The organism is Aeromonas sp. 600527 (assembly GCF_049175415.1).
Classification (GTDB): Bacteria; Pseudomonadota; Gammaproteobacteria; order Enterobacterales; family Aeromonadaceae; genus Aeromonas; species Aeromonas veronii_A.
In genome coordinates this window covers 55,546-170,131 of record NZ_JAAKVA010000002.1, presented here as the reverse complement: position 1 = coordinate 170,131, position 114,586 = coordinate 55,546, and the positions used below count along the sequence as shown (strand labels likewise).

Genomic DNA, 114,586 nt, shown 5'->3' with positions numbered 1-114,586 from the left:
CTCCAACATCTTCGCCATCATGGGTCTGCGCGCCATGTACTTCCTACTGGCGGGTGTGGCTGATCGCTTCGCCCTGCTCAAATACGGTCTGGCGCTGATCCTGATGTTTATCGGGGTCAAGATGCTGCTGCTGGATATCTTCAAGATCCCGACCGGCATAGCACTGGGCGTAGTCGCGTTGATCCTGCTGGCATCCATGGGGCTGAGTCTGTTTGTGACCCGTAAAAAGGCCGCTTGAGCGCGGCAGACAATTAAGCAATAACAACAAGGGCTCCCGCGGGAGCCCTTTTTCATATCGTGTTATCCGCGTTTGATCTTCTTGGGGTTGGTGTAGCCCCAGATGGTGTACATGTCCGCCAGCAGGGCGCCGTTGTACTCCTCCAGATCCGCCTGTTTCACTTCGGCGTCACCCTGACGGCCAAACAGCACCACCTCGTCGCCGGGTTTCACCCCTTTCAGATCAGTCACATCCACCATGATGGTGTTCATGGAAGTCTTGCCGACCACCGGCACCTTCTGACCCTGGATCAGCACATAGGCCTTGTTGCTCAGGGAGCGGCGATAACCGTCGGAGTAGCCCAGCGGCAAGTTGGCGAGCCAGGAGTCACGCTTGAGAGTAAAGGTGCGGTCATAACCGACGGTGTTGCCCGCTGCATAGTGGTTGACCGAGGCGACCTGGGTCTTGAATGCCATCACCCGCTTGTACTCGGTGTGGGAGGGGATGGAGTCACCGTAGAGCAGGCCGCCCGGGCGCACCATGTCGAAGTAGGCGTCCGGCACGGCCAGGGTGGCGAAGGAGTTGGCGGCGTGGATGGTGATCTTGCTGCGATCCAGCTTGCCTGCTTCCAGCAGCCACTGGGAGTCCAGTTTGAACTGGGCCAGCCCCATCTTGACGTCCTCTTTCTCCTCAACCGGGAAGTGGGTCATGATGCCGACCGGGGTGATCCCCTTGAGCTTGAGCATGGCCAGCGCATCCTGCTTGGCATCGGCCAGACGCAGGTCGATGCCGTTGCGGCTCATGCCGGCGGAGTTGAGCGCGATATGCACCGGAATGGTGGTGTGGTGGCGCTGGGCGATATCGGCGATACCCTGGGCACTCACCAGACTGCCGATCAGCTCCTCCATCTTGTAGGGCAGGGCCTGCTCTACTTCATCCGGGGTGGCTGCACGCACCCGCATCAGACGGCCGGTAAAGCCCTTCTCGCGGGCGACGCGCGCCTCTTCGTTGCTGGCGATGCCGATGCAGGGGATATTGGCCTTGACCACGGAGGGGACCAGCAGGTCGATGCCATGACCGTAAGCGTCGGCCTTCATGATGGCGCAGATCTGCGGGCCCTTGTCGCCGAGGCGATCCTTGAGGGTCTGGATATTGTGCTCAAAGGCGCCCAGATCCACTTCCAACCAGGCGTTGCTGGCGGTTTGCTCCTGGCCGTTGCGATGATCCGTCGCAAGGGGCAGATAGGGAGCCGCAACGGCTTGGCCCGCGAGCAGGCCGAAGATCAGGGTAGCCAGCAGAGTTTTCTTGTGCATGGTGATTCCTTTTTGTTGTTCGCGTTGGATAGTTTGGACGGGGTCGGCCACATTGGTGGTGGTTTAACCACAACTTGTTGTTATTATTATGATCTTTGTCACTCTCAACAGGCGCTGACTGGTTGGGAGTCTACCGCAACACGGGTTCGGCCGACACTCGTCAGGGGAAGAAAATGGTCAATCTTGAGTTACGTTTGCCGCCACCACTGATCTTTCTGTTCTGTGCGGGGGCCATGTGGTGGCTGAGGGGCGCAGAGCAGCCCGGGGTGTGGGTAATGGTGCCGATGACTGTGCTGATCGTGGCGGGGGCCATCATGGGGTTTGGTGCCCTGCAACGGTTTCGCCACCACCAGACTACGGTCAGCCCCACCAAGCCTCAGCACACCAGCCGTCTGGTCACCTGTGGCGTCTATCGCCTCAGTCGCAATCCCATGTATCTGGGCTTGCTCTGCTGGCTGGCCGCCTGGGGTTGTTATCTCGGGGGTGTCTGGGTTTGGGCTGGGCCGATCGTGCTGGTGGCCTGGTTGACCCGTTTCCAGATCGTGCCGGAGGAGCGGCTGCTGCGCGCCCGCTTCGGCAACGAGTATGTGGCGTATTGCCAGCGTGTTCGCCGTTGGTGCTGATTGGCAGTGACCTGCGTGGGCTGAGCGGATAATTCGGGTCAGCCGTGCTGGATAAAGAGAACCCCGGGCGGGCCCGGGGTTCTCGAGGAACTGGTTAGAAAAAATCGCCCTTCTCGTCCTTGGTGGGTTCGAGGCTCCAGCCGGTGGCATCGCTGCTGCTGGCGATCTGCCCCTTCTCCTTCCACAGCTTGATCTTGAGGCGCAGGTTGTTGGCCGAGTCGGCGTTTTTCACCGCCTCTTCTTCCTCAATCACCCCTTCCACCACCAGGTCGAACAGGGCACTGTCGAAGGTAACCATGCCGAGGGCCTTCGATTTTTCCATCACCTCTTTGAGGCCGCCAAATTCGCCGCGTTTGATCATGTCGCGGATGGTGTGGGTGCCGAGCATGATCTCCACTGCGGCCCGGCGGCCGCCATCAGTGGTTTTCACCAGCCGCTGGGAGACAAAAGCCTTGAGGTTGTTGCCCAGATCGTTGAGCAGCTGGGGGCGGCGCTCCTCGGGGAAGAAGTTGATGATGCGATCCAGCGCCTGGTTGGCGTTGTTGGCGTGCAGGGTGGAGATGGCAAGGTGGCCGGTTTCGGAGAAGGCCAGCGCATGTTCCATGGTCTCGCGATCGCGAATTTCACCGATAAGGATGACGTCCGGCGCCTGACGCAGGGTGTTTTTCAGGGCGGCGTGGAAGCTGCGGGTATCCACGCCAACCTCCCGCTGGTTGATGATGCTCTTGCGGTGGCGATGAACGAACTCTACCGGATCCTCGATGGTGATGATGTGGCCGCCGCTGTTGCGGTTGCGGTGGTCGATAAGCGCTGCCAGCGAGGTAGATTTACCCGACCCGGTACCGCCGACAAACAGTACCAGACCGCGTTTTTCCATGATGGTGTCGAGCAGCACAGGCGGGAGTTTGAGATCTTCAAAGCGGGGGATTTCGGTCTTGATGTTGCGGGCCACCAGAGAGACTTCGTTGCGCTGCTTGAAGATGTTGACCCGAAAGCGGCCGATCTGGGGCAGGGAGATGGCGAGGTTCATCTCCAGATCCTTCTCGAACTGCTGCTTCTGCTCGCCATCCATGATCTCGGCGGCGATCCGCGCCACTTCACCCGGCTCCAGCGGCGTTTCGTTGAGGGGGCGCAGGCCGCCGTTAAATTTGGCGCAGGGGGGCGCGCCGGTCGACAGATAGAGGTCTGAGCCATCCTGCTTGGCCAGGATCTGTAACATGTCTCGCAATTCCATTTTTTTGCCTCGTCGATCAATGAGATGCCATGAGCGGGATGATATTGAGTGTACAGCCTCAGGCGCCGGTCAGTTTCTCGCGAAAGACAAAAAAGACCGCACCGAGAATGCAGAGCCCTGCCCAGAGATAGTCCCATTTCAGATCTTCCTTGAGATAGAAGATAGAGAAGGGGACGAATACGGTGAGTGTGATCACTTCTTGCAGGATTTTAAGTTGGCCCACGCTCATCACCGTATGGCCGATCCGGTTGGCGGGCACTTGCAGCAGGTATTCGAACAGGGCGATCCCCCAGCTCACCAGGGCGGCAATGATCCAGGGTTTATGGTTCATGCTCTTGAGGTGAGCGTACCAGGCGAAGGTCATAAAGACGTTGCTGCAGAGCAGCAGACCGATACTGGCGAAAATCGGGTTCATAGGGTTCTCCTTGAAAATCCGGCGCATTTTATCCCTGAACCACGGGTTTTCATACGTGGTGCGGGAGGGTATTTTTAACCAACAGGATAAGCCGTGCGAGGTATGCGACGGGATGGGCAAGTTATGCGGGATTGTGTTGTTACTGTTATTTGCCATGCCGGTGCGTGCGGCCCCGACGCTGACGGTGGCCACCGATCTGTGGCCGCCATTTCGCATCCTGCAAGCGGATGGCCGGTTGCAGGGGCTCGACATGGACATCCTGCGCCGGTTGCAACAGGCGAGCGGCATTGAGTTGCTGGTACGGCGGATGCCGTGGGGCAGGGCGCTCAAGCAGATGCAAACCGGTCAGGTCGATCTGATGATTGGCCTCGCCTATACCGCCGAGCGGGCGCAGTTTATCGACTATCTGCAGCCTGCCTACTACCAGTGCTGGCCCGCGTTTTATGGTCAGCCGGTCAATGTAGCCCGGATCCACCAATACCGCGATCTGCAGGGGGTGAAGGTGGGCTATGTGCTCAACTCCGCCTACTTTGAGCCCTTCAACAGTGACAGCCGCCTCGACAAGCACGGAGTACCCACCGAAGATCAGCTGCTGCGCATGGTGCAGCGTGGTCACCTGCCGCTGATGATTGGCACCGACTGTCAGGTGGACTATGCCCAGAGTCAGGGAAATGCCAGCCGGATAGGCAAGGCGGACTACCGCCCCGCCACGCCGGTAACCCTCTATCTGGGGATGAGCAAGCACTCACCTCACCAGTCGCTGCGCCAGCCCTTGCTGGTGGCGCTGCAAAATCTGGTGGCCAGCGGCGAGATAAGGGTGATGGCCAAGCGTTACCAGCCTTGACCTTGGGTGGCAAGCCACTGTTATCATGCCCTTTTCCTGCTTCTCCCCCGGCGCTGCGACAGGGCCGGGGGGAAGCCTTGTTATTCGGGGATCCTCCTTGTACCTCTCCCTTATCGCCCGCCAGCAGCGCTGGCAGCGGCGCTGGCTCTGTGGCCTGACGCTGCTGACCCTGCAGCTGTTTCTCTTCTCCCTCGTCTGGGGCGAGTTTGTGCTGCTGCCCTGGCAGCCCCTTGGCGATCTCGAACAGCGCATCTTGCTGGAGCTGCGGCTACCCCGTGCCTTGCTGGCCCTCTTGGCTGGCGCAGCCCTTGCCTGTGGCGGCGCCGTATTGCAGGTGATGCTGCACAACCCGGTGGCGGAGCCCGGGTTGCTTGGCGTTTCAAGCGGGGCAGGCCTTGCCGCCATGGTGGCGATGGCGGTGGCCAAGGCCTTAGGCCTCTATCTGCCCGGCTGGGGGCTGTCGCTGGCGGCCTTCGGTGGCGCCCTGCTGGTGACCATGCTGCTCATTCGGCTGGCTCGCCGGGCTCGTCTCGGTCATGCCCGCTTGCTGCTGTTTGGCGTCGCCATCGGTATTCTTACCAATGCCGCCATGACCTGGTTGATGTACTTTGCCGACGATGGCTCCTTGCGTGAATTCATGTTCTGGATGATGGGGAGCCTCTCTTACGGCAGCCAGCAGTTTGGCTGGTGGTGGCTGGTGCTGCCGCTCACCCTGGGCTGGCTCTGTTGGCAGGGCAAGGCGCTGCAACAGTTGCTGCTGGGGGAGACTCAGGCCCGCCTGATGGGGATGGATGTCGACAAGATGCGGGTGCGGCTGGTGCTGGCGGTCTGTCTGCTGACCGGTGTGGCGGTGTCGTTGTGCGGTGTCATCGGTTTTGTCGGGTTGGTGGTGCCCCATCTGCTGCGGCTCTGCGGTGGCAGCGATCAGCGCTTTCTGCTGCCTGCCTCGGCGCTTGGCGGCGGGGCCCTGCTGCTGGCGGCCGATCTGGTTGCTCGATCCACCCTGAGCGCGGGGGAGTTGCCTATCGGCGTCATCACCGCCTCGGTGGGGGCGCCGCTCTTTATCTACCTGCTATTGAGGCAAACTGCCGATGGTGCTGCATGAATATCTGCATGATTTGGTCGGGGTGCGCAGTCTCCCTATTTACCCGTTGTTGAGGCAAGATGCCGATGTCACCCGCTGATCCCATGCCGGTTTCTTCTCGTGCTGCTGCGCCGCTGCTGGAGGCGCGCGCACTCGCCATTGCCGGACGGCTCTCTCCCCTGGATATCCGCTGGCATGGCGGCCAGTTGGTGGCGCTGCTTGGCCCCAATGGCAGTGGCAAGTCGACCCTGCTCGGGGCGCTGGCGGGGATTTTACCCGCCGATGGCACAGTGCTGCTGGGGGGGGAGGTGCTTACTGACCTGAGTTGGCCCGAGCTTGCCAAGCAGCGTGCCATGCTACCCCAGCGTCAGCCCCAGCTGTTTCATATTCCGGTGTTTCAGGTGTTGAGCCTGGGGTTCGATGAGGCGGTTGCGCCCGCCAGACAGAATGAGGCGATAAACGCACTGTGCGAGGCATTGGAGCTGGAAGCCTTGCTGGCTCGTGACTTCAGCCGGTTGTCGGGGGGCGAGCAGCAGCGGGTGCTGATTGCCCGCACCCTTCTGCAGGTGTGGCCGGGCCTCAATCCGACCGGCAAGGTGCTGCTGCTGGACGAGCCGCTGGCGGGGCTCGACCTGCATCACCAGCTGGCGCTATTGCGCTTGCTGAAAACCCTGGCCGGGCAAGGCTTGCTGGTGGTGCTCGCCATCCACGATATCAATCTGGCCATCGACTGGGCCGACCGAATTCTCTGCCTGCAACAGGGCTCGGTGGTGCGCGAAGGGGGTGTCGAGCTGGTGGATGAGGCGCTGCTGGCACAGGTATTCCAGATCCGCACCGACCGCATCGAAGCGGCAGGGCGCGTGTGGTTTATGCCCAGTTTGTAAGTAGGGTGTACAGGAAAGAGGGCGCATGTAGGGCCGATTAGCGAAGCGTAATCGGCTGACAGCAAGAAGAAGGGGACTGGTATCAAAAATACCGGCCCCTTTGGTTTTATTCGCAGTTCAAGCCTGTTTGCTCAGGCGCACCTGCGCCGCCTCTGCCAGCATCGCCAGCAGGGTTTCGGTGTCGCTCCATGACAGGCAGGCATCGGTGATGCTCTGGCCGAAGGTGGCGGCGCAGCCGTTCTCCACATCCTGACGCCCTTCCACCAGGAAGCTTTCTGCCATGATGCCGGCGATGCCGGTACGGCCGCGGCGCAGTTGATCGCAGATATCTTGCGCCACCAGCAGCTGACGGCGGTGATCCTTCATGCTGTTGCCGTGGCTGAAATCGACCACCAGACGCTCCGGCAGGCCCACATCGGCCAACGCTTCACACGCTTCATCGACACTGGCGGTGTCGTAGTTGGGGCGGTGGCCGCCACGCAGGATCACATGACCAAAGGGGTTGCCGGCGGTGCGGTAGATGGTCATCTTGCCGTCCTTGTCCGGCGAATAGAAGATGTGGCTGTGGCGGGCGGCGCGCACCGCATCGATGGCAATGCGGGTGTTGCCGTCGGTGCCGTTCTTGAAGCCGACCGGGCAGGAGAGGGCGGAGGCCATCTCGCGGTGTACCTGGGATTCGGTGGTACGTGCGCCGATGGCGCCCCAGGTGATGAGGTCGGCAATATACTGGCCGGTCACCATATCGAGGAATTCGGTGGCGGTGGGCATGCCGATCTCGTTGATGTCGACCAGCAGTTTGCGCGCCAGTTTCAGCCCTTCGTTGACGTCGAAGCTGCCATCGAGGCGCGGATCGTTGATCAGCCCTTTCCAGCCGACGATGGTGCGCGGCTTCTCGAAATAGGTGCGCATCACGATGCAGAGGCTCTCTTTATACTGCTCGCGCAGGGCGTTGAGGCGCTGGGCATACTCGCGAGCAGCAGCGGGATCATGGATAGAGCAGGGGCCGACAATGACCAGCAGGCGCTGATCGTCTCCGGCCAGAATGGCTTCCACTTCGCGACGGGCATCCAGCAGATTCTGGGCAATGGTATCGGTGATCGGAAACGCGTGTGCAAGCTCGCTCGGAGTGATCAGTGACTCCAGGCGACGGGTGCGCAATTCATCTGTGTGAATGGACATACAACTCAAGTCTCGAGTGGGTGGTGTCAGCCGCAAGGGGCGAAAAAGCAAAGGGATAAAATAAAGCAAAAGTCCCCTGATTGAAACCTTGGGGGGCTCTGATAGGATGTGAGGCCAAAATCGATTCCAAATGAGGTAGATAGCGTGGCAAAGCCAGGGGCAACCGGGGTCACCCGTATCATCAACGCAACCGGTTACAGCATGAAGGGGCTCAAGTCAGCCTGGATTAATGAGGCGGCTTTTCGGCAGGAGCTGATGCTGATCCTGTTGCTGATGCCACTGGCCTTCTGGCTGGGGGATTCTCTCAACCAGATCCTGCTGCTTATCGTCATCAGCTGGCTGGTGGTGATCGTCGAGATCCTCAACTCCGCCATTGAAGCTGTGGTAGACAGGGTTGGCTCCGAGCATCATGAGCTCTCCGGTCGCGCCAAGGATTTGGGCTCTGCCGCCGTCTTTATCGCGTTGGCCCTGAACGCCCTGGTATGGGGCGCGCTGGTGGGCCGCAACCTGTTGGGATGGTGGTAAGCCATCACGCAGCTATCAGGCTCCACAACGTAAAAAAGCCCGTCATCATGGCGGGCTTTTTGCTGCTTGGATACACGGATCTATCAGTGGAGGATGCGGGCGCGGATGGTGCCGTTGATCTCCTTGAGCTTGGCGAGCGCCTTCTCGCTGTGCTCGGTCTCCACGTCGATCACCACGTAACCGATATGGCTGCTGGTCTGCAGGTATTGACCGGCGATGTTGATCCCCTCTTCGGCGAAGATCTGGTTGATCTGGTTCATCACGCCAGGCTGGTTGCGGTGAATGTGCAGCAGGCGGCTGGAGCCCTTGTGGCCCGGCAGCGACACTTCCGGGAAGTTGACGGCGGAGAGGGTGGAGCCGTTGTCGGAGTATTTGACCAGCTTGTTGGCCACTTCCAGCCCGATGTTCTCCTGCGCTTCATGGGTGGTGCCACCGATGTGCGGGGTCAGGATCACGTTTTCCAGCCCCCGCAGCGGGCTTTGGAACTCCTCGTCATTGGACTTGGGCTCGACCGGGAAGACGTCGATGGCGGCGCCGGCGATATGGCCGCTCTTGATGACGTCAGCCAAGGCGTCGATATCCACCACGGTACCGCGGGCGGCGTTGATGAAGATGGCGCCCGGTTTCATCATCCGCAGCTGCTCGGCTCCGATCATGTTCTTGGTGGAGGCGGTCTCCGGTACGTGCAGGCTGATGACGTCAGACATATTAAGCAGCTCGACCATGCTCGGCACCTGAATGGCGTTGCCCAGCGAGAGCTTGTTCTCGATATCGTAGTAATAAACCTTCATGCCGATGCTCTCGGCGATGATGCCAAGCTGGGTACCGATATGGCCGTAGCCGATGATGCCAAGCTTCTTGCCGCGCGCTTCTACCGAGCGGTTGGCCAGTTTTTCCCACACGCCGCGATGGCACTTGGCGTTTTTCTCGGGGATGCCGCGCAGCAGCAGCAGGATCTCGCCCAGTACCAGTTCGGCGACCGAACGGGTGTTGGAGAAGGGGGCGTTGAAGACCGGAATGCCGCGGATCTGGGCCGCTTCCAGCTCGACCTGGTTGGTGCCGATGCAGAAGCAGCCGATGGCGACCAGCTTGTTGGCGGCGTCGAGCACCTTCTCGGTGATCTGGGTACGGGAGCGCAGCCCGATGAAATGGACATCGCGGATCTGCTCGATCAGCTCCTCTTCGGAGAGCGAGGTCTTGAGATACTCCACACTGGTGTAACCTGCGGCACGAAAGGTCTCTACGGTGTTGGGGTGAACCCCCTCCAGCAGCAGAACCTTGATTTTATCCTTGTCCAACGAAAACTTGGCAGTCATGACGATCCCTCTGTATGTGCAAACGTAAGTGCAGATTTGGTGTGCGAAGAAAACCGTAAAGTAGCAAAAACGTTTGGGAGAGGGAATATTTGTGACGAAAGTCAAATTCTTTGAAGTTATCAACGAATGTTGTAAACATCCGTATGCAACTTGTTGAGGGATAAATAAAAACGGCGCCATCAGGCGCCGTCATTTATTCACAGTGCAATGTTTGGGTCATATCCCATCCCGGGGGCTCAATCAACACCGCTGCTGCGTCAGGGCTGGCAGAGTGGCGCTGGCGTGCGAGGGAGGATGCCGCTGCACTGTGCTGCCGGTGTCGGGATTACTGGGTAATCACGCCGTCCGGCGTACCGATCAGGACAACATCGGCGCCGCGGGCGGCAAACAGGCCGTTGGTGACCACGCCAACAATGGCATTCAGTCGCACTTCCAGCGCCTTGGCGTCGGTAATGGCCATGCCTTTTACATCCAGAATGTGGTTGCCGTTGTCGGTGACCACGCCTTCACGCCACACCGGGTTGCCACCCAGTTTGCGGATTTCACGGGCCACGTATTCGCGGGCCATCGGGATCACTTCCACCGGCAGCGGGAACTGGCCCAGCACGTCGACGGTTTTGGTGTTGTCGATGATGCAGATGAACTTGTCTGCGACGGCGGCAACGATCTTCTCGCGGGTCAGGGCTGCGCCACCGCCCTTGATCATGTCGCGGGTTGCGTTGATCTCGTCGGCGCCATCCACATAGACGGAGAGGGCGTCGATCTCGTTGAGATCATATACGGTGATGCCGAAGCCCTTGAGGCGCTCGGTAGAGGCCACGGAGCTGGATACCGCCCCCTTGATCTCGTCCTTCATGGTCGCCAGCGCGTCGATAAAGTGGTTGACGGTAGAGCCGGTGCCCACCCCGACGATGGTGCCGGGAACCACATACTTGAGCGCAGCCCAACCGGCCGCCTTCTTCATTTCATCTTGAGTCATGATCGTTCCTTAAGAAAAAAGCGGGCGCATTATATCCAACCCGGTACCCCGTCGCGACCTTGTTGCTCACGTTCCGGGGCAAAAAGAGGGACTTTGTAAATCGTTTGCCTGTTTATTCTGCGTTTGCGCGCACAAAGCCGGGATTGCCGGCCAAAAACGGCCTATTCAAAGCGCCAGCAGTGGCTCGGGGTGATGATCTGGGGCAGCGGCACATCCCACACCTCTTGCGGGACCGCGTCTACCTGCTGGCAGTCGTGGGCAATGCCGAGTGGCTTGGGGCCCAGCTTGTGCTCATGCCAGATGGCGAGGGTACGATCATAGTAGCCACCCCCCATGCCAAGGCGATTGCCCTCGGCATCAAAGGCGACCAGCGGGGTGCAGATAAGATCGAGCGTACTGTGGGGCACCACCTGCAGGATATCCAGCTCCGGCTCTTCGATACCGTAGCGGTTGCGCACCATGGGGCTGGTGGCGGTGTAGCGCAAAAAGAGCAAGTGACCCGGGGTAAAGGGGTGAAGCACCGGCAGGTAGACCTCTTTGTGCTGGGCCCACAGCCAATGGATGGTGGGCAAGGGATTGATTTCCCCGTCATTGGCCAGATAGAGGGCAATCCGTTTGGCGGCGAGGATCTCGGGGTGCTGCTTGAACTGGGCCAGTAGCTGCTGAGCCGCTTCTTGTTGCTCGGCCGGACTCAGATTTTTGCGGCGTTGACGAACCAGTTGGCGCAGGGATTGACGTTCGGGTTGGGACTCATGCATGGGGAACCTCTGGTATAGCTGCGCATCGATGGCTTGAATGCGCTCTACCTTAGCACATTCACTCTTGACGTTAAGGGGGACAGGGGAACTCCCGCCCCGGACGGCGGATGCCCGGGACGGTGGGGTAAATGCTGGCGGATCCGATAGTGAGTCAACAAGGGCCAGGGTGTGGCCCCTGTTGACGGCATGTCGGCGCGTCAGCCTCTGGTCTGTTACTTGTCAGCCTTGCCGCGCATCTGGTGCTTCACGAACACGGCAATCAGTGCCGCTACCGCGAGTGCCATCGGGTAGAAACTCATGCTCACTACCGCCAGCGGTGACAGGGCGAAGATGGATCCCAGCAGCAGCGCCTGTGCGCCCCAGGGGATCAGACCCTGTACCACGCAGGAGAAAATATCGAGCATGGAGGCTGCGCGGCGTGGGGTGACACCGTGGTGTTCGGCCAGATCCCGGGCCACCTTGCTCGCAACGATAATGGCGACGGTATTGTTGGCAGTGCAGAGGTTGGTGAGGCTCACCACCCCGGCGATGCCGAGCTCGGCCGCTTTCTCGTTCTGTTCACCATTGTGCTCGCGAGTGAAACGGGCAATCAGGGCGCTGATGCGCTCGCTGATCCAGGCCAGACCACCCTGACGCTCCATCAGGGCGCCGAGGCCGCCGATCAGCATGGAGAGCAGGAAGATCTCCTGCATGCCGGTAAAGCCCTGATAGATATCCTTGCTGAACTGACCGATGGCGTAGCCGTTGATCATGCCCACCGCTCCGGCGGCCAGAATACCGATCCCCAGCACCACAAACACATTCACCCCGGCGAGCGCCAGCCCCAGGATCAGCAGATAAGGCATCACCTTGAACAGCTCGATGGCGCTACCGCTGGCAGGGGATTCACCCACTGAGCCCAGGGTCAGATAGAGCAGGATCACCGCGATGGCGGCAGGGGCCGCAATCTTGAAGTTCTCGCGGAACTTGTCCTTCATCTCGCACCCCTGACTGCGGGTGGCCGCGATGGTGGTGTCGGAGATGATGGAGAGGTTATCGCCAAACATGGCGCCGGAGAGAATGGTGCCTGCCATCAGTACCGGATCGATACCGGCCGCCTGCGCCACGCCCAGCGCGACCGGCGCCACGGCACCTATGGTGCCCATGGAGGTGCCCATGGCGGTAGCAATAAAGGCAGAGATGAGGAACAGCCCGGGCAACAGCGCCCAGCCGGGAATGAGGGAGAGACCTAGCGCCACGGTGGCATCAACCCCGCCGGTGGCCTTGGCCACGCTGGCAAAGGCGCCCGCCAGCAGATAGATAAGGCACATCGCCATGATATTGCTGTGGCCGACCCCCTTGAAGAAGGTCTCCAGATTGCTGTTGAAGCTCTCTTTGCCAAGCAGCAGGGCGAGCATCACCGCTGGCAAGGCAGCAACCGGAGCGGGCAGCTGATAGAAGGCGAATTCGACCCCCTGCAGGGTCAGCCAGGTACCGGTACCGATAAAGAGTGCGAGAAAAACCAGAAGTGGCAGCAAGGCCCTGGCACTGGGTTGAGTCTGGATCATGTGTTCCTCTGAAATTGAACAATGACCTCCTGTCATGAACTGCTTTGTGCCTGTATCGGATAGGGATAGGGGAAAAACAGGGCGGGCATCCTGCCGCATTGGGGTGCCCACAGTAGTGAGTCAATCCCTTAAGGTCAAGATAGACGTCCAGATGGATAGGTGTTTTTATCTTTCGATTTTGTCACTCTGACTAAATCCGTTAAATGTTCGGATTAAATTAAATATTTCGTTTATTTGTCGGTTGTCTCTGCTGGCTCACTGTGGGCTTTTCAAAGCTGGCACAGGCTGGTAAAACGGTCTCTTTCCATAATTAAAAGAGATGAGAGGGTGGAGATGGACAATCCGATCCGTGTGGCCGTGATGGGCTGTAATGGTCGTATGGGCAAGGTGCTGCTGGAGGCCATCACCAACACCGATGGCGTGGTGGTCGGGGCTGCGCTGGAGCGGCCGGGCTCGGCGGTGATCGGTCTTGATGCCGGTGAGCTCAATGGGCTGGGCCATCTGGGCGTGGCCATCAGCGACAGTCTGGACAAGGTGCGCGATGAGTTTGACCTCATCATCGACTTTACCCGCCCCGAGGTGACGCTGGCCAATCTGGCCTTTGCGCTGGCCCACCACAAGCAGATGGTGATCGGCACCACCGGTTTTGACGATGCAGGCAAGGCCGCCCTGAAAGAGGCAGGCAAGCAGATCGGTATCGTGTTCGCCTCCAACTACTCGGTCGGGGTCAACCTGGTCTTCAAGCTGTTGGAGCAGGCCGCCAAGGTGATGGGGGATTACACCGACATCGAGATCATCGAGGGCCACCATCGCCACAAGGTGGATGCGCCATCCGGTACTGCGCTCTCCATGGGGGAGGTGGTCGCCAAAACCCTGGGCCGGGATCTCAAGGAGTGCGCCGTCTATGGCCGCGAGGGGATCACTGGCGAGCGGGATCGCAACACTATCGGCTTTGCCACTATTCGTGCCGGCGATCTGGTGGGGGAGCATACCGTCATGTTTGCCGATATCGGCGAGCGGGTGGAGATCAGCCACAAGGCCTCCAGCCGCCTGACCTTCGCCAACGGTGCTGTGCGCGCGGGCAAGTGGCTTGGTCAGCAGGGTGCCGGTCTTTATGACATGCAGGACGTGCTCAATCTCAAGTGATGTCTCTGTGCTGCACTTTCGTACTACAGCTGACAGCAAAAACCCCGGCTTGCCGGGGTTTTTGCTGTCAGTCAGCCAGAGTTTGTGTAAAAAGGCTCGCTTCCTTCAATTTTTATCTGAATGCCTTATAAATCACATTATTGCTTTATCCACCATATTTTCCCTTCCTGAATGTCATCACCAGGTAACAGATTTGAGCATCTTTATGGCGGATTAAGCCATTTTTTTACACGACAAAGAAGAGACTAAAAATTCAAACAATGAAAAACGTTTTCCATTTTTTATGTTCACTCTTGTCATCATAAAAGCGTCAAATCTGTCATTAATGTTTTTTATGTAAAAATAAACAACATTGTTTTAATTGGTTTTTTTGTTCATTTTTGTTGCTATTGCTGGCTTGGCGGCATCTTTTGTTGGTGGTTTTTCCTTTTCTTTCGCTGGAGGGGGTTGCAAAGCAGTTGAGTGCATAGATAATGGGTAATGTTGCTTTTTTATTGAATTTAGATGCATTTCATCTGAGAAAAGACGTTGAAATGCCACTTTTTTTAAGTAGAATGCGCCCAATTTGCCAGAAATCTGCCGGGTTCGAGTCCTGTCCAAGACCGGAACCGAGCCCGCAACACCCAGGTAAATTGCTGAATTTAAAGCTAAATAACTGGAGGTTGTCTTGAATCACACTGCATTGCTAGTGCTGGAAGATGGAACTGTGTTCAAAGGCGTGTCGATAGGCGCCGAGGGATGTTCCGTTGGTGAAGTGGTTTTCAATACGTCGATGACGGGCTATCAGGAAATCCTCACCGATCCCTCTTATTCACGTCAGATAGTCACCCTCACTTACCCCCATATAGGCAACACCGGCACCAACAGCGAAGATGAAGAGTCCAGTCAGATCCATGCTCAGGGATTGATCATCCGGGACCTTCCGATACTTGCCTCCAATTTCCGCAATCAGCAATCCCTCTCCGAATACCTCAAGTCTCACAACATCGTTGGCATCGCCGACATCGACACCCGTAAACTGACCCGCATCCTGCGCGAGAAAGGCGCTCAGGCTGGCTGCATTCTGGCCGGCAAGCAAGTCGATGAAGCCTATGCCCTCGAACAGGCCCGCGCCTTCCCAGGTTTGAAGGGAATGGATCTGGCCAAAGAGGTGACGGTTGGTGAGGCGTACAACTGGACCGAAGGCAGCTGGCAGCTTGGCAAGGGGCATGTCACCCCGGATGCTGACCAGCTGAAATATCACGTTGTGGCCTATGACTTTGGCGTCAAGCGCAACATCCTGCGGATGCTGGTTGACCGTGGCTGCCGCCTGACCGTGGTACCGGCCAAGACCCCGGCCGCCGAGGTACTGGCGATGAACCCGGATGGCATCTTCCTCTCCAACGGCCCCGGCGACCCCGAGCCGTGCGACTACGCCATCGACGCCATCAAGGCTTTCCTTAATACCAACACGCCGGTGTTCGGCATCTGTCTGGGTCACCAGCTGCTGGGTCTGGCCTCCGGCGCCAAGACCGTCAAGATGAAGTTCGGCCACCACGGTGCCAACCACCCGGTCAAGAGCCTCGACGACAACACCGTGATGATCACCGCTCAGAACCACGGCTTTGCAGTGGACGAAAACACCCTGCCGGATTGCCTGCGCGCCACCCACGTCTCCCTGTTCGATGGGTCACTGCAGGGCATCCATCGCACCGACCGACCGGCCTTCAGCTTCCAGGGTCACCCCGAGGCGAGCCCAGGCCCGCACGATTGTGCCGGTCTCTTTGACCACTTTATTGAATTGATTAAGCAGTATCGCGCCTAAGGAAAAGAGGAAAGAGTTTCATGCCAAAACGTAACGACCTTCAGAGCATCCTGATCCTCGGCGCCGGCCCCATCGTCATCGGCCAGGCCTGCGAATTTGACTACTCCGGCGCCCAGGCGTGCAAAGCCCTGCGCGAGGAGGGTTACCGCGTCATTCTGGTCAACTCCAACCCGGCCACCATCATGACCGACCCGGAGATGGCGGACGCCACCTACATCGAGCCCATCACCTGGGAAGTGGTGCGCGAAATCATCAAGAAAGAGCGCCCGGACGCCATCCTGCCCACCATGGGCGGCCAGACTGCGCTTAACTGCGCACTGGCGCTGGAGAAGCATGGCGTGCTGGCCGAGTTCGGTGTCGAGATGATCGGTGCCACCGCCGACGCCATCGACAAGGCCGAAGACCGCTCCCGTTTTGACAAGGCGATGCGCAGCATTGGCCTCGAGTGCCCGCGTGCCGGCATCGCCCACAACATGGAAGAGGCGTGGGGCGTGCAGCAGATGGTCGGCTTCCCTTGCATCATCCGTCCCTCCTTCACCATGGGCGGCTCAGGTGGCGGCATCGCCTACAACACCGAAGAGTTCGTCGAGATCTGCGAGCGCGGTCTGGACTTGTCGCCGACCAAAGAGCTGCTCATCGACGAGTCGCTGATTGGCTGGAAAGAGTACGAGATGGAGGTGGTGCGGGATCGCAACGACAACTGCATCATCGTCTGCGCCATCGAAAACTTCGACCCCATGGGTATCCACACCGGTGACTCCATCACGGTCGCGCCAGCCCAGACGCTGACCGACAAGGAGTACCAGCTGATGCGCAACGCCTCCATGGCGGTGCTGCGCGAAATCGGCGTCGAGACCGGCGGCTCCAACGTCCAGTTCGGTATCAACCCGAAAGATGGCCGCATGGTCATCATCGAGATGAACCCGCGGGTGTCGCGCTCCTCGGCGCTGGCCTCCAAGGCGACCGGTTTCCCCATCGCCAAGATCGCCGCCAAACTCGCCATCGGTTACACCCTGGACGAGTTGATGAACGACATCACCGGCGGCCGTACTCCGGCCTCCTTCGAGCCGGCCATCGACTACGTGGTTACCAAAGTGCCGCGCTTCAACTTCGAGAAGTTCGCCGGTGCCAACGACCGTCTGACCACCCAGATGAAGTCGGTCGGCGAAGTGATGGCCATCGGCCGCAACTTCCAGGAGTCCCTGCACAAGGCCCTGCGCAGCCTCGAGACCGGCAAAACCGGCTTCGACCCCATGGTTGACCTCAATGCCCCGGACTCCCTGACCCGCATCCGTCACGAGCTGCAGGATGCCGGTAGCGACCGTATCTTCTATATCGCCGATGCGTTCCGCGCCGGCCTCTCCATGGATGGCATCTTCAAGCTGACCAAGATTGACCCCTGGTTCCTGGTACAGATTGAAGACCTGGTGAAGCTGGAAGAAGAGGTGAAAGAGCGCGGCATGGCCGGTCTCGATGCTGACTTCCTGCGAGCCTTGAAGCGCAAAGGCTTTGCCGATGCCCGTCTGGCCAAGATCCTCGGTGTGGCCGAAGGGGAAGTGCGCAAACTGCGTGCCCGCCACAACATCTTCCCGGTCTACAAGCGGGTCGATACCTGCGCCGCCGAGTTCGCCACCAACACCGCCTACATGTACTCCAGCTATGACGAGGAGTGCGAAGCGGCCCCGAGCAACCGCGACAAGATCATGATCATCGGCGGCGGCCCGAACCGTATCGGTCAGGGTATCGAGTTTGACTACTGCTGCGTGCACGCGGCGCTGGCCCTGCGCGAAGACGGTTACGAGACCATCATGGTCAACTGCAACCCGGAGACCGTCTCCACCGATTACGACACTTCCGACCGTCTCTACTTCGAACCGGTCACCCTGGAAGATGTGCTGGAAATCGTGCGCATCGAAAAACCCAAGGGCGTTATCGTCCAGTACGGCGGCCAGACCCCGCTGAAACTGGCCCGTGCACTGGAAGCCAACGGTGTGCCGATTATCGGTACCAGCCCGGATGCCATCGACCGCGCCGAAGACCGCGAGCGCTTCCAGTCTGCCGTCGAGCGCCTTGGCCTCAAGCAGCCGGAAAACGGCACCGTCACCGCGCTGGAGCAGGCCGTGTTGCTGGCCGAGCGGATCACCTATCCGCTGGTGGTGCGCCCCTCCTACGTGCTGGGTGGCCGCGCCATGGAAATCGTCTATGACGAGCAGGATCTGCGTCGCTACTTCGCCGAGGCGGTGAGCGTCTCCAACGAATCGCCGGTACTGCTGGACCGCTTCCTGGACGATGCGACCGAGCTGGACGTGGATGCCATCTGCGACGGCACCGACGTGGTCATCGGCGGCATCATGGAGCACATCGAGCAGGCCGGTATCCACTCCGGTGACTCCGGTTGCTCCCTGCCTCCTTACACCTTGTCCAAGAAGATTCAGGACGAGATCCGCGAGCAGGTGCGCAAGCTGGCGCTGGAGCTCGGCGTTATCGGCCTGATGAACGTGCAGTTCGCGGTCAAGGGCGATGACATCTACCTCATCGAGGTGAACCCGCGTGCCGCCCGTACCGTGCCGTTCGTCTCCAAGGCGACCGGTGCCCCGCTGGCCAAGATTGCCGCTCGTGTGATGGCCGGCCAGTCGCTGCAAGAACAGGGCTTTACCAAAGAGATCATCCCGCCCTACTACTCGGTGAAAGAGGTGGTGCTGCCGTTCGCCAAGTTCCCGGGGGTTGACCCGTTGCTGGGGCCAGAAATGCGCTCTACCGGTGAGGTGATGGGGGTAGGCAGCAGCTTCGCCGAGGCCTATGCCAAGGCGCAGCTGGGGGCCAACCACGCTGTACCGAAAGAGGGGCGTGCCCTCTTGTCGGTGCGTCACAGCGACAAGGCGCAGGTGGTCGATTTGGCTGCCAAGCTGCTGGAGCTGGGCTACGAGCTGGATGCCACTCACGGTACCGCAGTCGCACTGGGTGAGGCGAGCATCAACCCGCGCCTGGTCAACAAGGTGCATGAAGGTCGCCCGCACATTCTCGACCGTATCAAGAATGGCGAGTACACCTACATCGTCAACACCGCCGAAGGGCGGGTGGCGATCCAGGACTCCAAGCAACTGCGTCGCGCCGCCTTGCAGAACAAGGTGGCGTATACCACCACCATGAACGAGGCATTCGCGACCTGCATGGCCATCAGCGTTGATGCCACTGCCAGCGTCAACTCGGTGCAGGAGCTGCACGAGCGGGTGAACAACCGCTAACGCTCTGCAAGCGAGCCATGCTCGCATCGCATAGATGACAAGCCCCCGCCAGCAATGGCGGGGGCTTTTTTATAACGACGGGTTTGGCGCTACGGGGGCCAAATTCATGGGGGGAAGAGCGTGGCTACCGTAAATCAGGCTGCGGCTTGCGACTGCGTGGATGGGGCAGGGCATGCCACAGCTTGTGGGCCGTGACCAGAAAGGGGCGCAGGATCAGCGCGCCCAAGCGGCTGTAGCGCACATTGTCTTTCGGGCCGACCCCGAAGGTAAGCGGCTCTGGCTGGTGGTTGGTGACGTAAAGAGTGCCGAACCACCAGTCCCACAGTGACAGGTTGATACCGAAGTTGTGGTTGAAGTGGCGGGGATCCCGGCTGTGGTGGATCTGGTGTTGGGCCGGGCTGTTGAAGATATGCTCCAGCCGAGGGCCAAACGACAGCCAGATATGGCTATGGCGCAAATTGGCGGCCAGCGAGTTGAAGATCAGCACCAGATAGCCCACCCCAAACAGGGTGTAGGGGCGCACGGAGCCGCCGCACAGCCAGTAGAAAGCACCGGAGTAGAGGGCGAGCGCGCTCCCCTTGAGCAGGATTTCAGAGAGCTTTTCCACCAGATGAATGCGGCTGGCAGTCGGTGGCACCAGCACGGTGGCGCTGTGGTGCACCTTGTGAAACTCCCACAGCCAGCGGCTGTGAAAGAGACGGTGCAGCCAGTAGTGGACGAAATCGCTGACCAGAAATACCCCGAGACCATAAAGCATCATCAGCCAGCTCGCCTCGGCCAGACGGGGACGCGCCCCCCACAGACGGTTAAGCGCGGAGGTAATATCCGTTGCCTGCAAAAGCCAGGGGTTAAGCAGGGTCAGGAGCGGCACGATCAGGGCCACATGGAGCAGGGCGCGCACCAGATAGTACTGATAATCGAGCAGGGCAGAGGGATGCAGCCAGAGGGCCCGGCCGCCGAGAAAACCGGCGAAACTGCCCGCTGCCGGGCCTTGCTGGCGCCGGCGCACACGGTAGAGGAGGTAGGCAATGAGGCCGGATATCAGCAGAAAGGGGAGCCCAAGCCGCCCGTTGAAGTCAAACAGTCCGGTCAGGCAGTGCCAGATCGGAGTGAGCAGCCACTGCTGCACGTAAGCAAAGAGATGGGTGAGCGTATCCATAGGGTCCATACCGTGAGCATCCTGGCGGCGGCATTCTAAATGTAAACAACTCTCGATAAAAGCCCATGCCTGTTGTCGGGTCATTCCTGTTATCTGGTCATATATGGGGGCGCTCCTGTTGCGGCAACCCCTGTCTGGTCAGGGAGAGGGGCGAGGCGATGGGACTTTAGCCTTGTGGATCAATTCTCTACAATGAGCCATCATGTGTGCGCCCGCCGCCGGGCGGGTTTGCCTCCAGCCTCAGTACCGGATATTCGATGACGCTCTCTCTCTTCTCTGTTTCCCCTGCCATGCGCACGCTGGCGCTGCTGATCCCCTTGCTGCTGGCCGGTTGTGCCAGCGATCCCGCTTCTGTCCCGGCGCCTGGCGACACAACGGGCGCGACAGTGCCCGCCAAAAAGGCGACCCCGCCAGCCATGCAGCCGCGCAAGCCGACGGACATGAAGAGCCGCATCGTGAGGTTTCTGCCCCGCCATGTAGTTGACAAGCAGGGGTGGGCCAACGATGTGGTGACGGCACTCACTACCCAGGGGGTGACAGTCAATGACCACAACGTCTGTACCGTGCTGGCGGTAGCGGAACAGGAGGCGACCTATCAGGCCGACCCCGTGGTGCCGGGCCTTGGCAAGATCGCCTGGAAGGAGATCAACTCGCGGGCGGCCAAGCTGCTGATCCCCGAGTTTATGGTGCGGGCCGCGCTCTCCATCAACTCGCCCACTGGCAAGAGCTACGCCGAGCGGATCGACAAGTTGCGTACCGAGCGGGAGATGAGTGAAATCTTCGAAGACATGATCAGCATGCTGCCGATGGGCAAGACGCTGTTTGGCAACCTCAACCCGGTGCATACTGGTGGCCCGATGCAGGTGAGCATCGCCTTTGCCGAGGCCAACGCCCGTGGCTACCCCTATCCAATCAAGGATTCCATCCGCCACGAAGTCTTTACCCGTCGCGGCGGCATCTGGTTTGGCACCAAACATATCTTCGGTTATCCCGTCGACTACCCGGATACCCTCTACCGCTTTGCCGATTTCAACGCCGGCTGGTACGCCAGTCGCAATGCCGCCTTTCAGGCCGCCGTCAGCCGCTTGAGCGGTACCACGTTGGCTCTAGATGGCGATCTGATCCGTTATGACTCCGACCTGCCGGGCAAGACGGAACTCGCGGTCTATACCATCGCCAGCCGGATCAACATGAGTCAGCAGGCGATCCATCAGAGCCTCAAACTTGGCGATACCGCCGAATTTGGCCAGAGCGACCTCTATCATCGCGTGTTTACGCTGGCAGACCAGAAAGCGGGCAAGCGGTTGCCCCGCGCCATCCTGCCGGGCATTCAGCTGAAAAGCCCCAAGATCACCCGCAACCTCACCACAGCCTGGTTTGCCAAGCGGGTGGATGACAGGGAGCAGCGCTGCGTGCGGCAGATGGCGACCATTCGCTAAGAAACACAACAAGGGCGGCCAATTGGCCGCCCTTGTTGTTTCCGATGTTTAGCGATCATCAGCTTACCGCGTGATGATCTGCCGGCATTTCGGGTAAGCGCTGCATCCCCAGAACTGTTCCCCCTTGTTGCTGCCACGGTGTGCTGTGCGCAGCACCATGGCACAACCACATTTTGTGCAGCACTGCTGGGCGTGACTCGTGTCATGAAGGATGGGGAGATCCTCTTTTAGCATGCTGACGTGATTGCTTGGAGAAGAGGGAATAGCAGGTTGGTTGTGACGCGCCTTTAGCTGCGCCACATGCTGCTTATGGGTCTGCCAATTGGCGGCCAGTCGTTCCCGCTGGATGGTTTCGATCACCCGGGTGACCTCGGCAGGGGTCAACACTGGCGTGCTCTTGCCCTTGATATAGCGAATAAGTCCGCGATTCATCACGTTATCCGGCATCGGGGTTTTAAAGGTGCAGTCGCCAATAAAGTAGATGATCGAGTGGAGCTGATGATCCGCTAGCCCCAGCAGGGATTTGAGCGTCATCAGGTGTAGATAGTTTTGGCGCAATGGATTTTGAAAGCTGTGCCTGCGGCGAAAGAGCTGCTGTGTCCAGCTCTTGTGGGCCGGATTGCCAAATATCCACCCCTTGATGTTTTTGGTCTCGATGACAAACAGTCCGAAGCGCGAAACGAGCACATGGTCGATCTGGGTGCTCCCCTCAAGGGTCGGCAGGGTCACGTTCTTGAGCAGATGGTACTCCCGCTGGTCGAGAAACAGCCGGATACCGAGATTGATAAATGCCTCCCCGATCATCCCCTTGAACCAGGGCGTTTTGATCAGGGCGGCAATCAGCAGAAGGGGCAGCAGATACCAGAGCTGGCCCAGCAGAACCGCAATCACAGGTGTGAAGTCCATTTCACATTTATCCAGTCAATGGATTAGAAGGGGTTCATCGTCTCTGGCCAGAGGAAATAGGGGCCAAATTTGGGGCTCATTCTAAATTCACCGCCTTCATCTTTACCCTTGGCTGTCAGGTAATGCTTGCTGTCGCGCAGTTCAAGCAAGCCGTGAGTCACCATTTTTTCCAACAACTCATTGGTTTTGATCCCCCACTTTTGCGCCAGTTTGGATGAGGTTAGTTTTTCAGTGACAGATTCACCTTCGCTGGCGGAAGGTTGTTGGGGGTCAGCTTCATTAACCACCCGCTCCAGGGATATGCGGATTTCGTCGCTAACCCGGATAATCCGTTGGGCCTCGTCGTAGGCATCACGGTAAAGATCGTGATCCTCCGAGCGCTGGATCAATACCCCCATTTCGTTGTTATTGACCTGACTGAATTCGTAGAGATTCAAGCTGGTGATAATGCACATCTCCTCATTGAGATAGCACTTGGCGTGGAGGTTTTTACAAAAGCTGGTGCGGATATAGGTGAGCTCCTTGAGCCAGCTGATCTCTTCCGGTTGTAGCTCACTCTTGCCATAGACAATTCGTACATCGATCTTGAGCCGATTCTTGTCGGTCAGCAGCTCTTTGATCCTGTCGTTGAGTTTGAGGAAAGGGCTTATCAGGATCAGCCGCTCTTTGGCATCCTTGATAAGTTCTTCAAGAAAGTAGTTGGTTGCACTGGTATTCAAAAACTTGGCCATGGCAAAAATCTCTATCCCTGTTGCATCGTGATGACGTAAAGGTCGGGTGGCTTGTTGAATGTCTGTGAAGGCATGCTGGGTGAGAGCCTTTCCCGCCGAACGTTCGTTGATTAAGTGGCGTCCACTGCTTATTGAATGTGGGGGTGACCACGGGGTAAGAGAGTTCCGAATTACTCCGTTTTTGTCAATTTCGTCGTGTCATATCTGTGACCATTTCCCCAAGCCTGTCAGATGGTTTGCCTGTCTTTCGTGCTTCATGTAAAGGGCGACATGATGGTTAAGAAACACATCAGGTTGGTTTTTGCTCTCGAGCTATGCTCTATAGCTCCCTTTTTCTCCAGACACGAGATAGTTCAATCGTAAAACCAGATTGAATTGAACTTTTTTATTCGGTTTTTTAAGTGGGTGGTGGGGGGTAGGCTAGTCTCAACTGCGAAGCGAAGGGTTTCGCCGTCATTATGAGCACAATGAGGATCTGAAGATGGACAAACACGCTAGCGGGGCCGGTCAGTGCCCCTTTGCCCACGGTGCCAATACCTCTGCCAGCCAGGAGCATCAAGTCTGGTGGCCCAATGCCCTCAACCTCGACATCCTGCATCAGCATGACCGCAAGACCAATCCGATGGATGAGACTTTCGATTATGCCGACGCCTTCAACAGCCTCGATTACGATGCCCTCAAGGCCGATCTGCATGCCCTGATGACCGATAGCCAGCCCTGGTGGCCGGCCGACTGGGGCCACTACGGCGGCCTGATGATCCGCATGGCCTGGCACTCCGCCGGCAGCTATCGCGCAACCGACGGCCGCGGCGGCGCCAACACCGGCAACCAGCGCTTCGCTCCCCTCAACAGCTGGCCAGACAACGGCAACCTCGACAAGGCCCGCCGTCTGCTGTGGCCGATCAAACAGAAGTACGGCAACAAGATCTCCTGGGCTGACCTGATGATCCTGGCGGGCAACGTTGCCTATGAATCCATGGGGCTCAAGACCTTCGGCTTTGCCGGTGGCCGCGAGGACATCTGGCATCCGGAAAAAGATGTCTACTGGGGCTCCGAGAAGGAGTGGCTGGCGCCGAGCGGTAGCGAAGGGAGCCGTTACAGTGGCGAACGGGATCTGGAGAACCCGCTGGCAGCGGTGATGATGGGGCTGATTTACGTCAACCCGGAAGGGGTGGATGGCAACCCGGATCCCCTGAAAACCGCCCACGACATGCGCGTCACCTTTGCCCGCATGGGGATGAATGACGAAGAGACAGTGGCGCTCACCGCCGGTGGTCACACCGTTGGCAAGGCTCACGGCAATGGCAGCGCAGCCAAACTGGGGCCAGCCCCCGAAGGGGCTGATGTGCACGAGCAGGGGCTGGGCTGGATCAACCACGAGAGCCGCGGCATCGGCCGTGACACTGTGACCAGCGGTCTTGAAGGGGCCTGGACCAGCAACCCGACCCGCTGGGACAACGGCTACTTCAAGATGCTGCTGGGCCACGACTGGTGGCTCAAGAAGAGCCCGGCCGGTGCCTGGCAGTGGGAGCCCGTCGCCATCAAGGAGGAAGATCGCCCGGTGGACGTGGAAGACCCCTCTATCCGCTGCAACCCCATCATGACCGATGCGGACATGGCGCTGCGCTTTGACCCCGTATACCGGGAGATCTCCGAGCGCTTCGCCGCGGATCAAGCGCTCTTCTCCGACGCCTTTGCCCGCGCCTGGTTCAAGCTGACCCACCGCGACATGGGGCCGCGCAGCCGCTATCTGGGGCCAGAAGTGCCGGGCGAAGTCATGGTGTGGCAGGATCCGGTTCCGGCGGTGGATTACCAGCTCTCCGATAAGGAGGTGAGCGAGCTCAAGGCCAAACTGCTGGGCTGCGGCGTGGCGCCGTCAGATCTGATTGCAACCGCGTGGGACAGTGCTCGTACCTTCCGCGGCTCCGATTATCGCGGCGGTGCCAACGGTGCCCGCATTCGCCTCGCGCCAATGAAAGCGTGGGAAGGCAACGAACCGGCTCGCCTCGAGAAGGTGCTCAACGCCCTGATCGCCCTGCAGGCCACCCTGAGCAAGCCGGTCAGCATCGCCGACCTGATTGTGCTGGGCGGTAGCGCAGCGGTGGAGCAGGCGGCCAAGCTGGCCGGCGTTGATATCGTCGTCCCCTTTGCGCCGGGTCGCGGCGATGCCAGCGCCGAGCAGACCGATGCCGAGTCGTTCGCCTTCCTCGAGCCGGTTCACGATGGTTTCCGCAACTGGCAGAAGGGGCACTACAAGGTGCAGCCGGAGGAGATGCTGCTCGACCGTGCCCAGCTGCTGGGGCTCACCGCCCGCGAGATGACGGTGCTGGTCGGCGGGTTGCGGGTGCTTGGCACCAACCACGGCGGCTCGGCCCACGGCGTCTTTACCGACCGGGTCGGGGTGCTCAGCAACGACTTCTTCGTCAACCTGACCGACATGGCTTATAGCTGGCAGCCGACTGGCCGCAACAGCTACCAGATCGTGGATCGCCAGAGCGGTGCGGTGAAGTGGACCGCTACCCGGGTTGATCTGGTGTTTGGCTCCAACTCGGTGCTGCGCGCCTACGCCGAGGTCTATGCCCAGCAAGATGGCAAGGAGAAGTTCGTCCGCGACTTCGTCAAGGCCTGGGTCAAGGTGATGAACAACGACCGTTTCGATCTGAAATAAGTCGCTTCAACCTGCATGAGAACGCCAGCCGCAAGGCTGGCGTTTTTTATGGTGGCGGTGATAGCTGCATGGTGCAACTCGGTGGATGCTCCTCTGGCAGCCCGGGTTAGAAGCTCATGGCCAGCCCGATGGAATAACCGCAGGTGTTGTGGCTGAACATGTAGCGGGCAACCAGCCGGGTACGGGTGACAATGATGTCGTACTTGCTGCTGTCCAGCTCCAGACCGGCGCCGATGGAGTTGAGGGAGTCAAAGCCAAGCAACCCCCGTTGCTCCCCCAGATATGCGGTATGGGCCCCCTCCAGTACATAGCGCACCGGCCTGTCGAGCAGGGTCCAGTGGAACAGCGGGGCGCGGCGGCGCAGATAGAGGCCGAGGTTCTCCGCCTCGGCGTGACCACGGACGCTGGTCGAGGTGCCGCCAAAGCTCTGCAGGTGCTGATAGGAGTAGCGCAGTTCGGCATCTATGTCCTGGGCCGGTGAAAAGAGTTCGTAATCGAGCATCAGCGAGCCACCCAGCCCGTACATATTGAGCTGACCCCCATCGAGAAAGTCCAGCGAGTAGCCCTTGGTACGATCAAGCAGCCAGTTGCCGATCCGCAGGTCGCTGGCCATGGTACCGAGCGAGACGTTGGCTATGGGGCGCAGCACCCAGTGGCCGCCACGCGGATCTTTGTGAAGGGTGACATCCCAGCCGATCCCGCCCGAAGCGGTCAGGCTATTCCACTTGGTCGGTATGGTGCGACTCTCGGTACCATTGCTTATCACAAACTGGGGGTCGTAGCGGCTGTAGCCCAGCGCCCCCTCCAGATAGATGGGCACGGCTTCGCTCAGGGTTGCGCCGCCTCCCAGTTGTCCCATGTTGAGCGCCGAAGATTGGCCAGTACTGCTGCCGATATCCAGGTTGCTGGCCGTGATGTCCGGTACCACGCTGAAAGTCATCAGCGAGATCACCGCATTGGCCCGTTTTTGCGCCCAGTCCTCCTCCTGATCATCAAGGTTGTTACTGGCCGCGAGTGACGCCATGGGCAGGATCGCCGCGAAGAGGGCGCAACCCAGACGGTACAGCAGGCAGAGCGGGTGTTTCATGGCTGGATACCCTAAACAAGCGACCTCCTGTCGCCCCAATCTACTGTAGCGAGTTTCTCTCTGGCTGTCTCGACCTGACCATTGGGTTGGGCTATGGGTGGTGGCGTGGCCATCTGCAGAAAATGGTTGATGCAGCTCATGGTTCTGGCCAATGGCAGATGTCGTCAGCGGCATAAGCGAGCAGGCTGGATATACTCAACGCGTTGATAAAAATGACAGGAGTGCGGGATGAACAGACTCGGATTGGCCGGCAAGATGTTGCTGGCAATTTGCCTGCCGTTATTGGCGCTGCTGTTTTTCGCCAGCCACTACGCATACGACAGATATCGGGTGACCCATGAGATGGCGCAAGCTCTACAGCAGCTGACAGTGGTCGAACGCAGCGCCCAGCTGGTGCACGAGCTGCAAAAGGAGCGTGGCATGTCGGCTGGGTTTATTGGCTCTGAAGGGCGTAAATTTGCCGATGCCTTGCCACGTCAACGGCAACAGGTTGATGAAGCCATTAGTCGCTTTCAGGGGTTGGAGAGGGGGAGCGTCCACGAGCAGGCGGATCTGGGTTTGAGCGAGTTGACGGGGATCCGCGATCAGGTGGACAAACTGGCCATAGAGGCTCCCCATCAGGTCGCTTTTTATAGCCAGTTGATTGCTTCTCTGCTCAAGGTGGTGGATGAGATTAGCCTGCGTAGCCAGGATGCCGCTATTGCCTTGCAGACCAATGCCTACGCCGCATTTTTGCAAAACAAGGAGCGTATGGGGATGGAGCGGGCGACCCTCAGCAATGTTTTTGCCAAAGGGAGTTTCACCCCGGCTACCTTGCAGCAATTTATGTCCCTGCTCTCTGCCCAGCAGAGTTATCTGGAACGTTTTCGCGCTGCGGCAAGTCCGGCGCAGCAACGACTGCTTGAGCAAATAGAGAAGAGCCCTGTCATTGCAGAGGTCGCGAAATATGAGCAGCTAGCTCTGGACAAGATGACCGAGGGGGGCTTTGATGTCGATCCGGAGCGATGGTTTGCCGTGAGCACCGAGAAGATCGACCTGCTCAAACAGGGTGAGGATCAGCTCTATCAGCAGCTGTTCGAACGGGTTGAGCAGATGGAGAGCGAGAGTCAGCGCAACTTCTGGTGGGGCTCAATGGTGGTTCTGTGCTGTCTTTTGTTGACCTCTCTTATCAGTTGGAAGGTGCTGCGGGATGTGCATCTGGGCTTCGTCGCTCTGCATCGCACCTTTTCACGGCTCGTCAATGACAATGATCTGACGGTGAGGGTCAACTGGAAATCGGGTGACGAGCTGGGGGCATTGGCGCGGGATCTCAATCGCTTCCTGCAGCATCTGGAAGGCTTGTTGCTGGAGGTGCGCCGCTCCTGTGAGATATTGACCCGTAGTGCCAGCAACTCCAGCGAGGTGATTGCCGAAGTGAATGAAGGTGTGGTGCGTGGCGTTGGTCAGGTTGAACTGGTTGCCACCGCCGCAACTGAAATGGCTTCGACGGTGGCCGAAATTGCTCGCAATGCGACCCAGACCTCGCTGGCGACCCAGCAGGCCATTGGACGTGCCCGGCAGGGGGACAAGGAGGTGGATCAGACTATCGCCGCCATCGAGCAGGTGGCCGGCACCCTCGACGAGACCCGGCTGTTGGTCAACAACCTGCATCAGGATACCGAGTCCGCCGTCGAGGCACTCAACCTCATCAAGCAGATCTCTGATCGTACCAATCTGTTGGCCCTCAATGCTGCCATTGAGGCCGCCCGTGCCGGTGAGTCTGGGCGCGGCTTTGCCGTGGTCGCCGATGAGGTACGTTCACTGGCTGCCCGTACCCAGCAGGTGGCAGATGATATCGAACAGATGCTCTCCCGTTTGCGGGCGGGGGCCCGTCAGGCGGTGGTGGCCATGCAGTCGGGCAGCGAGCAGGCGGGTCTCAGTGTCAGTGAAGCGCAGCGGGCGGGTCACGAGCTGACCGACATCGTCAATGAGGTGCGCAAGGTGAGTGACATGACTGCGCAGGTAGCTACCGCAACCGAGCAGCAGCGCTACGTAACGGACGATATCCAGCACAACGTAATGACCATCCGCGAAGTGTACGAGGCCCATCGCCAGCACTCGGTCACCCTGCAGCAGAATAGTGTCGAACTGGATCAGTTGGCTCGGGAGTTGGCTGGACGCATTGCCAGCTTCAAGTTGCTGGAGAGAGCCTCTCCCCACTGATCCATTTGAGCTAAAGCTTGTCCCTCCCTGGCCGATACCCCTTGTGAGATCGTGTGGAGGGCAAGCAATTGAACGCTTGGGTGTTGGGGTTGGTCAGCATATCCGTGAGTATGCAGTTACAGGCTGGGGTTACCGAATTTGGTGCCGGTCTGGATCAATCCGTCTGGCGTTTGACCTCCGATACCCAGATTGAGTGTCGCCTCGAGCATCCTATTCCCAACTGGGGAACGGGGGCGTTTGTCAGCCGTGCCGGGCGCAAGATCAACCTCGACTTCGAGCTCAAGGGCAAGCGGCCACAGGCCCAGACCCAGACGGTGAGCCTTGGCATCATGCCGCCGGTATGGCGCCCGGGAATAGCCGGGCGAGAAGTGAGTCAACTGCGTTTCTATCAGCAGTTCGATGGGCTGGTGGAGGGGCAGACGGCCTGGACCATGCTCGACGAGCTGGAGGGGGGGCGGATGCCCACTTTCCAGTATCGGGACTGGTATCGCCAGAACCGCGCGGTGCGAGTGTCCCTCTCGTCGGTTAACTTTCGGGTTAAATATCAGGCCTTTATAGATTGTCTGAGTGGGCTCTTGCCCTACAGCTTTAACGATATCGCCTTTAGCGTGCTCACCTACGACAAAAACAGCGATCAGCTCTCCATCCCCTCCAAGCGGCGGCTGGCGATGATCAGCGAGTTTATCAAGGCGGACAAGAGCATCGATGTGGTGGTAATTGACGCCTACAGCGACAGCTATGGCGGCCGTTGGCCGAACCTGAAACTCTCCGAGAAGCGGGCCGATGCCATCAAGAAGGTGTTTGTCGATCTGGGGATCGATCCCGGCAAGATCTCGGTGGAGGGGCATGGCGAGAAGCAGCACGTCGCCTCCAACGAAACCGAACAGGGGCGTGCCAAGAACCGGCGGGTGGTGATCAGCATGGGGCGCAATGGCGAGATCTAGTGCTGTCCCCGGCAAAGAGGCATAAAAAAGAGCGCAGATGCGCTCTTTTTTGATCCTGCCATTCGGCAGCGGGATTAGGGCAGCTTAGAAGCTGTCACCGAGGCCAGTACCGGCATCTTTCTTGGCAATCAGTTCAATCTTGTAACCGTCCGGATCTTCGACGAAGGCGATGACGGTGGTGCCGCCCTTGACCGGGCCCGGCTCACGAGTGATCTTGGCACCGGCGGCGCGCAGTGCTTCGCAGGTGGCATAGATGTCGTCCGCTTCCAGCGCGATGTGGCCGTAGGCGGAGCCCAGTTCGTACTCGCTCACCCCCCAGTTGTAGGTCAGCTCGATCACCGCTTCATCCTTCTCGTCACCGTAGCCGACGAAGGCCAGGGTGTACTTGTACTCGCTGTTCTCGCTCTTGCGCAGCAGCTTCATGCCGAGGACGCGGGTGTAGAAGTCGATGGAGCGTTGCAGATCGCCGACACGCAGCATGGTATGCAGAATTCTCATTGCTCAGTTCTCCGGGTTGGTGATGTGTACTGCTTTCAATCTCGGTTGCGAGGCTATCAGCTTTCTGGATAGACCTTCTCTTTGTATTCGCAGAGGTCCTCGATGATACAGGAACCACTGCAGCGGATGTTTGCGAGCGAGACAGGTAGGACGGTTGTGGCGCCCAGTCATTCAGCTCTCTGGATAGACCTTCTCTTTGTATTCGCACAAGTCCTCGATGATACAAGAACCACAACGGGGCTTGCGAGCCAGACAGGTGTAACGCCCGTGCAGGATGAGCCAGTGGTGGACATCCAGCTTGAACTCGGCGGGCACTACCTTGAGCAGCTTCTCCTCCACCTGATCCACGTTCTTGCCTACCGCAAAGCCGGTGCGGTTCGATACCCGGAAGATATGGGTATCGACGGCGATGGTGGGCCAGCCAAAGGCGGTGTTGAGTACCACGTTAGCGGTCTTGCGGCCGACACCCGGCAGGGCTTCCAGCGCTTCGCGATTCTCCGGCACCTCGCCGCCGTGGCGCTCCAGCAAGATGGCGCAGGTCTTGATGACGTTCTCGGCCTTGGTGTTGAACAGGCCAATGGTCTTGATGTACTCCTTGAGCCCATCCACCCCGAGCTCCAGCATTGCCTGCGGGGTGTTGGCCACCGGATAGAGCTTGTCGGTCGCCTTGTTGACGCTGACATCGGTCGCCTGCGCCGAGAGCAGCACGGCGATCAACAGCTCGAACGGCGAGTTGAAGTTGAGCTCTGTGGTGGGGTGGGGGTTGTTTGCCCGCAGCCGCTCGAGGATCTCTCTGCGTTTCTGGTTGTTCATGCCTTGCGTCCGATCATAGCTCGGTCGCCCGGACGCGGGCCGGGGCAACGTTGCAGTGGGCTACGGTAGCGGCCTGTTTGCGATCACGCCAGTCATTGATGGCGTTCTTGGCGGCGATCAGCAGCCCCAGCCCGATAAAGCCGCCCGGCGGCAAAATCGCCAGCAGCAGGCTGGCATCGGCGTGGAACAGCTCGATGCGCAGGGATTTGGCCCACTCGCCCAGCAACAGCTCGGCACCATCAAACAGGGTGCCCATGCCGATGATCTCGCGCATGCCGCCCAGTACCAGCAGCACCAGAGTAAAGCCAAGGCCCATCATCAGGCCGTCGAGGGCCGCCAGCAGCGGCGGGTTCTTGGAGGCATAGGCCTCGGCGCGGCCGATGATGACGCAGTTGGTGACGATGAGGGCGATAAAGATGCCGAGCGCCTGATAGAGGCCATAGGTGTAGGCGTTCATCAGCAGCTGCACACTGGTCACCAGCGAGGCGATGATCATCACATAGACCGGGATGCGAATATCCTTCGGCACCCAGTTGCGCACCAGCGAGACGGCGAGGTTGGAGCAGACCAGCACCGCCATGGTGGCAAGGCCTAGCCCCAGCGCATTGGTAAAGGTGGAGGAGACGGCGAGGGTCGGGCAGAGCCCCAGCACCTGCACCAGCGAGGGGTTGTTCTTCCACAGCCCCTGACTCATCAGCTCCTTGAGCTCGCCTTTGCGGCTTTCCAGCTCGGCAATCGGGGTTGCGCCCGTTTCAATCTGTTCCATCTGGTTCATGATGGCTCGACTCCGTTAGTTCGCCGCCGGACAAGCCGGGGCGTTGCTGAGCAGTTCGGGTTGCTCCTGCTGCAGTTTAAGCAGGTTCTTCACCGCCTTGACCACGGCTCGCGGGGTGATGGTGGCGCCGGTAAAGGCATCGAACTCGCCGCCATCCTTCTTCACCGCCCACTGGGGTTCGTTGTCATGGGTCAGGAATTTTCCGGCAAAGCTGTTGATCCAGTCCGATTTCTTCAGCTCGATCTTGTCACCGAGGCCCGGGGTCTCGTTGTGAGCGAGCACGCGCACGGCAGTGATGGTGCCCTTGGCATCAAAACCCGCCACGATGCGGATCGCCCCGCTGTAACCATCCGGCGCGATCGCCTCCAATGCATAGCCGGTCACCACGCCATTCTTGCTGGCGGTATAGAGGGCCTGCGGCTGATCGCTGCCGAGATACTTCCTGCTGGTCACCTGCTTGCAGCTGGCCACCAGATCGTTGTCATAGCTCCCCTCCGGCAGCAATACCGAGAGAGTCTGCTGTTTCTCCAGCTGTTGCTGGTGGGCGATTTTATCCTTGGTCAACTCGTTGGTCAGTACCACCAGCGCGGTACAGCCGAGCGCGAACATCGCCAGAATAAGGCCGTTCTTGCGCATGCTCTTTAACATGTCCGGGCTCCGTCAGCTGTGATGGGGGAAAAGGGCAGAAACATCATTGGCGACGGGCTCCATACACTTTCGGGCGAGTCAGGCTATCAATAAATGGCACACAAAGGTTGGCTAGCAGCACGGCAAAGGCGAAGGCATCCGGATAGCCGCCAAAGCGGCGGATGATGTAGACCAGCCCCCCAATCAGCACGCCATAGACCAGTCGGCCGCGCGGCGTGGTGCAGGCGCTGACCGGATCGGTGGCGATAAAGAAGGCTCCCAGCATAGTCGCGCCGCTGAATAGATGGAACATGGGCGTGGCGGTCGCATCCGGGCTCACCAGATAGCCGATGGTGGAGGCTGCCAGCAGGGCACCGAGAATCGCGGTGGGAATGCGCCAGTTGATCACCTTCAGCTGCAGCAGGAACAGGCCGCCCAGCAGATAGCCGAGGTTGACCCAGCTCCAGCCGATGCCGCCCCAACCCTCAAACAGCGGGCCGTTCAGGATCTCGCCGGTGGTGAGTCCCTGAGTCAGGCCGGTTTTCAGGGTATCGAGCGGAGTCGCCATGGTGAGACCATCCACCCCCTGCTTGAGCTGGGCCATGCTGTAGCCGTCGAGGCTAAAGCCGGTGAAGATCACCGACGCCGCATCGCCAAAACCGAGGCTGTAGGCACGCACGCTCTCCGGCGGCAGCCAGCTGGTCATCTGCACCGGGAAGGAGACCAGCAGCAGCACATAGGCGACCATGGCCGGGTTGAACAGGTTCTGACCCAGTCCGCCGTAAAGGTGTTTGGCGATGATGATGGCAAAGGCCGTGCCCACCACCAGCATCCACCACGGCAGCAGCGGCGGCAGGGAGAGGCCGATCAGCACGGCGGTGAGCGCCGCACTGCCATCCATCAGGGCAGGCTTGATGGCGCGGCCACGGAGCTTGAGCACCAGCGCCTCGCACAGCAGCGCAGTGATCAGCGCCAGCAGGATCTGGATAAAGGAGCCCCAGCCGAAGAACCAGGTCTGGGCCAGCAAGCCCGGCACGCAGGCCAGGATCACCAGCAGCATCAGGGTTCGGGTCTGTTTGCGGTTATGGGCAAACGGCGCAGTCGCAATATTGAACATGAGTCTGTCGATTACCTTGTGGTTGTTCGGTCGGCTGACGGGACATCTTCAGCAGCACTCTCTGCGGCTCTGGCTGCCTCGGCTGCCAGCTTCTTCGCCTTGGCGCGGGCCACCGCGGCTGCAATGGCCGCTTTTTTCGGATCAACCGGGGCATCAGCCGCAGGGGCGCTCGCTTCAGGCGCGGCAGTGACGGCAAGTGGTTGCTCACTGCTAGCTGCATCGCTTTGCATCGGCTCAGCCGATGCGCGCTCACCCTCAGTTCCAGCTCTATCTACCTGAGTAGCGGCACTTTCTACCTCAGCACTGGTATTTGCGCTCTGCTGGGCCAGCTTTTTGGCCTTGGCCCGGGCGATGGCTGCGGCGATAGCGGCTTTCTTGGGATCGACCGCTTCGCTTGCAGCCGTATCGCTTTGGCTGGTGGTTACTTCGCTCTTGGCTACCGCCACGTCGCGGGTCTCCGCGCTGGCAGCTGGCTCACTCTGCGCACCTTCAGCACCGGCACTTTCGCCCTGCTGGGCCAGCTTTTTGGCCTTGGCGCGGGCAATGGCAGCGGCGATAGCCGCTTTCTTGGGATCAACCGCTTCGCTGGCCGCAGATGGTGCATCGCTTTGGGTTGCAGCAGTTTCGTTGGTGCCTGCGTTTGCAGTCAGATCGCCCTCAGCGCTGTCACCCTGCTGGGCCGCCTTTTTGGCTTTGGCCCGGGCGATGGCAGCAGCGATAGCCGCTTTCTTGGGATCAACTGCTTCGCTGGCAGCAGATGGCGTATCGCCTTGCGAGCCTGCGTCTGCTACCGCGCTGTTGGCTGCGCTTACCGGTTCGCCACTCGCTTCGGCCTTTTTGGCCTTGGCCCGGGCGATGGCGGCGGCAATCGCCGCCTTTTTCGGATCAACCTCTGCCTTTTGCTGATCAGCATCTACCGCAGGGGCAGCAACGGCTTCGGCAGTCACAGGCTCGGCGCTCTCGCCTGCCTGAGCGGCTTTCTTGGCCTTGGCGCGCGCCAGTGCGGCAGCGATGGCTGCTTTCTTGGGATCGCTGGCGGGGTCAACCGCCTCGGCGGATTGCGGCGCAGCGGCTGTTTCGCTGTTTGCGCTCTCGGCCAGCTTGGCGGCGCGGCGCGCCTCTGCTTCCCGTTTGCGGGCTTCGCGGGCGGCAATCACGGCGCTGTTGTCGGGCAAGCCCTCGGCGGTGGCGGCAATGGCAGTGATGGGGGCATCCTGCTTGGCCTTGATGCGGGCCAGTGCCGCTGCCACCGGATCTTCCCCGCCTGCGGCCGTCATGGTCTGACGGCGCTGGGCGGCGGCTTCGGCATGGCGCGCTTCGCGGGCCGCTTTCTCCCGCTCGAAACGGGCCTGCTTGGCCTCGAAACGCTGCTTGGCTCGTTCGGCTTTTTCGGCCTCGGCACGGGCTTCGCGAATGTCGTCTTTGGCGATCTTGTAGTACTGCACCAGCGGGATCTCGCTCGGGCAGACCCAGGCGCAGGCGCCGCACTCGATGCAGTCCATCAGGTTGAGCTTCTCGGCCTTGTCATACTCCTTGGCCCGACTGTACCAGTAGAGCTCTTGCGGCAGCAGAGTGGCCGGGCAGGCATCGGCGCAGGCGCTGCAACGGATGCAAGGCTGCTCCGGGCCGGGGGCGGGCAGTTCGGCCTGCGTCGGCGCCAGCAGGCAGTTGGTGGCCTTGACCACAGGCACCATGGCGTGGGGCAGGGTAAAGCCCATCATGGGGCCACCCATGATCACCCGCTGCTCCGCTTCCGGTTGCAGCTCGAAACGCTGCAACAGCCAGCGCACCGGCGTACCCAGGCGCACCCAGGCGTTGCCGGGCTTCTTGAAGCTGTCCCCGGTGAGGGTGACGATCCGCTCGATCAGCGGTTCGCCGTCGATGATGGCGCGCTTGATGGCAAACACGGTGGCGACGTTGAGCACCATGATGCCGATATCGACCGCGCGGCCCCCCTTGGGCACCTGACGGCCGGTCAGCAGCTCGATGGTCTGCTTGGCACCGCCCGAGGGGTACTTGGTCGGCACCGTCTTGACCAGCACATCTTCATCGGTGGCGTGGCGGGTCAGCTGCTCGATCGCCTCGGGCTTGTTGTCTTCCACCCCGATCAGGGTGAGTTTCGGTTTGAGCAGGTGCTTGAGCACCCGGATGCCATCCATGATCTCGTCGGAGTACTGCTGCATCAACCGATCGTCGGTGGTGATATAGGGTTCGCACTCCAGCCCGTTGACGATCAGGATCTCGGTGAGCTGGCCGCGGCCATCGAGCTTGCTGTGGGTCGGGAACACGGCGCCGCCAAGGCCCGCTACTCCCGCCTGCTGGATGCGTTCGAGCAGCTCGCCCCGCTCCAGATTCCAGTAATCGGGTTTGCCATTGCGCTCGCCCCACTCATCTTCCCCATCCGGGGTGAGAATGACGCAGAGATCGCCGAGCCCGGAGGGGTGGGCAACCGTGTGGTTGCCAATCTCGGTGATGGTGCCGGAGGTGGAGGCATGGACAGGGACGACCCGCCCCTTGGCATAACGGGTCAGCGGCTGCCCTTTTTTGACCTTGTCGCCCACCTGCACCAGCAGATCGCCGGCGGGGCCTGCGTGCTGGCGCAGCGGAATGATGAGACGTGGCGGCAGACCGGCGTCTACCAACGGGCTCTGGCTTGATTGCAGCTTGTTGTCGGCGGGGTGAATGCCACCGTGAAAGTCCCAGAGCGTGCCGGCTTTGATACGTTCGAGTAAGGAATGCATGGTTGCTCCGCTGTTTATTCCACTATCTTGACCGGAATCTTGCCCGGAACATGCACGTTATTGAGATCCCACTTCCAGTTATCGACCGTGGTGGGCACCGGGATCATCTCGATGCAGTCGGTCGGACAGGGATCGACACAGAGATCGCAACCGGTGCACTCGTTGGCAATCACGGTATGCATCGCCTTGGTGGCGCCGACGATGGCATCCACCGGGCAGGCCTGAATGCACTTGGTGCAGCCGATGCACTGATCTTCGTGGATAAAGGCGACCTTCTTGACCGGCACGGCGGCCTCGTCACTGCCCCCCAGCGGCTGGGGCTCGACCCCCATCAGATCGGCAATCTTGCGCATGGTGGCCTCGCCACCGGGTATGCACTTGTTGATCTGATCGCCGTTGGCGAGCGCCTCGGCGTAGGGTTTGCAGCCGGGATAGCCGCACTGGCCACACTGGGTTTGCGGCAGCAGGGCATCGAGCTGGTCGACGATGGGGTCTGCTTCCACATGAAACTTGACGGCGGCAAAGCCCAGGATAATCCCGAACGCCAGCGCCAGCAGGGTGAGCACCAGAATGGCAAAGAGAATATGGATCATGGTTATATCTTGATAAGGCCGGTAAAGCCCATAAAGGCCAGCGACATCAGACCGGCGGTGATCATGGCAATCGACACCCCGCGAAACGGCGCGGGTACATCGGCGGCGACCAGACGCTCGCGCATGGCGGCAAACAGGATCAACACCAGCGAGAAGCCGGTCGCGGCGCCAAAGCCGTAGATCACGCTCTGGATAAAGTCGTGTCGCTCATTGATGCTGAGCAGCGCCACCCCGAGCACCGCGCAGTTGGTGGTGATGAGCGGCAGGAAGATCCCCAGCAGGCGATAGAGGGTCGGGCTGCTCTTGCGCACCACCATCTCGGTAAACTGTACCACCACGGCGATCACCAGAATAAAGGCGAGGGTACGCAGATATGCGATATCCAGCGGCAGCAGGATATAGTGCTCCACCAGATAGGAGCTGGCACTGGCGAGGGTCATCACGAAGGTGGTCGCCAGCCCCATGCCGATGGCGGTTTCCAGCTTGCCGGAGACCCCCATAAAGGGGCAGAGGCCGAGGAATTTCACCAGCACGAAGTTGTTAACCAGCACGGTGCCGATCAATAAAAGCAGGTACTCAGTCATCAATTACCGTCACTGAAAGTCGGGTTATCGGGGGTTGAAGGCGGGCGGTATTATCTGACGTTAGGGCCAGTTAAACAACCGCAAGGCCGCATGGTTATTATGCAACTGGATAATTTAGCCGGGGTTTTGGGCAAGATTGCGGACGGTTGTTTGGCGGCTTTGCCAGCACTTGGCTGGCAAAGCCGGGATAGCAGTCAGGTGTTCAGGCTGGATGTGTGCGCAATAACTCCCCGTAATAATCCGGCAGTGCCGAAAATCCGGTCAATTCACCTTGCAATTCTGCCAGTCTGGTCAGTCTCATTGCCGCTCTGAAACTTGCCGCATCCAGCTGTGTCAGAGGGTGGAGCAATGAAATAGAGGGCCCCAGCTCCAGCAACCAGTAAGGATTCACATTCCCCCCAGCCAGCGGTGTACCTGTCTGCTCTTCGGTCAATTGTTCCCTTCGCAGCTTCCGGCATGTCAGCACAGGCCAGACACGGGTTACCTCCCGTGTCTTGCCATCGGCCGCAAGGGTCGCTACGGCCAGATAGCTGATCTCGTTCATCAGCTGATCATCGTAACGAGTGGCAATGGTTTCGGCAGGGGTGTGATACCAGCGGGCAGAACCATCACGAAATGCATCGAAGTAGCTCGCCGGGCGGCTGTTTTCCGGTGCGGTCGGAATGATCAGGGTGAGATCATGGTGGCGGACCTGCTGCATCCCCAGGGTGGCAATCCGGCTGGGCTCTTCCAGATAGAAGTGGCCCGAGCGGATGGCTGGATAGCGGAACTCTTCCCCCGATTTACCCAGCTTTTGCTCAAGGAAGGTTTGCAGCCAGCAAGAGCCGCTGTGATCCTCTGCTGGCAACAGGGCAAAGGCACCGATACCAATCCGGTCGATCTCCTCCTGATAGGGATTTTTCGTTCCGGGTTGCTGGTTCATAAAGCCCGGATAGAGCGCAAAAGCGCCAAATGTGGGGCGGCTTGGTATCGGGTCATCCTGTTGCTGATAGAGCAGGGCATCCCGATAACGGTGCATCTGGTTGATGGCATCATCGGGCACCCTGTCTCTCGGGTCATCTTGAGTGCCGTTATCGACCCGGTACTTGGCATCAAACAGCCAGATAAAAGTGTCGCCACTGCCAGTGGTGGCTTCGATCAGAATGTCCGGCTTCTGGGGAACCAGCAGGGAGTGAACCGGCTTGTTGGTCTTGTGAAATCTCGGTTCATGGGCCAGCTTGAGCCTTACACCGTCTGCTGTACGAAGGTACTCCCAGCAGTACTTCATCCCCTCGGCCAGCCGGGTATCCCAGCCATCGCGGGTGAAGTTAAAGGCAGGTGTTTTCACTTCGGTAAATCCCAGCGTCAGGATAATCCGGCGCACCTCGAGCACGCACCAGAGCTCGTAGAGCTGATCCATGCTGCGCACGCCGGCCACGGCATCATTTCCCAACGCATCTAGATAGAGGCGCAGTTGCTGCCAGACCCGGTAAACCGCGCTATAGCCGCTCTTTTGCTGTAGTACCAGAGACTCGCGTTGTAACACTGCCGCCGGACCTATCTCCTGCATCAGGGGGTGAGCCAGCGCCTGATCCAGCGGTTTGCTCCACGCCTTCAGACGGTCAAAAAAGGCCCTGGACAGCAGTGTGCGATCGCCCTGTTGTGTCAGCTGTTGCAGCATCCTTCCGGTGCGCTCCAGCACAAACTTGATAAAGCGGTTTTCCGGGGTATCCGTGGTCAGTTGTTTACGTTCCACCCGGTATCTGCGTTCGATACCGTTATCCAGATCCTGGCGGATCTGTTCGGCCTGCTTCGGGCGTGGCGGGCGCTTCATTCTGGCGGCCAGCAGATATTCGGTCTTGCTTTGCAGCCTGCTGTGGGGCGCATTGATGATCTGGCGGATCCCCCGCTCAAGGTCCTTGTGCAGGGCTTCGAAATGGGCAAGCCAGAGCAGGGGGAACGGTTCGGCTTTGCGCTGGCTGCGCCCCCCTTGCTGACTGGTTGCGCTGTTCAGGGTAAAACGCCAGTAGGGGTACTGCTCATCCAGCACCCGATGGATCAGCGGCACATCCCGACGGATATCCAGCTTGACCGGATAGACCTCGAACCAGAGCGTCAGCTGAACGCGAGCAGCTTTTCCTGCAGCCGATTTCGGTTGATAGGAGAAGGGGAGTGCAAGTGTGCCTACTTCGTTGCCGGTATTGAATCCCCCCAGCAGCTCCTGCGATCCATGCCTGCTTTTGAAGCGAAACGACTCGCAGATCCGCTGCAGATGATGCTCCAGCCGCGGCGCATCACTTCCCTCGCTAACGCCGTGAAGAAACTCCCATTCGAATTCGTAAAAGCAGTTCTCAAACAACAGGGGGGTTGGCAGTACCAGAGCGGAGAGCGCCTGATCATCAGGCAGCTCCAGCGGGCAGCCATCAGCCTCAGCCAGAGTGATGGAAAGGGGCTGCGAGAAGCGCACAACTGGCGGTTCGTATCTGCCAGCACTCGCAGGCAGGCCCGCGTTGCCGATCACCTGTTGATGATGGACGCGGGTAGCTTGTAACTGCCGATAACGATCCCCGACCGTCTTCTCATTGGCATAGATCCGCAAAATCCAGTCACGGCTCTGCAGGGTAAACAGGCACTCCATCACAACCCCCTTACGGCCAGAAGCTGGTAAAGCACTGCCGTGCCAGCCGCTCTTTCATCCAGGCCAGTTTCTTCTTGCTGCGGCAGGGGACGTGCGGCGGTTCTGCGGGGGCGGAATCTTCATCGGCGGCAGCCACCTTGCAGTTAAACAGGTCAGGGCGTGTGTTATCCCAGTGACTACCAAATTGTTCTGCCAGCACCTTTTCCAGGTCTGTCAGCAGGTCGCCATCAGCCGTCAGATGGCTGCGCAACTTGTCACTATCCCCCTCAATGCGCGGCAATACCTTGCACATCATAAAGTCATCCCAGATGGCGACCAGTTCTGCGGTATTGGCGGGATGATGGGCCAGCAGGGCCAGCATCAGCTCGTTCAGGGCGCGATAGGCCAGTTCGAACGGGCTCTGTTGCAGCACCCCGTTGACTGCCTTCAGGAAGGTGACGCTCTCTTTACTGTATTGCTCCAGTGCCGAGACTTCAGTAATGGCGCGTCCGTCTGACCAGGTCGGATAACCCAGCCGTTTTGGCTGCAATGCCGGTGCAAAGTAGGCATCGAAATCGTTGGGGAAGAACTCGTTAAAGTCGAAGGTGAGGGCCCTGTCGATCACCTTGCGGGAAAAGCCGTGGGTGGTCTCGTCCATATTGACGGTACCGGCCACCATCAGGTTGAAGGGGATAGCGATACCGTGCTGGCAGAAGCTGGCCCAGATCTGCTGATGCAGTGAAACATCGAGGTCCAGTCCCAGTTTTTCCGCCAGTTCGGTACGCGCGCTCTCATCCAGTTGCTGGCTAAGCGTATCTGCTTTGAGCAGGGGATCGCACCGGTAGACATAGCCGTAGTCCACCCCTTCTTTGTCGTTAAATACAGTCAGTTCGGGTGAGGTATACCAGTGGCGGGTCTCCAGTACCGATAGATAGTCGGCGAAATATTGTTCAACCGGCGCCAGGTTCATCTCGTCGAGGCAGAGCCAGAAGGGGGGAATATGGTCCAGTTGTTCCTGGCTCAGACCAATCTTGCCATCGGCTCTCACTTCGCCAATACGCTCGTAAATATAGACCCAGGCTTGGGTAATAAAATGCAGCACCGGCGTTGATACATACTCCTTTTTACCACTGATCCTGGAGATATAGCCCAGTAGATCGGAGGGTTCGTGCCAGTCTGGTCGTACAGGAACCAGGCAGTAATTTTTCTGGCCTGGATAGTCCTTGACCTGCTCACGAATAAAACGGGTTTTACCAGTACCAGAAATGCCAGCGAGGAGGAGAAACGGTTTGTAAAGGTTTGAGGGGTTGAATTTAGCTATACTCTTTATATCTAATACAGGATGTTCTTTGTTAGATAAAAAACTAACGCACTTATCATATAAACTAAGCAGCCACTCAAGATCTTTTATTAGCTCTTCATCTGAAGGTATGTCATCAGCCGGGTAATATTTTGCTGAAATATTTGTTGGTTCATATGATCTCCCCAGATTTGTTGTTGCATGTAGGTTTAGAGCGTCGTTATCCCATGTGGAGAGCTCAGTGATATTGTTCAGAAGTTGTAATTTTAACTCAATGGCTTGTCTTTGGGCATTTACCGTACCTAATTCCCGGGTGGGCGCTGTCGTTCCTTGATTTAAAGAGAGGTAAAATCCAGAACCATCGGCGCAGAATAAATAAACAGGATATATTCCAGACTGTGTTGTGGTGGTGATTCTTGTATCAAGGATGGAAATCCAAGGCACATTCGCCCAATTGCCAGCTCCAACGCTAGCCTTGATTTTAAGTTCTTCGTTAGAACGATGGGCTATATTTTCGATGGACTCTTTTAGTTCGGTTCTAAAAATTACTGCTGTTGGGTGATTGGTAAATTGTTCCGTGGTTGCGCGTACCCAATTTGACAGTATTTGTTTAAATAAACTTTGAATCTCGCTCATTTAAAACACCAAAGAGTGATTTTTTGTAAAGGCTGTAATGTTAACACCAGAAGTTGTTGTTACCAATGAAATTTTATGTTGATAGGTTCATTTTCTATTTACATCTCTCTTTGGGAAATAGAGAAGTATGATTTTTCGGTAAGTTTGAACACGGATAACTGATCCAGAGATGGTTACTTAGCGCGATGGTTTTATTGTCATCAGATATTTTTGAATGAGAATTCAAGAGGTATTCGCACGCTCATGTTGAGGAGGGCGCGATTCACCCTTCTCGTTTCAGCTGTGGCAGATCCAGCAGCCGAGCGTTTGTCGTCCCTACCAGCAGGATGTTCGGCGTTTTAGCCAGTGCACGGTCAAGGCGTCCGCCCTGTTTCACAAGCTGTGCGATGACTTGACCCGGCAGGATGACAGCAGCTGGCAACTGCCCAAATTTCGCACCATTTATTGCTCGGCGGCCATCAGTTATCGGCCCCTTATCGCCGAAATCGGGGATGCCAAACAGAGTCCTGCCAAGCTGGCGGAGCGTGCCTGCAATCAGGCGATTCTGGCTGCGATGGACAGTGACGATGAAGCCCTGCTGGCCCAGCGTGACAAAGCGTGCGCTGCGGTGCAGTAACGCGAATTTATCTGACCAGAACATTTGCGCTCTCTTTGCGCGCCACGGCACACATGGGTTTCCCCTTGCCGGGTATGATGGGGTAGCCCGCTGTAGCGGCAACAGTCGGATGTTTGCGGGCATATGTCGGTCACATCAGCCAGATCACCACCAGGAGGTAACCATGATCAGCCATATCGACCATCTGGTATTGACGGTCAGTGATATCGAACGGGCCGTGGCGTTTTACAGTTCGGTGCTCAATATGGAGGCCATCACCTTCGGTGCGGGGCGCCGGGCGGTAGGGTTTGGCAACCAGAAGATCAATCTGCAATTGCTGGGGCAGGAGCCGCGCAATCGGGCGCAGGTGGGGTCGGGAGATGTCTGCCTTATCACCCGCTGGCCGCTGGAGCAGGTGATGACCCAGCTTGCCTGCCACGGGGTGGAGATTGTCGAGGGGCCGGTGACCAAAAGCGGTGCCTGCGGGCCGATAGAATCCATCTACTTCCTCGACCCTGACCAGAACCTGATAGAAGTGAGCATCTATCCCTGACAGGGTTGGCGCGGCGCCTGACGGTGCAACACCTGTCAGAATCACTCTACTTCCTCGACCCGGATCAGAATCTGATAGAAGTGAGCATCTATCCCTGAGTCCACCAAGCCATCAGTCCCATCACCATCTCCAGCAGAAAGGGGCCGTCAATTGACGGCCCCTTTCTCGTATCGTTATCGCGCCAAGCAAGTCGGCCGCTTGGCCGATGTGGCAGAAACGCCCTAGAAAGGCGCGCTGCTCTCGTCGCTCTCCTGTAAAAACAGTTCCAGCTCGGCCTGATAGGCCGCATCAGGTTGACCGCTGCTGGCAGGGATTACGGCGGCAGGCCGGACGACGGGAGGGGCGGTGAGGGTCTCCATCACCCGCTGCTGCAGATAGGGGTAGAAGGGGTTGGAGGAGGTGCGGGTGAGGGCGCCGGGGTTGACGATCAGCACGCCGCGCTCACCACGCAGGGCCAGACCGCCGAGATTGATGCCGTATTGCTCCCGCTGCTCCGGGCGCGCCGTCATGCCATAGAGGGGGTCGTCCATCGGGAAGGGGAGCGCCACATGGGAGAGGGAGTAGATCTCCTTGGGATAATCGATACCCAGCGGGCGGAGCTGCTCAGGCTGGTCTGCGCTGGCCAGCGTTCTGGCCTGCGTCGCGAGAGAGGCGGGCTCGACATTGCCCACCACGGTGAGGCGATAGTGCTGAGGGGCGTTTGGCAGTAAGCGGTGCAGCGCCAGCTCGGAGGCCGAGCTCATCAGCGGGCCAAACAGGGTGCTGCGGTTGATATCAAACAGCACCAGTTCGCTGCCGTTGGCCGGCAGGTAGTGATAGAGATCGGCAATGATGGAGCGGGTGCTGACGGTGTAGTCCATCACCGACTGGAAGGTGAGGGCGGGGGGAAATGCCGCCAGCTCGCCACTGGCGGCCAGCTGGCGCACCTGCTGCTGGATGGCGTGGGTCAGGCGGTAGGACTGGCGCGCGCCGTTGACCGGAAACGAGTTGTACTTGAACGGGTTGAACTCCGGCATGGTGTCGAGCCAGGCGGCGTTGGCAAAGGCGGGCAGCATGGCAGGCACGGCCTTGAGCCCGGCGAAGCGGGCAAAGCGGGTCACCCCGATCATCGGAGAGATCAGTACCAGCCGATCCGGTTTTGCCAGTGCGCCGCTCGGGTCGGCCAGTGCATCGAGCGCATATTTCACCGCCAGCGCGCCGCCGTTGGAAAAGCCCACCAGATGCAGCGGCCGCTTGCCCGGCGCCAGCAATCTGGCCTCCCGCACCGCCAGTCGGGTGGCGGCCAGCCAGGTCTCCCAATCCACATCCACGAGGCCAGCGGGCACAGTGCCGTGGCCGGGGAGCCTCAGCCCCAGCGCGATAAAGCCCTGCTGCTGATAGCGTCTGGCCAGATGGCGCAGGCTGTAGGGGGAGTCGGTCAGGCCGTGCAGCAGCACCGCTACCCCTTTGACTTCCCCCTCGGGGCGCAGCAGGTAGGAGCGGTTCCAGTTCTGCTGAAAGCGGGCGGGATTGATGGGGGCGTCCTGATAGTAGCGATTGCTGGCCAGTTGCTGCACCGGCGGTGTCTTGGCGACTACCTCGGTGGCCACCAGCTCGAACAGCTCTGCTTCGCGGGCCAGATAGGCTTGCCAGTCGCTGCGATCGAGCTCATCGGCACTGAGTTCGGGGGGCACCACTGTGTGCCACAGCTGCAGCGGCGCTGCCTGCCAGGCGAAGTAGGCGATCACCGCCCATGCGGTCAGCAACAGCAGCAACAGGGTCAGCAGAGCACGGCGAACAAGGCGGCGAGTGTGAGCCAGCATGGTGCAATCCTTGGCGATAGGGGCGGGGTGAGTCAGGCACAGAAAAAGTGCTGAAAATTGGCTTAAAGCCTAATAGAAACAAAATGATAAGTACAGGCAGCGAGCCGTTTACCCTTTGAAACAGAGGGCAGCCTTGGGGCTGCCCTCTTTCATATGATGATCAGTCGGTACGGTGGCCAGGGCGTCAGCAGACCCCTTGCGCCAGCATGGCGTCGGCCACCTTGACGAAACCGGCAATGTTGGCGCCGCTTTCGTAGTTCACATGGCCTTGCTCATCCTGGCCATAGCGCACGCAGGTGGCGTGGATGCTGGTCATGATCCCCTTGAGACGAGCGTCTACCTCCTCCCGGTTCCAGCAGAGACGCTGGGCGTTCTGGCTCATCTCGAGGCCCGAGGTGGCGACCCCGCCGGCGTTGGCGGCCTTGCCCGGGGCGAACAGCACCCTTGCTTCGTGGAAAAGGCGGATGGCGGTGGCGCTGGAAGGCATGTTGGCCCCCTCGGCGACCAACTGCACGCCGTTTGCGATCAGGACGGCGGCGTCCGATGCATCCAGCTCATTCTGGGTGGCGCAAGGCAGGGCGATGTCGGTCGCCAGATGCCAGGGGGTGCGGCCGCTGAAGAATTCCAGCCCCATCTCGTGGGCATAATCTGCCACCCGCTTGCGCTGCTCGTTCTTGAGTTCCATCAATCGGGCCAGCTTTTCGGGAGTGAAGCCCGCCGGATCGTAGACGGTGCCGCCGGAGTCGGAGGCGGTGATGACCCGGGCGCCGAGGGACATCGCCTTCTCGATGGCGTACTGGGCCACGTTGCCCGAGCCTGACACCGAGACCCGCATGCCATCCAGCGACTGACCGCGCTGTGCCAGCATGGCCTCGACGAAATAGAGCAGGCCGTAGCCAGTGGCTTCAGGACGGATCAGGCTGCCGCCAAAGGAGAGCCCCTTGCCGGTGAAAACGCACTCGGCGCTGTTGGTGAGCTTCTTCATCATGCCTGTCATGTAGCTCACTTCGCGTGCTCCCACCCCGATGTCGCCGGCCGGTACATCGGTGTTGGCACCGAGGTGGCGATGCAGCTCCAGCATCAGCGCCTGGCAAAAGCGCATCACCTCTCCTTCGCTCTTGCCCTTGGGATCAAAATCGCTGCCCCCCTTGCCGCCGCCCATGGGCAAGGTGGTGAGGGCGTTCTTGAAGGTCTGCTCGAAGGCGAGGAACTTGAGCACCGAGGTATTCACCGATGGGTGAAAGCGCATCCCCCCCTTGAAGGGACCGATGGCGGAGCTATGTTGTACCCGGTAGCCCCGGTTCACCTGCACCAGCCCTCGATCATCCACCCAGCTTACCCGAAACTGGATCAGCCGCTCTGGCTCCACCAGCCGCTCCAGCAGACCGTGTCGCAGGTAGCGCGGGTGGCGCTCAACATAGGGCCAGATGGATGCGATCACCTCGCTCACGGCCTGAATGAACTCCGGTTGGTGCGGATTGCGGCTGGTGACCTGGGCCATAAAATCCGCTTGGGAGAGGGAATGACTCATCTGTAACTCCTGTAGTGAAGGGTAAACATGGCCTCTTGCCAGAGAAAAGTGCATGCCCCGAGCTCCGGATATAGAGACAGAAAAAGGGGATAAATGCAGGCAAAATTCGTTATTTGATGCGTTCAGAAAAGATTGTTCTGTTACTTGCCGAAAACCATGTAAAAGTGTGATGTGAGGGCAAGATAATTCGTGATGGCGATTATCTTTTTATGCTTATTTTTTAGATAAATAGCAAGAAATTATCTTGTGTATTCAGTGTCAGAAAGTACGTATTGCATAGAAGATGAATAATTTCAGGCTCTGAGCTGTTGCGCCGGCAGGCTTGACATGGTGGGAACGATGGCGGTTTGTGACGTGGGGGGTGACAAGACTGCTGACTCCGTCGATGGTGGTGGACAAAGAAGTATCCGGCGAACGGCGCCCGGCGATGTGCTAATGTAGCGCCCTGATATTCCAACCAGATTGTGCTGTGTTTTTGATACGGAGCTTTATGCAGATCCCACCGACCCTCCATCGGCAGATGTGGCCGACCCGTTTTACCCTCTCTTTTATCGCAAATGAACAGGTGACCCATGCTGGCTAACGAATCCATGCGCCTGAACAAATACATCAGCGAGAGCGGTATCTGTTCGCGCCGCGAGGCCGACAGCTTTATCGAGCAGGGCCACGTCTTTATCAACGGCAAGCGCGCCGGGATTGGCGATCAGGTGCAGGTTGGTGATCTGGTCAAGGTGAACGGTCAGGTGATCGAGCCGCGCGAGGCGGACAGTCTGGTGCTAATCGCCCTCAACAAGCCGGTGGGCATCGTCAGTACCACGGAGGCGGGCGAGAAGGACAACATCGTCGATTTCGTCAACCACAGCACCCGGGTCTTCCCCATCGGGCGGCTCGACAAGGATTCGCAGGGTCTGATCTTCCTTACCAACCACGGCGATCTGGTAAACAAGATCCTGCGGGCAGGCAACGATCACGAGAAAGAGTATCTGGTGACCGTCGACAAGCCGGTGACCGACGAGTTTGTGCGCGGCATGGCGGCCGGGGTGCCGATCCTCGGTACTGTCACCAAGAAGTGCAAGGTGAAGAAAGAGGCGCCGTTCGTCTTTCGCATCACCCTGGTGCAGGGGCTTAACCGCCAGATCCGCCGCATGTGCGAGCACTTCGGTTTTGAAGTGACCAAGCTGGAGCGCATTCGCATCATGAACGTCAGCCTCAAGGGGCTGCCGGTGGGCGAGTGGCGCGATCTGACCGACGACGAGCTGATCGATCTGTTCAAGCTGATTGAGGACTCCTCCTCCGAGGTGAAACCGGCCAAATGCGACAAACCGAAGGCGGCCAAGGCTCCTGCGGCGCAAACCGCCAAGCCGGCCCAAGGCAAGAAGCCGCGCCGCGATGATGATCACGAGATTGGCGGGCGCCCCAATGTGCCGGGCCCGGAAGCTTTCGAGAAGAAGCTGCCGGTGGGCAAGGGTGGCGCGGGCAAAGGTGCTGCCAACAGGGGCGGTGCTGGCAAAGGGGCTCCCAAGGGAGGCAAACCGGCCGCTGGCAAGCCGCGCACCGCTAACACAGGGCGGCAGAAGAAGGGGCGCTGAGTTGCCCCTCTGAGTGGCGTCAGCCGACCTTGTCATCCCCAACACTGTTATCCCCAACACACCGGCCTTAGGCCGGTGTGTTGCTTTGGGCCGCAGAGTCGGTTGGGAGGGGCGCTGAAAGGGTCGGTTCGCTGGCGGCCGGTAGCCGCATGACGCGAGGGTAGTGGCGCGGGTCGAGGCGCAGCACCAGCAGGCTCATCAGCAGCAAGCCTCCCAGTTGCCACTGCCAGGCGGCCGCAAAATCGCCCACATAGTGATAGAGCCGTGCCGCCACCCAGGGGCCGGTGGCCGCCAGCATAAAGCCGAATCCCTGCATCAGGGCGCTCAGGGTGCCCGCGCGGCGCGGGTCGGGCAGGTGATCGAGCGCAATCACCATGATCAGCGAAAAGCTGCCGCCAAGACCGGCACCGCACAGCATACACCAGAGAATGGGGGCACTGGCTGGCGCCAGCCAGAGGCCGCCGAATCCCGCCAGCTGCATGGCGATGGCAAGGCCCATCCAGGGTCGTCGATCCAGACTGCGCGCCGCCAGCAGCGGCAAGCCGAGACCGCTGGCGGTCTGCGCCAGTGCCAGCCAGGCGACCAGCCCGCCAGCCTGTGCAGCGTTCCAGCCCTGCGCCATATAGGCGGGGGCCAGCCAGGCCACCACGATGCCGTAGCCGCTGTTAATGATGCCAAAGCAGACGATCAGCAACCAGCTGCGGGGCAGGGTGATCAGCCGTTGCTCGCCGTGGGGAATGGCGACCGCTGCGGTGTTTGGCAGACGCACTTTCCACCCTAGCCAGACGAGGGCCAGCAGCACCGGCAGGCTCCAGAGCGCCAGTGCCCGCGACCAGTCGAGGCTGACTGCAAGCCTTGGGGTGAGACTGGCCCCCAATGCCCCGCCCCCCATCATGCAGGCAGAGAAGATCCCCATCACCAGCGGCACCTTGTGGGCGAAGGCCTGCTTGATCAGTGCCGGCAGCACCCCCTGCACCAGTGCCGACCCCAATCCACACAGCGCCGCGCTGGCGATCAGCAAGGCACCGCTTTGGGCATCGAAGCGCATAGCGCTGCCAACGCCGAGCAGCAACAGGGCCGCCCCCAGCAGTTGGCACGCACTGGCGCGCCGACGCAGGCTGGGAGTGAGCAGCACGCCAATCCCGATGAGCCAGAGCGGCAGCAGGGTAAGCCAGGCGAGGGTGTCCATCCCCAGCGACAGGGCGCGGCCAATCTCGCCGCTCAGCGGGCCGATGGCGGTAAGAAAGGGGCGCAGATTCAGGCCAGTCAGGATCACCAGCACCAGCAGGGCAAACTGCTGGCGGCGCGCTTCTGCCGGGCGTTCGAAAGTCCCTTTACTCATGATCAGGCGCTGCTTGTGTGGCTTGTTGTAACTGGGAGCCGTAGAGATCCGCCGCCGTCATGGTGACGGCCAGTTTGACCAGCGGCAGAGGTGGCGGTGCCAGCGGCAGTCCCAGCGTTTGATAGGCGGCAGTGCTGTCAAAGCCGAACGGGGCCGCATCGGCGTTATCAAAGGCGTAATAGACGGCGGCTATACCGTTCATCACCAGCGTGCCGAGGCACATGGGGCAGGGGTGACCGCTGGCATAGACGATGCTGCCCGCGAGCGGCGCGCTCTGGCTTGCCTTGCGCAGCGCCTCCAGCTCGGCGTGACGGGTGGGATCGCCATCCAGATGAATGCCGTTGACCGCGCTCGCCACCAGTTGCTCATCGCGCACCAGCAGGGCGGCGAAGGGGCGACCGCCCTGCCGGTGATTTGCTCTGGCCAGTTGCACCGCCTGCTCCAGCCATTGTCGGTGAGTCTGGAGTGAGGTTGATGGGGTGAGCGAGCGAAGAGGGGTAGACGCTACAAGAGGCTGTGACATGATGAAAAACCCTGATTTGACAGAACAAATGCCAGCCTAGCGGCGAAAAAAGTCATTTGGAAATTAAATGATAGAATGAGTTTCAGTGGTTTTGTAAATGGAGTGCCCCATGCTGGATCCCCTGTTGCTGCGCAGTTTTGTCGCCATTATCGACACCGGCAGTTTTACCCGCGCCGGTGAACGGGTTCATCTGACCCAATCCACCATCAGCCAGCAGATCCGCCGCCTTGAGCAGCAGCTCGGCTGCCCGCTGCTCGATCGCGCTGGCCGAAGGGTGGTGGCGACGGCGGAGGGGGAAAAATTGCTGGGGCTGGCCCGCCGCATTCTGGCGCTGCTGGCGCAGGCCGAAGAACAAGTGACGGAAGGGAGCGTGGCGCTCAGCCTCGGGGTGCCGGAGGATTTCGCCGCCGGTGCCATCACCCCGGTACTGGCCGCCTTTGCCCGCGATTACCCCGAGGTGCGGCTGGAGGTGGAGAGCGGCCTGAGCCACGAGATCTGGCAGCGCTTCGAGGCGGGAGAGCTGGATCTGGCGCTGGTCAAACAGACGCGGGGGCAGGGTTCGCCCCTTGCCAGCTGGCGCGAGCCGCTGGTGTGGGTCGACAGCCGCGACTGGCCCGCCCGGGAACGGGATCCGCTGCCGCTGGTGGTGTTCCCGAGCGAAGGGCTCTATCGGCGCCAGATGACCGAGGCGCTCGATGGTCTGGGGCGGCGTTGGCGTATCGCCTATGTCAGCGCCAGCCTCGCCAGTTTGCAGGGGGCGGTGAGCGCGGGGATCGGGGTGAGCTTGCTGCCCAAACGGCTGATGCCCGCCGATCAGCTGGCCCTGACCCAGTGGCCCAAGGTGGCGCCGGTGGAGCTGGCGCTCCATGCCGGAGGACGTGGGAGCGAGCCGCTCACCCGCTTGAGTGCGGCCCTAATCGCCCTCTGTGACGAGGTGATGGGGCCGCAGTGAGTGGCTATGTGGTGAAAAACTGAAGTCGGAAAGATAAAACGGGGGGATCAGTGATCCTTCCCCTCCGCCAGCTTGCGCTCGTAGTCATTTTTTACGATGGTCAGCGCCGCCAGCACCAGCTCGGGGGCCAGCTCATTGGTTTCCAGCAGTTCAATCAGATCCACCGCGAGTTTCACCTCGGGCGGGGCAGTTTCCAGTGACATGGGCAGGGTTCCGGTTGCGGGAAGAGGGGGGATTATACAGGGGCGCCGTCGTTGGCCGAAAGCGCCCGCTCTGTCGGGTTGTGAGGCACCAAGGTCAGAGGTGCTGGCGCATCTCCTTGTCGATCTCCTCGCGCAGGGCGATCAGCTTTTTGGCGTACTGCTGCAACTGCAGATCGCTCTCGCTCACCGGCTGCCACTGGGGCACCGGGGTCGGTTTGCCCTGCTCATCCATCGCCACAAAGATGATGATGCAGTGGGTGGTCTTGTGGCGCTCGGTGTCGGTGGGGTGGCGGCTGTAGACATCCACCGCCAGATGCATGCTGGTGGTGCCGGTGTGGATCACCTGAGCTTGCACCTCCACCAGCTGGCCAATCTGGATGGGGCGCAAAAAGCGGATCCCCCCTACATAGACGGTCACCGCATAGCCGCCACACCAGCCAGCGGCGCAGGCATAGCCCGCCTGATCGATCCACTTCATCACCATGCCGCCATGCACCTTGCCGCCGAAGTTGACGTCAGAGGGTTCGGCCAAAAATTGCAGGGTCAGTTCACGGGGGGGGATCATGCTCTCTCCTTGGTTCGGGGTCATTGACGGTAGCTCTTGCGGTAGGCGTCAGCCTGTTGGCAGGGGGGCAGGTTGTTGAGGTCGGGCCGCTTGTTGCCCTCGCGCTGACCGAAGCTGGTGAACTCCTGCTGACACTTGTCGGCCTTGCCGCCCTCCTTGATGCAGGCGTCGATCCGCTGTTGCTTGCCCTGCTCGACCAGTTGCTGCTGAGCTTGCTGGCAGGCGGCATCCAGCTTGGCCTGCTGGGCTGAGCGATCCAGCTCGCTGGCGGCACTGGCAGTGCCGCACAACAGCAGAACCACGAAAGGGGTGATGATGCGCATCCTGATGCTCCTTGTTGACCTGTTTCAGGTATACCGCGAATGGCGGCAGGATGCACAGGGGACGGCGCAATAATGGGGCCCATTCACTCTTGGTTCATCAGTCTGGCGCCAGCATGGGCCGAACAATAGCGAGGTGCCACGATGAAACAGATGCTGGAACAGTTGTTGGGGGCTGGCAAAGGCTGGCTCAACGAAGGCGGCGACAAGCGCAAGGGGCAGATGCAGGGAGCGCTGGCCGGTGGCGCGCTCGGTCTGCTGCTGGGCAATAAAAAAGTGCGCAAATATGGCGGCAAGGCCGCTGCCGTGGGCGGCGCGGCGGCCCTTGGCGGGCTGGCCTACAAGCTCTATCAGGATTGGCAGGCCCAGCAGGCGGCACCCGCCCAGCCTACCCATCCCGTCAGTACCCTGGAAGGCAATGCGCTGGATGCCCGCGCGGCACTCTTGGTGCGTGCCATGGTGGCGGCAGCCCGGGCCGATGGCCATATCGACGGCGCCGAGCGCCAGAAAATTCAGGAGTACCTGACCGAACAGGGTCAGAGCGATGTGGCCCGCTGGATTGACGCCGAGCTGGCCCGTCCCCTCGATCCCCATGCGCTGGCGCGGGAAGTGACCGACATGGAGCTGGCCACCGAGGTCTATCTCGCCTCCCTGCTCGCCATCGAGGTGGATCACTTTATGGAGCGAGGCTATCTCGACGAACTGGCGCGCGCCCTCAAGCTCGATGACAACCTCAAGGGGAGCATCGAGCGGCAGGTGGCCCAGCTTAACGCCCCCGCTTGATATCCCTCATCGCCATGGATTGCCGATAACGCCCCGCTCAAGGGGCGTTGTTGTTTCTGCTGCCCGCCAAAAGATACGGATGAGCCTATTTGGATTGTGGGGCACAGCCCCTAAGATGGCGCAGGACCATCACCATTTTTGCAAGGAGCAACCGTTGGAGATACGCAAGGCAAGCGAACTGGATATCGACGCCATTGTCGAGCTGAACCGGCAGATTGGAGAGCTCCACCATCAGCACTATCCCGAGGTGTTCTGCCCGCCGTCACCAGAGGAGCGGGCATTTTTGCTCGATGCCATTGCCGCCGAAGGGCGTCTGTTCTGCGTTGCCGAGCAGGATGGCAGGGTGGTGGGCTTTTTGACGGCGCGGATAGACATCAATGAGAGCGTGCCTTTTCTCACCCGTGCGCCGATCTGCCGCATTGGCTCGGTGGTGGTGGATGAGCAGCACCGCTCCCGCGGGATTGGCAAGGCGCTGATCGCCCATTGCGATGAGTGGGCCAAGGCCCGTGATGCTCAGCAAATCCGGCTGGAGGTGATGGCCTTCAACGAGCGTGCCAAAGCCCTCTACGAGGCGCTGGGGTTCAAGGTGCAGTCACAGATCATGGCGAAATAGGCGCTGAGCAGAGGTCATCTGTTTGTATGATTTCTAAGTAGCTTATTGGTGTTGTGATTGGCTTATCGAAATTGTTGATATGTCACTTAGCGTTTCGTACCACGATGATGCCCCGTGATAGAGTGCTCAAGTTCCGCTGACTAAACAGCGGGCGAGCACTTCAATCAGGAAGCATAAGATAACGCACTTGTTGCTGTTAAGTTAATTTGGTGGAGCTGAAAAACCTGTGATGCGAACCATTCATTTACACATTAACTATCAGCAATGCCACCTTGGCAACTGTTTCCTTTATGTCATCAGTGATGTGATTAAATGGTATCAATCTGACATTACATTATTCAGTGAGAAATGTAATGATACATCACGTAATCAGTTTACTCATGACTAGCTGACATAATAAAAGCGGATAGTGGATGTATCAGTTTCTTATAAAATACAAGTCTTGATATCGTGACCTGCGTCTCATATTCATTAAAATGTGAAGGGGTTTTGACATGTGGAAATATTTTGAGCCCTACAAGGCATCAATTGTTCTTTTAATATCTTTAGCTATTGGCGGTGTGCTCGGAGTATACATCCCTGAAACCGCATTAAAGCTGCAACCTATAGGGAAAATATTTCTTAATTTATTGTTCATGATCATTGTTCCGTTAGTGAGCGTCAGCGTGATGTCATCTATTGCGGGAATGTCGGATCTGAAAAAATTAGGTAAGATATTAACCGTGATCTTTTTTGTTTCAATTATCATGGCATTAATTCCTGCTGCCGGTGTAGTTGGGCTAGCAACACTGTTTGATCCAGCCCAAGGTGTGACGATAACATTGGCTGATAAATTCAACTCAGGCAGTGGCGAAATGGATTTTGTCAACATGGTCACAACTAATGATTTTGTTGGCCTCTTGTCTAAATCAAATATCTTGGCTCTCATCATCATGTCGGTCATTGCGGGGATTGCGATTGGTCAATCTGGTGAACAAGGCAAAAATATTGCAGAATCCCTAAATGGCTTGAATATAGTCATAATGAAGATTGTATCTATCATCATGACAGGCGCTCCAATTGGCTTGGGTTGTTATTTCGCTGCGACGATGGCTAGCCAAGATTCGCAATTGCTGGTGACGTTTGCTCGTGCCATTATGATGTTTTTTGCTGCGACACTGATATATTTTGTTTTTGGTTCAAGTATATATTCATGGCTGGGTGGTGGTATGCCAGCGGTGAGAGCTTTTTGGAAAAATGCAGTTGAACCCTCTGCGACTGCATTAGGTACTTGTTCCTCTCTAGGAGCATTGCCGGTGAATATTCGTGCCGCAAAAGCGATGGGGATCAATGAAGAGATAGTAGACATTTCCTTGCCACTGTTAGTCAATCTAAACAAAGGTGGCGTGGCAATGATTGCAGCATTGAAAATTGTGTTTATTTTCTCTGTATTAGGTATGGACTTTACAGCGGAAATCTTCTTTTTGACAATGTTAATTTCTGTATTGTCGGCGATTATTGTTGGTGGTGTTCCTGGGGGAGCATTTTTAGGAGAAATATTTATTGTGACAACATTGGGCTTGCCTCTAGAAGCCATTCCGATGTTGGTTGTTCTTGGCACAATAACCGATGCCCCAGCGACCCTGATAAACGTGATTCATGATTTACCTGCTGCGCAGATTGTTGAGCGTTTCACAAAAAAATTGAATCCTCATGAAAGTTTAACGGTTGAGCAAAACTTGGCATGCTCTGAGTAATATATGGTTAATAATGCGATAAAAATCAGTTGTATTGTATAAAATAGGACTAATTCAATGACATCCAAAAAATATGAAACAGCATTCATTACAGCTGGGCGTGAACTAAAATATACACAGGGCTCAGTTAATCCTGTCATTCAGCGAGCATCTTCACTGGTATTCAAAACGGTGAAAGATAAAAAATTTGCAACTGAAAACAGGGCAAAAGGAGAGTTGTTTTATGGGCGCCGCGGCACGCTAACCCACTTTTCATTTCAGCAGGCAATGATTGATCTGGAAGGGGGGGCGGGATGCTCGCTCTACCCTTGTGGGGCCGCAGCAGTAACCAACGCAATATTGGCATTTGTGGCACAAGGTGACCATATCCTCATGACCGGGGCGGCCTATGAACCTACGCAGGATTTTTGTACCAAAGTCTTGTCACGTTTAGGAGTAGAAACGACATTTTATGATCCTTTGATTGGCTCAGGTATTTCCAGTCTGGTTAAGCCAAACACCAAGGTGCTATTTCTTGAGTCACCAAGCTCCGTTACGATGGAAGTTCAAGATGTCCCAGGTATGGTAAAAGCGGCTCGCGCCATTAATCCAAACATTGTAATTATGATGGATAATACTTGGGCTGCAGGTGTTCTCTTTAAGGCATTGGATTACGGTATAGATATTTCAATTCAAGCAGGAACAAAATATATTGTTGGTCACTCCGATGCCATGTTAGGAACCGCAGTAGCAAATGAGCGCTGCTGGGATCAATTACGTGAAAACTCGTACCTGATGGGACAAATGCTGGATGCAGATACTGCTTATGTTGCCAGCCGTGGCCTAAGAACGTTAGGATTGCGTTTGAAGCAACATGAAGAAAACAGCATTCGTATTGCGAAATGGTTATCTGAACGAACAGAGGTTGAGCAAGTTAACCATCCGGCTCTGCCATCTTGCCCAGGACATGAGTTTTACAATCGAGATTTTAACGGTTCCTGTGGGCTTTTCTCTTTTATATTGAAAGAGCATTTGAGTGCAGAGCAGATAGCTATTTATCTTGATAACTTCAAACACTTTAGCATGGCGTATTCATGGGGTGGGTTTGAGTCTTTGATTTTGGCGAATCAACCAGAAGAGTTAAATCAAATAAGACCGGCCGGAAAAGTGACGTTTGCAGGAACTCTGGTTCGTGTACATATTGGTTTAGAGTCTGTAGATGATTTGATTGAGGATTTGGAAGCGGGCTTTAAGCGTTTGGCTGAATTTAGAGTTTAAATCTCAATAGCAATGTTATTTGGGATGTATAATTCTGAAGATAAATAGTTAGTGATTTTTACTATCTCAAAGGGCTTGCCATATTGTGGTAAGCCCTTAAAAATTTTATTTACTCGGGCTTGTCTGTCATCCACTGGTCCCATATAGGAAGTGGTTGTAGCGTTTCGAACATAAAATCGATAAATGAACGTACCTTTGGATTGGTATATCGGCAAGGAAAGTACAAGGCATATAATCCATGGGTATTGTGAATCAGTTCATCGTCTAGAGTAAGCGGAATTATATCACCTTGGCGTATATGGTCACCTAATAGATAGGTTGGAAGATATGCAATACCTTGATGTTGCAACACTGCTTTTAATAAGACCAGACTACTATTGGCTTGTATCGGCACTTTGATTTTAAGTGATTGTTGAAGACCATCACCATCCACATTTTTCATCACAGGGGTTAATCCTGGATAAATCAAACATTGATGGTTTTCTAATTGTGAAATTGAAGTTGGTTTGCCATTGCATTTTAAATATTCAGGACTGGCGCAGTATGCCCAATTGATTGAGGCTAATTTTCGTAAAGAATAGTTCTGTGGTGGGTTGGATGTAACTCTCAAAGCAATATCAAAGTTACACTCATTTAAATTGACAAAATTATCGTTCAGATCGATGTATAAATTTACATCTGGATATTTTTTTTGATATTGGTCAATGAGTGATATTAACTGGGTATAGCCAAAAGCCATTGAGCACGTTATTCTCAACTCACCCTGAGGGTGGTTATAAAATCCCGCAGTGGTATTGAGTGATTCATCTATATCCAAGAGCAACTGGGTCGCCCGTTCATAGAGATATTGACCCGCATCGGTGAGCGTCAAGCTTCTGGTGGTTCGCTTCAGTAACGTCGTGCCCAGTTGTGACTCTAAATTTGATAACCCTTTACTGATAGCTGATGGCGATACATTTAGTTGAATACCAGCCTCTTTAAAACCACCACACTCGACAATTTTAACCAAAATTTCCAATTGTTTTAGTGATGCTAAGTTACTCATAGTTTCCTTAAATCCACAGTGTCAGTGCTCGTAGCCGTAGAGTCAAAATTGAATGCCTTGTCCCGGGTAGGTACGAAATCAACCGATTGATGGCCAACAAGTTGGGTGGAGACTGGTTTTACCGCATCATTCCAGAGTTTGTTGGAAATCCGGAGTGAGTCCGCGCCCATTCTGGGTTTGGATTCATCATCTTGAAGATTTGAATAGACCGATACTCTATCGGGGCTGTTTTGTTTGAACGCGGTTGTATCTATCGGATTGGTGACAATGACTACTACTGGTTTTGCATGTGCTGGTGAGGGGTGATAATACGCGATTTAACCCCCCGGCTGGCAGTCGCAAGATCACAAAACAGCTAATTTATAATCAAATTTCAGCTTGGTTATGTGCAGTGGTGTCACGTCCCTCTTGGAGGGTGGTTTGCCTTAAAGCAAGGCCCGGCGTTGTTTCCCAAATCGATACAGCTTGAATGGAACTAACTGAGGACTTGGTGATCTGATCACCACCATCCTCTTCAAGTCTGCATCATAGGCACATCGCTTCACCCCATCACCAACTGGCCTCAATACAACAAGTCTTTGATTAACCGAGGTTCACTCACCTTCTGGGTTGATGTCGAGGCCATGTGCAACTGGTTTCACCACGACCATCATGGACAACGGGGACGCAGCCAGCTCAACACCGACCAGACCATCTGCACATTCCTGATGCTCAAGGGGATTTTCAGCCTCACGCTTCGCGCAACTCAGGGGCTACTCGACTCCCTGTTCGAGTTGATGAACGTACCGCTTTGTGCCCCCGATTACAGTTGTGTCAGCAAGCGGGCCCGCACGGTGACGGTGGCTTATCGACAGCCCCCAAAAGGACGTATTACCGATTTGGTTATCGACTAAACCGGGCTGAAGGTGTTTGGTGAAGGCGAGTGGAAGGTCAGAAAACACGGCGCCGAAAAGCGCCGAGTCTGGCGCAAGTTGCATTTGGCGGTAGACCCGGCAACCCACGATGTCGTGGCAGCAGAAGTGTCATTGGAGAATGTCCATGATGCCGAAGTGTTGCCGACCTTACTCAATCCACTGCGGCGCAAGCTGGAGCGTGTTTATGCGGATGGCGCCTACGACAGCAAAGCCAGCCATCAGCTGATAGCAGGTAAAGGGGCGACAGCCTGTATCCCGCCTCGCAAGAACGCGGGGTTATGGAAAAAGGGACACGCAAGAAATGAGGCCGTGCTGGTAATGCGTAAGGAAGGGCTGGCGCACTGGAAGAAGATATCGGGATACCACCGTCGCTCGCTGGCAGAGACGGCGATGTATCGGTTCAAGCAGTTGTTGGCGGGGAAAATCAGTCTGCGTAACTACAACGGCCAAGTGGGAGAGGTCATGGCATACGTATGTGCGATGAACAAACTGAATGCCCTTGGCCTACCTGTCAGAAAGCCCCGAGTGTAGCGCTCACCCGGGGCTGGGAACGTCATGACTTGCTGGCTGATTTGGGAAACAACGCAGCAAGGCCCCATTCTGATGAACTGGAGGTGATGGCCTTCAACGAGCGCGCCAAAGCCCTCTACGAGGCGCTGGGTTTCAAGGTGCAGTCGCAGATCATGGCCAGATGAGCTGTTTGTTATGGCGAGTAACGCCGCGTCACTCCCCAACCACAAAGGCCCGTTACGGGCCTTTGTTCGTTTCGTCAGCGGCTCTTTGCCTTGTTACTTTTCACTGAGCTGTGCGGCAATCAGCGCGGCCAGTCGGGTGAGGGCCTGCTCCAGCTGCTCGCTCCAGGGATGGGAGCTGTTGAGGCGCAGGCAGTGGTTGTGTTGTCCCTGACTGGAAAAGAGCGCGCCGGGGGCTACTGAAAAACCACTGCCCAGAGCCTTGGCGTGCAGGGCGCGGCTGTCGAAATGGGCAGGCAGCGCCAGCCAGAGAAAGTAGCCGCCATCGGGGGAGGAGATCCGCACCTCGTCCGGCAACAGCCGTTGCAGGGCCGCCCGCATCTGCTGCTGGCGCTGGGCCAGGGTGTGGCGCAGACGGCGAAAGTGGGCATCGACCCCGCCCTGACGCAGTATCTCGGCCAGCGCCAGCTGGCTCGGCACATTGGTGGAGAGGGTGGACATCAGCTGCAGCCGCTGGATCCGCTCGGCATGGGGCCCCGCCACCACCCAGCCGACCCGAAAGCCCGGCGCCAGACACTTGGAGAAGGAGCTGCAGAGCAGGCTGTCACCGCGCTGATCCCAGTGCTTGATGGGCTTGGGGCGCTCGCGACCGAAGTAGACCTCGGCATAAACGTCATCCTCCACCAGCGGCACCTTGTGGGCGCTGAGCAGCGCCATCAGCCCCCGTTTGTGCGCATCCGGCATGGTGTGGCCCAGCGGGTGCTGCACATTGCCCATCAGCCAGCACGCTTTGATCGGCATCTGGCTGAGGGCATCTTCCAATAGCGCCAGATCGATACCTACCCCCGGGATCACCGGGATCTCCACCGCCTTGAGTTTCAGCCGCTCGATGGCCTGCAGGGCGCCATAGAAGGTGGGGGACTCTACCACCACCCAGTCACCGGGCTCGGTCAGCACCTGCAGGCTGAGGGAGAGCGCCTCCATGGCGCCGGTGGTGATGATGATCTCCTGCGGATTGACCGCCACCCCGTCGCTGGCATAGCGCTGGGCGATGGCGCGGCGCAGCGCCTCGTTGCCGGGGGGCAGGTCGGCCACCGTGCTGAAGGGGTCGAGTTTGCGCATGCAGCTGGCCAGCGCCCGCCCGAGCTGGGGATGGGGGAACAGGGTCGGATCGGCCACCGACATGCCAAGGGGCACCAGCGCCCGCGATTTGCTCGCCTGCAACACCTCGAACACCAGATCGTTGATATCCACCGAGCCGCTGTAGTGGGTCTGGCTCGGGGTGTGGCGCGCCACCTCTGGCGAGGCAGCCTTGACGTAGTAACCGGACTGGGGACGGGCGAGGATCCGCCCCTGACTCTCCAGCAACTGATAGGCCTGCAGCACCGTCATCGGGCTCAGGTTGTGGGTCTTGCAGCTCTGGCGAATGGAGGGGATGCGCTCCCCCGGTTGCCAGATGCCGTCATCGATCTCGCGGCTCAGGCGTTCGGCCAGTTGTTGGTAAAGAGGCATGATCCGGATCAACTGTTATAGGTGCTATTCACTATAACTGCATCTGTTATAGGTGTCATGACCCGTGGTGTACTTGTCCTGCATGAAACGTGCAAGGCAAATACAACAAAAGAGAGTGACGCATGATCAATCCGGATGACGTGGTCAGCCTGTCGCGCCTGCAATTTGGCGCCACCGCCCTGTTCCACTTCCTGTTTGTCCCCCTCACCCTGGGGCTGTCCTGGATCCTGGTGATCGCCGAGTCGGCCTATGTGATGACCGGCAAGGTGATCTATCAGGACATCACCCGCTTCTGGGGCAAACTGTTTGGCATCAACTTCGTCATGGGGGTCACCACGGGGATCACCATGGAGTTCCAGTTCGGCACCAACTGGGCCTATTACTCCCACTACGTGGGGGACATCTTCGGTACCCCGCTGGCCATCGAGGGGCTGATGGCCTTCTTCCTCGAATCAACCCTGGTGGGGCTCTTCTTCTTCGGCTGGGACAAGCTCTCCCGCGGCAAGCACCTGCTGGTGACCATGCTGGTGGCGCTCGGCTCCAACCTCTCGGCACTCTGGATCCTGATCGGCAATGGCTGGATGCAAAACCCGGTGGGGGCCGAGTTCAACCTGTTGACCCAGCGCATGGAGCTGGTGGATATCGCCGCCGTGCTGTTTAACCCGGTGGCGCAGGTGAAGTTCGTTCACACCGTTGCGGCGGGCTATGTGGCCGCCTCCATGTTCGTGATGGGGGTGAGCAGCTGGTATCTGCTGCGCAAGACGGAAGTGCAGTTTGCCCTACGCTCATTCGCCATCGCTTCCGGCTTCGGGTTGGCGGCCATCCTCTCGGTCATAGTGCTCGGGGATGAGTCGGGCTATCGCACCGGCGAGGTGCAGAAGGTCAAGCTCGCCGCCATCGAGGCGGAGTGGGAGACCGAGCCAGCGCCAGCCTCCTTTACCCTGTTCGGCTTCCCGGATCAGCAGGCGGAAACCACCCATGCCGCCATCAAGATCCCGTATCTGATGGGGATCATCGCCACCCGCTCCATCGACGAGGCGGTGACCGGCCTCAAGGATATCAAGGTGCAGAACGAGGCGCGCATTCGCAGCGGCATGGTGGCGGCAGAGGCCCTCGACCAGATCCGGCGGGGCGATGACACCCCGGCCAACCGCGCTCGCTTCGAGCAGCATGGCAAGGATCTCGGCTACGGCATGCTGCTCACCCCCTATGCCAGCAATATCGCCAAGGCCGGTGAGGCAGAGATTGCCAAAGCGGTCGATGACTCCATCCCGCCGGTGGCGCCGCTGTTCTGGGGCTTTCGGGTGATGGTGGGGCTTGGCGTCACCATGCTGGGGCTGATGGTGGTGAGCTTTGTTCAGCTCTGCCGCAACCGGCTGCAAGACTCGCCACGGCTGCTCAAGACCCTGCTCTGGAGCATTCCGCTGCCCTGGATTGCCATCGAGGCGGGCTGGCTGGTGGCCGAGCTTGGCCGTCAACCCTGGACCATCAGCGACGTGCTGCCGGTCTCGGCCTCGGTCTCTTTGCTTCAGCCGGGCCAACTCTGGTTCAGCCTCATCGCCATCTGTTCCATCTACACCCTGTTGCTGGTGGTGGAGCTGTTCCTGTTGCGCCATGTGATCCGCAAGGGGCCCGCCATTCTCCATACCGGCCGCTACAGCGGTGAACAACCCGAACTTGCGAGGATCGCCTGATGGATTACGCAACCCTGAAACTCATCTGGTGGGCGCTGGTGCTCTTCATGATGGTCGGTTTTATCGTGATGGATGGCTTCGATCTCGGCATCGCCATGCTGCTGCCGGTGGTGTCGAAAGATGACGACGACCGCCGTCTGGTGATCAACAGCGTGGGGCCGGTGTGGGAGGGCAATCAGGTGTGGCTGATTGCCGGTGCCGGTGCCTTGTTCGCCGCCTGGCCACTGGTTTATGCCGCCGCCTTCTCGGGGCTCTACATCCCCATGGTGGTGCTGCTGCTTGGGCTCTTTCTGCGTCCGGTCGGCTTTGACTATCGCAGCAAGCTGGCCGATCCGGTGTGGCGCCGCTGGTGGGATCGGGCGCTGGTGGCCGGCGGCCTGATACCGGCGCTCATCCTCGGTGCGGCTATCGGTCTGGTGATGGAGGGGCTGCCGTTTCGCTTCGACACGGCGCTGCGTCTGCACTATGGCGCGTTCGACTTCCACTGGGGCTGGCTGCTCTCGGTGCTGGCCACTGCCATCAGCCTGTTGCTGCTGCACGGCGCCGGTTTTCTACAAGCCAAGGTGACCGGCACCCCTGCGCTACGCGCACGGGGGATCGCCATCCTGCTGGCCCCGCTGGTGAGCCTCTGCTATCTGCTGGCCGGCTGGCATCTGGTGGATCTGCAAGGGTTTCAGCTGACCGGTGTCGGCACACAACCCTTTGACCCGAATGCCGCCATCAGCCCGCTGATGAAGGGGGTGATCCCCCACGCCGGAGGCTGGCTGCGCAACTACTTTGACTATCCGCTGCTGTGGCTGGTGCCGATCATCGGGGCGCTGGCGCCGCTGGTGAGCGGGATGGCCTCCTGGCTGGAGCGGGGCCGGATTGCGCTGCTGGCCAGCGCTATTGCCTGCGCCGCCATGCTCTGCTCGGTAGCCATCGCCCTGTTCCCCTTCGTGCTGCCCTCATCCCTCGATGCGGTCAGCAGCCTGACCCTGTGGGACAGCACCTCCAGCTACAAGACCCTGGCCATCATGTTCGGCCTCGTGCTGGTGCTGATGCCGGTCAACCTGGGCTACTCCGGCTGGGTCTATCGAGTGGTGCGCGGCAAGCTCGACCTTGCCCGCATCAAGCGCGACAGCCATCAACTCTACTGACCTCAAGGGATCTGCTATGTGGTACTTCACCTGGATTTTGGGCCTCGGATTCGCCCTGCTGCTGGGCCTGTGCAACCTGCTCTGGCTGGAAGCGCGCTGGCAGGCGGACGAACGGGACGGCAACTGACGGCGGGGGCTTGCGCCCCGCCACGGCCGGTGGTTGGCGTTCATACGTCGCCATCGGCCCCTCTCTCCCCCTCTTTAAACGACACACTTTCAACCGACAACCAACCGACAGGTAATTGTGATGAAACAGAGATTGAAAGCGGTGGCGCTGGCCATCGGGTGCGCGCTCACCGTCGCCCCGGCCTGTGCCGAACCGGTACAACTGACGCCACTGGATAAAGCCTTCACCCTGCAGGTGCTCGGCAGTGGTGGCCCCATCTCCGACGATCTGCGTGCCTCCTCCAGCGAGGTGATCTGGTGGAAGGGGAAATCCCGCATCCTGATCGATGCCGGTGGCGGCGTCTACCTGCGCTTCGGCCAGGCGGGGGCCAAGCTCGAAGAGGTCGATTTTATCGGCATCACCCACTTTCACACCGATCATGTGACCGACCTGCCTGCCCTGCTCAAGGGGGCCTACTTCTTCAAGCGCAGCGATCCGCTGGATCTGGCGGGGCCAGAGGCAGGCTCGGCCTTTCCCAGCATGAGCGGCTACTTTGATGCCCTCTTCAACAAGGACAAGGGCGCTTATGCCTACCTGAGCGGCTTCAAGGATGGCACCGATGGCCTCTTCCCCATCACCTTGCACGATGTGCCCTACCAGAGCCCGCAGCCCCATACCGTCTATCAGCAGGATGGGCTGACCATCACTGCACTCGGCATCCCTCACGGTGACGTGCCCTGTCTGGCCTATCGCATCGAGAGCGCCGAGGGGAGCATCGTTATCTCGGCGGATCAGAACGGCAGCAACCCGGCCTTTGTGCCGTTTGCCAAGGGGGCCGACATTCTGGTGATGCCGCTCGCCATCCACGAAGGGGCCGACCCTGTCTCCGCCTCGCTCCATGCCAAGCCATCTGTGGTGGCCAAAATTGCCGCCGAGGTGAACCCCAAGCTGCTGGTGCTCAACCACTGGATGGGGGTTGGCCTCAATCACAAGAAAGAGGCGATGGCCATCGTCAAGCAGCAGTTCCACGGCCAGATCGTGGCCGCCCGCGATCTCTCCAGTTACCCCGTTTCAGCAGTCAAGGAGTCCGCTCATGAGTAACTCAAGCAGCAACAAAACCACCGGCAAACTGACCCTCTCCATCGCCATGACCAGCCTGATTGCCCTGACCCCGGGACTTGCGCTGGCGGCCACCCCGAGCGATGCGCCGGTCAAGGCCGCCCCCAGCGAACAGCACGGCGGCAAGTGTGCGGCGGGCAAGTGCGGCACCGAGAAGCGCTTTGAAAAGCAAACCCTCGACAGTGATCCGCAGGGTCGACTGGTGCGCGCTCGCGATGGCAAGTGTGGCGTGGCGGGCGAGGGGATTGATGGCGACAGAGCCAGCAAGAGCAGCAAGATGACGGAGGGGGTATGCGGCCAATAAGCTCCCGCAGTCGGGGGATCGGGCTGCGCCAGGAGCATCTGGATGCGCTCTGCTCCGGCCCCGTCCGCCCCGGCATCGACTTTCTCGAGCTGGCGCCGGAGAACTGGATGGCCATCGGCGGCGCCAAGCGGGCGCAGCTGCATCAGCTGGCCGAGCGTTACCCGCTGGTGGCCCACGGCCTCAGCCTCTCTCTCGGCGATTGCCAGCCCCTCAATCGCACCCTGCTCAGCCAGATCCGCACCTTTCTGGACGAGTTTGGCATCGAGATCTATAGCGAGCATTTGAGCTTTTCCCGCGACCAACAGGGTTATCTCTACGAGCTATTACCGGTGCCGCGTCAGTGGGAGAACATCCCCTATCTGGCAGAGCGGATCGCGCAGGTGCAGGAGGCGCTGGCCCGCCCGCTGGTGCTGGAAAATATCTCCTACTACCACGGCTATGACCACGAGATGGCGGAGGAGGATTTTCTCGCCGAGCTGGTGGCGCGCAGCGGTTGCGAGCTGTTGCTCGATATCAACAACGTTTTTGTGAACAGCCGCAACCACGGTTACTGCCCCAAGCGGATGATCGCCGGGCTGCCGGGCAATGCGATCCGTTACTTCCATATCGCCGGTCATCTGGAAGAGGCGGATGGCACCTTGCTGGATACCCATGGTCGTCCGGTCTGTGAGGAGGTGGTGGCGCTGACCCGTTATACGGTGCAGACCCACGGTTTGCGCCCCCTGTTGCTGGAGCGGGATCACCATCTGCCACCGCTGGCAGAGCTGGAGGCCGAGCTGGCGCGGGTGCACGGCGCCTGTTGCGAGGCGATCGACCGTCAGGTGCGGGAGGTGCGTTATGGATAGACGGTTATCCCTGATCACTGCGCCCAAAACGGCGCCGCAGCGGATGCAGCAGCAGACCGCCTGGCTGGCGAGCCGGGTGCGGCTGCCGCAGGATGGCATTGCCAGCCACTATGCCCGCAGCGTGCGCGCCAATGTGGAGTCGGTGCTGGAGAGCGCTTTTCCGCTCACCCACGCTCACTGGGCGCCGGTGGACAGGTGGCAGCTGGTAGAGGGCTTTGTTATCCAGCACGGCGCCGAGGCCCCCGAGTTTCACCATATCGCCACCGAGTTGGTCCGCTATGTGCAGCATCGCCACGGCGAGGGCACGCTCAACATGCCCAGGCAGCGGCTGGCACTGCTGGAGTACGAGTGGGCCTGCCTCTGTGTCGAGATTGATGAAGGGGTAGTGCCGCAAGTTATATCGGGGGAGGAGGTGACGGCGGAGAGTCCGCTTGTGCTCAATCCCACCCTGCAACTGCTTGAGCTCCCCTTTGCCATTCGTCGCAGCGGCGTGGTGCCGACTCGGCAGGGCAACCACTTCTATGGCCTGTTTCGCAGCCCGGAACATCAGGTGGTGACCCAGCGCTTGCGCGAATGGGATGTGGCGCTGATCCAGTTGCTGCAACAGCAACCTGGGATCACCCAAGCCGCGTTCCAGCAGCAGGTGCAACAGGTTCGCCGCGATTTTGATCTGAGCGAGTGGGCTCGCCATTTTCACCGGCTGGGTCTGCTGACCTTGTCCGTTGGCGAGCGCCAGCCTGACACTCCCTTGCCCTCATTTAGCAAACACCAAGGAGAATTCCCATGAACAACACTCTGATCCAGTGGTACGAGCGGGCGGTGGCCCAGTGCAAGCGGCTCGATTTTCTAGCCCTGCTGGCCATTCGTCTCTATCTCATTCCGGTCATCTATGTGGGGGCCCACTCCAAGGTGATGGGCTTTGCCGGCACCGTCGCCTGGTTTGGTGCGCCAGTCTCGGAAGGGGGGCTCAACCTGCCGTTCCCGACCCTGCTCGCCTTTCTGGCGGCTGGCACCGAGGTGCTGGGCTGCATCTGCATCGCCCTTGGCCTCTTTACCCGTATCATGGCCATTCCCACCATCTTCCTGATGAGCGTGGCGAGCGCCATGGTTCACTGGAAGCACGGCTGGGATGCCATCGCCACCGGCAGCATGGAGGCTACTGTGCGCCTCAACGGCTTTATCGAGTGGCTGGCCGCCAACTTCCCCGGTCGCTACAACTACATCACCGAGCTCGGGGATCCCGTGATGCTCAACAACGGGATGGAGTTTGCCGCCACCTACTTCGTGATGCTGCTGGTGCTGCTGGTTTACGGCGGGGGCCGCTACGTCAGCCTCGACTACTGGCTCAAGCGGGCGGTGACCGGCAAAGCAGGCGTACCACAGGCGGCATAATGCTTGCCCACGGATAACAAAAACCATAACGACAGAGCGTGAAAAACAGCGAGCGGCCGGGGGCTGCTCGCTGTTTTTGTGCTTTGGGGGGCGTCAGCTACTACTGGTAGCGGCCGACTGCGATGGGGGACTCCTGCTCAATCTGGCCAAGGCGTTCGGCCCACTGGGCGAGCCAGGCTTCCCGCTCTTCTTGCGAGACCCGCACCGGGGCATAGCAGATATGGGGGCGCAGCACGTCGAAGCCGACAAATTGCAGGATCCCGCGCTGGATGGGGCGCAGCACCCCGTCGATATCGCCGTTGAAGCCGTCGGGCAGATAGGCCTCGGCGGGGCCGCCGGTGGTGAGGCTCAGCAACGCCCGCTTGCCGCGAAACTTGCCGCTCTCGTAGATATGGCCCTGACCGTAGACCCGCCCCATGGCAAAGACCCGATCCACCCACCCCTTGAGGATGGCGGGCAGGCCAAACCACCAGAGCGGAAACTGGAAGATCAGCAGATCGGCCGCCTCCAGCTTTTGCATCTCCTGCTCCAGCTGCGGGGCAAAGCTGCCCTGCTCGGTGGCAGCCAGCTCTTCAAGCTGCAGCTTGAGAAAATCGGGATCGCTGGCGGCAGTGAAGTTGCGCCGATCCGAGACGGGATCAAAGCCCATGGCATAGAGATTGCTGGTCATCACTGTGTGGCCTGCCTGCTCCAGCGCCCTGATGGCGTGGCAGAAGAGGGCACCGTTGAAGCTTTTGGGTTCGGGATGGGCATAGACGATAAGCACCTTCATAACAGACTCCGTGGCAAATGATGCGAGGGTGACCGGCTTGGTTACTGAAACAGTTGAGGGCTTGAGGCTGTGTCACAGCATAGAAGCCTGCCGCACCGATTGCAGCAGGCGCCACGCCCTTGGGTGACGCCTGCTGGCGCAGCTTATGCTTGACAGGCGGCGAGCCGGAGGGCTTCGCGGCGCTCGCTGACATGGGTCAACCCGTAGGCCAGCAGCACGATAAGGGCGCCGATCCAGGGGGTGTGCATCAGGCCGAGGTGCTCTACCACAAAACCACCAACCACAGATCCCAGCGCAATGCCGACGTTGAAGGCGGCGATATTGAGGCCGGAGGCCACGTCCACCGCCTTGGGGGTGTGCAGTTCGGCCTGCTTCACCACCAGTACCTGCAGACCCGGCACGTTGCCGAAGGCAAAGGCGCCCCACACCAGCACGGTGAGCACGGCCAGCACCGGATGGGGTGCGGTGAAGGTGAGGGCCAGCAGCACCAGCGCCAGACCGGCAAACAGCAGCTTGAGCGCAGGCAGGGGGCCCATCTTGTCGGCCAGCTTGCCACCCCAGATATTGCCGACGGCGACCGATACCCCGTAGACCAGCAGGATCAGGCTCACCGCACCGGCGCTAAAGCCGCTCACCTGCTGCAGGATGGGGGCAAGGAAGGTAAACGCCGTGAAGGCGCCGCCATAACCGAGGGCGGTTTTGGCGTAGATCAGCAGCAGCGGTTTTTTGGTCAGTACCGAGAGCTGCTCGCGGATGGTGGAGGCCGCCCCTTTGGGCAGGTTGCTCGGGATCTGCAACAGGCTGCCCACCATGGCGACCAGACCCAGCAGGCTTACCACCAGAAAGGTTTCACGCCAGCCAAAGACCTGACCAATCCAGGTGCCGAGCGGTACGCCGGTCACCAGCGCCACGGTGAGGCCGCTGAACATGATGGCGATGGCGCTCGCCGCCTTCTCTTTTGCCACAAGACCCGTGGCGATGGTGCTGCCCACCGAGAAGAAGACTCCGTGCGCCAATCCGGTCAGGATGCGGGCCACGATCAGGCTCTCGTAACCGGGGGCCTGCCAGGCCAGCAGGTTGCCGGCGGTAAAGAGCGCCATCAGCCCTACCAGCAGCCACTTGCGCGGCACCTTGCCGGTGAGAGCCGTGAGCACAGGGGCACCGATGGCTACGCCAAGGGCATAGAGGCTGACCAACAGGCCCGCCGAGGGGAGCGAGACATTGAGCTGCTCGGCGATGGTGGGGATAAGCCCCACGATCACAAATTCGGTGGTGCCGATCGCAAAGGCACTCAGGGTAAGGGCAAATAACGCCAGTGGCATAACAACTCCTTGGTTAGGGACTCCCGACGGGAGAATGGCGCCAGTATGCCGATGGGTTTTGTTGGCAAAAATGATGACAACATCAAATTACTTTTGCCAAATCAGCAGCAATGATAAGGCGTATCAGGCGGCAGGAACGGTTGAGAAAAGGACACCGGTAATCCGGGATAGAGGAAGTAACGACTAATAGGCTGATTTGGGTCATAAAGCCGTTTTTTAATCACCCATGAATATCAGTAATGAAAAACAATGCAAAATGATAATAATTTCCATTATAATGCGCAATTTATCGTATAATAAATCACTTAAAATGAATATAAATAATCTAAAAGTCCGAACGCCTTACATATTGAGTGCACTGATACTTCCTGCACATGTTGCAATTGCCGAGAATATTGCTGATGAAACCATGGTGGTAACAGCAACCGCTGGAAAGGAAAAAAATCTTCTTGAAGCCCCTGCAACCATGACCTTGATCGATGGTCAGGAGCAGAGTAAATATCAAATGACGGGGGATGTCGGTGATCTTTTGGTCGATGCTCCGGGCGTCAATATATCAACCCAGGCTAATGGTTCCCGTAGCATTCGCATTCGTGGCCTGAGCAATGATTACACGCAAGTGTTGTTGAATGGTCGCCGTTCTTATACCAAAGAAGCGCTTTGGCGTGGCAGTGACAGTGCATTAAGCCTTACCCCTACAGTAGCCGTTGATAGAGTCGAAGTTATTCGTGGCCCGATGTCTACCCTTTACGGTGCCGATACCATGGGGGGCGTTGTGAATGTGATAACGCGCAAACACAATGGTGCTGCTGAAGGGGCAATGAGTGTTGAAGGGCAATACAACCAGGGTGATCGAGGTGGTAATGGCCAGGTTTATGGATTGTATTACTCCATGCCTGTCAACGATGCATTGAGTTATACCGTATATGGCAACTATCTGGATATCGCCGAGTCATTTTATGCTGACTACCCTGATGCGACCAAGCGTCGCGGGCAAGAAAACTACAACTTGGTAAATACTTTCGATCTTGCTATTAATGACCAGCATTCATTATCGCTTGATATTCAGCTATCCAATGAAGAGCAGTTGGGTACTGCGATGTTCAACAATCGGTATTATGAACAGCAACGCCGTCTGCAAAGCTACACGCTAGGATATGGCTACCAATCCTCACGACTGAACGTCGATGCCAATCTCTATTACAGTGACTTTGATGTCCAGTATGATCTCCTCACATCAAATAGTACTGAGCATAATTATGGTGGTGATGCCAAAGCCATATTATCGTTCAATCAATATGACATTACGTTTGGCACTGAAACCCGCAATGCCAAAGTAGACAATATTAGTTTTAAGGGGGGCTCCGCAGACAGAAAGAGTTCTGCAGCTTACGTTGAATCCAATCATGCATTGACTGACGCAACTACCTTGACCCTGGGTGGGCGATATGATCATGATTCATTGTTTGGCAGCGAGTTTACCTACCGTGGCTATCTCACCCAAGGGGTAGCTGAGAACTGGAGTATGAAAGCTGGTGTGGGGACGGCATTTAAAGCACCCAGCCTGGCTCAAATATCCCCATATTATTCAGCTCCTGGCTGTGGCGGTCGCTGTAATATTTATGGTAACTCGGCCCTGAAAGCAGAAACTGGCACATTCAGTGAATTGGGGATGTATTATACCAATGGTACTACGTTAGCCAGCGCAACAGTATTCTATAATCAGGTTGATGACATTATTCAACAAGCAAAGAAAAAAAATGGTGACTACACCTTCGTCAATATAGACAAGGCAACTCTGAAAGGCTTGGAACTGTCTGCTACGCATCAATGGGAATATATTGGTCTGGATGCTTCATATACATATCTTGATGCAAAAGATGATTATTCCGGAGACAGACTGGTTGGTACGTCAGAGCATGAAGCTTCGCTCAAGGCGACATGGTATGCTAACTATGCATTAAATATTTTCACTCGGTTGCATTATCGTAGTGAAGTGCGTGGCGAGCTTGGCAATAATGATGTGTCTGATCCATATACCACCCTGGATCTTGGCATGAGTTACGACCTTGCCAATGGAGTGGCACTGAAGATGGGGGTTAACAACCTGATGAATAAAGATGTGTCCAGCCCGGATACGTACACTGAGGTCATTCAGGGAAGAACTTATTATACCGGCATTAATTATGAATTCTAAAACCATGAAAAGGTCTGTTTTTGATAGTATTGAGCGATGGGGAAATCGACTTCCCCATCCGGTGTTCTTGTTCATTTGGCTATCTTTGATAGTCATGGTCGTCTCTTTTATTGCTGCCAAAGCACAACTCTCTTACACCCTGCCTGGCGAGAACACTCAGTACGTTCATAATATGCTGTCATTGGCCGGTATTCGAGAATGGCTTGGTGGCAGTGTTAAAGAGTTTATTAACTTCCCTCCTTTGGGCATAGTCATTATAGCGACGATAGGTATCGGGCTTGCTGACTCTTCCGGATTGATTAGCTACTCGGTGCAACGGTTAGTAAATAAAACTGGAAAATGGCAACTGACCATCAGCATTATAGCTCTGGGGATAGTTTCGAATGTGGTTGGCGCAGTTGGTTATATTGTTTTGATACCTCTGGCGTGCCGTGCCTATCAGGCTGCGGGTCGCTCACCCTTGGTCGGACTTGCAACGGCTTTTGCCGGTGTCGCGGGAGGGACGCATGCAACTATATTCATTACAACCTATGATGTGGTGATTGCTGGTATCACTACATCGGCAGCCCAGCTCATCGATCCTGAATACAGTGTTAGCCCATTGGCGAATTACTTTTTTATGAGTGCCAGTGTCCTTCTATTAGTCGCAGTGGGGTCTTTTATTTCTATCATGGTAGTAGAAAAACGGCAGCATCGGCTAATTGATAATGATGCTACTGATAGTCATCTAATTAGCCATGATATTCCCTGCAATAAGAAAAATGACAGGGCCATGCTGGCTTCTGGTAGCGTATTTCTTTCTGCGATCATCTTCTTTGTTTTATCGGCGGCAGTGCCGGGGAATTGGCTGGCACCCAATGAAGGGCAGCAACTCGCTCGCAGCGAGATCATTAGTGGTCTACCAATAGTTATTTCTATTACTTTTGGCTTGAGTGGTTTAACTTACGGTTATCTATCTGGTAGTTTTCGGGGTGAGCAAGATCTCATCAAGGCATGCCAAAAGAGTTTAAGTCAGCTAGGATTATTTTTGCTGATTATTTTTGTGGCATCCCAGCTGATATATATATTCAAGTTAAGCCAACTTTCAGGCGTGTTGGCCATGTCGATGAGTAACATGGTTGCAGATCTGTCATTGCATCCTGCATTCATTTTGCTACTGGTTGTTATTCTCTGTGCGTTCCTCAATCTCTTTATGGGTTCACCTGTTGTCCAGTGGAGCCTTATGGCGCCAGTGCTTATACCATCACTGTTCTATGTAGATATACCTTTGGAGGTGACCCAAGCTGCATTCAGAATCGGTGACTCGGTAACCAATATCATTAGTCCACTGTTTGGCTACTTGGGGCTTATATTGGCGACGGCGCAAGACTATGACAAAAATGCCAAGTTAGGCACATTAATGTCATTAATGTTGCCGTTTAGCATGGCGTTCTTGTTTGCATGGACGGCCCTCTTGCTGTTCTGGGTATATGTATTGCAGTGGCCCATGGGGATGTAGCAGGAGATTGTCATGCCCCTCATTCCAATGAGGGGCTCTTTTCAACCTGATTTCTGACGGGCAAAGGCAATATGTGCCCAGAACTCCTGCTTCATAACAATGCCAACGGATTATCAATCCGGTTGCTTTGTGATATCTGTTGCCGAGGATGGCAATCTTTCCCAAGGGGTCAGTTTAAGCTGCCTGGAGCGTAGCCTGAAGAGACTCGCCATGATGATGCCTGTTAATCCGGCAAACAGGGCTGTCTGGCGTAGGGCAAATAGTGGGTCTATCTCTAAGGGTTGCCAGCTGAAAAACCACAACAGAATGCTCCAGATCAGGCCAAGGCCGATGCCAAATACCAGAAAGTTGGTAAGCCTGCCCTCGTACTGAGGCGGTTTGACAGACCAACCCAGTTGGCGCAACAACCAGAACAAGGGGGGATTGTAGTTGGAATGCCATACCCCTTTGTTTGCCAGCTCCTGATGGGCGGCGGCCAGCCGCTCTTCAAATGTCATGTTATTCATCCTTGTGAAATAAATAGTGCCATACGGTGCCTTTTGGGCTGCATTGTACAGATAAATCACGAGCATGATGTGGGCTCGCGGTCACGTTCTTTCTCTGTAGAAAAAGCACAGGCCTCACCACACGCTTGCTAATCCATAGCAGCTGCGCCTATAAAGGCCCATTACTCTTGTCCGGATAACAGTAATGAAGACCCATTCTGATGAACTGACCCTGTTTGTGGCGGTGGTGGAGGCGGGCAGTTTTCGCCAGGCGGCGGAGAACCTCGGCATGGACAACTCGGTGGTGAGCCGTGGCATCAAGCGGCTGGAGGAGAAACTCTCAACCGTGTTGCTCAATCGCACCACCCGCCGGGTCAGCCTGACCGAGGAGGGGAGCTGGTTCTATAAGCGGGCGGTGAAGATCCTGACCGAGATGAGCGAGGCGGAGGGGCATCTGCTGATGCGCCGGGAACAACCCGAAGGGGTGTTGAGAGTCGATGCGGCCACCCCCTTTATCCTGCACCGGCTGGTGCCGATCATCGGCGAGTTTCGCCGCCGCTACCCCGCCATCGAGCTACAGCTGCACAGCTCGGAGGGCTTTATCAATCTGATGGAGCGGAGGGTGGACATGGCCATCCGCATCGGCGAGTTGACCGACTCCTCCCTGCGTGCGCTGCCCCTTGGTCGTTCGCGGTTGCGGCTGCTGGCCTCTCCTGCTTACTTGAGCGAGCGCGGCACCCCGCGCCAACCGGCGGATCTGCTGAGCGGTCATGAGCTGCTTGGCTTTTTGCATCCCGATCACCTCAACCATTGGCCGCTGCTCAGTGCCGAGCAGGGGGATCGCTTTGCCATCACCCCCACTCTGCGTGCCAGCAGCGGCGAAACCTTGCGTCAGCTGGCGCTGGCGGGGCAGGGGATTGTCTGTCTGTCGGATTTCATGACCGGGCCGGATCGGGCGAGCGGCGCGCTGGTGGAGGTGCTTGCCCGCAGCAACAGCGGCGCCTCGCGCCCCATCAACGCGGTCTTCTACTCCGATGCCCAGCGGGATATCCGACTGCGGGTCTGGCTCGATTTTCTCAAAGAGCAGCTGGGCAGCCATACCCTGTAGTGCAGGTTGGTTTGTGCGGTTTGTTTGAACGGTTCGTCGCTGCGGTTTGCTTGGCGAAGAACAAGTCGCGCCTTCGTTGCGGCCAATCAGCATCAGCCAGGCGGCAGATAAACAGACAGCCGAGTTGAGGGTCGGCCGCCTGTTCGGGAAGGTGTGTGAGGTGAAGCGCAGTTACCGTGGCAGCTTGCCCCATACACGGCTGAGCAGAGCGCCGCCGAGCACCGGCGGAATGGCCAGCAGCAGGGTCCACTGCCAGGAGAGGCCGCCGACGGTGGCGGCCAGTACGATGCAGGTGAGCACCACCAGCTGGGCCACCATCATCAGGAAGGTGCCTTCGCGGGGGGTCAGTGTCTCTTTTTGAGTGGCGACGTGAGCTACGGGCGCTTGATTGGTGGTCGGTTTCATGGCGATATCCCTCTGTTGAGTCTGATATCACTAAGCAATGGCCGTTCCACATTTTTTTATGTTATTTATCAGTGATTTGTACTGTTTCTCGTCATTCCCGTTTCGAGAGCGCAGGCAAAATGATTTGCAAAATGAAAACGCCACCCTGAGGTGGCGTCTTGGTTATTGAGAGGGAGAGAGGGACGCTGCGGGTCTAGCCAATCCGGTATTGGCGGATCTGCTCGTCGATGGCTTTGGCCAGTTCGAACAGTTCGCGGCTGGCAGCATTGCTCTCCTGCGCGTGTTCCCGCTGGTGTTCGGCCACCATGGCCAGCTCGTCGAGCGCGGTTCTGGCTTGCCCCATCTGTTGATTCTGCGCCTGCGCCAGCGCGCTGATCTCGTTGATCTCGAGGGCGGTCTGGTTGATCTGGCTGGTGGCCTCAACCAGCACCTCTCTGGCCTGATTCATCCGGTTGTATCCCTCTTCGCTCAGGTTGCGGGAGTCTGCCATCGAGCTGCTGGCCTGCCGGGTTCCCTCCTGCAGGCGCAAGATAAGATCCTGCACATCCTTGGTGGCGGTCTGGGTACGCACCGCCAGCTGGCGTACCTCGTCGGCCACCACCGCAAAGCCCCGTCCCATATCCCCTGCCCGAGCCGCTTCGATAGCCGCATTGAGGGCGAGCAGGTTGGTCTGGTTCGAGACATCGCGGATGAGGTTCATGATCTGGGTGATGTTGTTGCTGTCTTTCACCACCTCATCGAGCAGGGCCGAGGAGCTGCCGATGCTGCTGCGCAAGCTGTCGAGTTGCGCGGCGCTCTGGGTCACATCCTGCTCGATGCTGAGCATATGGTTGGCGATGCGTTGGGTCACGTCGTTGACCCCTTCAGAGCGGCTGGCGATCTGCTCGGCGTTGTCACCGATGGTGGTGACCACAGTGGTCAGCTCCTGAATGCTCTGGGCCTGCTGGCACGCTTCTCCTGCCAGTGCCTGGGCCTGCTGCATGGATTGGGACGACTGGGCGGAGAGGGCGCTGCCTGACTGCTGGAAGCGGGAGAAGCTCTGGTTCAGGCTCTGGATCAGCCGATTGAAGCTTTGGGCCATCAGCCCCAGCTCCGACTCGTCAGAGAAGTCGAGGCGGGTCGCCAGATCTCGATCGGCGGTGATGTGGTGCATGCCATCGGCAGCCTGACGAATGGGGCGACTGATGGAGTGAGCCAGCCAGGCGGAGGCCAGCATGGCGATCCCGCCGATGGCGAGCGACACCATGATGATCAGCTGGCGGGATTCCTGCAGTCCCTCTTCCAGCTCGGCGCTGTTGATCTCGCCAATCAGCAGCCGGTTGAGGGTGGGGATGTAACGCACCGCGATGAGGTAGGTTTGTCCCTCCAGCGTTAGCGCCTCTACGGCCACCTGTTCCCGGGCATTGGGAATAAGCCGCTTGACGGTATCGAGGAAGGATTGCTGGTGGTGGGCGGCCCCCTCCACCTCCTGCTCGGGGTGGATCTCGATATTGCCCTCCATGTCCGCCAGATAGACCTGACCGCTCTTGCCGATCCGGTAGCCGCTGATGAGCTTGCTCAGGGCACTCATGTCAATGGAGGTGCCTGCCACCGCCAGAGTCTTGCCCTCGTGGGTGACGGCGGTGTTGATATAGAGGGAGGCTCGCTTGTCAAAATCCGAGATGTCGAGGTTCAGCTCATAGGGTTTGCTGCGTTTGAGAAAGCCGAAAAACCACCCATCTTTCGGGTCTGATTCGCTAAGCGATTTCTGGGCGGTGGGGCCGCCGCTGAAGTTGATCAGGGTGTTGCTCTGGCGGGGGGCGATAAAGACGTTGCCGCCGATCCGCCGTTGCAGATCCTGAAAGTAGCGCTCCATGGCGGGCCACTCTTGCTCTGGCATGCCAGCGGTCAGCCAGTCGATGACAAAACGGTTGCTGGCCAGCGCCTGCGCTTCGGTCAGGTGCTGGATAAGCTGCGCTGTGAGCTGGTTGGCAATGCGATCCACGCTGCTTGGCAGCTCGTAGCGCTCGACCCGCTGCTGGGCCTGACTGTGGGATATCTGCTCGAGGATCAAGGTGATGCAGCTGATGGCGATGGCCATCAGTATCGCCACGCCAGCGAGGATCCGGGTGCGGATCCCGAGCCCTGACCAGAGTGAGTGCAGTGTAAAACGGTGTATCGCCCTCTCCATATCGCTCTCCTCATAAATAAGGTCGCATATGCGACCCAGATGATGATTATAGATAGAGAACTCAATTGCGTTGTGACGGATGGTAACAACAGAGGGCGGCAGAAAAACAGGAGGGAGCAATGAGCGGGGAAGGGGGCAGAAACCGGCAAGGGAAAGCAAAAAAGAGAGGCCGACATTGCGGTCGGCCTCTTTGGTGTTTATCTCAACGGAATGTCGGGTGCCTGATCAATCCTCTTCAGCCCAACGGCGTGAACGCTCAACCGCTTTTTGCCAGCCGCTGTAACGTTTGGCGCGATCGTCTCTGTCCATCTGCGGGATGAACTCGCGGTCCACGCTGAACTTGTCTTCCAGCTCGTCCGAGCTCTTCCAGAAGCCGACTGCCAGACCAGCCAGGAAGGCGGCGCCCATGGCGGTAGTCTCGATGCGGGTCGGACGTACCACCGGGGTGTGCATCATGTCAGCCTGGAACTGCATCAGGAAGTCGTTGGCTACGGCGCCGCCGTCTACTTTCAGCGCTGCCAGCTTGATGCCGGAGTCCTGCTGCATCGCATCCAGCACATCGCGGCTCTGATAGGCGATGGATTCCAGCGCGGCACGGATGATGTGGTTGCGGTTGGCGCCACGGGTCAGGCCGACCATGGTGCCGCGAGCATACGGATCCCAGTAGGGGGCGCCCAGACCGACGAAGGCCGGTACCAGATAGACGCCGTTGGTATCGCCAACCTTGGAAGCGAAGTAGTCAGTATCGCGGGCATCGTGAATGATCTTCAGCTCGTCACGCAGCCACTGGATGGTGGCGCCGCCCATGAATACTGCCCCTTCCAGCGCGTAGTTCACTTCCCCTTTCGGGCCGATGGCGACGGTAGTCAGCAGGCCGTTGCTGGAGCGAACCGGCTCGGTGCCGGTGTTCATCAGCATGAAGCAACCGGTGCCGTAGGTGTTCTTGGCCATCCCTTTTTCAAAGCAGAGCTGGCCAAACAGGGCAGACTGCTGGTCACCGGCAATACCGGCGATGGGGATGCGGGAGCCGCCGCCACGGGTGGTGTAGCCGTACACTTCGGAAGAGGGTTTCACTTCCGGCAACATGGACATGGGGATGCCCAGCTCGTCCAGCATCTTCTCGTCCCACTTCAGCTCGCGGATGTTGTAGAGCATGGTACGGGAGGCGTTGGTCGGGTCGGTGACGTGCACTTCGCCATTGGTCATTTTCCAGACCAGCCAGGTGTCGATGGTGCCGAACAGCAGCTCGCCGTTCATTGCCTTCTCGCGGGCACCTTCCACGTTGTCGAGGATCCACTTCACCTTGGTACCGGAGAAGTAGGCATCCAGCACCAGACCGGTGTTTTCACGGACGTACTCTTCCAGACCGCGTGCTTTCAGCTCTTCGCAGATGGCTGCGGTGCGGCGGCACTGCCAGACGATGGCGTTGTAGATGGGTTTGCCGGTGGCCTTTTCCCAGACAACGGTGGTTTCACGCTGGTTGGTGATACCGATGGCGGCGATCTCTTCGCTGCGAAGGCCGGTCTTGGCCAGCACTTCGGTAAAGACGGAGGATTGGGTCGCCCAGATCTCCATCGGGTCGTGCTCTACCCAACCCGCTTTCGGGTAGTGCTGGGTGAATTCGCGCTGGGAGGTACCGACAATGTTGGCATCCTGATCAAACACGATGGCGCGGGAAGAGGTGGTTCCCTGGTCCAGAGCGACGACATATTTCTTTTCAGCAGACATGATGTTCTCCACGTTTCTATTTTCCACGTTTTTATACGTTGGAGGGGGCCGCTCTTATGCGGCAGCCTCTTCTTTGGCGGTTTGGGTAGCTTGCTCGGTGGTGACGACACGGTTGCCCGGGACGCAGGGAGCCAGCACTTTGACATAGAGGGCAGTACCAATCTGGGCGCCAACGATGGGGCCAAGGATCGGAACCCAGAAGTAGGGGTTGTCACGGCCACCGGTCAGGGCAACATCACCCCAGCCAGCAAAGAACGCGAACAGTTTCGGACCAAAGTCACGGGCCGGGTTCATGGCAAAACCGGTTAACGGGCCAAGGGAGGCGCCGATCACCGCGATCAGGATACCGATCAGCAGGGCGGCGGCGAAACCTTTGGGAGCGCCGTTGTTGTTGTCACCCAGCGCCATGATGCCCAGCATCAGTACGGCGGTGATCACCAGCTCGACGGCAAAAGCTTGCATGTTGGTCAGCAGGGCATTGGGGTAGGTAGAGAAGATCCCGGCAGTACCGAGGCTTTCGACGCTGCCGCGCACCACGTTATGGGTCACTTCCCACTGGGTGAAAAGGTTACCATAAAGGAAGTAGACAAGGGCCGCGAAGCAGAAGGCACCGGCCATCTGGGCGATGATGTAGGGCACCACCTTGCGCTTGTCGAAACCGCAGAAGGTCATCAGCGCCAGGGTTACAGCCGGGTTCAGGTGGGCACCTGAAATACCGCCGGTCACATAGATGGCGATGGCCACACCCAGACCCCAGGTAATGGAGATTTCCCACTGCCCGAAGTTGGCGCCTGCCAGCACCAGTGCCGCCACACATCCGACGCCGAAAAATATCAGCAGGCCGGTTCCGATAAACTCGGCGATGCACTCGCCAAGCAGGGTATTGGGTCTTTGTATGCTCATAACGTTGTTCCTTAATATCCACCCGTAGAGGCTTGATGTTCTGTTTTATCTTTTTTGTGTCTATCCGTTGCTGCCGAAAACGTTTCCCTGTTGTTTTTGTGTCTTGCGCAAACGATGTGCTCGTTTTCGCTCGTTATCGGTCGTGAGAGAAAATAACCCTTCCCGTTAATTTCACCATCCCCCCGCCATGGGAAATGTGGACAAGATCCCACTCATTGCTAAGAAAATGTGACGTAAAGCAACTCAATTGCTAGCAAATACCACTTATTGGGTAAGTCCTATCCCTTGCTGCACAAGGGATAGGGCTTGCTGAGTAATTGCTCATTTGGAGCTTTTTTTGTAATAAAACTGCAATATTTGAGTATGCATCACAGATTAAATGAGCGTATATGAGCACAATTGGCTCGCTTGCGAATCGGTGGACTCACATGATTCGTCGGAATGGTCAGGGCATCCTCAACCGCCCATAACAACAATAAGGAAGCAGAACATGCTTAGTCTCTTCAGGCCTGCGGCGCACATCGACAGGCTCCCGGCTGACAAGGTCGACCCCTTCTACAAACGCATGCGTTGGCAGGTGTTTTTCGGGATCTTCTTCGGTTACGCCGGCTACTATCTGGTACGGAAAAACTTCAGTCTGGCGATGCCCTATCTGATCGAGCAGGGCTTCTCCCGTGGTGATCTCGGTTTCGCGCTCTCCGGGGTCTCCATCGCTTACGGTTTGTCCAAGTTCCTGATGGGGAACGTCTCTGACCGTTCCAACGCCCGTTACTTCCTCTCCGCCGGTCTGCTGCTCTCGGCTGCCATCATGTTCATGATGGGTACCATGCACTGGGCCACCTCCAGCATTGCCATCATGTTTGTGCTGTTGTTCCTGAACGGTTGGGCACAGGGCATGGGCTGGCCGCCCTGCGGTCGCACCATGGTGCACTGGTGGTCACAGAAAGAGCGCGGTGAAGTGGTTGCGGTCTGGAACGTGGCGCACAACGTGGGCGGCGGCATGATTGGCCCGCTGTTTATCCTCGGGATGGGCTGGTTCAACGACTGGCGCAGTGCCTTCTATGTGCCTGCGGCAGCGGCGGCCGCCATCGCGGTGATCGCCTTCTTCGTGATGCGTGATACCCCGCAATCGGTCGGTCTGCCTCCTATCGAGGAGTACAAGAACGACTATCCGAAGGATTACAACGAGAGCCACGAGCAGGAGTTCTCCGCCAAGGAGATCTTCGTCAAGTACGTGCTGCACAACAAACTGCTGTGGTACATCGCGATCGCCAACGCTTTCGTTTACCTCATTCGTTACGGTGTGCTGGACTGGGCGCCAACCTACCTGAAAGAGGCCAAGCACTTCACCGTCGACAACTCCTCCTGGGCTTACTTCCTCTACGAGTGGGCCGGTATTCCTGGCACCCTGCTGTGTGGCTGGATCTCTGACAAGATGTTCCAGGGCCGCCGTGCACCGGCCGGTATCCTGTTCATGGTGCTGGTGACCCTGGCTGTGCTGGTTTACTGGTTCAACCCGGCCGGCAACCCGACCATCGACATGATGGCGCTGGTGGCTATCGGCTTCCTGATCTACGGTCCTGTCATGCTGATCGGCCTCTATGCTCTTGAGCTGGCACCGAAGAAAGCTGCTGGTACTGCGGCAGGTTTCACCGGTCTGTTCGGTTATCTGGGCGGCGCCGTGGCAGCCAACGCCATGCTGGGTTATACCGTTGACCATTTCGGTTGGGATGGCGGCTTCATGGTGCTGACTGTCTCCTGCGTGCTCTCCATCATCCTGCTGGCGATGACCCTCAAGCATGAGAACATTGCCGTTGCGGCCAAGAAAGCGGCTGCCCATAAGGCATAAAACGTGATCCTCAGCTTATTGATCCCAAAGGGGATCAGGTAAACTGCCAAAAGGCCCCGCATCTGCCGGGGCCTTTTTTTGTCTCATCATCGGAGTGCAAGCGTGAAGCAAACCCAACGACATCTGGAGATCCTGGACGTCCTGACGCGGCAGGGATTTGTCTCGACCGACGATCTGGTGACCCACTTTGACGTCAGCCCCCAGACCATTCGCCGGGATCTGAACGATCTCGCCGAACAGAACAAGATCCGGCGCCATCATGGCGGTGCCTCCCTGCATTCGAGTACCGTCAATACCGCCTACAGCGCCCGTAAAGTGATGCAACTCAAGGAGAAAGAGCGCATCGCCCGCGAGGTCGCGGCCAATATTCCCGACGGCTCATCGCTCTTTATCGACATAGGCACCACCACCGAAGCCATTGCCCGCGCTCTGCTCGATCACCGCGAGCTGCGCATCGTCACCAACAACCTCAACGTGGCCAGCATTCTGACGGCCAAGGATGACTTCACCGTCATCATCGCCGGTGGCGAGATCCGCAACCGCGATGGCGGCATCGTGGGGGAGGCGACCCGCGACTTTATCGGTCAGTTTCGCATGGACTATGGTGTCATCGGGATTTCGGGGATCGACAACGACGGCTCCCTGCTCGATTTCGACTATCACGAGGTGAAGATTGCCCAGGCCATCATCGCTCACTCCCGTCAGGTGTTCCTGGCCGCCGACCACACCAAGTTCGGTCGCAATGCCATGGTCAATCTGGGCAATCTCAGCCAGATCCACGCCCTCTTTACCGATCAGGAGCCACCGGAAAAGCTGACGCGATTGATGGCGCAACACCAGATCGCCTGCCACATCTGCTGACGGCGAAACACGCCAAGGCTGTGCCGGTCGCCCGTCAGGGCGGCCTCCTTTCTTTTTTTGTCTCCCATTCCTGCACTCATCTCACCCCTTTTTGGCTAGTAACCCGCTGATTTCGGCCCGACGCCATTTGCTCAGCTGACCTGTCCTCTTTGCCACCTCTGGCGGGCTGTGGCGATCACACTTTCACCATAAAATGTTCGTTTGTTGTATTTTCATGTTCTAAAATGAGCGAAATCAAACATTGCTGTTATAGCAATCATAAAAATGAAAGTAGGTGAACATGAGCGAACATTATGATCTGGTCGTCGTCGGTGGCGGCATCAACGGGGTCGGCATCGCAGCCGATGCGGCAGGACGGGGTCTGAAGGTTGCCCTGTTTGAGGCGCAAGATCTCGCCTCTGCCACCTCGTCCAACTCCAGCAAGCTGATCCACGGCGGTTTGCGCTATCTCGAACATTACGAATTCCGGCTGGTGAAAGAGGCGTTGGCGGAGCGTGAGGTGCTGCTCGGTATGGCGCCTCACATTGCTCGTCCCATGCGTTTTCGCCTGCCGCACCGCCCGCACCTGCGTCCGGCCTGGATGATCCGCGCCGGTCTGTTCCTCTATGACAATCTGGCCAAGCGCGACAAGCTCAAGGGGAGCTGCGGTGTGCGCTTTCTGCCGCAAGATGGCTTGACCGCGGGGATCAACAAGGGGTTTGAATACTCGGACGCCTGGGTCGATGACGCCCGGCTGGTGGTACTCAATGCCATGATGGCCCGTGACAAGGGGGCCGACGTGCAGACCCGCACCCGTTGCATCAAGGCGGTGCGCGGTTCCAAACACTGGACGCTCACTTTGGAGCGGGAAGGGGGCGAGCAGTTCACCGTCACCTGCCGTGGTCTGGTCAATGCGGCGGGCCCCTGGGTCAAGACCTTCTACGACGAGAGCCTGCACGAGAAATCCCCCCGCGGCATTCGCCTTATTAAAGGCAGCCACATGATAGTGCCGCGCATCCATGAGCGCGAAGAGGCCTATATCCTGCAAAACGAAGACAACCGCATCGTCTTCGTCATCCCTTATCAGCAGGACTACTCACTCATCGGCACCACCGATGTGGAGCACCACGGCAGCCCGCGGGAAGCGAAGATCAGCGAGGCCGAAATTACCTACCTGTGCAAGGTGGTCAACGCCCACTTCACTCGCCAGATTGCGCCGAAAGATGTGATCTGGACTTACGCCGGGGTGCGCCCGCTCTGTGATGACGAGTCAGACTCGCCGCAGGCGGTGACCCGCGACTACACCCTCGAGCTCTCTGGCGAATCGGATGGTGCGCCGCTCTTGTCGGTGTTTGGCGGCAAACTCACCACCTATCGCAAGCTGGCGCAGGCCGCCTGCAACAAGCTCAAGCCCTGGTTCAGCCAGATGGGGGATGACTGGACGGCGACCAGCCGTCTGCCCGGCGGCGAGTTTGACTGCTCGGTACGCGAGCTGGCCCGCGCCTTTGCGCTGGAGTTTGACTGGCTCGATGATCGCAGCGCCCTGCGCATTGCCGAGGCCTATGGCGCCCATGCCCGTCTCTGGCTAAAAGAGGATCGCGGCATTCACTTCGGTGGCGGCCTCTACGAGTCGGAAGTGCGCTATCTCATCGAACGGGAGTGGGCCTGTTCACTGGACGATATCCTCTGGCGTCGCAGCAAGCTTGGGCTGCGCCTGAACGAGTCAGAGCAGCAGATGCTGCAGATCTGGCTCGACCAATACCATCAGGCTCTGCGCAAGGCGAGCTGATGTGTGACGGTGGGCAGTACGCTGCTGCCCACCGCTTTTCACCGTAAATATGCAACAAACCTCTGATAGAACAATTACCTACACAATAATAAAGAGCATCACATATGAAAAAACTCGCCGTTTCCCTCATCGCCTTGAGCCTTGGGGCATCCCTCTCATTACCCGTGTTGGCTGCCGATGAAGGCAAGGTGGTGATCGCCCACCGTGGCGCTTCCGGCTACCTGCCCGAGCATACTTTAGAGTCCAAGGCGCTGGCCTATGGCATGGGGGCCGACTATCTGGAGCAGGATCTGGTGATGACCAAGGATGACCAGCTGGTGGTGATGCACGATCACTTCCTCGATGGCATCACCGATGTGGCAGCGCGCTTCCCTGGTCGTGCCCGTCCGGACGGTCGTTACTATGTAGTGGATTTCACCCTGGATGAGGTGCGTTCCCTGCGTATGACCGAGCCATTCCAGCTGGTGGATGGCAAGCAGGTGCCGGTCTATCCGGCCCGCTTCCCGCTCTGGAAGTCAGACTTCAAGATCCACACCTTCCAGGAGGAGATCGAGATGATCCAGGGGCTCAACAAGAGCACCGGCAAGAACATCGGGATCTATCCGGAGATCAAAGCGCCCTGGCTGTTCCGTCACGAAGGCAAGGATATCTCCAAAGCAGTGCTGAAGGTGCTCAAGGAGTACGGCTACACCGGGAAGGACGACAAGGTCTATCTGCAGTGCTTCGATGCCGATGAACTCAAGCGCATCAACAGCGAACTGATGCCCGCCATGGGTATGGATCTGAAACTGGTGCAGCTGATGGCCGAGACCGACTGGAACGAGACCATGGTTTACGATGCCAAGGGCAAGGCGACCCCCTACAACTATGACTGGATGTTCAAGCCGGGGGCGATGAAAACCATCGCCAGCTATGCCGAAGGGATTGGCCCGTGGAAGCCGATGATCGTCACCGAACCGGGCACTTTGGGCAAACCGGTCTTCACCGGCATGGTAAAAGAAGCCCACGCTGCGGGCCTGAAAGTTCACCCCTATACCTTCCGTCAGGATGAGGGGCAGATCCCGGCCTATGCCAAGGACTTCACCGATCTCCTTAACATCTTCCTCTATCAGGCCGATGTGGACGGGGTGTTCAGTGACTTCCCCGACAAGGCGGTGGCCGTCATCAAGGCCCATCAAGAGGCTGCCAAATAGCACTCTGGCGCCATTTGAATGCAAAGCGAGGCCAATTGGCCTCGCTTTTTGTTTCAGGTTCCCGCAACGGGAGTGTGCGCCCTGTCAGAAAATAGCCAGATCACGTCATGGTGTGCCGGATCTGCATCATTTTACGCAGTTTTTACGTAGCAGATCGCTGGCATGAAATCGGCAGAGCGGTTAGTCTAGCGGCGTTGAACCAACCCCATGAGGTACAGATGAAAACCGTATTGCGTTTTAGCCTGCTGGGCGCCTTGTTGCTGGGTGGCCATGCCTTCGCCGCCGAGCCGAAAAAATTTGATATCAGCATGTTCCCAGCCGCTGACGTGAATCAGGAACGTGTGGTGATCCGCCTGCCTGAAGTCGAGAAAGAAGCCGACATGATGGTCGAGCTGCAGGTCGGCAAAAAGATGATGGTTGATTGCAACGTACCGCGTTTTGCTGGCAACCTGGAACAGCACAGCGTCAAAGGCTGGGGCTACAACTACCTGAAACTGGGCAAGGTCTCCGACCCCATCAGCACCCTGATGATGTGCCCGGATAACCAGCAGAAAGAGACCTTCGTCCAGATCTACGGTCAGGGCTTCTTTGTGAACTACAACTCAAAACTGCCGTTCGTGATCTACGTGCCGCAGGAGTATGAAGTGCGCTACCGTCTGTGGCGTGCCGACAACCTGGCCCAACCGGCCATGATTGAGTAAGCATGTTTGAACCAAAGGTTCAGCTGGTTCACCTGATGTGATAAATAAAGCGCCGTATGGCGCTTTATTTTTGCCTGCACAGTCCAGAAAGTGACGTGCAAATTGGCTGCACGTTTACATAAGTTTATTATTTATCAACGTTTTTTGTGTGTTATGCCACAAAATCGGCGTCAGCTATGGGGCAAAGTGACTTCGATAAAAGATATTTATTAACATAGTGAGAAAATTGATTTTGCACTCGGCGATGGCCTGATGATACTTGCCCGCAAAGGTCAAACTAACCAGAAAAAAGAGCACTATGAGCTTCGAATCAGACAAGCGTTTCAACGACTTCAAACATTTTCCCCGTGGCCTGCGTCGCAGTGGCGAATTCACTGTGGCCGAAGCGGACAGTCTGGAAAAGTATGGTACCGCCATGCTGGCACTCTACCAGGGCAACCTTGCACCCCGTGATGATGTCGAGTCAGCCTTCGTCGAGCAGGTCAAATCCGGCGAAGCCGGTGCCAACCCCCATGCCAAGGTGTGGTTCAAATACCTCAAGGTGATCGGTCCCAAGCGCGTTCATCGCCTCTGCACTGTCGTGGGCGGCGCCAGCGAAGAGAGCAGCGGTGGCGGCAGCTTTGATGTCGGTGGTGGCAGCGGCGGTGGCAGTGACGAGTCCATCGATTAATGGATACCGAGCTGCTTCGGACCTTTATCGAGGTGAGCAAGACCCGGCATTTTGGCCGGGCTGCTGAAAATCTCTACCTGACCCAGTCGGCGGTGAGTTTCCGGATCCGCCAGCTAGAGCAGCAACTGGGTGTCAGTCTGTTTGCCCGTCATCGCAACAACATCCGCCTGACCGCCTCCGGTGAGCGTCTGCTGCCCTACGCAGACGCCATCTTGCACACCCTTGGCCGTGCCAAGCAGGATGTGGCGCTCTCACCTGGATTCAGCCAGCAGTTGGCCATCGGCGCGCCCGCGGTGTTTTGGGAGCTCGATTTCAACGACTGGCTCAACCACATCTATGCGCTGGCGCCCGGTTTGGCGGTACGGCTGGAAACAGCCTCCCGCGAGCACCTATGCCGCCAGTTGCTGGAGCGCTCCCTCGATCTGGCCCTGCTCTCCGAGCCCACCAAGATCGACGAGATTGCCCTGCATCCCATCGGTGAGCTGGTGTTCGAGCTGGTGAGCCGGGATCCGGCCGCCAATGCCGACAACCTGATGCAGATGCCGCACATCCACCTCGACTGGGGCACCAGCTTCGAGCCGCAACCCAGCCGCTTGCAGAGCCTGCAAAAGACCCCGGTGCTGCACTCCAGCTCCGCCAGCATGGCGTTGCAGTTTGTGCTGGCCAACGGTGGCGCTGCCTACCTGCCACGGCGGATGGTCAGCCCCTTCCTCGAGAAGGGCACGCTCCATCTGGTGGAGGGGGGGCAGCCGCTGAGCCGTCCGCTCTATCTCGCCTATCTGGAGAAATCCGATCGCCGGGAGCTGATCGATCAGCTTCTGACCCTGCCACTGGGTTGGCACGACGCCGAACTGCGCCTCAACGTCGAATAACCGTCGAGTGTTATCCAAGAAAGAGCCCACCCCACGGTGGGCTCTTCTGTTTGGGGAAAATTGCAGGGAGCGAGGTCACGTAATTGGCGCGGGAGGCTTGGCGTCATCGGCCTGTAACGGTACCTTTTCAGGCTGTTTATCCGATTGAGCACTGACAGGGATGGATTGTAATTGATCGACTTTAGTCACCCCGAATGGCGGGCGCTGGCGCAGCAGTTGCTGAGTCACTCACCTGTGGTGATCCGTGGCCGCCAGTGGCAACCACTGGTAGGCCTGCTCAAGGATAACCAGCTGCTGCTCGCCCATGGCAGCCACAGCTATGAGCTCACCCCGGCCGGACGGCGCTATCTCACCCGCGAGCTGATGCTGGCCGAGATCGCCACCGCCCCCCCTGAGCCCGAGGAGTGGTTACATGCTCAGGGCTGGCAATTGGGGGAGCAGGTCAACGAGCGGGTGCTGGCGGCGCTCTATCGCAAGAGCGAGGTGAACTTCACCCCCAACGAGCAGATCGATTTCGAGGACAAGGGGATCCGGCTCTGTGCCGATCAGCTGTTGCGCTTGCGCGCAGCCCAGCCGTTCAGCCTCTTTTTCAGCGGCGGCACCCTGATCGACGCATCCCCCTGGTTGCAGGCGCTGGGGGAGGTGGCCCTACCCGAGCGCACCCTGGCGGGTCTTGGCAAGATCCTGTGGGGGGAGGGGAGTATCGAGCGGGTGATCACCACAGACAGCGTCGGCGCCTTTGCCGAGCTGCCTCTTGAACCCGGCACCTTGCTGGTGTGGGCCCCCCCATCGGCTCCTCTTGCCTTGCAGCAGGTGGTGGCCGCCTTGCCCCCCAATGTGCTGTGGAGTCATCTCACCGCCCTCGACCCTGCCGGGGTGGATCGGTTGCAGGCGCTGGCCCAGCGCTTGGGTCGTCCGGCCAGCTGGTGGCTGCCTCGTGATCTGGCCCCCATCCTCAGCGCATATGCCCAGCCTTTGACTGAGGCTCGGCACTGGGAGCCGAGCCGGATTCCCAAGTCATTGTTAGCAGTTTGTAGCGGTTTGGTTGAGTCCAATGGTGGCTTGTCGGCCGAGGTGTGCGCGCTGGCACCAGCGTGGCATGCCGTTGGTTGAAATTGGCCCGAAAGCGAGCCAAAAAGCGGTTTTCCCCCATTGAACGCGGTGATATAAAGAGTTGACGAAGCGCTCGCCAGATGAGCGCTTTTGTTTATCAAGCCGCTTTGCCACCCAACGAACTCAACGGAATACAGGGAATACCATGTTTGAAAAGGTTGTTGCCGCCCCAGCGGATCCGATCCTGGGCCTGACCGAAGCCTTCCGTGCTGACTCTCGCAGCCACAAGATCAATCTGGGCGTAGGGATCTACAAGGACGAGTCCGGTGCCACCCCCATTCTTCACTGCGTCAAGAAAGCCGAGCAGAAGCTGCTGACCGACGAGAAGACCAAGAACTACCTCGGTATTGAAGGCAATATCGAATATGGCCGTATCGTGCAGCAACTGCTGTTCGGGCAGCATTCTGCGCTGGTTGCCAGCGGTCGTGCCAAGACCGCCCAAGCGCCGGGCGGTACCGGTGCCCTGCGTATCGCGGCCGAATTTGTGGTGCGCAATGGTCTGGCCAAGACCATCTGGATCTCCGATCCCACTTGGGCCAACCACGTCAGCGTATTCCAGGCCGCGGGCCTGACCGTCAAGTGGTACAAGTACTACGACGCCGCCACCAAGGGGCTCGACTTTGCCGCCATGCAGGCTTCGCTGGCCGAAGTGCAGCCGGGTGAGCTGGTGCTGCTGCACGGTTGCTGCCACAACCCGACCGGTATCGATCCCACTGCAGAACAGTGGCGCGCGCTGGCCAAACAAAGTGCTGCCGCCGGCTGGTTGCCGCTGTTTGACTTCGCCTATCAGGGTTTTGCCCGTGGTATCGAAGAGGATGCCGAAGGCCTGCGTATCTTCGCCGAATGCCATGACGAGCTGCTGGTGGCGAGCTCTTTCTCCAAGAACTTCGGCCTCTACAACGAGCGGGTCGGTGCCTTCACGCTGGTCAGCGCAACCAAAGAGATCGCCGATGTGGCCTTCACTCAGGTCAAGACCGTGATCCGTGCCAACTACTCCAACCCGCCGTCACACGGCGCCGCTGTGGTCACAGCCGTGGTGAGCGATCCGGCTCTCTATGCCGAGTGGGTCGAAGAAGTGGCCGCCATGCGGGTGCGTATTCGCGAGATGCGCGAGCTGCTGGTAGAGAAGCTGGCTGCCCTCGGCGTGAGCCAGGATTTCAGCTTTATCCGCGAGCAGAACGGCATGTTCTCCTTCTCCGGTCTCTCCAAGGATCAGGTTGAACGCCTCAAGAGCGAATTTGCCATCTATATCGTCGGCTCCGGCCGGATCAGCGTAGCCGGTATTACCCGCGCCAATATCGATCCCCTGTGCGAGGCGATCGCCAAGGTGCTGTAATCGCATCGCCTGATGCTCTGGCACTATGCAGCACTATGCCATAAAAAAGCCCGTCACCTTGGTGACGGGCTTTTTTGATCGTCAACGGCTGATCGCCAAACAAGGCTAAGGGCGGCTCAGTGGTGGCGGGCACCTTGCCACAGTTTGCGCAGTTGCAGCAGCAGCGCGGTCAGGGCGCCGCCGCTCAGGGCGGTGAGCACCGCCAGCAGCAGGCTGCCGAGCAGGAACGGGGGCACCAGGGTCGCCGCTTCCTGCTCCAGCCAATGGAGGGTCCAGGTAAGGTGGAAGGGCTCCGGCGTCTGGTGCAGCACCAGACAGCCGGTGCGATAGGCGTAGAGATACATGAATGGCAGGGTCAGCGGATTGTTGAACCAGACTGCCAGCAGCGCCAGCGGCAGGTTGAGGCTGAATGCCAGCGCCAGACCGACTGCGATAAGCGAGTGCATCGGGATGGGGAACCAGCAGGCGAAGATCCCGGCTGCTACCGCGCCGCTCAGGGCGCGGGTTCCCCCTTGCCAGAGTGCTGGGGCAAGCAGTCGTTCACCAAACAGGGCAAACCACTTCTGCTGGCGCAGGGTATCGGGATCGAGCTTGAAGCGGGCAAACCAGCGACTCAGCATGGGCGGGCCATCTTGCGTTTTTGCCACTGGCGCACCGTGCTGATCCGCCAGAAGGTGCGGATCAGGGTGTAACCGATAAGAGAACTGAGCAGGGCCAGGATCAGCGAGCCCAGCAACAGCGGCGGTGCCACTGTGCCCAGTACCGAGACCAGCCACTCCCAGGTGAATTCAATCTCTATCTGCTGCGCTGAATGTCCCAGCAGCTGGCAACCCACCAGATAGGCGCCATAGAGCAGGGGCGGCATGGTAAAGGGGTTGGAGAGCCAGACCAGCGCCACCGAGAGCGGCAGATTGACCCGGCACAGGATGGCGCCTCCGGCGGCCAGCAGCATCTGGCAGGGGAGCGGCACCCAGGCCATGAAGAGGCCCACCGCAAAGGCCCCGGCGGCCGAGCGGCGGTTGAGGTGCCAGAGGTTGGCATCGAGCAGCAGTTTGCCGAACAGCCGCAGGTGCTTGTGTTCTTTCAGGGTTTGCTGATCGGGCATCCAGCGTTTAATGAGTCGTTTGGGCATATTGAAACCTTGCTAAATACTTGCTCCATGGATCTGCGTCTGTTGTCGTTTGCCCTGGGGGCAAGCTCCTCACTGTTCTGGCCATGGTTACCTTCACTCGCATGGGGGGGCCTGTTGCTGTCCCTGCTGATCCCCCTTGCATATTGTCGTGCCTGGCGGTGGCTGTTTCTCCTGCTCGGCATCCTCTGGATGCAGGCCAATCTTGCCTATCGGCTGGCCTGGCTGGAGCGGTTGGGCGATCAGACGAGCCACATGATAACCGCACAGCTGCAAAGTGCAGAGCCCGAGGGGGATAAATTTGTCCGGCTGTTGCTGCGGGTGAGCACCCTCGACGAGCAACCGGTGACACCTGAGCCCCTGATCCGGGTCAATGCCTACAAGGCATTACCCACCATGACAGTGGGCAGCCGGATCACCCTGGTGACCTCGTTGAAACCGGCTCACGGTCTGGCCAACGAGGCGGGGCTGGATGGGCGGCGTCTGCTGCTGGGCAAAGGGATCACCGCCACCGGCAATTTGCGCCGGGTGATCGACATTCAACAAGCACCTGTGGGGTGGCGCGAACGCTGGTTGGGCGCGGCGACCGAGAGTTGGCGTCCGCTTGACCATGCTCCCTTGCTGGCTGCGCTCACTTTTGGCGAGCAGAGCGGCATCACGGATGCCCAGTGGGAGCTGTTTCGTGGCAGTGGTTTGACCCATATCATCGCCATTTCAGGGCAACACATCGCGCTGGTGGCAGTGCTCGGGTGGTGGCTGGGCAGGCTGTTTGGTCTGCGCGGCGCCATCATCACCTCCCTGTTGTTTGCCGCCGTCTACAGCGCGTTGGCCGGGTTTGCGGTGGCGACCGAGCGGGCCCTGATCATGGTGCTGGTGTGGAGTGTGCTGCGCTGGAGCCGGCGGGAGTGGCCGGCCTGGCGCATCTGGCTGTGGGCCTTTGTGGTATTGACCCTCTGGGATCCCTTCGCCCTCTATTCGGCCGGCTTCTGGCTCTCGTTTCTGGCGGTGGCCATCTTGCTGCTGGTGGGATATGTCCACGACAAGCCGGGGCTCTGGCAGATCCAGCTCTGGCTGCTGCTCGGTCTGCTGCCGTTGCAACTGGCGTTGTTCGAGGGGATAGCGCCCCTTGCCATGGTGATCAACCTGTTGGCGGTGCCGCTCTTTTGTATCGCTATCATTCCGCTGGTCCTGATCGGTGTGCTGCTTGCGCCGCTTTCCACCTCGCTTGCCTATGTCCTGTTCTGGCTGGCGGATCTGGGGCTCGGGTGGGTGCTGACGATCCTGAACTGGCTAGCCGATCAACTGCAACTGTGGTGGCCACTGCCCGGCTGGTGGCTGCCGCTTTGCACCCTGCTGTTGCTGCTCTGGTTCGCCGCACAGTGGCGCCCGGCACGCTGGCTGTTGCTACCGGGTCTGTGTGCGCTGTTGCTCACGCTCTGGCCAACACCTGCCCGCTGGCAACTGCGGGTGCTGGATGTGGGGCAGGGGCTGGCGGTGCTGATCAGCAAGGGGGAGCGTGCCATCCTCTATGACACCGGCGATCGTTATCCCGGAGGCTACAACATGGCGGATGCGGTGATCCTACCCCAGCTGAGCCATCTGGGGATCCGGGTCATCGATCGCCTCATCATCAGCCACAAGGATCGGGACCATGCTGGCAATCGCAAGCGACTGCTCAGCGCCATGCCGGTGCGTCACGAGCTCTCCTCTTATCCCTTCAGTGAGGGAACGACGCTCTGCCAGCGTGGGCAACAGTGGCGCTGGCAGGGGCTCTCGTTTGCAGTGCTCTGGCCCGAGCGCCCCGGAGGCGGGCGCAATAACGATGGCTGCGTGGTGCGTATCAGCGATGGGCAGCGCAGCGTGCTGCTGAGCGCAGATATCGAGCGGCAAGCCGAGCAGCGGCTGGTGGCGCTGGAGGGAGAGGGGTTGGCCAGCACCTTGCTGGTGAGCCCCCATCATGGCAGTCGCACCTCCTCCACGCCCCCGTTTGTCACGGCGGTGGCGGCAAAGGATGTGATCCACAGCGCCGGCTTTATGAATCAGTGGGGCTTTCCCCGTCCCGATGTGGTGGCCCGCTATCGGGATGCCCGCCAGTGGATCACCGGTCAGCAAGGGGCGATGCTGGTCGAACCCACTGCAGCGGGCTTGAGCGTCACTGCCGAGCGAGATTCAGGCCCTTGGTACCGACGCAGTGGCGAGTGGTGGCGACCGCGAGTGTGGTTTGAGCAATAATCGGCCATTTCTGCCGTGGAGGGATGCTATATCGGTGGCGGCGCTTGGTGTAAGCCTGCGCTTTGGCTAGAATAGCCCGTCATTTCCATTACTAACGGCTATTCATGCAACAAGAAACCTCACAAGAGAGCTGGCCAGTATTCAAACGCCTGCTCGGTTATGTCCGTGATCGCAAGCTGGGCCTGGTCGGTGGCATCATAGGGATGCTGGGCTACGCCGCCGTGGATACCACCTTTGTCTACTCCATCAAGCCGCTGATCGATCAGGGCATCAATGGCAACGACAGCACCGTTCTGAAATGGATGCCCTTCTTCGTCCTCGGCATCGTGGCCCTGCGCGGTGTCGCCAACTTTCTCTCCAACTACTGCATGGCCTGGGTCGGCAACCACGTGGTGATGCGTCTGCAACAGCAGGTGTTCAATCACATGGTGGCAATGCCGATGAGCTTCTTCGACCGTCAGAACACCGGTCATCTGCTCTCCAAAGTGACCTATGACGCCAGTCAGGTCTCCTCGGCGGCGAGCACCACGCTGGTGACCCTAGTGCGGGAAGGGGCGACCGTGGTCGGGCTGCTCGGCCTGATGTTCTGGCACTCCTGGCAGCTGTCAGTGATTTTCCTGGTGGTTGGCCCGCTGGTGGGGGTCATCATCGGCCTTATCAGCCGTCGTTTCCGCCAGATCAGCCGTCACATTCAGCATGCGGTGGGGGATATCACCACCTCCACCGAGCAGATGCTCAAAGGGCACAAAGAGGTGCTGATGTTTGGTGGCCAGAAGGTTGAAGAGAAACGCTTCTTCCAGGTCAGCAACAACATGCGCCAGCAGACCATGAAGATGGTCGCTGCCGATGCCATCGGCAGCCCGGTGGTGCAGATGGTTGCCTCCATCGCGCTGGCTGCCTTCCTCTATGTAGCTACCATCGACAGTGTGCGCAGCGAGCTGACTGCCGGTACGTTTACCGTCATGATCACCTCCATGATGATGCTGCTCAAGCCGCTGAAAAGCCTGACCGACGTCAATAACCAGTTCCAGCGGGCCATCACTGCCTGCCACAGCCTGTTTGGCCTGCTCGACACCGAGCCGGAGCAGGATACCGGCACCCGCACTCTGGAGCGTGCTCGCGGCGAGATCGAGTTTCGCAACGTCACCTTCACCTACCCGACCAAGGATACCCCGGCGCTGCACAACGTCAGCTTCAAGGTGGAGGCGGGTAAATCGGTGGCGCTGGTGGGCCGTTCCGGCTCTGGCAAGAGTACCATTGCCAGCCTGTTGACCCGCTTCTACGACATCGATCAGGGCGAGATCCTGCTGGACGGCATCAACATCCGCGAATACAAGTTGAGCGAGCTGCGCAAGCAGTACGCGCTGGTCTCCCAGCATGTCCACCTGTTCAATGACTCGGTGGCCAACAACATCGCCTACGCCGCAGAAGACAAATACAGCCGCGACCAGATCGTGCAGGCCGCCCGTATCGCTCACGCCGACGAGTTCGTCAGCAAGATGAGCAACGGGTATGACACTGTGGTTGGCGAGAACGGTGCATCCCTCTCCGGTGGTCAGCGCCAGCGTGTTGCCATCGCCCGCGCCCTGCTGCGCGATGCGCCGGTTCTGCTGCTGGATGAAGCCACCTCAGCTCTCGATACCGAGTCCGAGCGCCACATTCAGGCGGCCATTGACGAGCTTTGCAAGGCCCGTACCTCGCTGGTGATCGCCCACCGTCTCTCCACCATCGAGAAGGCGGATGAGATCCTGGTGATCGACGAAGGTCATATCGTCGAGCGCGGGAACCACGAAGCATTGATGGAGCAGCGCGGCACCTATGCCCAGCTGCGCGCTATTCAGTTTGGCAACGCGGGAAGCAAGGCCTGATGCTGGAACGGCTCTGGTATCGCAAAAGTGGCTGGCGCTGGTTGCTGGCCCCCTTTGCCTTGCTGTTTGCCATCATCAGCGGCACCCGCCGCTACGCCTATCGTCACGGCTGGTGCAAGGGGTATCGCTCCTCCTTGCCGGTCATTGTGGTGGGCAATATTTCGGTGGGGGGCAACGGCAAGACGCCGGTGGTGGTCTGGCTGGTGGAGCAGTTGCAAGCCCGCGGCTATCGCCCCGGGGTGGTGAGCCGTGGTTATGGTGGCAAGGCGCCCCATTACCCCTATCGGCTGGATAAGACCAGCACCACGGCGCAAGCAGGTGATGAGCCGGTGCTGATTGCCCGGCGCTGCCGCTGCCCCGTGGTGGTTGCCCCGAAACGGGCCGACGCGGTACGACTGCTGGAGCAGAGCGGTGAGGTGGATATCATCATCACCGACGACGGTCTGCAGCACTATGCGCTGGCCCGCGACATCGAGCTGGTGGTGGTGGATGGCGCTCGCCGTTTTGGCAACGCCTGCCTGCTGCCGATGGGGCCGCTGCGCGAGCCGGTCACTCGTCTCAAACGGGTGGACGCCATCATCTGCAACGGCGGTGAACCGGGCAAGGGGGAGTACCCCATGCAACTGATCGCCGACACCCCGCGCCGGGTGCGCGACGATGCACCGCTTGCCGCCCCCTTGTCGGGGCCGGTCGATGCGTTGGCGGGGATCGGTCATCCGCCCCGCTTCTTTGCCACCCTGGAAGGGCTCGGCTACCAGCTGGAGCAGCAGGCCGCCTACGGCGATCATCACCCCTTCGATCGGGATGAGTTGGTTGGGCGCTTTGCCAGCAAGCCGCTGCTGATGACCGAGAAGGATGCGGTCAAGTGCCGCCCGTTTGCCCTCGATAACTGGTGGTATCTACCGGTCAGCGCCGAGTTGCCCGCCTCCCTGCTCGACACCCTGCTGCACAAGCTGGGGGCGAAGGCAAAGGGCGCGGCCAGGGCGCAAGATTAATCTCTCTCGCCTCGGCGGGGGAGCTGGGGGTTGATATGCCCCGTATGGAATAGCTGGTTGCTCGACATCCATCGCTGGCGTGATGAAGCCGCCAGCGCGACATCGTTGAAGGAGTATCGTTTTGGCTTTGGACATCAAGTTGCTCGACATCATCGCCTGCCCGGTCTGCAAGGGTAAGCTGCATTACAACAAAGCAGTTCATGAGTTGGTCTGCCGCTTCGACAAGCTGGCCTATCCGCTGGAAGAGGGGATCCCGGTACTACTGGAGAACCGTGCCCGTCCTCTCAACAGCGATGAGCTGCCGTCATGAGTTTCGTCGTCGTCATTCCTGCCCGCTATGCGTCAACTCGTCTGCCGGGCAAGCCGCTGGCGGATATCCATGGCAAGCCCATGGTGCAGCATGTGGTGGAGAAAGCTCTGCAATCAGGTGCCGATCGGGTGATCGTTGCCACCGATGACGAGCGGGTGCAGCAGGCACTGCTGAGCACCGGCGTCGAGGTGTGCATGACCTCACCGGATCACCAGTCCGGCACCGAGCGTCTGGCAGAGGTGTGCCGTCACTACGGCTTCGCCGCCGATACCATCATCGTCAATGTGCAGGGGGATGAGCCGCTTATTCCGCCCGCCATCATTCGTCAGGTGGCGGACAATCTGGCCGCCGCCACGGCGCCGATGGCGACCTTGTCGGTGCCGATCAAGGATGCTGAAGAGGCGTTCAATCCCAATGCGGTCAAGGTGGTGACTGACAAGGATGGCTATGCCCTCTACTTCAGTCGCGCCAGCATCCCGTGGGATCGGGATCGCTTTGCCAAGAGCCATGAGCAGATTGGTGACCACTACCAGCGTCATATCGGTATCTATGCCTATCGCGCCGGCTTTATCCAGCGTTACGTAGACTGGGCACCGAGCGTGCTGGAGCAGGTCGAGGCACTGGAGCAACTGCGGGTGCTCTGGTACGGGGAGAAGATCCACGTCGCCCAGGCCCTTGAAGCGCCGCCGGTCGGGGTGGATACCCAGGCCGATCTGGAGAAGGTGCGGGCCTTTTTGGCCAAGTGATGGCCACAGCACTAACGTCATGAAAAACGGTGTCGCAAGGCACCGTTTTTTGTTTTGAAAATTTATATAATTATTTGATTTTAAACGCTAAACATGGGTTTTCTCAAACTTTTGGCGTGCATGGTTTGCCAAAGCGACGAGTTTGGTTATGATGCAAGACGCCCTGTTAACCCTAACCGGGCGGCTAAAACGAGATAAAACGGGGTGTTTGGGTGATAAATGTATTCCTGGTCGATGATCATGAGCTGGTGCGTACAGGGATAAGACGCATTCTTGAAGATGTGCGCGGGATCAAGGTGGTGGGTGAGGCACAGAGCGGCGAGACCGCAGTTACGTTCTGTCGCCAACACCATCCGGACGTGATCCTGATGGACATGAACATGCCGGGTATTGGTGGTCTGGAAGCGACCCGCAAAATTCTGCGGATCCGCCCCGATGTGCGCATCATAGTGCTGACCATTCATTCAGAAAATCCGTTCCCCACCAAGGTGATGCAGGCAGGCGCCGCCGGTTACCTGACCAAGGGGGCTGCTCCCGACGAGATGATCCAGGCGATCCGGTTGGTGCACTCCGGTCAGCGCTACATCTCCCCGGAGATTGCCCAGCAGATGGCCCTCAGCCAATTTGCCTCCGCTGACGAGAATCCCTTCAAGTCCCTCTCCGAGCGCGAGCTGCAGATCATGATGATGATCACCAAGGGGCAGAAGGTGACCGATATCTCCGAGCAGCTCAACCTGAGCCCGAAGACGGTCAACAGCTACCGCTATCGTCTGTTCAGCAAGCTGGGGATCAACGGTGACGTGGAACTGACCCATCTGGCCATTCGCTATGGCATGCTGGATGCCGATACCCTCTAATCGGCTGGCGTGTGGTCACAAAGGCGGCGCGTGCCGCCTTTTTGCTTTTCTGCCCCTTTGCTTTTCGGGCGGCGAGGGCAGTATGCTCTGCCCGTCAATTTTTGCCTTTGTGTGAGCCGAGTAGCTGATGACCTTCTCTCCCGAACCTCTCTTCGACAGCAAGGCGTTTCTGAGCGCCGTCACCCATCAGAGTGGCGTCTACCGCATGTATGACAGCGGTGGCACCGTGATCTATGTGGGCAAGGCCAAGGATCTGAAAAAGCGGCTCGCCTCCTACTTTCGCACCAACGTCGACAGCATCAAGACCCGCACCCTGGTGCGCCAGATCGCCGATATTCAGGTCACCGTCACCCACACCGAGACCGAGGCGCTGATCCTCGAGCACAATCTCATCAAGCAGTACCAGCCCCGTTACAACGTGCTGCTGAGGGACGACAAATCCTACCCCTGGATCATCATCACCGCGCACCAGCATCCGCGCATCGGCGTCCATCGCGGCGCCCGCAAGGTGAAGGGGGAGTACTTCGGCCCATACCCCTCTGGCGGTGCGGTGCGCGAGAGTTTGCATCTGATGCAGAAGATTTTTCCGGTGCGCCAGTGCGAGGATGCGGTCTATGCCAACCGCACCCGTCCCTGTCTGCTCTATCAGCTCAAGCGTTGCGCTGGCCCTTGCGTACCCGGGTTGGTGAGCGAGGCCGAATATGCCCAGCAGGTGGACCTTGCCAAACTGTTTCTGGCGGGCAAGAACCAGCAAGTGATTGGCGAGCTGGTGGGCAAGATGGAGTCTGCCAGCGGCGATCTGCGCTTTGAAGAGGCGGCCCGCTACCGGGATCAGATCCTGGCGCTGCGCCGGGTCACCGAACAGCAGTCGGTGAGCGGCAACGTACTGGACGAGCTGGATGTGGTGGGGGTCGCCTTCCAGCAAGGTGCTGCTTGCATCCACGTGCTCTTTATCCGTCAGGGCAAGGTGCTCGGCTCACGCAGCTACTTCCCGAAAGTGCCTGCTGATACCCAGCTTGATGAGGTGGTGCAATCCTTCCTGCTGCAGTTCTATCTGTCGGGGCAGGGGGGGCGGCAGATCCCGAGCGAGGTGCTGCTCGATGTGGCCCTTGAGGACGAGAGCGTCATCGCCGAGACTCTGAGCCAGACCGCAGGCTACAAGGTGCGGGTGGTGAGCCGTACCCGCGCCGAACGGGCCCGCTTTATCAAGCTCGCCTCCATCAACGCCGAGACGGCGCTGCGCTCGCGGCTGGCTCACAAGAGCACCATCACCGCCCGCTACGACCAGCTGGAAGAGCTGCTGGAGCTGGAGCGTCCCATCGCCCGCATGGAGTGTTTCGATATCTCCCACACCATGGGGGAGCGCACCGTGGCCTCTTGCGTGGTGTTCAACCGGGAGGGGCCGCTCTCATCGGAATATCGTCGTTTCAACATCGACGGCATCACCGGTGGTGATGACTACGCGGCCATGGAGCAGGCGCTGGAGCGCCGCTTTGGCAAGCAGCAGGAGCCGGACAAGGTGCCTGATGTGCTGTTTATTGACGGTGGCCTCGGTCAGTTGCGTCGCGCCGAAGAGATCCTGGCCCGTCAGCTGGAGTTTCTCGGCGGTAAATATCCGCTGCTGGTGGGGATTGCCAAGGGGGTCACCCGCAAGGCGGGGTTGGAAACTCTCATCATGGGGGAGAGCCACGAAGAGCTGCATTTGCCGGCAGATATGCCCGCTTTGCACCTTATTCAGCATATTCGCGATGAATCCCACCGTTTTGCCATTACCGGCCACCGTGCCAGACGGGCCAAGGCCCGCACCAGCAGCACGCTGGAGGATATTCCGGGGGTGGGGCCAAAGCGGCGGCAGGCGCTGCTCAAATATCTGGGCGGCCTGCAGGAGGTTAAAAAGGCGAGCGTGGATGAACTGGCCAAGGTACCCGGCATCAGTCAGGAGCTGGCCCAGACCATCCACGATGGCTTGCACAGCGCCTGAGCAGGGTTAGCAGCATGGCAAAATCGCTAACTCCTTGATGCACAAGAGCCGTGACGCGAGGGGGCCGTAAATGCCATAATGGCCCTCGGATTTTGAGAAGATTGATGGATTAAAAAGACCAAGACGGGCGCCAGTGCGGTTGCATCGCAAATCGGCTTTGGCGCACTATGTAGCGACGTACAAGAAGTGGCTGAAAATAATGACAAATATACCTAACCTGTTGACGTTTTTCCGGATTTTGCTCATTCCCGTCTTCGTCATCCTGTTCTATCTGCCTTATCAATGGTCCTATCTGGCTGCCGCCATCATCTTTATTCTGGCCGCTGCCACCGACTGGTTTGATGGCTATCTGGCTCGCAAGCTCAATCAGTCCACCGCCTTTGGCGCCTTCCTTGACCCGGTTGCCGACAAGATCATGGTCGCCGCCGCACTGGTGGTTATCGTCGAACACTACAACACCATCTGGGTGACCATCCCCGCCATGACCATGATTGGCCGCGAGATAATCATCTCCGCCCTGCGTGAGTGGATGGCCGAACTGGGCAAACGCTCCTCGGTGGCGGTGAGCTGGATTGGCAAGTGGAAGACCATGATCCAGATGGTGTCGCTCACCGGTCTGATTTGGCAATACAACGTCTGGATGGTGTGGCTCGCCTACGTGCTGCTCTATGTTGCCACCGTGCTCACCTTCTGGTCGATGTTCCAGTACATGAAGGCCGCTTGGGGCGATTTGACCCACCACGCCAACCTGTGAGTCACTTGCGCTGCAAGGTGAGGTTTCCGCTGATTTGAGGCAGGAAACGGCCAAAGGCGCTAAAACTGTTCAAAAAGGGCAAAAAATGCCCGAACGATCAGGGTATTAAACATTTCTGGTTGACTGGGCGAGGAACATCGCTAGAATGCGTCCTCGTAGTCAGGCAGTCAGCCAGACCAATGCGGGAATAGCTCAGTTGGTAGAGCACGACCTTGCCAAGGTCGGGGTCGCGAGTTCGAGTCTCGTTTCCCGCTCCAAATTCAGACAATAGAGAGCCAATTCTCTTTTGCATGGCGCGTTAGCAAAGCGGTTATGCAGCGGATTGCAAATCCGTTTAGTCCGGTTCGACTCCGGAACGTGCCTCCATATTGACAAGCCCGCCACGCGAGCTTGATACCGATTGCGGTGCCCGAGTGGTGAAATCGGTAGACACAAGGGATTTAAAATCCCTCGACGTTCGCGTCGTGCCGGTTCGATTCCGGCCTCGGGCACCATTGAAATCAAAGAGTTACGAAAGGCCACTAGAAATAGTGGCCTTTTTATTTGTGCCAAAGTGGCGACAAAGTGGCGACAGAAATTTCGGTGATCGATTTAGGTCGACTCTATAACCCTGCCGTGTAGTGGTTGCGGTCGTTAGAAAACCTATTTTCCGTGGGGATGGCAATCGGCTCACCAATGGCATAGAGCACCTTCAAAATTTCAGTTTTCAAAGAACCACTTCTGGTGCTTAACCCACTGAAACAAAAAGCCTTCGCGCTGTTTCCCTGCAGCAAACCGGATCCTTTCCTATAGGTCCGATCCCCACGAAAAATACGGCCATCCTAATTTATTCAATGACTTAGGCTTTCATTGGGGCTATTCACCCCGCCTTCAAACTGTAAAACCCTGCAAAAAAGATCCTTCTTTGCAGATCCTCAACGCTCTGCGGATCCTTTATCTGGCGCGGTCTGGGCATATGGTTTTGCGGTAATCCACTTTTGCAAAAAATTTTCCTGGTGAAGCCCGCAGGCGGGAGCGGATGAGCGCGGATTCCGTGGCGCAGACGCCGCCGTGGGCTTCTCTGCTGCGCTCTGGCTGCTGTGCTTGACTATGAGTCTCGCGTATGAGGTGCGCCTGCCATATGGTGCTCATACATGCGGCGCCTTTCCCTGGCCATGCTTTGGTGCTGTCAGGCAGAATGAAGGAGACCCCACATCGTGGGGCCTTCTGCGTTCTATCTATCTTTTAGTAATTGGCACTTATCAACTGATATGGCATAAACTTGGTAAGAATTCCAACGTGAAACCCGTTTTAGCTCCTGACACTCCACGTAAATTTCAGACTTGATACTTAATTTAATCTTGGTTCCAAAGGCTAAGATTGGTGCAATGACGAAGATGATAATCACAGCTCCTCGTTGAAAAATCTTATCTGGATTACCAGTTTTTGCTAATGACATTAACACATGAACAAACAATACAATGCCGATTAATGGTGCACAGTAAGATGCCCAAATATTGGCAATGCCACTAACTCTAAATGACTGCGTACCATTGGATAACGTTGCGTACAAATCCTCAGATATCTGTTCATATCCGAACCAGATAAGTGTAGTCGCAATAAAAACCCTTATGATATAAATCATTACGATGCCTTTATCTACGCATTACTTCTTTTCACTTTCTAGGGTCGTGCATATGTTGTTATTTATTGCGTACGTTTTGCTTGTGAAGCGAGAGGTGACCTTACTCAGTTCGTTGCATAGTACATAACTGTTTACTTTGTTAATAGTTAACTCTTTCAAAGATAATGAAATTGCAGGGGAGATGAGCATACAACTTATTAATATTCCCTTTTTTAGAAATGCTGCTAGAGATTTACCAGTGGTAATTTCAACAGAGCAATACAAAATTATTATTAGGCTGGAAGATAGACAGGAAAAAACGGCCCAGTAATTTAGTATTCCAGCTATCACATAGATTTCCCGATGCTCACCAAAAGCTTGCTGTAGCATGTCCCAACCGAAGAACGTACTCCCAGCTGCGATTGCACCAAAGAAAAGTATTCTAATATAATTCACTCAAGTACCTCTTTGATTTTCCCTGTTAGTGCTTTTGAATATCCATATTGGTTATCGAAATAATCTAGCGCTTGCCCACTAAGGAACGAAGAGGCAGCAAACACAAATCCAGTAGCCACAATTCCTGCAGTTGCTGGAACCATGACAACAGCAAGTGTCGCTACACCAAGACTGATGAGTCCTTTAGTAATATCACCTGCACTATTGCCAACAAAATCCGCCAAGGTAGCATCGTCATGCATGATAAAATCTACAGCATTGACAGCTGTTGCAAAAACAATCTCAACGCCAACATTAATTTTTGCGTATCTAACCGCACCTTTTACATCATTTATGCCAATTCCAGCTTGAACCACTTTAGGGTTACTTGCCTTCCATTTATTTCCTCTCATCAGTGTCTGTGCGTGGCGCCGATAGCCTTTAATGATGACATAATCAACGCCTTTTATATTTTTTGTATAAGCCGTTACTCCTAATCCCCCGAGTCCTCTTGCTGTTTCAACTGATGTTTTAATCCCATCATATAAACTATGATATGCGTTGACATCGCTGATTGTATTTTTCCCGCCAGTTTCATCGTAGAGATTTTTCAATAACTCTTTGGCTTCATCTAGAGTTAAAACAGCAAAGTCTTTCGGTGGTGATACATATACGACTTCCAGATGTTTTCCTTGAGCGAAGTCATATGGAGGCCAATAAGCATTCTGTGCTGGGATCTCTACCGGTTGTGCCGGTGGGGCCGATCTCGCGGAACGGGCTGCAGGTGCTTGGTCTCCGATGACGACGGTGCCTGAGCCGATGATTACTCCACCACAGTCAACGGCTCCGCCAGTGAGTGCGGCAGGCATTCCATTTATAAAAACAGTGGAAGAACCTGATGCGATCTTCCGAGGATGTGGTGGGTTATTTGGCTTGTCATGAGGAGCCAGCGGATCACCAACACGTGCAGCGGGAATCCCATCTATGAATATATCAGGAGAGCCAGCAGTAATGGCTGTTGGATGGAAGCCGTCATGATCTGTTCCAATATCCCCAACTTTTGCAGCACTTTTTGCCATCTGAATTCCTCATCGACACGAATAAAATCCACTCAACATAACATGGCTGCAAATGTCTCCCTAGACCGATGTGTCTGATTTTTGTCAGAATATGACATCTATCGTCGCTGATAAGTCTACAGGTAATAGGTTTGATTCAGTCTTGGTTAAAGGGCTGTGTTTTTAGACTGCAAGCGATTAAGGCGAAGTTCGAATGACGGTAAAGGTTTCATGGCAAATGCGGGCCAGTGGTTTTGTTGTGTTCCTCGTTGGGTGTGCGAGTCTCTGGATGGCCATGGTATTTGGCGCTGAATTCACTGCGCTATTAGCACAGACACCAGATGACCCATTCAGAATGAATGATTGGCGAGGATGGTTTGCAATCTTCATTGGCTTGCTTGCCGCTCCCTTCATGCTGTATGCGGGGGGAACGCTGATGTTATCTAAGAATATCCCCGAGCCCAATCTATCCTCTAAAGCTGGCAAGCAGCGACTGGTGATTGTCATGTTGCTAGTCGTTCTCGCTGGTTTTTCCGGCTATCTGACAAAGAAAGTCAGTATGTCGAGCATTGAGCGGTTAGGCTGGGAGCAGTGCTATGTCAAACAGACTAGCTGGCGTTTTGGAAAAGAACTCTATTCTCAAAATTGTGCGGCCCATGGCCTCATGAAACTGGATCAGGCTCTGGACAAACTGTCTTTTGAGGAGCTGAAGGATAAGCTAAACAGTGAAATGTTTGAGCAAAAGAAAGGGCCTTAATGGCCCTTTCTTTTTATTCGACCATAGGTGATAGGGCATCAGCCAACTGGCCGGCCAGCTTGCTCTGGCCGTTGAACGTCTCGGCATTGGTGGGGGCAGGCCCACCGTGGTTGTGACTGGCGGCAGAGGCGGCCAGCTGCTCCACCACGTTCATCAGCTGTAGCAGCAGACCGAAGATGTTCACCCCCTCGCTGCCCATCCACGAACGGGGCGCCTCGAAGTGCTGCAGCTCTCCGGCCACACTGCGCCGTAGTTGCCCGATCACCTCCACCAGATCACCGGCGGCTGTCTGGCTCATGTTGCCGAGGCTCCCAGTCATCAAGTCATCGCCGGCCAGCAGCTCGATGGCCCCGAGCGCCTCGATGCGCTTCATCGCCCCGATCTTCTCCACGCTGTGCTGTTGGGTGGTTAGCCGATGCTGGCCGAACTCGCCCTGGTAGTCGTCCGCCTCGCGGTGCATCAGCAGTGCCTTGTCATGCTGGCGGCGGTCGGTATGGCGACTCTGGTTGCCCACAGTATCGGTACGGCTGAACACCTCGGCCCGTTGCAGTTGGAGCTGTTCGCCCGGGGTGATGTCCGGCAGCGGCCAACCCGAGCCCAGCACAGTGCGAATGAATGGCCGGTCCGCGCGGCCGAAGGCAAACCCCAGCTCCACGATGGTTCCCTCGATGGGGAATTGCAGCAGCCCCTGCTCTGGCCCGCCGAACATCACCGGCAGCGGCACGGCGCGATAGAGTGGGGCAGCCTTGTCCGGCTGGCCATCTTCCCCCAGTAGTTGCACGTCCACCGCATAGCGTGGGCGAAACGGATCATTGAGCTGGCCAGCGACCGCGCTGTCACTGATGGCCTCGACCCGCCCGAACTTGGGCAGGTGCATCTGGTCGGCCAGCTCCGGGAACTCGCCCTCCATCTTGCGCCGCTCCGGCGACTTCACCGGTTTACCGGGGGTTGCCGTGGTGAGGGTCATCTCATCGCCTTTGAGGCGCACCCGAACCACTCGCTTGCCGTTGACAATAGCGCCCGGGCGCATGGTCGGGATCGGCGCGGTGGTCAGGGTGTTTCCCGCCTGACGGCCAGAGAAGGCCGGATCCAGCTCAACTGGCCTATCCGCCCAACGGCTATGGGCATGATTGCCCACGAAGATGGCGCCATCCGGTTGCTGATGCCAGATGAAGTCCGGTACCGCAAAGGCGCGACCCGCGTTGTTCAGCAACTGATAGCCGGTGCCGGCGCTGGTGAAGTTGGGGATAGGCCGATCGGTATAGTCGGCCCCGTCAGGCAGCAAAAAGGTGAGCTTGGTCTGGTCGCTCAACCAGGCCAGCAGACCGCGCAGGGTGGCATGCTGGAGGCTGACTGGAAATGCACTTCCCAGGATACCGGCCAGCTCTCGGCACAGCAACTTGCTGGCGCCATTGCTGGCGGGCTGCACGTCATAGACATATCCGGTAAACCAGCGGCGCAGCTCGCCGTTGTAGCCCAGATCCACGGTCAGGGTTTGCCCCTTATCGGCGCTCCCCGCGATGGTGAGGGCGGCGCGTCCGCCCGCGCAGAGATCCAGCACGATATCGTGGTCGATGAGGTTGGCCGGTTGGCCGCCCAGGGTGAGGTTGGTCGAGAGTTTCACGCCATCAGGTCTCCCAGTTTGTTATCCAGCCCCTTGATGGTCTGCTCCCATGAGCTCAGTTGCTCTTGTTCTGTTGCAGGCTTGCCGTTATTGCCATCGGCTGGCTTGGCAGGTTTGGTGTTGGCATTGCCCTGGCCCACGGTGGCCGGTGCCTTTGGCATCCGCTGTTCCCGCTTCTCGGGTACCGAGTTGTGTTCGCGCAGGGTGAACTGCACTTGCCACGCCAGCAGCCCCTCCTGCTCACTGGCGGTGATGCGCCCGGCGAATTTGGCCTGACGCACCTTCACCGATTTGGCTAATAGCGACCCGACCCGGTAGATGTGACGCTTGCCGCCATTGCTTTTGGCATCGGCCAGCTCAAACAGGCGGCTCAGGGTCTGCTCATCCTTGAAGGGGACAAGGCCCGAGATATCGAGCTCTTTGGCTTTGGCTCCTTGCTCCGAGCTGCTGGTCGAGCTGGTCTGGCCGCTGCTGTCCTTGTCCTGAAACTGCATCGATGCGGTGATCCGCATCGACTTCATCACAATCGGCTCACCGTCCAGGGTGAGCATGGCGGTGTTGCTCATCGGGTTAACTCCTGCCAGAAGGTGAGCGGGGAGGGGGAGAGCAGCAGGGCGCCGACCGTCATGCTGTGGCTATGATCTGGCGGGTTGCTCTGGCCCAGTTGGGTGGCCAGGCTTGCCGCATCGCCTTGCCCTTGCCAGTGCCACAGCTGGCCATGGATGTCGACCAGTTGGCCGAGAGCTTGCTCCAGCTCTGCCAGTTTGGCCGCGCGGCGTTGTGCCAGGGTGGCCAGCTTGGCGATCGGGGTGGTGGCGCCCTGTGCCAGGCTCTCCAGTTGGGCGAGCTCGGCCCCGAGCAGTGAGCGAGCCGAGCGAAGCGGGTTCCATACCAGCGGCTCGTCTGCTTTCCAGCGTGGCACCTTGGCGGCGGTGGGCTTGCTCATGGCATCGTTGCTGGCCGTGAGGCGGCGCAGGGCCGCGCACCACTCCGGCAGCGGCAGAATGGCGCAAAGCGGCGCCAAGGCATCGGCCAGTGCGGTCTCGCTGTTACCGGTGACCAGCCAGGCGATAGCGTGGAGCTGGCCAGTCGGCAGCAATGGGTCGGCCCCGTCCTGCAGCTTGGCGGCAAGGGTGGCCACCGCGTTGGGGGCGGCGAGGCTGTACTGGTTGCCCTGGTGCTGGCCCACCCCATGCTGATAGGGGGTTACGGTCAGGCAGCGACCGGTGACCAGCAGCCGGTCGAGCTCTGCCCGCAGCCCTGTCAGCGCTGCAGCGGCTTGGCTGATGAAGGTGGGGCGGTAGTGCGCCCTCGGTGCCAGTACCTGCAGGCGGGCCACGGCGCCTGCCTGGGTGTCTGGCAGTTGGTCAAGCACCGCGCTGGCGCGGGTGTGTATCGCCTCTGAGCTGGCTGGCAAGTGCAGCGTGCCTTGCGTCCAGCTCATTGCGGAGCATCCGGCCAGGTGACATCGGTGGGCCACCCTTCGCTTTGCGGCAACCGATAGAGGGCAACCCGATATTGTTGCCAAGCCGTCAGTCGCTCTCGCTCTGCATTGCTGATGATCCCCAGTTGTGCAGCATCTTCCAGTGGCGCCATTGCTGTGGCTGCGAGGTGTAATTTTGTATCCAAAATGGCCTGCATCTCGGCCGTTGTCGGCAGGGGCTGGGGTATGACGGTGATTGTCCCGAACTCACCAAACATCGCCCTGGTGTATAGCTCACGACCATGCTCTTCCGCATCGTCTTTTCGGGCGCTAAAGGGGACGAAATCAGGAAGATGGCTAAATAGCACTTCCATATTGATCACATCATCTACGCCGACCTGTGCTGTCACATTTCTGACGGATAACACACTGACCTTCATCGTTTTACCTCACGCAATGCGAATGAATAAGGTGACATTCCAGCTGCCGTAATCACGGTCACCTTTGGCATATCCCAGCGCCTTCCATGTCCCTGCGGGAGAACCGCCGATTAACACGCCTTCTGCAGAACTGAATCTGAGGTTTGAACCCGCGATGGTTTGGCCTGGTGAAATTTGTCCACCTGAATTGAATCGACCTAACAGCGCGTATGTACCGACCTGTTGATACCCACTGGCGACAATGTCGGCGTTTCCCTGCGAGGCAGGATGGGTGTGAGCCGACGGCGGCATGGTTGCGGGCTTGCCTGTCACTTCCGCCCAAGAGGGCCAGCGGGTAGCGGTAGCTGGCGCTCCGGTCACTTGCGACCAGGGATGGGTATGACTTGCCGCGGCAGCTCCCAGCTCGGCCAGGCTGGGCTTGTTGCCGGTGTTGTAATCACGGGTCCAGGGCGTCCAGGCCCCGGTGCTGTATTGTGCGCGCCGCCAGACTCGGCTGGAGTTGTAGACCAGGTAGGTCTGCTGTGTGCCAGCACCATTACTGACAATCAGCGCCCCGGCACTGTTCTCCGGGTAGTGGCGCGCAACCGAGGTGTTCGCGTTGGCATGCTGGGCATATACCTTCGGCTCTTTAAGGGTGTCGAGATCTTCGGTTCCGAGATTAATGGGGTTGAGCCAGGAGCCGGGGTGGGAATGGTTAGCTGCAGCCAAGTCGGGTTTGCTGGTCACCTCTGCCCAACTGGGCCAGCGGCTGGCGGTGGCCGGCACTTGGTCCAGCTCGCCCCATTTGTGGCGGTGACTGCCGTCTTTGATCTCCACCGCGATGGTGACGCCCTGGGCATCCTCCAGAATGCCTTTGCCGGTGACATCGCCGGTCAGCTCGATGGTGCGCTTGCGGCGCACGTCGGTCACGCTGCCATCAGCGTTGATGATGGCCACTTTGGCCACATGGTGCTGATAGCCGTTGCTGTCCAGGTAATCCACCATGTCCGGCACGCTCAGGGTGATGGTGAAGTGGTTCACCCAGGCATCAAGCAGGGAGCCGGCCCGATAGATATCGAGCCAGAGTCCCACCGGCTTGGCGCCCGGGGTGATTTTCTTCACCTCGTTGAGCTCGGCACGCAGGCCGCCGACATAGGCCACCCCAGGCCGCACCTTGTAGACCCCGGACTCGTTGACCAGCTTGAAGCCGTCGCCGTAGAAGGTGGCCGGCCCGAAGAACTGCAGCGCCTGCAGGCGCAGGTCATCGTCCATCCCGCGCAGGCGAGCGGCATAGTCAATCTGCCAGGTGCTGGCGTCCACATGGGTGGCGGTCGCTTCCGCTGCGCGGTCGTACTCCATCAGCATGGATTTGACCAAGCTGTTGCCGGTCTGGCCGACTGCCTCGTCAGTCTTGAGTTTGGTCTCCAGCCCCTTGTGAACAATCATCCCCACCACGCCGGTGGCCTTGTTGATGAGGTACATGGCGTTAAAGCTGAAATCGCCGACCGTGGTATCCATCACGATGGTGTAGGCCACCGCGTCGTTGTTGATGCGCCCGCGCTGGTCCACCCCGTGGCGGTGCACAATCTGGCCCTTCGGTGGCAGCCCGCTGTCCGGGTCGATGGGGGCGGCAGGATCGAGGTCTGGCACATTGGCCAGCACGAACTCATCGAGCACCACCGGCGTCTGGTTTGTCAGGCTCTCCTGCCAGTAGCGGTAGAAGGCGTTGGTAATGATCTGGCTCATGGGGTCCTCTTAAGCGTCGCGCCAAATACCTGCTGGCTCATGTCGATGTGACCAAAGCCCAAGGTGCTGGCGACCGGATAAACCACCTGAAACCGATAGCGTCGGCAGGTGCGGCCATAGTGTTGGATCAGGGTTTCCATCAGTTGCTGGTTGCTGGCGAGGGCGCTGTCGGTCACCTCGATGGTGATGACGTCCCAGGGGGCGCCTTCTTGCCGTTCGTGGATGTCGCACCAGCCGATGCCCAGGCGCTCGAAGATGCGCTTAAAGCCCGCGACCTCGCCGGCGTCTCTGGCATTCACAAAGGCGAACTTGACCCGCTTGCGAAAGAGCTGCAGCGGCTCGCCGTTAAAGCGGCTGATGTCCCGCTCCCAGGCGAGCAGCGCCAGCAGAGACTCCGAGCAGGTGAGCGGGTCTTGCTGGGCGAGTGGCAGCAACAGCCACCCCTTGAGCCGTTGCCAGAAGGCGTTGATGCCCTTGGCCAGAAACCCTGGCTCGGCGTGGGCCGGGCTGATGGTGTAGCCATCCTCCCACCAGGGGGCGCTGGCATCGGGGATCCGCGGCGCTTGGCTATTGTGTTCAAGCGGGGTCGGGTTAGTCATAGAGGGTTACCTCCAGCCTGTTCAGGCGCGGGATAGCCAGCCCCGAGACGATGTCATCTTGCGCAAACTTGAGGCTTTGCAGCTGCGGGAACTGGCTGTGCAGCTCGCGGGCCAGTTGCGAGAGCGAAAAGCGCGAGCGCGGCCAGGTGCGGGTGACGCTTGGAAAATCCGCCGACTGGCGAAACGCCGCTTTGACCAGTGATTCTGCGCCCAGTTTGAGGGCCGCTTTCTGGTCGTCGGTGAGGTTGGCCACCGGCCACAGCTCCAGCGTGAGGTTGTGCTGGGTCTCCGGCATCGCCATCACGAACAGATCATCGCCGTGGCCATGGTTGCCCTGGCGACCCACATAGTCGTTAAGCTGGGCAATCAGGCTGGCTGGGGTGGCGCCCACCTCCAGCAGGATGTAGGCGTTGGCAGTGCCGGGCCCCCGCGGCGCTTCATGCTCGAAGAAGATGTGATCGGCCCGAATACCGGCGACGCTCGCCAACATCGAGCGGTAGATGGCGTCGATGTGGTATCGGCCTACCGCCGAGAACTGGTTTTGAATACGCAGGCCCAGCGCGTCGTTGCTCTCGGCATCGGCACCCGGGGTGGTGATCCACTCCTTGTCATCGTTGCGGGCCGACAAGATGCCGGTGACCGGTTCACTCAGCAGGTTGTAGTAACCCGGGGCCAGATTCCAGGCGGCACCCGCGAACTCGGCCTCGCACACCACGCGGGCCACCGCTTCACCGGCAGGGCTCACCACCGCCTGCAGGGGCTTCACCCGGTAGATGGTGCCGTTGATGCGCTCGGTGCTGACCCAGATATCGGCCGGGATGGTGACCGCTTCGCCTGGACTCACTTTGACGAAGTTGATCACCCCGCGGGTCTTCTGAGCGCCCTTGCGGGTCAAGTCCACGTCCCACGCCTTGAGGTCGAGATAGGCATCGGTGGCGGTAGCGGCAAAAGTGTTGGGCAGCACATGGCCGGCCAGCAGGGTGCGGATAAGCCAGAGCGCCGGGGTGATCACCACCCCGCGGACCAGCCGCCAGAAGGGGCTCACATCGCTGTCGTTGGTGATAAGGGAGCCGGCGGCCTCGACCTCCTTTTTGAGCTCGGCTTCCATGGCCTGCTCGGTGGTCGGCACACCGATCTCGGCCAGCAGAGCCATAAAATCCACGTTGGGACGCAGGTTCACAGGGTTACCTCCAGATCGCCAAATTCATAGGTGCGGGCGGTGACCAGCACCCGCTCGTGGGCTTCCTCGCGGATCACGATGGTGCCCGGCACCAGTCGCTCGTCGTTCTCAACCAGTAGCTCAATCTCGGTCATCACATCGGCGCGCAGGGTCGGGCTGCGCTCGCCAATGAGCTTGCGGGCCAGCCCCGACTCCATGATCCGGTGCTTGATGTCCTGGCCGATGCTGTGGCGGTCCCGGGTGTAACGGGGCTGGCCGCCGGCATCGAGTTGCCAGGCCCCGTTGACCACCAAAATGTCGATGTACTTGGCGTCTCTCATCACGGTGTCTCCAGCCAGGCGTTTTCGGCCATTTGCTCGGGGGTCATCGGATTCTGGTTATGCATATGCACCTCCCCGATGCTCAGGTACTTGGGTGGCTTCTGGTTGGCGGTGGTCGCGGCCGCATTGGCCTGGATGAGTTGCTTGCCCAGCCCGCCCGCCGGTACGCGGCTCGGGTTGCCCTGGCTAAAACGGGCGAGAGGGGCGTTGATGTTTTCTCGAGTGGGCATATTAAGATCCGGCATGCTGCTCATCTCGATATTGACGCCCGGGATCATGTTGAGCTTCTCAATCAGCCAGTCGACGGCTTTACCCAGTAACTGGAAAGGACTGAGGTCGGCGAGCAGTTGCATGAAACTGGCCCACCCGGTGGTGGCGGCAGCGATCACCCCCTGGATAGCATCAAACACGCCCCAGTCTGCTAGGGTTTGCTTGAGGTCATCCCAGTAGTAGATCGCCAGCCCAATGGCACCAACGAGCAGGCCGCCGATGAGATAAGCCAGCAGCACGGCAGGGTTGGCCGCCATCATGATGTTGACGGCCAGCATGATGGCGCGAAACGCCACCAGGCCCGCTTTCAGCAGGTTGAGCGGGGCAAGGATGATGGACCAGGCGATACCGAGCCCCAGGGTGGCCAGCTTGGCCAAGCCAGCGATCAGCATCCAAGTACCGGTGACCATGCTCAACCCCACGATGGCGAGCAGGGCATAGCTGATGACCTTGGTCAGGTTCGGGAAAAGATGCGTCCAACGCAGCACCTCGTTGGCACCATCGGCAAAGACCCCCACCACCGCATTGATGGCAGGTAGCACCACCCCGAACGCGGCGGCGCGGATGGCAAACCAAGCTTGCTCGACCCGCTGCCACTGGTCAGTCATGGCGGCGGCCATCTGCTCGGCCTTGCCCATGCCGTGGGTGTTGGCCAGCGCATTGATGTTGGTGGCGAGCGCCTTGGTGTTGGTCATCAGGAGCTTGATCATGCTGACCGCCTCATCCGAACCGAACGCCTTCTTGAGCTCGTCCCCTTCGGCCACGCTCAGGGTTTCGCCATAGCGCGCCTTGAGCTTGTCCAGCATGGTGAGCACCGGCAGCATGTTGCCCGCGGCATCGGTGAACTGGATGCCGAGCGCCTTCTGGGCATTGCCGACGCCGGCCAGAAACGCCTTGAACTTGGTACCGGCCTCGCCGCCACTCATGGTGGCCTGCAACTGCCCGAGCACCGCGAACTGCTCGTCCATCGCGATGCCGGCGGCGGTGGCGTTGGCGCCGATGGCCCCGAACGCGTCGGCCATGCCTTGGCCGGTGGTCTTGAAAAGTTGCACCGCGAGTGCGGTCTTGCCGGCCACATCCTCGACCCAGTTGGCCTTGCCCATCTGCTTGGCCTGCTGCTCGAAGATGCCGTACATGGTGCCCATGTAGTTGGTGATGGTGGCGGTATCGGCCTTGGTCGCTTTGGCCAGGGTGGTCGAGGCGCGGGTAAAGGCGGGCAGCTCGTTACCTTCGAGTCCAGCGATCGCCGACTGGATATCGTAGGAGGAGCGGACAATCTCGGTGGCTGACTCCCCGTACTGGATAGAGAGCTTCAACGCCTCGCGCCCGAGCGCCCCGAGCACATCTTCTTGCACATCGAGCGAGGCCACCTCGGCCAGCGCCCGATCCATCTCGATGGCCGGGCCCAAGGCAGACTGGATCGCCATGCCGCCGGCGGCCACCGTGGTGGCCCCCATTGCCATGCTGCTCCAGCCCTGACGGCCGGCCTTGCTGACCTTGTCCATCTGGGCATTGATGCCAGCAAGGGGCTTGGTGACCTGATCCACCAAAGCCACCTGCATCATCAATTTTTCCATCCAGGCCATAGATCGTTATCCGTTGAATGCGTTGGTGATGCCCTCGGCCACTGCAGCGGCGTGGGACTCCCGAGCGTGTCGGTCTAACCAGAGGGCG

The 114,586-nt window shown here is 58.5% G+C and carries 102 protein-coding genes, 3 tRNA genes and 4 pseudogenes (2 of these 109 running past the window's edge); 55 read left to right on the top strand and 54 right to left on the bottom strand.

Going from position 1 to position 114,586, the window contains the following annotated elements; all coding sequences use genetic code 11:
* On the top strand, positions 1–238 hold the final stretch of the coding sequence (locus tag G5154_RS04270; protein WP_005337664.1) for a TerC family protein. The gene continues 707 nt to the left of window position 1, outside the view; only the last 238 of its 945 coding nucleotides appear in the window; its start codon lies off the left edge, out of view; it ends in the stop codon at positions 236–238.
* Positions 239–300: 62 nt separating this feature from the next.
* Here G5154_RS04270 and alr read toward each other — a convergent pair whose 3' ends face one another.
* Positions 301–1,530, bottom strand: coding sequence for an alanine racemase (alr, locus tag G5154_RS04265; RefSeq protein ID WP_043825627.1), 1,230 nt, complete (start codon positions 1,528–1,530; stop codon positions 301–303).
* Positions 1,531–1,703: 173 nt separating this feature from the next.
* Between alr and G5154_RS04260 the strand changes: the two genes are divergently transcribed.
* Positions 1,704–2,153, top strand: a complete 450-nt coding sequence (locus G5154_RS04260) for a methyltransferase family protein (protein WP_421250393.1) — start codon at positions 1,704–1,706, stop codon at positions 2,151–2,153.
* Positions 2,154–2,247: 94 nt separating this feature from the next.
* Here G5154_RS04260 and tapW read toward each other — a convergent pair whose 3' ends face one another.
* Both tapW and G5154_RS04250 read right to left on the bottom strand, forming a co-directional pair.
* Positions 2,248–3,387, bottom strand: a complete 1,140-nt coding sequence (gene tapW / locus G5154_RS04255) for a type IVa pilus ATPase TapW (protein WP_005353124.1) — start codon at positions 3,385–3,387, stop codon at positions 2,248–2,250.
* A gap of 58 nt (positions 3,388–3,445) precedes the next feature.
* Complete coding sequence (locus tag G5154_RS04250; RefSeq protein WP_005353120.1) at positions 3,446–3,802, bottom strand: DMT family protein; 357 nt, start codon at positions 3,800–3,802, stop codon at positions 3,446–3,448.
* 112 nt (positions 3,803–3,914) lie between these two features.
* Here G5154_RS04250 and G5154_RS04245 point away from each other — a divergent pair, with 112 nt between their 5' ends.
* From G5154_RS04245 to G5154_RS04235, 3 genes are all read left to right on the top strand, one after another.
* The gene (locus G5154_RS04245) at positions 3,915–4,646 is read left to right on the top strand and encodes a substrate-binding periplasmic protein (protein WP_421250392.1); all 732 of its coding nucleotides are present in this window, start codon (positions 3,915–3,917) and stop codon (positions 4,644–4,646) included.
* A gap of 97 nt (positions 4,647–4,743) precedes the next feature.
* Positions 4,744–5,751, top strand: a complete 1,008-nt coding sequence (gene btuC, locus G5154_RS04240; RefSeq protein ID WP_421250391.1) for a vitamin B12 ABC transporter permease BtuC — start codon at positions 4,744–4,746, stop codon at positions 5,749–5,751.
* 65 nt (positions 5,752–5,816) lie between these two features.
* On the top strand, positions 5,817–6,614 hold the full coding sequence (locus G5154_RS04235; RefSeq protein ID WP_421250504.1) for an ATP-binding cassette domain-containing protein: 798 nt from the start codon (positions 5,817–5,819) through the stop codon (positions 6,612–6,614).
* 117 nt (positions 6,615–6,731) lie between these two features.
* Here the strand turns inward: G5154_RS04235 and G5154_RS04230 are convergent, their stop codons facing one another.
* On the bottom strand, positions 6,732–7,793 hold the full coding sequence (locus G5154_RS04230) for a 3-deoxy-7-phosphoheptulonate synthase (RefSeq protein WP_064336455.1): 1,062 nt from the start codon (positions 7,791–7,793) through the stop codon (positions 6,732–6,734).
* A gap of 144 nt (positions 7,794–7,937) precedes the next feature.
* Between G5154_RS04230 and G5154_RS04225 the strand changes: the two genes are divergently transcribed.
* Positions 7,938–8,318, top strand: a complete 381-nt coding sequence (locus G5154_RS04225; RefSeq protein WP_005337641.1) for a diacylglycerol kinase — start codon at positions 7,938–7,940, stop codon at positions 8,316–8,318.
* An 83-nt stretch (positions 8,319–8,401) separates the two neighbouring features.
* On the opposite strand, the gene serA is transcribed toward G5154_RS04225, so the two are convergent.
* The 4 genes from serA to G5154_RS04205 all read right to left on the bottom strand — a co-directional run bounded on the left by serA (position 8,402) and on the right by G5154_RS04205 (position 12,918).
* Positions 8,402–9,634 (bottom strand): phosphoglycerate dehydrogenase, encoded by a 1,233-nt coding sequence (gene serA, locus G5154_RS04220; RefSeq protein ID WP_005337639.1) that lies wholly within the window; start codon positions 9,632–9,634, stop codon positions 8,402–8,404.
* A gap of 325 nt (positions 9,635–9,959) precedes the next feature.
* Positions 9,960–10,613, bottom strand: coding sequence for a ribose-5-phosphate isomerase RpiA (gene rpiA, locus G5154_RS04215; protein WP_005353106.1), 654 nt, complete (start codon positions 10,611–10,613; stop codon positions 9,960–9,962).
* A 161-nt stretch (positions 10,614–10,774) separates the two neighbouring features.
* Positions 10,775–11,371: a 5-formyltetrahydrofolate cyclo-ligase gene (locus tag G5154_RS04210; protein WP_337072774.1), complete on the bottom strand. Its 597-nt coding sequence runs from the start codon at positions 11,369–11,371 to the stop codon at positions 10,775–10,777.
* Positions 11,372–11,583: 212 nt separating this feature from the next.
* Positions 11,584–12,918 carry a Na+/H+ antiporter NhaC family protein gene (locus G5154_RS04205; protein ID WP_042083870.1) on the bottom strand — a complete coding sequence of 445 codons (1,335 nt, stop codon included), beginning with the start codon at positions 12,916–12,918 and terminating at the stop codon, positions 11,584–11,586.
* Positions 12,919–13,251: 333 nt separating this feature from the next.
* Here G5154_RS04205 and dapB point away from each other — a divergent pair, with 333 nt between their 5' ends.
* Positions 13,252–14,064 carry a 4-hydroxy-tetrahydrodipicolinate reductase gene (dapB, locus tag G5154_RS04200; RefSeq protein WP_005347132.1) on the top strand — a complete coding sequence of 271 codons (813 nt, stop codon included), beginning with the start codon at positions 13,252–13,254 and terminating at the stop codon, positions 14,062–14,064.
* A gap of 357 nt (positions 14,065–14,421) precedes the next feature.
* Here dapB and G5154_RS04195 read toward each other — a convergent pair whose 3' ends face one another.
* On the bottom strand, positions 14,422–14,664 hold the full coding sequence (locus tag G5154_RS04195; protein ID WP_421243882.1) for a hypothetical protein: 243 nt from the start codon (positions 14,662–14,664) through the stop codon (positions 14,422–14,424).
* Between the two features lie 67 nt (positions 14,665–14,731).
* On the opposite strand from G5154_RS04195, the gene carA reads away from it, so the two are divergent.
* Positions 14,732–15,868 carry a glutamine-hydrolyzing carbamoyl-phosphate synthase small subunit gene (gene carA / locus G5154_RS04190; protein ID WP_216978446.1) on the top strand — a complete coding sequence of 379 codons (1,137 nt, stop codon included), beginning with the start codon at positions 14,732–14,734 and terminating at the stop codon, positions 15,866–15,868.
* A gap of 20 nt (positions 15,869–15,888) precedes the next feature.
* Positions 15,889–19,113 (top strand): carbamoyl-phosphate synthase large subunit, encoded by a 3,225-nt coding sequence (gene carB, locus G5154_RS04185; protein WP_421250390.1) that lies wholly within the window; start codon positions 15,889–15,891, stop codon positions 19,111–19,113.
* A gap of 124 nt (positions 19,114–19,237) precedes the next feature.
* Here carB and G5154_RS04180 read toward each other — a convergent pair whose 3' ends face one another.
* Complete coding sequence (locus G5154_RS04180; RefSeq protein ID WP_421250503.1) at positions 19,238–20,272, bottom strand: sterol desaturase family protein; 1,035 nt, start codon at positions 20,270–20,272, stop codon at positions 19,238–19,240.
* Positions 20,273–20,529: 257 nt separating this feature from the next.
* Between G5154_RS04180 and G5154_RS04175 the strand changes: the two genes are divergently transcribed.
* Positions 20,530–21,711, top strand: coding sequence for a DUF1615 domain-containing protein (locus G5154_RS04175; RefSeq protein WP_421250389.1), 1,182 nt, complete (start codon positions 20,530–20,532; stop codon positions 21,709–21,711).
* 63 nt (positions 21,712–21,774) lie between these two features.
* On the opposite strand, the gene G5154_RS04170 is transcribed toward G5154_RS04175, so the two are convergent.
* Positions 21,775–22,617 (bottom strand): NERD domain-containing protein, encoded by an 843-nt coding sequence (locus tag G5154_RS04170; protein ID WP_421250388.1) that lies wholly within the window; start codon positions 22,615–22,617, stop codon positions 21,775–21,777.
* A 23-nt stretch (positions 22,618–22,640) separates the two neighbouring features.
* The gene (locus tag G5154_RS04165; RefSeq protein WP_219278319.1) at positions 22,641–23,348 is read right to left on the bottom strand and encodes a phospholipase D family protein; all 708 of its coding nucleotides are present in this window, start codon (positions 23,346–23,348) and stop codon (positions 22,641–22,643) included.
* A gap of 481 nt (positions 23,349–23,829) precedes the next feature.
* Here G5154_RS04165 and katG point away from each other — a divergent pair, with 481 nt between their 5' ends.
* Positions 23,830–26,016 (top strand): catalase/peroxidase HPI, encoded by a 2,187-nt coding sequence (katG, locus tag G5154_RS04160; RefSeq protein ID WP_421250387.1) that lies wholly within the window; start codon positions 23,830–23,832, stop codon positions 26,014–26,016.
* A gap of 106 nt (positions 26,017–26,122) precedes the next feature.
* Here katG and G5154_RS04155 read toward each other — a convergent pair whose 3' ends face one another.
* Positions 26,123–27,040 carry an autotransporter domain-containing protein gene (locus G5154_RS04155; protein ID WP_421171955.1) on the bottom strand — a complete coding sequence of 306 codons (918 nt, stop codon included), beginning with the start codon at positions 27,038–27,040 and terminating at the stop codon, positions 26,123–26,125.
* A gap of 291 nt (positions 27,041–27,331) precedes the next feature.
* On the opposite strand from G5154_RS04155, the gene G5154_RS04150 reads away from it, so the two are divergent.
* Together G5154_RS04150 and G5154_RS04145 are read left to right on the top strand one after the other, a co-directional pair.
* Entirely contained in the window at positions 27,332–29,305 is a 1,974-nt protein-coding gene (locus G5154_RS04150; RefSeq protein WP_421250386.1) for a methyl-accepting chemotaxis protein, read from the top strand.
* 68 nt (positions 29,306–29,373) lie between these two features.
* Complete coding sequence (locus G5154_RS04145; protein WP_005337611.1) at positions 29,374–30,249, top strand: flagellar protein MotY; 876 nt, start codon at positions 29,374–29,376, stop codon at positions 30,247–30,249.
* Between the two features lie 84 nt (positions 30,250–30,333).
* On the opposite strand, the gene gloA is transcribed toward G5154_RS04145, so the two are convergent.
* The 11 genes and pseudogenes from gloA to G5154_RS04090 form a co-directional block, all read right to left on the bottom strand.
* Positions 30,334–30,747: a lactoylglutathione lyase gene (gene gloA, locus G5154_RS04140; RefSeq protein ID WP_005337610.1), complete on the bottom strand. Its 414-nt coding sequence runs from the start codon at positions 30,745–30,747 to the stop codon at positions 30,334–30,336.
* Between the two features lie 171 nt (positions 30,748–30,918).
* Positions 30,919–31,560 carry an endonuclease III gene (gene nth, locus G5154_RS04135; protein WP_247822510.1) on the bottom strand — a complete coding sequence of 214 codons (642 nt, stop codon included), beginning with the start codon at positions 31,558–31,560 and terminating at the stop codon, positions 30,919–30,921.
* A gap of 13 nt (positions 31,561–31,573) precedes the next feature.
* On the bottom strand, positions 31,574–32,335 hold the full coding sequence (locus G5154_RS04130) for an electron transport complex subunit E (RefSeq protein ID WP_005350792.1): 762 nt from the start codon (positions 32,333–32,335) through the stop codon (positions 31,574–31,576).
* A 15-nt stretch (positions 32,336–32,350) separates the two neighbouring features.
* On the bottom strand, positions 32,351–32,983 hold the full coding sequence (gene rsxG, locus G5154_RS04125; RefSeq protein ID WP_005359614.1) for an electron transport complex subunit RsxG: 633 nt from the start codon (positions 32,981–32,983) through the stop codon (positions 32,351–32,353).
* A gap of 43 nt (positions 32,984–33,026) precedes the next feature.
* Positions 33,027–34,079, bottom strand: a complete 1,053-nt coding sequence (rsxD, locus tag G5154_RS04120; RefSeq protein ID WP_421263887.1) for an electron transport complex subunit RsxD — start codon at positions 34,077–34,079, stop codon at positions 33,027–33,029.
* 11 nt (positions 34,080–34,090) lie between these two features.
* The gene (gene rsxC / locus G5154_RS04115) at positions 34,091–36,820 is read right to left on the bottom strand and encodes an electron transport complex subunit RsxC (RefSeq protein WP_421250384.1); all 2,730 of its coding nucleotides are present in this window, start codon (positions 36,818–36,820) and stop codon (positions 34,091–34,093) included.
* Between the two features lie 14 nt (positions 36,821–36,834).
* Complete coding sequence (gene rsxB / locus G5154_RS04110) at positions 36,835–37,413, bottom strand: electron transport complex subunit RsxB (protein ID WP_421250383.1); 579 nt, start codon at positions 37,411–37,413, stop codon at positions 36,835–36,837.
* A gap of 2 nt (positions 37,414–37,415) precedes the next feature.
* Positions 37,416–37,997 carry an electron transport complex subunit RsxA gene (gene rsxA, locus G5154_RS04105; protein ID WP_005337600.1) on the bottom strand — a complete coding sequence of 194 codons (582 nt, stop codon included), beginning with the start codon at positions 37,995–37,997 and terminating at the stop codon, positions 37,416–37,418.
* A 202-nt stretch (positions 37,998–38,199) separates the two neighbouring features.
* The gene (locus tag G5154_RS04100; RefSeq protein ID WP_421250382.1) at positions 38,200–40,614 is read right to left on the bottom strand and encodes a DUF2357 domain-containing protein; all 2,415 of its coding nucleotides are present in this window, start codon (positions 40,612–40,614) and stop codon (positions 38,200–38,202) included.
* A 10-nt stretch (positions 40,615–40,624) separates the two neighbouring features.
* A complete protein-coding gene (locus G5154_RS04095) occupies positions 40,625–41,695 on the bottom strand; it encodes a hypothetical protein (RefSeq protein ID WP_421250510.1) in 1,071 nt (356 codons plus the stop codon).
* A gap of 279 nt (positions 41,696–41,974) precedes the next feature.
* Positions 41,975–42,529: pseudogene (locus tag G5154_RS04090) on the bottom strand (DUF3578 domain-containing protein); the annotation flags it as partial.
* Positions 42,530–42,782: 253 nt separating this feature from the next.
* On the opposite strand from G5154_RS04090, the pseudogene G5154_RS04085 reads away from it, so the two are divergent.
* Positions 42,783–43,145 (top strand): annotated as a pseudogene (locus G5154_RS04085) (hypothetical protein); the annotation flags it as partial.
* Positions 43,146–43,308: 163 nt separating this feature from the next.
* Entirely contained in the window at positions 43,309–43,677 is a 369-nt protein-coding gene (locus G5154_RS04080) for a VOC family protein (protein ID WP_058058755.1), read from the top strand.
* Positions 43,678–43,898: 221 nt separating this feature from the next.
* Here G5154_RS04080 and G5154_RS04075 read toward each other — a convergent pair whose 3' ends face one another.
* On the bottom strand, positions 43,899–45,479 hold the full coding sequence (locus tag G5154_RS04075) for an alpha/beta hydrolase (RefSeq protein ID WP_421250381.1): 1,581 nt from the start codon (positions 45,477–45,479) through the stop codon (positions 43,899–43,901).
* Between the two features lie 184 nt (positions 45,480–45,663).
* Entirely contained in the window at positions 45,664–47,010 is a 1,347-nt protein-coding gene (gene gdhA, locus G5154_RS04070) for an NADP-specific glutamate dehydrogenase (RefSeq protein ID WP_421250380.1), read from the bottom strand.
* A gap of 572 nt (positions 47,011–47,582) precedes the next feature.
* On the opposite strand from gdhA, the gene rluF reads away from it, so the two are divergent.
* A complete protein-coding gene (rluF, locus tag G5154_RS04065; protein WP_421250379.1) occupies positions 47,583–48,599 on the top strand; it encodes a 23S rRNA pseudouridine(2604) synthase RluF in 1,017 nt (338 codons plus the stop codon).
* A 67-nt stretch (positions 48,600–48,666) separates the two neighbouring features.
* Here rluF and G5154_RS04060 read toward each other — a convergent pair whose 3' ends face one another.
* Both G5154_RS04060 and G5154_RS04055 read right to left on the bottom strand, forming a co-directional pair.
* Positions 48,667–49,941 carry a cyanate transporter gene (locus tag G5154_RS04060; RefSeq protein ID WP_421250378.1) on the bottom strand — a complete coding sequence of 425 codons (1,275 nt, stop codon included), beginning with the start codon at positions 49,939–49,941 and terminating at the stop codon, positions 48,667–48,669.
* A complete protein-coding gene (locus G5154_RS04055; protein ID WP_421250377.1) occupies positions 49,934–50,464 on the bottom strand; it encodes a nucleoside deaminase in 531 nt (176 codons plus the stop codon). Before G5154_RS04055 ends, G5154_RS04060 begins: the two co-directional genes overlap by 8 nt.
* Before the next feature lie 109 nt (positions 50,465–50,573).
* Between G5154_RS04055 and G5154_RS04050 the strand changes: the two genes are divergently transcribed.
* Positions 50,574–51,416, top strand: coding sequence for a LysR family transcriptional regulator (locus tag G5154_RS04050; RefSeq protein ID WP_421250376.1), 843 nt, complete (start codon positions 50,574–50,576; stop codon positions 51,414–51,416).
* Between the two features lie 47 nt (positions 51,417–51,463).
* On the opposite strand, the gene rsmS is transcribed toward G5154_RS04050, so the two are convergent.
* The 3 genes from rsmS to G5154_RS04035 all read right to left on the bottom strand — a co-directional run bounded on the left by rsmS (position 51,464) and on the right by G5154_RS04035 (position 52,507).
* Positions 51,464–51,619, bottom strand: coding sequence for a pleiotropic regulatory protein RsmS (gene rsmS / locus G5154_RS04045; protein WP_076493688.1), 156 nt, complete (start codon positions 51,617–51,619; stop codon positions 51,464–51,466).
* Between the two features lie 94 nt (positions 51,620–51,713).
* The gene (locus G5154_RS04040; protein ID WP_227342392.1) at positions 51,714–52,184 is read right to left on the bottom strand and encodes an acyl-CoA thioesterase; all 471 of its coding nucleotides are present in this window, start codon (positions 52,182–52,184) and stop codon (positions 51,714–51,716) included.
* A 20-nt stretch (positions 52,185–52,204) separates the two neighbouring features.
* A complete protein-coding gene (locus G5154_RS04035; protein ID WP_227342393.1) occupies positions 52,205–52,507 on the bottom strand; it encodes a hypothetical protein in 303 nt (100 codons plus the stop codon).
* Positions 52,508–52,648: 141 nt separating this feature from the next.
* Between G5154_RS04035 and G5154_RS04030 the strand changes: the two genes are divergently transcribed.
* From G5154_RS04030 to metC, 4 genes are all read left to right on the top strand, one after another.
* Complete coding sequence (locus tag G5154_RS04030) at positions 52,649–53,287, top strand: tellurite resistance TerB family protein (RefSeq protein ID WP_139690650.1); 639 nt, start codon at positions 52,649–52,651, stop codon at positions 53,285–53,287.
* A 154-nt stretch (positions 53,288–53,441) separates the two neighbouring features.
* Entirely contained in the window at positions 53,442–53,900 is a 459-nt protein-coding gene (locus tag G5154_RS04025; protein WP_421250375.1) for a GNAT family N-acetyltransferase, read from the top strand.
* Positions 53,901–54,394: 494 nt separating this feature from the next.
* Positions 54,395–55,636: a dicarboxylate/amino acid:cation symporter gene (locus G5154_RS04020; RefSeq protein WP_421250374.1), complete on the top strand. Its 1,242-nt coding sequence runs from the start codon at positions 54,395–54,397 to the stop codon at positions 55,634–55,636.
* Positions 55,637–55,693: 57 nt separating this feature from the next.
* Positions 55,694–56,893 (top strand): cystathionine beta-lyase, encoded by a 1,200-nt coding sequence (gene metC, locus G5154_RS04015; RefSeq protein WP_421250373.1) that lies wholly within the window; start codon positions 55,694–55,696, stop codon positions 56,891–56,893.
* A gap of 109 nt (positions 56,894–57,002) precedes the next feature.
* On the opposite strand, the gene G5154_RS04010 is transcribed toward metC, so the two are convergent.
* Positions 57,003–57,938: a LysR family transcriptional regulator gene (locus G5154_RS04010; RefSeq protein ID WP_421250372.1), complete on the bottom strand. Its 936-nt coding sequence runs from the start codon at positions 57,936–57,938 to the stop codon at positions 57,003–57,005.
* 527 nt (positions 57,939–58,465) lie between these two features.
* Here G5154_RS04010 and G5154_RS04005 point away from each other — a divergent pair.
* Positions 58,466–59,383: pseudogene (locus tag G5154_RS04005) on the top strand (IS5 family transposase).
* A 77-nt stretch (positions 59,384–59,460) separates the two neighbouring features.
* Positions 59,461–59,547, top strand: a pseudogene (locus G5154_RS04000) (GNAT family N-acetyltransferase); the annotation flags it as partial.
* Between the two features lie 93 nt (positions 59,548–59,640).
* Here the strand turns inward: G5154_RS04000 and G5154_RS03995 are convergent.
* Positions 59,641–61,056, bottom strand: a complete 1,416-nt coding sequence (locus G5154_RS03995; RefSeq protein WP_421250371.1) for a PLP-dependent aminotransferase family protein — start codon at positions 61,054–61,056, stop codon at positions 59,641–59,643.
* Positions 61,057–61,178: 122 nt separating this feature from the next.
* On the opposite strand from G5154_RS03995, the gene G5154_RS03990 reads away from it, so the two are divergent.
* The 8 genes from G5154_RS03990 (at position 61,179) to G5154_RS03955 (ending at position 67,655) form a co-directional block, all read left to right on the top strand.
* A complete protein-coding gene (locus tag G5154_RS03990) occupies positions 61,179–62,750 on the top strand; it encodes a cytochrome ubiquinol oxidase subunit I (RefSeq protein ID WP_421171885.1) in 1,572 nt (523 codons plus the stop codon).
* Complete coding sequence (gene cydB / locus G5154_RS03985; RefSeq protein WP_421250370.1) at positions 62,750–63,889, top strand: cytochrome d ubiquinol oxidase subunit II; 1,140 nt, start codon at positions 62,750–62,752, stop codon at positions 63,887–63,889. The genes G5154_RS03990 and cydB overlap by 1 nt, the downstream gene beginning before the upstream one ends.
* Before the next feature lie 16 nt (positions 63,890–63,905).
* Positions 63,906–64,016: a cytochrome bd-I oxidase subunit CydX gene (gene cydX / locus G5154_RS03980; protein ID WP_005337572.1), complete on the top strand. Its 111-nt coding sequence runs from the start codon at positions 63,906–63,908 to the stop codon at positions 64,014–64,016.
* Between the two features lie 120 nt (positions 64,017–64,136).
* On the top strand, positions 64,137–65,096 hold the full coding sequence (locus G5154_RS03975; RefSeq protein WP_421250369.1) for an MBL fold metallo-hydrolase: 960 nt from the start codon (positions 64,137–64,139) through the stop codon (positions 65,094–65,096).
* On the top strand, positions 65,089–65,418 hold the full coding sequence (locus G5154_RS03970) for a hypothetical protein (protein WP_128815724.1): 330 nt from the start codon (positions 65,089–65,091) through the stop codon (positions 65,416–65,418). The genes G5154_RS03975 and G5154_RS03970 overlap by 8 nt, the downstream gene beginning before the upstream one ends.
* Positions 65,406–66,263, top strand: coding sequence for a DUF692 domain-containing protein (locus G5154_RS03965; protein WP_421250368.1), 858 nt, complete (start codon positions 65,406–65,408; stop codon positions 66,261–66,263). Before G5154_RS03970 ends, G5154_RS03965 begins: the two co-directional genes overlap by 13 nt.
* Positions 66,256–67,050 carry a putative DNA-binding domain-containing protein gene (locus G5154_RS03960; protein WP_421250367.1) on the top strand — a complete coding sequence of 265 codons (795 nt, stop codon included), beginning with the start codon at positions 66,256–66,258 and terminating at the stop codon, positions 67,048–67,050. The genes G5154_RS03965 and G5154_RS03960 overlap by 8 nt, the downstream gene beginning before the upstream one ends.
* Positions 67,047–67,655, top strand: a complete 609-nt coding sequence (locus G5154_RS03955) for a DoxX family protein (RefSeq protein ID WP_368194582.1) — start codon at positions 67,047–67,049, stop codon at positions 67,653–67,655. Before G5154_RS03960 ends, G5154_RS03955 begins: the two co-directional genes overlap by 4 nt.
* Before the next feature lie 100 nt (positions 67,656–67,755).
* On the opposite strand, the gene G5154_RS03950 is transcribed toward G5154_RS03955, so the two are convergent.
* Positions 67,756–68,427 carry an NAD(P)H-dependent oxidoreductase gene (locus tag G5154_RS03950; RefSeq protein ID WP_421250366.1) on the bottom strand — a complete coding sequence of 224 codons (672 nt, stop codon included), beginning with the start codon at positions 68,425–68,427 and terminating at the stop codon, positions 67,756–67,758.
* 143 nt (positions 68,428–68,570) lie between these two features.
* Positions 68,571–69,749: an MFS transporter gene (locus G5154_RS03945; protein WP_421250365.1), complete on the bottom strand. Its 1,179-nt coding sequence runs from the start codon at positions 69,747–69,749 to the stop codon at positions 68,571–68,573.
* Positions 69,750–69,975: 226 nt separating this feature from the next.
* Here G5154_RS03945 and G5154_RS03940 point away from each other — a divergent pair, with 226 nt between their 5' ends.
* Positions 69,976–71,946, top strand: coding sequence for a TonB-dependent receptor domain-containing protein (locus G5154_RS03940; protein WP_421250364.1), 1,971 nt, complete (start codon positions 69,976–69,978; stop codon positions 71,944–71,946).
* Positions 71,936–73,444, top strand: coding sequence for an AbgT family transporter (locus tag G5154_RS03935; protein WP_421250363.1), 1,509 nt, complete (start codon positions 71,936–71,938; stop codon positions 73,442–73,444). The genes G5154_RS03940 and G5154_RS03935 overlap by 11 nt, the downstream gene beginning before the upstream one ends.
* A 113-nt stretch (positions 73,445–73,557) precedes the next feature.
* Here G5154_RS03935 and G5154_RS03930 read toward each other — a convergent pair whose 3' ends face one another.
* Positions 73,558–73,941, bottom strand: coding sequence for a DUF6404 family protein (locus tag G5154_RS03930; RefSeq protein WP_421250362.1), 384 nt, complete (start codon positions 73,939–73,941; stop codon positions 73,558–73,560).
* 193 nt (positions 73,942–74,134) lie between these two features.
* On the opposite strand from G5154_RS03930, the gene G5154_RS03925 reads away from it, so the two are divergent.
* On the top strand, positions 74,135–75,037 hold the full coding sequence (locus G5154_RS03925) for a LysR substrate-binding domain-containing protein (protein WP_421250361.1): 903 nt from the start codon (positions 74,135–74,137) through the stop codon (positions 75,035–75,037).
* Between the two features lie 171 nt (positions 75,038–75,208).
* Here G5154_RS03925 and G5154_RS03920 read toward each other — a convergent pair whose 3' ends face one another.
* From G5154_RS03920 to G5154_RS03905, 4 genes are all read right to left on the bottom strand, one after another.
* Positions 75,209–75,442 carry a hypothetical protein gene (locus G5154_RS03920; protein WP_421250360.1) on the bottom strand — a complete coding sequence of 78 codons (234 nt, stop codon included), beginning with the start codon at positions 75,440–75,442 and terminating at the stop codon, positions 75,209–75,211.
* A gap of 193 nt (positions 75,443–75,635) precedes the next feature.
* Positions 75,636–77,612 (bottom strand): methyl-accepting chemotaxis protein, encoded by a 1,977-nt coding sequence (locus G5154_RS03915; RefSeq protein ID WP_421250359.1) that lies wholly within the window; start codon positions 77,610–77,612, stop codon positions 75,636–75,638.
* 225 nt (positions 77,613–77,837) lie between these two features.
* Positions 77,838–79,340 carry a glycerol kinase GlpK gene (glpK, locus tag G5154_RS03910; RefSeq protein ID WP_005337546.1) on the bottom strand — a complete coding sequence of 501 codons (1,503 nt, stop codon included), beginning with the start codon at positions 79,338–79,340 and terminating at the stop codon, positions 77,838–77,840.
* Between the two features lie 54 nt (positions 79,341–79,394).
* Positions 79,395–80,243, bottom strand: a complete 849-nt coding sequence (locus G5154_RS03905; protein WP_005350866.1) for an MIP/aquaporin family protein — start codon at positions 80,241–80,243, stop codon at positions 79,395–79,397.
* A gap of 490 nt (positions 80,244–80,733) precedes the next feature.
* Between G5154_RS03905 and glpT the strand changes: the two genes are divergently transcribed.
* The 9 genes from glpT (at position 80,734) to G5154_RS03860 (ending at position 90,606) form a co-directional block, all read left to right on the top strand.
* The gene (gene glpT, locus G5154_RS03900; protein WP_005337540.1) at positions 80,734–82,092 is read left to right on the top strand and encodes a glycerol-3-phosphate transporter; all 1,359 of its coding nucleotides are present in this window, start codon (positions 80,734–80,736) and stop codon (positions 82,090–82,092) included.
* A gap of 102 nt (positions 82,093–82,194) precedes the next feature.
* Complete coding sequence (locus G5154_RS03895) at positions 82,195–82,953, top strand: DeoR/GlpR family transcriptional regulator (protein WP_005347045.1); 759 nt, start codon at positions 82,195–82,197, stop codon at positions 82,951–82,953.
* A gap of 280 nt (positions 82,954–83,233) precedes the next feature.
* Positions 83,234–84,721 carry a glycerol-3-phosphate dehydrogenase gene (gene glpD / locus G5154_RS03890; protein ID WP_005350869.1) on the top strand — a complete coding sequence of 496 codons (1,488 nt, stop codon included), beginning with the start codon at positions 83,234–83,236 and terminating at the stop codon, positions 84,719–84,721.
* A gap of 104 nt (positions 84,722–84,825) precedes the next feature.
* A complete protein-coding gene (glpQ, locus tag G5154_RS03885) occupies positions 84,826–85,914 on the top strand; it encodes a glycerophosphodiester phosphodiesterase (RefSeq protein WP_005337531.1) in 1,089 nt (362 codons plus the stop codon).
* 218 nt (positions 85,915–86,132) lie between these two features.
* The gene (gene eco / locus G5154_RS03880) at positions 86,133–86,615 is read left to right on the top strand and encodes a serine protease inhibitor ecotin (protein ID WP_005337529.1); all 483 of its coding nucleotides are present in this window, start codon (positions 86,133–86,135) and stop codon (positions 86,613–86,615) included.
* Positions 86,616–86,913: 298 nt separating this feature from the next.
* Complete coding sequence (locus G5154_RS03875; RefSeq protein WP_005350885.1) at positions 86,914–87,285, top strand: DUF413 domain-containing protein; 372 nt, start codon at positions 86,914–86,916, stop codon at positions 87,283–87,285.
* Positions 87,285–88,157, top strand: coding sequence for an HTH-type transcriptional regulator HdfR (hdfR, locus tag G5154_RS03870; RefSeq protein WP_040067774.1), 873 nt, complete (start codon positions 87,285–87,287; stop codon positions 88,155–88,157). Before G5154_RS03875 ends, hdfR begins: the two co-directional genes overlap by 1 nt.
* A gap of 171 nt (positions 88,158–88,328) precedes the next feature.
* Positions 88,329–89,270: a hypothetical protein gene (locus G5154_RS03865; protein ID WP_368221891.1), complete on the top strand. Its 942-nt coding sequence runs from the start codon at positions 88,329–88,331 to the stop codon at positions 89,268–89,270.
* A 145-nt stretch (positions 89,271–89,415) separates the two neighbouring features.
* Positions 89,416–90,606: an amino acid aminotransferase gene (locus G5154_RS03860; protein WP_182937729.1), complete on the top strand. Its 1,191-nt coding sequence runs from the start codon at positions 89,416–89,418 to the stop codon at positions 90,604–90,606.
* 116 nt (positions 90,607–90,722) lie between these two features.
* On the opposite strand, the gene G5154_RS03855 is transcribed toward G5154_RS03860, so the two are convergent.
* Complete coding sequence (locus tag G5154_RS03855) at positions 90,723–91,226, bottom strand: DUF2062 domain-containing protein (RefSeq protein WP_335819671.1); 504 nt, start codon at positions 91,224–91,226, stop codon at positions 90,723–90,725.
* Positions 91,220–91,738: a DUF2062 domain-containing protein gene (locus G5154_RS03850; RefSeq protein ID WP_005350890.1), complete on the bottom strand. Its 519-nt coding sequence runs from the start codon at positions 91,736–91,738 to the stop codon at positions 91,220–91,222. The genes G5154_RS03855 and G5154_RS03850 overlap by 7 nt, the downstream gene beginning before the upstream one ends.
* A gap of 27 nt (positions 91,739–91,765) precedes the next feature.
* Here G5154_RS03850 and G5154_RS03845 point away from each other — a divergent pair, with 27 nt between their 5' ends.
* The 11 genes from G5154_RS03845 to G5154_RS03795 all read left to right on the top strand — a co-directional run bounded on the left by G5154_RS03845 (position 91,766) and on the right by G5154_RS03795 (position 101,972).
* Entirely contained in the window at positions 91,766–93,967 is a 2,202-nt protein-coding gene (locus G5154_RS03845) for a DNA internalization-related competence protein ComEC/Rec2 (protein WP_421250358.1), read from the top strand.
* Between the two features lie 104 nt (positions 93,968–94,071).
* Positions 94,072–95,835, top strand: coding sequence for a lipid A ABC transporter ATP-binding protein/permease MsbA (gene msbA / locus G5154_RS03840; protein ID WP_421250357.1), 1,764 nt, complete (start codon positions 94,072–94,074; stop codon positions 95,833–95,835).
* The gene (gene lpxK / locus G5154_RS03835; RefSeq protein ID WP_421250356.1) at positions 95,835–96,830 is read left to right on the top strand and encodes a tetraacyldisaccharide 4'-kinase; all 996 of its coding nucleotides are present in this window, start codon (positions 95,835–95,837) and stop codon (positions 96,828–96,830) included. The genes msbA and lpxK overlap by 1 nt, the downstream gene beginning before the upstream one ends.
* Positions 96,831–96,951: 121 nt before the next feature.
* Complete coding sequence (locus G5154_RS03830) at positions 96,952–97,140, top strand: Trm112 family protein (RefSeq protein ID WP_005347033.1); 189 nt, start codon at positions 96,952–96,954, stop codon at positions 97,138–97,140.
* Positions 97,137–97,886 (top strand): 3-deoxy-manno-octulosonate cytidylyltransferase, encoded by a 750-nt coding sequence (gene kdsB / locus G5154_RS03825; RefSeq protein WP_201906360.1) that lies wholly within the window; start codon positions 97,137–97,139, stop codon positions 97,884–97,886. Before G5154_RS03830 ends, kdsB begins: the two co-directional genes overlap by 4 nt.
* Positions 97,887–98,098: 212 nt before the next feature.
* Positions 98,099–98,743 carry a UvrY/SirA/GacA family response regulator transcription factor gene (gene uvrY / locus G5154_RS03820; protein WP_005337448.1) on the top strand — a complete coding sequence of 215 codons (645 nt, stop codon included), beginning with the start codon at positions 98,099–98,101 and terminating at the stop codon, positions 98,741–98,743.
* A gap of 127 nt (positions 98,744–98,870) precedes the next feature.
* A complete protein-coding gene (gene uvrC / locus G5154_RS03815) occupies positions 98,871–100,724 on the top strand; it encodes an excinuclease ABC subunit UvrC (RefSeq protein WP_421250355.1) in 1,854 nt (617 codons plus the stop codon).
* Between the two features lie 199 nt (positions 100,725–100,923).
* The gene (pgsA, locus tag G5154_RS03810) at positions 100,924–101,478 is read left to right on the top strand and encodes a CDP-diacylglycerol--glycerol-3-phosphate 3-phosphatidyltransferase (RefSeq protein WP_041234310.1); all 555 of its coding nucleotides are present in this window, start codon (positions 100,924–100,926) and stop codon (positions 101,476–101,478) included.
* 181 nt (positions 101,479–101,659) lie between these two features.
* Positions 101,660–101,735, top strand: a tRNA-Gly gene (locus tag G5154_RS03805).
* A 35-nt stretch (positions 101,736–101,770) separates the two neighbouring features.
* Positions 101,771–101,844 (top strand) — tRNA-Cys (locus G5154_RS03800).
* A gap of 41 nt (positions 101,845–101,885) precedes the next feature.
* A tRNA-Leu gene (locus G5154_RS03795) sits at positions 101,886–101,972 on the top strand.
* A 719-nt stretch (positions 101,973–102,691) separates the two neighbouring features.
* Here the strand turns inward: G5154_RS03795 and G5154_RS03790 are convergent.
* Positions 102,692–103,102: a hypothetical protein gene (locus G5154_RS03790; RefSeq protein ID WP_421260247.1), complete on the bottom strand. Its 411-nt coding sequence runs from the start codon at positions 103,100–103,102 to the stop codon at positions 102,692–102,694.
* Positions 103,103–103,533: 431 nt separating this feature from the next.
* Complete coding sequence (locus tag G5154_RS03785; protein WP_421263886.1) at positions 103,534–104,595, bottom strand: type VI secretion system PAAR protein; 1,062 nt, start codon at positions 104,593–104,595, stop codon at positions 103,534–103,536.
* A gap of 193 nt (positions 104,596–104,788) precedes the next feature.
* Between G5154_RS03785 and G5154_RS03780 the strand changes: the two genes are divergently transcribed.
* Entirely contained in the window at positions 104,789–105,331 is a 543-nt protein-coding gene (locus tag G5154_RS03780; protein WP_421263885.1) for a hypothetical protein, read from the top strand.
* Positions 105,332–105,344: 13 nt separating this feature from the next.
* Here G5154_RS03780 and G5154_RS03775 read toward each other — a convergent pair whose 3' ends face one another.
* The 10 genes in view from G5154_RS03775 to G5154_RS03730 are tightly spaced (at most 9 nt apart) and all read right to left on the bottom strand, a layout consistent with a single transcriptional unit that may run on beyond the window.
* On the bottom strand, positions 105,345–106,955 hold the full coding sequence (locus G5154_RS03775) for a hypothetical protein (protein ID WP_421263884.1): 1,611 nt from the start codon (positions 106,953–106,955) through the stop codon (positions 105,345–105,347).
* Positions 106,952–107,521 (bottom strand): hypothetical protein, encoded by a 570-nt coding sequence (locus G5154_RS03770; RefSeq protein ID WP_421263883.1) that lies wholly within the window; start codon positions 107,519–107,521, stop codon positions 106,952–106,954. Before G5154_RS03770 ends, G5154_RS03775 begins: the two co-directional genes overlap by 4 nt.
* Positions 107,518–108,399 carry a hypothetical protein gene (locus tag G5154_RS03765; protein WP_421263882.1) on the bottom strand — a complete coding sequence of 294 codons (882 nt, stop codon included), beginning with the start codon at positions 108,397–108,399 and terminating at the stop codon, positions 107,518–107,520. Before G5154_RS03765 ends, G5154_RS03770 begins: the two co-directional genes overlap by 4 nt.
* Positions 108,396–108,818 (bottom strand): tail fiber assembly protein, encoded by a 423-nt coding sequence (locus G5154_RS03760; protein ID WP_421263881.1) that lies wholly within the window; start codon positions 108,816–108,818, stop codon positions 108,396–108,398. The genes G5154_RS03765 and G5154_RS03760 overlap by 4 nt, the downstream gene beginning before the upstream one ends.
* Before the next feature lie 9 nt (positions 108,819–108,827).
* Positions 108,828–110,543 carry a phage tail protein gene (locus G5154_RS03755; RefSeq protein WP_421260254.1) on the bottom strand — a complete coding sequence of 572 codons (1,716 nt, stop codon included), beginning with the start codon at positions 110,541–110,543 and terminating at the stop codon, positions 108,828–108,830.
* Positions 110,540–111,142, bottom strand: a complete 603-nt coding sequence (locus G5154_RS03750; RefSeq protein ID WP_421263880.1) for a phage tail protein — start codon at positions 111,140–111,142, stop codon at positions 110,540–110,542. Before G5154_RS03750 ends, G5154_RS03755 begins: the two co-directional genes overlap by 4 nt.
* Positions 111,135–112,322, bottom strand: a complete 1,188-nt coding sequence (locus G5154_RS03745) for a baseplate J/gp47 family protein (RefSeq protein ID WP_421263879.1) — start codon at positions 112,320–112,322, stop codon at positions 111,135–111,137. The genes G5154_RS03750 and G5154_RS03745 overlap by 8 nt, the downstream gene beginning before the upstream one ends.
* Entirely contained in the window at positions 112,319–112,642 is a 324-nt protein-coding gene (locus G5154_RS03740) for a DUF2590 family protein (protein WP_421263878.1), read from the bottom strand. The genes G5154_RS03745 and G5154_RS03740 overlap by 4 nt, the downstream gene beginning before the upstream one ends.
* A complete protein-coding gene (locus G5154_RS03735) occupies positions 112,642–114,498 on the bottom strand; it encodes a phage tail tape measure protein (RefSeq protein ID WP_421263877.1) in 1,857 nt (618 codons plus the stop codon). Before G5154_RS03735 ends, G5154_RS03740 begins: the two co-directional genes overlap by 1 nt.
* Before the next feature lie 6 nt (positions 114,499–114,504).
* Positions 114,505–114,586, bottom strand: partial view of a DUF6890 family protein gene (locus G5154_RS03730; RefSeq protein WP_421263899.1) — the 3' portion only. It continues 53 nt past the right edge of the window; the window shows 82 of its 135 coding nt (coding positions 54–135); its start codon lies beyond the right edge, outside the window — the gene reads right to left on this strand; its stop codon occupies positions 114,505–114,507.

What these genes read in the sequence shown, in the direction of transcription:
- gloA (WP_005337610.1), bottom strand. Translation starts at nt 30,747, where the DNA reads ATGAGAATTCTGCATACCATGCTGCGTGTCGGCGATCTGCAACGCTCC.
- lpxK (WP_421250356.1), top strand. Translation starts at nt 95,835, where the DNA reads ATGCTGGAACGGCTCTGGTATCGCAAAAGTGGCTGGCGCTGGTTGCTG.
- G5154_RS03970 (WP_128815724.1), top strand. Translation starts at nt 65,089, where the DNA reads ATGAGTAACTCAAGCAGCAACAAAACCACCGGCAAACTGACCCTCTCC.
- eco (WP_005337529.1), top strand. Translation starts at nt 86,133, where the DNA reads ATGAAAACCGTATTGCGTTTTAGCCTGCTGGGCGCCTTGTTGCTGGGT.
- rsxG (WP_005359614.1), bottom strand. Translation starts at nt 32,983, where the DNA reads ATGTTAAAGAGCATGCGCAAGAACGGCCTTATTCTGGCGATGTTCGCG.
- G5154_RS04170 (WP_421250388.1), bottom strand. Translation starts at nt 22,617, where the DNA reads ATGGACTTCACACCTGTGATTGCGGTTCTGCTGGGCCAGCTCTGGTAT.
- G5154_RS03740 (WP_421263878.1), bottom strand. Translation starts at nt 112,642, where the DNA reads ATGAGAGACGCCAAGTACATCGACATTTTGGTGGTCAACGGGGCCTGG.
- G5154_RS03925 (WP_421250361.1), top strand. Translation starts at nt 74,135, where the DNA reads ATGAAGACCCATTCTGATGAACTGACCCTGTTTGTGGCGGTGGTGGAG.
- G5154_RS04260 (WP_421250393.1), top strand. Translation starts at nt 1,704, where the DNA reads ATGGTCAATCTTGAGTTACGTTTGCCGCCACCACTGATCTTTCTGTTC.
- G5154_RS04155 (WP_421171955.1), bottom strand. Translation starts at nt 27,040, where the DNA reads ATGGCGTCACTCGCGGCCAGTAACAACCTTGATGATCAGGAGGAGGAC.
- rpiA (WP_005353106.1), bottom strand. Translation starts at nt 10,613, where the DNA reads ATGACTCAAGATGAAATGAAGAAGGCGGCCGGTTGGGCTGCGCTCAAG.
- G5154_RS03940 (WP_421250364.1), top strand. Translation starts at nt 69,976, where the DNA reads ATGAATATCAGTAATGAAAAACAATGCAAAATGATAATAATTTCCATT.
- G5154_RS03915 (WP_421250359.1), bottom strand. Translation starts at nt 77,612, where the DNA reads ATGGAGAGGGCGATACACCGTTTTACACTGCACTCACTCTGGTCAGGG.
- gdhA (WP_421250380.1), bottom strand. Translation starts at nt 47,010, where the DNA reads ATGAGTCATTCCCTCTCCCAAGCGGATTTTATGGCCCAGGTCACCAGC.
- G5154_RS04100 (WP_421250382.1), bottom strand. Translation starts at nt 40,614, where the DNA reads ATGGAGTGCCTGTTTACCCTGCAGAGCCGTGACTGGATTTTGCGGATC.
- dapB (WP_005347132.1), top strand. Translation starts at nt 13,252, where the DNA reads ATGGACAATCCGATCCGTGTGGCCGTGATGGGCTGTAATGGTCGTATG.
- rsxC (WP_421250384.1), bottom strand. Translation starts at nt 36,820, where the DNA reads ATGCATTCCTTACTCGAACGTATCAAAGCCGGCACGCTCTGGGACTTT.
- G5154_RS04210 (WP_337072774.1), bottom strand. Translation starts at nt 11,371, where the DNA reads ATGCATGAGTCCCAACCCGAACGTCAATCCCTGCGCCAACTGGTTCGT.
- cydB (WP_421250370.1), top strand. Translation starts at nt 62,750, where the DNA reads ATGGATTACGCAACCCTGAAACTCATCTGGTGGGCGCTGGTGCTCTTC.
- G5154_RS04245 (WP_421250392.1), top strand. Translation starts at nt 3,915, where the DNA reads ATGGGCAAGTTATGCGGGATTGTGTTGTTACTGTTATTTGCCATGCCG.
- G5154_RS03930 (WP_421250362.1), bottom strand. Translation starts at nt 73,941, where the DNA reads ATGACATTTGAAGAGCGGCTGGCCGCCGCCCATCAGGAGCTGGCAAAC.
- tapW (WP_005353124.1), bottom strand. Translation starts at nt 3,387, where the DNA reads ATGGAATTGCGAGACATGTTACAGATCCTGGCCAAGCAGGATGGCTCA.
- G5154_RS03875 (WP_005350885.1), top strand. Translation starts at nt 86,914, where the DNA reads ATGAGCTTCGAATCAGACAAGCGTTTCAACGACTTCAAACATTTTCCC.
- G5154_RS04180 (WP_421250503.1), bottom strand. Translation starts at nt 20,272, where the DNA reads ATGGATACGCTCACCCATCTCTTTGCTTACGTGCAGCAGTGGCTGCTC.
- msbA (WP_421250357.1), top strand. Translation starts at nt 94,072, where the DNA reads ATGCAACAAGAAACCTCACAAGAGAGCTGGCCAGTATTCAAACGCCTG.
- G5154_RS04035 (WP_227342393.1), bottom strand. Translation starts at nt 52,507, where the DNA reads ATGCGCATCATCACCCCTTTCGTGGTTCTGCTGTTGTGCGGCACTGCC.
- alr (WP_043825627.1), bottom strand. Translation starts at nt 1,530, where the DNA reads ATGCACAAGAAAACTCTGCTGGCTACCCTGATCTTCGGCCTGCTCGCG.
- G5154_RS04175 (WP_421250389.1), top strand. Translation starts at nt 20,530, where the DNA reads ATGACGCTCTCTCTCTTCTCTGTTTCCCCTGCCATGCGCACGCTGGCG.
- rsxA (WP_005337600.1), bottom strand. Translation starts at nt 37,997, where the DNA reads ATGACTGAGTACCTGCTTTTATTGATCGGCACCGTGCTGGTTAACAAC.
- rluF (WP_421250379.1), top strand. Translation starts at nt 47,583, where the DNA reads ATGCTGGCTAACGAATCCATGCGCCTGAACAAATACATCAGCGAGAGC.
- G5154_RS04010 (WP_421250372.1), bottom strand. Translation starts at nt 57,938, where the DNA reads ATGAGTAACTTAGCATCACTAAAACAATTGGAAATTTTGGTTAAAATT.
- G5154_RS04040 (WP_227342392.1), bottom strand. Translation starts at nt 52,184, where the DNA reads ATGATCCCCCCCCGTGAACTGACCCTGCAATTTTTGGCCGAACCCTCT.
- G5154_RS04075 (WP_421250381.1), bottom strand. Translation starts at nt 45,479, where the DNA reads ATGCTGGCTCACACTCGCCGCCTTGTTCGCCGTGCTCTGCTGACCCTG.
- G5154_RS03860 (WP_182937729.1), top strand. Translation starts at nt 89,416, where the DNA reads ATGTTTGAAAAGGTTGTTGCCGCCCCAGCGGATCCGATCCTGGGCCTG.
- G5154_RS03780 (WP_421263885.1), top strand. Translation starts at nt 104,789, where the DNA reads ATGACGGTAAAGGTTTCATGGCAAATGCGGGCCAGTGGTTTTGTTGTG.
- rsxD (WP_421263887.1), bottom strand. Translation starts at nt 34,079, where the DNA reads ATGTTCAATATTGCGACTGCGCCGTTTGCCCATAACCGCAAACAGACC.
- G5154_RS04050 (WP_421250376.1), top strand. Translation starts at nt 50,574, where the DNA reads ATGCTGGATCCCCTGTTGCTGCGCAGTTTTGTCGCCATTATCGACACC.
- G5154_RS04030 (WP_139690650.1), top strand. Translation starts at nt 52,649, where the DNA reads ATGAAACAGATGCTGGAACAGTTGTTGGGGGCTGGCAAAGGCTGGCTC.
- katG (WP_421250387.1), top strand. Translation starts at nt 23,830, where the DNA reads ATGGACAAACACGCTAGCGGGGCCGGTCAGTGCCCCTTTGCCCACGGT.
- G5154_RS04150 (WP_421250386.1), top strand. Translation starts at nt 27,332, where the DNA reads ATGAACAGACTCGGATTGGCCGGCAAGATGTTGCTGGCAATTTGCCTG.
- G5154_RS03785 (WP_421263886.1), bottom strand. Translation starts at nt 104,595, where the DNA reads ATGGCAAAAAGTGCTGCAAAAGTTGGGGATATTGGAACAGATCATGAC.
- G5154_RS04250 (WP_005353120.1), bottom strand. Translation starts at nt 3,802, where the DNA reads ATGAACCCGATTTTCGCCAGTATCGGTCTGCTGCTCTGCAGCAACGTC.
- rsmS (WP_076493688.1), bottom strand. Translation starts at nt 51,619, where the DNA reads ATGTCACTGGAAACTGCCCCGCCCGAGGTGAAACTCGCGGTGGATCTG.
- G5154_RS04235 (WP_421250504.1), top strand. Translation starts at nt 5,817, where the DNA reads ATGTCACCCGCTGATCCCATGCCGGTTTCTTCTCGTGCTGCTGCGCCG.
- G5154_RS03965 (WP_421250368.1), top strand. Translation starts at nt 65,406, where the DNA reads ATGCGGCCAATAAGCTCCCGCAGTCGGGGGATCGGGCTGCGCCAGGAG.
- G5154_RS03750 (WP_421263880.1), bottom strand. Translation starts at nt 111,142, where the DNA reads ATGACTAACCCGACCCCGCTTGAACACAATAGCCAAGCGCCGCGGATC.
- G5154_RS03735 (WP_421263877.1), bottom strand. Translation starts at nt 114,498, where the DNA reads ATGGCCTGGATGGAAAAATTGATGATGCAGGTGGCTTTGGTGGATCAG.
- G5154_RS03850 (WP_005350890.1), bottom strand. Translation starts at nt 91,738, where the DNA reads ATGCCCAAACGACTCATTAAACGCTGGATGCCCGATCAGCAAACCCTG.
- G5154_RS03955 (WP_368194582.1), top strand. Translation starts at nt 67,047, where the DNA reads ATGAACAACACTCTGATCCAGTGGTACGAGCGGGCGGTGGCCCAGTGC.
- G5154_RS03950 (WP_421250366.1), bottom strand. Translation starts at nt 68,427, where the DNA reads ATGAAGGTGCTTATCGTCTATGCCCATCCCGAACCCAAAAGCTTCAAC.
- G5154_RS03755 (WP_421260254.1), bottom strand. Translation starts at nt 110,543, where the DNA reads ATGAGCCAGATCATTACCAACGCCTTCTACCGCTACTGGCAGGAGAGC.
- G5154_RS04020 (WP_421250374.1), top strand. Translation starts at nt 54,395, where the DNA reads ATGTGGAAATATTTTGAGCCCTACAAGGCATCAATTGTTCTTTTAATA.
- G5154_RS03995 (WP_421250371.1), bottom strand. Translation starts at nt 61,056, where the DNA reads ATGCCTCTTTACCAACAACTGGCCGAACGCCTGAGCCGCGAGATCGAT.
- G5154_RS04165 (WP_219278319.1), bottom strand. Translation starts at nt 23,348, where the DNA reads ATGGCCAAGTTTTTGAATACCAGTGCAACCAACTACTTTCTTGAAGAA.
- G5154_RS04130 (WP_005350792.1), bottom strand. Translation starts at nt 32,335, where the DNA reads ATGAACCAGATGGAACAGATTGAAACGGGCGCAACCCCGATTGCCGAG.
- G5154_RS03920 (WP_421250360.1), bottom strand. Translation starts at nt 75,442, where the DNA reads ATGAAACCGACCACCAATCAAGCGCCCGTAGCTCACGTCGCCACTCAA.
- G5154_RS04230 (WP_064336455.1), bottom strand. Translation starts at nt 7,793, where the DNA reads ATGTCCATTCACACAGATGAATTGCGCACCCGTCGCCTGGAGTCACTG.
- G5154_RS03790 (WP_421260247.1), bottom strand. Translation starts at nt 103,102, where the DNA reads ATGATTTATATCATAAGGGTTTTTATTGCGACTACACTTATCTGGTTC.
- G5154_RS03990 (WP_421171885.1), top strand. Translation starts at nt 61,179, where the DNA reads ATGATCAATCCGGATGACGTGGTCAGCCTGTCGCGCCTGCAATTTGGC.
- glpK (WP_005337546.1), bottom strand. Translation starts at nt 79,340, where the DNA reads ATGTCTGCTGAAAAGAAATATGTCGTCGCTCTGGACCAGGGAACCACC.
- G5154_RS03765 (WP_421263882.1), bottom strand. Translation starts at nt 108,399, where the DNA reads ATGAGCTGGACGCAAGGCACGCTGCACTTGCCAGCCAGCTCAGAGGCG.
- G5154_RS03905 (WP_005350866.1), bottom strand. Translation starts at nt 80,243, where the DNA reads ATGAGCATACAAAGACCCAATACCCTGCTTGGCGAGTGCATCGCCGAG.
- G5154_RS03935 (WP_421250363.1), top strand. Translation starts at nt 71,936, where the DNA reads ATGAATTCTAAAACCATGAAAAGGTCTGTTTTTGATAGTATTGAGCGA.
- carB (WP_421250390.1), top strand. Translation starts at nt 15,889, where the DNA reads ATGCCAAAACGTAACGACCTTCAGAGCATCCTGATCCTCGGCGCCGGC.
- pgsA (WP_041234310.1), top strand. Translation starts at nt 100,924, where the DNA reads ATGACAAATATACCTAACCTGTTGACGTTTTTCCGGATTTTGCTCATT.
- G5154_RS04080 (WP_058058755.1), top strand. Translation starts at nt 43,309, where the DNA reads ATGATCAGCCATATCGACCATCTGGTATTGACGGTCAGTGATATCGAA.
- kdsB (WP_201906360.1), top strand. Translation starts at nt 97,137, where the DNA reads ATGAGTTTCGTCGTCGTCATTCCTGCCCGCTATGCGTCAACTCGTCTG.
- glpQ (WP_005337531.1), top strand. Translation starts at nt 84,826, where the DNA reads ATGAAAAAACTCGCCGTTTCCCTCATCGCCTTGAGCCTTGGGGCATCC.
- rsxB (WP_421250383.1), bottom strand. Translation starts at nt 37,413, where the DNA reads ATGATCCATATTCTCTTTGCCATTCTGGTGCTCACCCTGCTGGCGCTG.
- G5154_RS04060 (WP_421250378.1), bottom strand. Translation starts at nt 49,941, where the DNA reads ATGAGTAAAGGGACTTTCGAACGCCCGGCAGAAGCGCGCCGCCAGCAG.
- G5154_RS03760 (WP_421263881.1), bottom strand. Translation starts at nt 108,818, where the DNA reads ATGAAGGTCAGTGTGTTATCCGTCAGAAATGTGACAGCACAGGTCGGC.
- glpT (WP_005337540.1), top strand. Translation starts at nt 80,734, where the DNA reads ATGCTTAGTCTCTTCAGGCCTGCGGCGCACATCGACAGGCTCCCGGCT.
- G5154_RS04055 (WP_421250377.1), bottom strand. Translation starts at nt 50,464, where the DNA reads ATGTCACAGCCTCTTGTAGCGTCTACCCCTCTTCGCTCGCTCACCCCA.
- G5154_RS04205 (WP_042083870.1), bottom strand. Translation starts at nt 12,918, where the DNA reads ATGATCCAGACTCAACCCAGTGCCAGGGCCTTGCTGCCACTTCTGGTT.
- glpD (WP_005350869.1), top strand. Translation starts at nt 83,234, where the DNA reads ATGAGCGAACATTATGATCTGGTCGTCGTCGGTGGCGGCATCAACGGG.
- hdfR (WP_040067774.1), top strand. Translation starts at nt 87,285, where the DNA reads ATGGATACCGAGCTGCTTCGGACCTTTATCGAGGTGAGCAAGACCCGG.
- metC (WP_421250373.1), top strand. Translation starts at nt 55,694, where the DNA reads ATGACATCCAAAAAATATGAAACAGCATTCATTACAGCTGGGCGTGAA.
- G5154_RS03855 (WP_335819671.1), bottom strand. Translation starts at nt 91,226, where the DNA reads ATGCTGAGTCGCTGGTTTGCCCGCTTCAAGCTCGATCCCGATACCCTG.
- G5154_RS03770 (WP_421263883.1), bottom strand. Translation starts at nt 107,521, where the DNA reads ATGAGCAACACCGCCATGCTCACCCTGGACGGTGAGCCGATTGTGATG.
- cydX (WP_005337572.1), top strand. Translation starts at nt 63,906, where the DNA reads ATGTGGTACTTCACCTGGATTTTGGGCCTCGGATTCGCCCTGCTGCTG.
- G5154_RS03975 (WP_421250369.1), top strand. Translation starts at nt 64,137, where the DNA reads ATGAAACAGAGATTGAAAGCGGTGGCGCTGGCCATCGGGTGCGCGCTC.
- nth (WP_247822510.1), bottom strand. Translation starts at nt 31,560, where the DNA reads ATGAACAACCAGAAACGCAGAGAGATCCTCGAGCGGCTGCGGGCAAAC.
- uvrC (WP_421250355.1), top strand. Translation starts at nt 98,871, where the DNA reads ATGACCTTCTCTCCCGAACCTCTCTTCGACAGCAAGGCGTTTCTGAGC.
- G5154_RS03960 (WP_421250367.1), top strand. Translation starts at nt 66,256, where the DNA reads ATGGATAGACGGTTATCCCTGATCACTGCGCCCAAAACGGCGCCGCAG.
- serA (WP_005337639.1), bottom strand. Translation starts at nt 9,634, where the DNA reads ATGACTGCCAAGTTTTCGTTGGACAAGGATAAAATCAAGGTTCTGCTG.
- G5154_RS03945 (WP_421250365.1), bottom strand. Translation starts at nt 69,749, where the DNA reads ATGCCACTGGCGTTATTTGCCCTTACCCTGAGTGCCTTTGCGATCGGC.
- G5154_RS03845 (WP_421250358.1), top strand. Translation starts at nt 91,766, where the DNA reads ATGGATCTGCGTCTGTTGTCGTTTGCCCTGGGGGCAAGCTCCTCACTG.